Source organism: Saccharopolyspora hirsuta, from assembly GCF_008630535.1.
Taxonomy (GTDB): Bacteria; Actinomycetota; Actinomycetes; order Mycobacteriales; family Pseudonocardiaceae; genus Saccharopolyspora; species Saccharopolyspora hirsuta.
The window spans coordinates 167,746-283,088 of sequence record NZ_VWPH01000011.1 but is presented as its reverse complement, the minus strand read 5'-3'; the positions used below and the strand labels follow the sequence as shown (position 1 = coordinate 283,088).

The following is a 115,343-nucleotide window of genomic DNA, read 5'->3' as shown; positions in this document are numbered from 1 at the left end:
ACCGGCTGCGGCACGGCACCGTGTGGATCAACGACTTCCACCCCTACCTGCCGCAGGCGGAGTGGGGTGGCTTCAAGCAGTCCGGCATCGGCCGCGAACTCGGCCGCGCCGGGCTCGGCGAGTACCAGGAGGCCAAGCACGTCTTCCAGAACCTGCGGCCCGGTCCGCAGAACTGGTTCTCCGGCAAATAAGGAGATTCGGGGCGCTGCGGCGGTGTCCGATCCACCGCCGCGGCGGTCCCGCGCGGCCTGATCCGGCCGCGATCGCATTTCGCGCGACGCAAAGCAACCACCCGGTCCAACCCTCCCGCGCATCCGGCGCGGGCGAAGTGGGCCGGGAAAGGAGTTGGCGCATGAGCAGCCCTTCATCAACTACAGTCCCGCTCAACCGCACCTCAGGGGACCGTGACGCAACCCAGCCACAAGTAACCCCGAAACGCGAGATCACCCCCGAACGCAACCACCACTGTGAATCGCGGGGAGGCGGTACAGCATGAGCGCGCCCAATTACGATGCCGAGCTCAACGAGTTCGGTTACACCAACAAACTGAAGAGAAGTCTCGGAGGGTTCCACACCTTCGCCGCCGGGATCAGCTACATCTCGGTGCTCACCGGCACCTTCCAACTGTCCTACTTCGGCCTCTCCTTCGGGGGTCCCGCCTACTGGTGGTCCTGGCCGATCGTGTTCGTGGGGCAGTTGCTCGTGGCGTTGAGTTTCGCCGAGCTGGCATCGCGGTACCCGATCGCCGGTTCCGTCTACAACTGGGCGAAGAAGCTGGGCGGTCAGCACGTCGGCTGGCTGGCCGGGTGGATGATGCTGCTGGCCTCGATCGTGTCGATCTCGGCCACCGCGCTGGCCTACCAGAACACCCTCCCGCAGATCTGGTCCGGATTCCAGGTGATCGGCGACGGCGCCAACGCCACCGACGCCGCGGTCAACGGCATCATGCTGGCGCTGGTGCTGATCCTGTTCACCACGCTGGTCAACGCCTTCGGCGTCAAGCTGATGGCCCGGATCAACAGCGGCGGCGTGTTCATCGAGCTGGTCGCCGCGGTGCTGCTGATCGTCGCGCTGGCGCTGGTGGCGGTGAACCCGCCGACCGTGGTGCTCGACACCAACGGCACCGAGTCGGCCTACGGCGGCAGCTACCTGACCGCGTTCCTGGTCGCCGGGATCGCCTCCTCGTACGTGATGTACGGCTTCGACACCGCCGCCTCGCTGGGCGAGGAGTCCATCGACCCGCACCGCAACGCGCCGAAGGCGATCCTGCGGGCGCTGATCGCCTCGTTCGTCCTCGGCGGTCTGATCATCCTGCTGGGCCTGATGGCCACCCGCGACTTCTCGGCGCCGGAGCTGGCCTCCAGCGGCCTGCAGTTCGTGCTCAACGACGCGCTGGGCCCGTTCGTCGGCCGGTTGTTCCTGCTGGCCATCTTCGTGGCGATCACGGTCTGCGTGCTGGCGGTGCACACCGCCGCGATCCGGATCATGTTCGCGATGGCCCGGGACAACGCGCTGCCCGCCGGTTCGCTGCTGGCGCGGGTCAGCCCGCGGTTCCAGACCCCGGTCATCCCGGCGGTGGTCATCGGCGTGGTCGCGGTGGCGCTGCTGCTGGTCAACATCGGCCAGCCGCAGATCTTCACCGCCATCACCAGCCTGGCGATCATCCTGATCTACATCTCCTACCTGCTGGTGACCGTGCCGATGCTGATCGCGCGGCTGCGCGGCAAGTGGAAGCCGGTCAAGGAGGAGGGCCGGTTCGGCCTGGGCAAGCTGGGGCTGCCGATCAACGTGCTGGCCGTGCTGTGGGGCGCGGGCATGACGATCAACCTGGCCTGGCCGCGCCGCGAGGTCTACAACGCCGAGCCGCCCTACCACTGGTACCTGCAGTACAGCTCGGTCCTGTTCGTCGGAGTCGCGGCGGTCGCCGGATTCGCGTACTACTGGTTCGTCCAGCGCCACAAGATCGGTGTCCTCGCCGAGCACTCGTCCACATCGGACGTCGGCGAGACCAGCCCGGTCGCCTGAGCTCGCAGACAACTTCCCGCACAGAAACGGAGATTCGGACAATGACAGACCAGTTCGACTACGTGGTGGTCGGCGGCGGTAGCGCGGGTGCGGCGGTCGCGTCGCGGCTCTCGGAGGACCCGAACGTCACCGTGTGCCTGCTGGAGGCCGGGCCGTCGGACGTGGGCGACAAGGCCATCCTGGAGCTCAAGCGCTGGATGGCGCTGCTGGAGTCCGGCTACGACTGGGACTACCTGATCGAGCCGCAGGAGAACGGCAACTCCTTCATGCGGCACGCGCGGGCCCGGGTGCTCGGCGGCTGCTCCTCGCACAACTCCTGCATCGCCTTCTGGGCGCCCGCCGAGGACCTCGACGAGTGGGAGTCGATGGGCGCCACCGGCTGGGGCGCCAAGGACATCTTCCCGCTCTACAAGCGGCTGGAGACCAACGACGGGCCGGGCGACCACCACGGCCGCAGCGGCCCGGTGACGCTGCGCAGCGTCCCGCCGAACGACCCGTGCGGTGTCGCGCTGCTGCAGGCGTGCGAGCAGCAGGGCATCCCGACCACGGAGTTCAACTCGGGCAAGACCGTGGTGCACGGCGCCAACTGGTTCCAGATCAACGCCCGCGAGGACGGCACCCGCTCCTCCTCGTCGGTGTCCTACCTGCACCCGAACCTGGACCGGCCGAACCTGGAGATCCGCACCCAGGCGTGGGCGAAGAAGGTCGTCTTCGACGGCGCCCGGGCCACCGGCGTGCAGTACCTGGACCCGGACCTGATCCACACCCGCACGGTGTCCGCGCGCCGCGAGGTGGTGCTGTCCACCGGCGCCATCGACACCCCGAAGCTGCTGATGCTGTCCGGCATCGGCCCGGCCGAGCACCTGCGCGAGTTCGGCATCGACGTGCTGGTGGACTCCCCCGGCGTCGGCTCCAACCTCCAGGACCACCCGGAGGGCGTGATCAGCTGGGACGCCAAGAAGCCGATGGTCACCGACTCGACGCAGTGGTGGGAGATCGGCATCTTCACCACCACCGAGCCGGGGCTGGACCGGCCGGACCTGATGTTCCACTACGGTTCGGTGCCCTTCGACATGCACACCGTGCGGCAGGGCTACCCGACCTCGGAGAACAGCTTCTGCCTGACCCCGAACGTCACCCGCGCCCGCTCCACCGGCACGGTGCGGCTGCGCAGCCGCGACTTCCGGGACAAGCCGAAGGTCGACCCGCGGTACTTCACCCACCCGCACGACATGCGGGTGATGACCGAGGGCATCAAGCTGGCCCGCAAGATCGTCGGGCAGCCGGCGATGCAGGAGTGGGCCGGTGCCGAGCTGTTCCCGGGCCCGGACGTGCGCACCGACGACGAGATCGCCGACTACATCAAGCGCACCCACAACACCGTCTACCACCCGGCGGCCTCGGTGCCGATGGGTGCCGACGACGACCCGACCAAGCCGCTGGACGCGCGGCTGCGGGTCAAGGGCGTGCAGGGCCTGCGCGTCGCGGACGCCTCGGCGATGCCGTTCCTGGTGGCGGTGAACCCGAACATCACCACCATGGCCATCGGCGAGAAGTGCTCGGACATGCTCAAGGAGGACAACCGCTGACCGGGTGCGGGGCGCCCGCGCCCCGCACCTCCCATCGATCTCACCCGATCGATGCCGACGCCGGTGCTGTTCCCCGAAAGCAGCTTGGTGTTCGGTAGCCCAGAAGGCCCCTCCGGTCCCCCGCCCCGGAGGGGCCTTCGCCCTTCCCGGCGCGATTTCAATGGAAATCAGACGTCCGATTTCCATTGAGATCGCGGGAGTCCCGGGCAGCTCGGCCCCCGTCGGACGACGGGTCACTCCGGGGACATGACCTCGTAGAAGTTGCCCGAGGCGTCGCTGAAGAACAGCCCCCGGGGGCACAGCGGGTGGTCGACGCGCCCGTTGTCCGGTTCCCGCGGGTTGCTGCCGAAGGGCACCCCGCGGTCCCGCAGGCGGGCGAGGACCTCGTCGAACTCCGCTGGCGTCACGTCGAAGGCGAGGTGGTGCGGTTCGGCGTCCGGCACCGTCATGAACTGCAGGGTCAGCGAGTCGTTGACCGCGACGGGGACGAACTTGCCGTCGACGCCGTCCGGCGGCAGGCGGCGCAGGCCCAGGATCCCGGCCAGGAAGTCGGCCGCCTCGGCGTTGTCCCGCGCGGGGACGATCGCGTGGTTCAGCGTGACGGTCATTCGCCCTCCACCACCGCTCCGCGCAGGAAGAGTTCGACCAGCTCGGCGGGTTCGAGGGACTCCGCCCCCATCCTCGGCCGCGCGAACAGCACGCCGAGGAACACCGCGGCCAGCTTCGGCGGCGGCAGTCGCAGGGACTGCCGCTCCGGTTCGAACAGCTCGGCCACCGCTTCCCGGATCTGCCGCATCGACTCCGCGCGATCGTCGTTGCGCGGCCCGTCCTGATCACCGCGCGGTCCGCGCAAGTGCCCGGAGGCGTGCAGCGAGCCCAGCACCGCTCCCATCCGCTCCAGGTGCGCGGACAGCGCCTCGGCGGCATCGGCGAGCCGCTGCTCCAGGGGTTGGTCGATCGGGATCGAGGCGATCTCGCGCACCGCGTGCTCCGGCGCGACCGCTTCGGCCACGCAGGCCCCGAGCAGCTCGTCCTTGTCCGCGAAGACCCGGAAGATCGTCGCCTCGCCGATTCCGGCGGCCCGCGCCACCTGCTTGGTCGTCACCGCCGCGCCGTACTCGGCGACCAGCGGAATCGCCGCCGCGACGATCATCGCCCGCCGCTCTTCAGCACTCATCCCCGGCGCCCTGCGCCGCGTCGTCTCAGCCATGCCCACCACGGTACGGAGTGAGCACTCACTCCGTCAAGGAAGAAGTGAGCGCTCACTCCGATCCGCAGGCCGCGCCCGCCACTGGGGCTTCGACCTCGGGGGGTGTTTCCGCAGGTGATCGACCGTGAGCACTTCGCGGGGCCATAGTGCTCACGGGAGTTCAGGACGGGTCGGCGTAGCGCATCACCAGGGTTGCGGTGACGTCCTCGGCCGGGGCTTGGTAGACGTGGTCCACTCCGCCGTCGAAGCGGATGTAGTCGCCGGGACCGAGGGTTTCCGGGGCCGATTCCGGTCCGGTGACCAGGGTTCCGGTGTGCACCAGCAGCTGCTCGACCACGCGGGGGCGGTGCGCGGCGGAGACGTACCGGGACCCGGCGCGCACGTGCAGGCGGTAGACCTCCAGGCGCTGGCCACCGGCGACCACCCGGTCCATCAGCTGGACGTCCACCACCTGCCCGGACAGGTCCGCGCCGCTGACGCGGTTGACCACCACGGCGGCCTCCGACTCCGGCTCGGCGACCAGCAGCCGCCCCAGCGGCACGTCGAGGACCGTGGCCAGCGCGTAGAGGGTCTCCAGCGTCGGGTTGCGGCGTCCGGCTTCCAGCTCGGACAGCGTGCCCTTGCCGATCTCCGCGCGGCGCGCGGTCTCGGACAGCGACAACCCGCGCTCGGCCCGAGCTGCGCGCAGGTTCGCACCCACCACCTTGACCAGCTCCACCGCTCCTCCTAGCATCGCTCGCGTTCCATTTACAGAACGGATGGGTTCCTGTGCTGCGCCGACGACTCCCCACCGCTCCGGTGTCCACTCTGGTCGCCGGTGGCATCACCACGCTGGTCGGGGTGGTGAGTTCCGCGGCCATCGTCTTCCAGGCCGCCCGCGCGCTCGGCGCCGGGCCCGCGGAGATCGGCTCGTGGATCCTCGCGCTGGGCGCGGGCATCGGCGTCACCTCGATCGCGCTGTCGCTGCGCTACCGGGTGCCCGTCGTGCTGGCCTGGTCGACGCCCGGCGCCGCGCTGCTGGCCACCAGCGGCCAGGGCGTCTCGATGTCCGAGGCCGTCGGCGCGTTCCTGCTGGCCGCGGCGCTGACCGTGGTGGTCGGGCTGACCGGGTGGTTCGAGCGCGCGGTGGACCTGATCCCCGGCTCGATCGCCGCCGCGCTGCTCGGCGGGGTGCTGCTGCAGTTCGGGATCGGCGTGTTCACCACCATGCAGGACGAGTTCTGGCTGGTCGCGGCCATGCTGGCGGGTTACCTGCTGGGCAAGCGACTGCTGCCGCGCTACGCGGTGCTCATCGCGCTGGTGGTCGGCGTGGCGCTCGCCGCCGCGCAGGGTTCGCTGCGGCTCAGCGGGGTCGACATCGCGCTGGCGAGCCCGGTCTGGGTGTGGCCGAGCTGGTCGCCGCACACCGCGATCAGCGTCGCCATCCCGCTGTTCGTCATCACCATGACCTCGCAGAACCTGCCCGGCGTGGTCACGCTGCGGACGCACGGCTACTCGACCCCGGTGTCCCCGGTGCTGTCCTGGACGGGTGCGGCGAACGCGGTGCTCGCGCCGCTGGGCTGCTTCGGCATCAACCTGGCGGCGATCACCGCCGCGCTGTGCATGGGCCGCGACGCCCACGAAGACCCGGCGCAGCGCTACAAGGCGAGCATCGCCTCCGGGGTCTGCTACGTCCTGCTGGGGATCTTCGGCGCGACGCTGGGCAGTCTGCTCGCGGCGTTCCCGCTGGCGCTGGTCACCGCGCTGGCCGGGATCGGGCTGCTCGACACCATCGGCGGCTCGCTGGCCAAGGCGACCGAGGACGCCGACAGCCGCACCGCGGCGCTGATCGCGTTCCTGGTGACGGCCTCGGGGCTGACGCTGTTCGGCATCGCCTCGGTGTTCTGGGGCCTGCTCGCCGGGGTCGCCACCCACCTGGTCACCCGGCGACCGGCGGCGGTGGGCGGACCTCCGGCCGGAGTTCCGCCCACCTGATCGGCCGGGGTCAGCCGATCGTCGTGGTGGTCAGGACCGGGTTGGGGTTGGGGAAGCAGCGCGACGGCACGTCGGTGTCACCGATGATCGACGACACCACGGCGGTGAAGGTCAGGCCGGGGTCGTCGTAGCTGGTGCCGTGCAGCTTCGTCTCGATCGTGCCGGAGTCACCGGCGGTGAGGTGCGCGGTGACGGTGGGCAGCTCGAACTGGGAGCCGCCCGCGATCGGACCGTCCAGGTGCAGGGTGGCGACGTTGCCCTCCACGCTGATCGTCGGCGGGTTCGGGCCGAGGCCGGAACCGCCCGCCAGGTCGGCGGAGACGAAGGTGGAGTTCGCCGGGATCGGGATCTTCAGGTCCATGCCCTCGATCCGCTTGACCGTGTAGCCGTTGACCTCGGAGGGAACCGTGTTCACGGCCGGGTCGATCACGATGTCCAGCGCACCGCCGGGGGCGACGGTGGCCGGTGCCGTGACGTCAGCGCCCTGCTGCAGGCTGAACTGCTGCTCGCCCACCGGCGACGAGCCGGAGCAGTCGAAGTTGACGTCGAAGGCGGCAGCCAGGGCCTGTGGGGTGAACGCGAGCGCCGCGGCTGCGGTCAGGGCGGCAGCAGCGGCAGCACGTCTGCCACGGAGTCGGGACGTCATTGGCCTCACCTCGCATGATCGGCAACGAAAAGGTGCTGGCCGCGCGGCGACCCGAATACTTACTGCCGAGTAAACTCCGCGTCAACGCGACCGCCGTTCCCACAATTCCCACCGGGCACCGAGCGCGACAGCCGGTTCACCGGGATACCGGGCACAACCGCCGATCTGATGGATGTCGTTGCGACGAAAGGGGTTTCGGCGGGTCCGGGACGCCCGGAACCGCGACCCGGGGTGATCGCCGACCTGCCGATGGTGGTAGTTGCACGCTCACCCGGGGCAAGGACCGCAGCCGCCCTGGCGCGCTGGTCCGAACGCCGCCCCCGGTGCACCCGTTCCGACCAAGAGCTGGCAACGGCTGTCCGGGATCGACACGATGATCCCCATGCGCCTCGGACTGACCCTCCCCCAGTTCGGCCCGTTCGCCGACCCGGCCCTGGTCCCGACGATCGCCGCCGAAGCCGAAGCACTCGGCTTCGAAAGCCTCTGGGCGGGCGAGCGCGTGCACGCCGCGACCTCGCCGATCATGCCCTACCCCGGCGGCACCATGCCCGAGCAGTTCCGCCGCGGCCTCGACCCGCTGCTGGTGCTGACCCTGGCGGCCAACGCCACCACCCGCCCGCTGCTGGGCACCAGCACGCTCAGCGCACCGCTGCACCCGCCGATCCACCTGGCCCGCAGCCTCGCCGGGCTCGACCGCCTCAGCCGCGGCAGGCTCATCGCCGGGTTCGGGCTGAGCTGGTCGCGCGACGAGTACGACGCCGTCGCGGTGCCGTGGCGGGAACGCGGCGCCCGGCTGGACGAGACCCTGGACGTGCTGGCGGCGCTCTGGGCCGAGGACCCGGTGCAGCACAGCGGCGAGTTCTGGACCATCAGCCCCGGCCAGTTCCAGCCCAAGCCCGCGCAGCAGCACGTGCCCATCTACCTGGGCGGGCTGTCCCCGGCGGCGTTCCGCCGGATCGGCCGCCGCGCGGACGGCTGGCTGGGCATGGCGCTGCCGGTGGAAGCGCTGCGGAGCGCGCTGGCGGGCATCGACGACCAGGCCCGCGCGGCCGGGCGCGGACCGATCGCCACCGCGTTGCGGATCAACGCCGCGATCCAGGCGAGCCCGTCGGCCGATCCCGGCACGGGCCCGGTCGAGCAGCTGGTGGACTACCTGCACGCGGTGGCCGAGCTCGGGATCTCCGACGCCTTCGTCGAACTGCAGCTGACCACCTCGACCCCGGCCGAGCTGCTGGACCAGGCCGCCCGCATCCGCGACGCCTTCCGCCCCTGAGCGGCGCCCCGGCGATCTCGCGCGAAACCGGCACCCGCCGCGCAGCGGGATTGGCGATCTCGCGCGAAATCGCCCGCACACCCCGCCACCTCAGGGGGCGGCACGGGGTTCCCGCCGTCCATTCGGCGGCGAGCACTAGCGCAACATACCGGCTAGTCGGTACGGTCCTGGGCATGGGTTCCGGTGATGCAACCCGCCCGGTCCGGGCGGTCGTCTTCGACTACGGCGGCGTGCTGACCACCTCCAGCCGCGCGGCCCTGCACGCCTGGATGGACCAGGAGGGCATCCGCCCGGAGACCTTCTCCGCCGCGATCAAGGAGTGGCTGTCGCGCACCGCCCCGCCCGGCACCCCGATCCACCGGCTGGAGACCGGCGAGCTCAGCGCCGAGGAGTTCAACCGCACCCTCGCGCAGCGGCTGCGCACCCTGGACGGCGGCCCGGTCGCGCCGGACGGCCTGCTGCAGCGCATGTTCGCCCGGATGGTCAGCGAACCCGCGATGCTCGACCTGGTGCGCGCCCTGCGCGCCGGCGGCGTGCGCACCGCGCTGCTGTCCAACAGCTGGGGCAACGACTACCCGTGGGACCTGCTCGACGGGCTGTTCGACGTCGCGGTCATCTCCGCGGACGTGCGGCTGCGCAAGCCCGACCCGCGGATCTACCGTCTGGTGCTGGACCGGCTCGACCTGCCCGCCGCAGAAGCGGTCCTCGTCGACGACGGCGCCCCCAACGTCGAGGCCGCCGAGCGGCTCGGCATGCGGGCGGTGCTGCACACCGGCGCCGCCGAAACCCGCGCCCGGCTCGCCCAGCTCGTGCCGGGCGCCGTCCCGCAAGGCAAGGAGTCCTGATGACCGCCGAACCGCTGCCCGGCCTCGACCTGGACCGGCTGCGCACCCACCTCGACGCCGAGCGGCCCGGGCTGCTCGCCGGGCCGCTGACCGGCGAACTCGTCCAAGGTGGACGGTCCAACCTGACCTACCTGGTGGGCGACGGGCAGCAGCGGTGGGTGGTGCGCCGACCGCCGCTGGGCCACGTGCTGGCCACCGCGCACGACATGGGCCGCGAGTTCCGGGTGATGTCGGCGCTGGCCGGGACCGCCGTGCCGGTCCCGCGCACCCACCTGCTCTGCCAGGACGACAGCGTGCTCGGCGCCCCGTTCTACGTCATGGAGTACGTCCCGGGCACCGTCTACCGCACGCCGCAGCTGACCGAGCAGCTCACCCCGCACCAGCGCGTCGAGCTGTCCTGGCAGCTGGTGGACGTGCTCGCCGACCTGCACTCCATCGACCCGGACTCGGTCGGGCTGGGCGATTTCGGCCGCCCGGCGGGCTTCCTGGAGCGGCAGGTGCGGCGCTGGAGCAAGCAGCTGGCCGCCTCCCGCAGCCGCGACCTCGACGGCATCGAGGAGCTCGCCACCCGGCTGGCCGAGAACGTCCCCGCCACCCCGCGCGCGGGCATCGTGCACGGCGACTACCGGCTGGACAACGTGATCGTCGGCGACGACCAGCGGATCCGGGCCGTGCTGGACTGGGAGATGGCCACCCTCGGCGACCCGCTCACCGACCTCGGGCTGCTCGCGGTGTACTGGGAGGGCTTCAACGGCGTCGAGCGCAACCCCATCGCCAAGGGCGTCGGCCCGGAGTACGGCTTCCCGTCCGCCCGGCAGCTGCTGGACCGCTACGCCGAGCGCAGCGGCACCGACCTGTCCGGACTGGACTGGTACGTGGCGTTCGGCTTCTTCAAGATCGCGGTGATCCTGGAGGGCATCCACTACCGCTACATCCACGACCAGACCGTCGGCGAGGGCTTCGACCACGTCGGCGCACTCGTCGCACCACTCGTCGCCCAGGGCCTCGCCACCCTCAAGGAGGAATGATGGATTTCGGCTACGACGCGCGCACCGAGGAACTGCGCGAGCAGCTCCTCGACTTCATGGACTCCCACATCTACCCCGCCGAACCGGTGTTCCTGCAGCAGCTCGCCGAGGCCGAGGACCCGTGGGACGCCAACCCGCCGATCATGGAGGAGCTCAAGGCCGAGGCCCGCAAGCGCGGCCTGTGGAACCTGTTCCTGCCCGGTGAGCACGGCGCCGGGCTGACCAACCTGCAGTACGCGCCGCTGGCCGAGATCATGGGCCGGGCCGGGCGGCTGGCCCCGGAGGCCACCAACTGCGCCGCCCCGGACACCGGCAACATGGAGGTGCTGGCGCTGTTCGGCACCGAGCAGCAGAAGAAGCAGTGGCTGCAACCGCTGCTGGACGGCGAGATCCGCTCCGCGTTCTGCATGACCGAACCCGACGTCGCCTCCTCCGACGCCACCAACATCGGCACCCGCATCGAGCGCGACGGCGACCACTACGTGATCAACGGCCGCAAGTGGTTCTCCTCCGGCGCGATGAACCCGCGCTGCAAGATCCTCATCGTGATGGGCAAGACCGACCCGGACGCCGAGCGGCACCGCCAGCAGAGCCAGGTCCTGGTGCCCGCCGACACCCCCGGCGTGCGGATCGAGCGCAGCATGCACGTCTTCGGCTACACCGACGCCGACCACGGCGGGCACGCCGAGATCGTCTTCGACAACGTCCGGGTGCCGGTCGAGAACGTCATCGCCGGCGAGGGCGAGGGCTTCGCGATCGCCCAGGCCCGGCTCGGCCCCGGCCGCATCCACCACTGCATGCGCGCCATCGGGATGGCCGAGCGGGCGCTGGAGCTGATGTGCCGCCGCACCAACGAGCGCGTCGCCTTCGGCAAGCCGCTGGCCGAGCAGGGCGTCGTCCAGCACTGGATCGCCGAGTCCCGGGTCAAGATCGAGCAGGCCCGGCTGCTGGTGCTCAAGACCGCGTGGCTGATGGACACCGTGGGCAACAAGGGCGCGCACACCGAGATCCAGGCGATCAAGGTGGCGGTGCCGGAGATGGCCACCTGGGTCATCGACCGCGCCATCCAGGCCCACGGCGGCGGTGGTGTCAGCCAGGAGTTCCCGCTGGCCAACCTCTACGCCCACGCCCGCACCCTGCACATCGTCGACGGACCGGACGAGGTGCACCGCCGGTCCCTGGCCCGCCGCGAACTCAAGAAGTACCGCTGACAACAGCAATATCGGGGGTCGCTCTGCGTAGCGGCGCCAGTAGCGGAACCTCAGGCGCCCGCTCGCTCCGGGATCCCCGACTCATGTATGCCAATACACCACGCCGGGGCTGTCCTCCCGAGCGAACGCCTGAGAACCCGCGGCGGTGCAAGCTGCACAGGCGGGCCAAGCGGCTTCGCCGCTTCAAAGACAACAACCAATCCGCTCGAGACTCGTAGTAATTGGTACGACCGTTGCTACCGCCGTCCGAAGCACAACGCGCAAGGAGATTCCATGGCAGACAGTCGAGTCGCGATCGTCACCGGTGCCGCCCGCGGGATCGGCGCGGCCACCGCCAAGCGGCTGGCCGCGGACGGTTTCGCCGTCGCCGTCATCGACCTCGACGAGAAGAGCTGCGCCGACACGGTTTCCGCGATCGAGGCCGACGGCGGCAAGGCGCTGGCCGTCGGCTGCGACGTCAGCGACGCCGAGCAGGTGCAGGCCGCGGTGGACCGCATCGCCACCGAGCTCGGCGGCCCGACGGTGCTGGTCAACAACGCCGGGGTCATCCGGGACAACATGCTGTTCAAGATGACCGAGGACGACTGGGACACCGTGATGGGCGTGCACCTGCGGGGCGCGTTCCTGATGAGCCGCGCCGTGCAGAAGCACATGGTCGAGGCCAAGTGGGGCCGCATCGTCAACCTCTCCAGCACCTCGGCGCTGGGCAACCGCGGCCAGGCCAACTACTCCACGGCCAAGGCCGGGCTGCAGGGCCTGACCAAGACGCTGGCCATCGAGCTGGGCAAGTTCGGCGTCACCGCGAACGCCATCGCACCCGGGTTCATCGCCACCGACATGACCAGGGCCACCGCCGAGCGCGTCGGCATGGAGTTCGAGGAGTTCACCAAGGCCGCGGCGGCGAGCATCCCGGTGGCCCGGGTCGGCCAGCCCGAGGACATCGCCAACACCGTGTCCTTCTTCGTCGACGAGCGCTCCGGGTTCGTCTCCGGCCAGGTCATCTACGTGGCCGGTGGGCCGAAGGCATGACCGTGGACGCCGACGAGATCCGCGGCCGGGTGGACGAGTTCCTCGCCGCGCACGATCCGCAGCGCACCGACCGGCTGGAGTTCCTGCGGGCGCGCTTCGACGCCGGGCTGGCGTGGGTGCACTTCCCCGTCGGGCTCGGCGGCCTCGGCGCCGCGCGGGAGCTGCAGCAGGTGGTCGACACCGCGTTCGCCGAAGCGGGCGCGCCCGACAACCAGCCGCAGCTCAACGTCATCGGCCTGGGCATGGCCGCCCCCACCATCCTGCGCTTCGGCACCGACGAGCAGCGCCGCCGCTACCTGCGTCCGCTGTGGACCGGCGAGGAGACCTGGTGCCAGCTGTTCTCCGAACCGGGCGCCGGATCCGACCTCGCCGCGCTGTCCACCCGGGCCGTGCGGGAGGGCGACGAGTGGGTGGTCGACGGGCAGAAGGTCTGGACGTCGCTGGCGCACCGGGCCCGCTGGGCGATCCTGGTCGCCCGCTCCGACCCCGACCAGCCCAAGCACAAGGGGCTGAGCTACTTCATCTGCGACATGACCGCGCCGGGCGTGGAGGTCCGCCCGCTGCGGCAGATCACCGGTGAGGCCGAGTTCAACGAGGTGTTCCTGACCGGGGTGCGGATCCCGGACTCCCAGCGGCTCGGCGAGGTCGGGCAGGGCTGGCAGGTCGCGATGGGCACCCTGATGAACGAGCGGGTCGCCATCGGCGGGCGCACGCCCCCGCGCGAGGGCGGCATGATCGGCGAGGCCGCCGCGGCCTGGCGCGAGCACCCGGACAAGCGCACCCCCGGCCTGCACGACCGGCTGCTGCAGCTGTGGGTGGAGGCCGAGGCGACCCGGCTGACCAGCATCCGGCTGCGCCAGCAGATGGCCGTCGGCGAACCCGGACCGGAGGGCTCCGCGGTCAAGGTCGCCTTCGCCGAGCAGAACCAGGCGATCACCGGCTTCGAGCTGGAGTTCCTGGGCGAGGCCGGGCTGGGCTACGACGACTGGACGTTCCGCCAGCCCGACTTCGCCTCGCTCACCAAGCGCGGCGCCGGGTTCCGGTACCTGCGGGCGAAGGGCAACTCCATCGAGGGCGGGACCACCGAGATCCTGCGCAACGTCATCGCCGAGCGGGTGCTGGGGCTGCCCCCGGAGATCCGCACGGACAAGGACCGGCCGTGGAAGGAGCTGCCGCGATGAGCACGCCGGACCTGCTCTACAGCGAGCTGGAGGAGGACCTGCGGGCGACCGTGCGGCGGCTGCTGCGCGACCGCTGCGACTGGACCGCGGTGCTGGCCCGCTGCGAGACCGACGAGCCCTACGACCTGGCCCTCTGGCGCACCCTCGCCGGGGAGCTCGGCCTGGCCGCGCTGCTGGTGCCCGAGGAGCTCGGCGGGGCCGGGGCGAGCGCGCGCGAGCTGGCGGTGGTGGCCGAGGAGATCGGTCGCGCGGTCGCCCCGGTGCCGTTCCTGGGCAACGTGCTGGCCACCGCGGCGCTGGTGTCCGGCGCGGAGCGGGAGGTCCTGCCGCAGCTGGCGGACGGCTCCCGCACCGGCACCGTCGCGGTCGGGCTGACCACCCCGCCGCAGGCGCCGTTCCCGCAGTCGGTGAAGGCCGACGGCGCGGCGCTGACCGGCGCGGTGTCGGCGGTGGTCGACCTGGAGGTCGCCGACCACGTGGTGGTCCCGGCCGCCGACGCCGACGGCGCGGCGCTGTACCTGGTGGACACCGCCGCGACCGGGGTCAGCCGGACCCCGACCACGCCGCTGGACCTCACCCGGCGGTTCGGCACCCTCGACCTGGACGGCGCGCACGGGCAGCGGCTGGCATCCGGGGCCGACGCGGAGCGGATCCTGCGGCAGGCGCTGCTGACCGCCGCCGGACTGCTCGCCTCCGAGCAGGTCGGGCTCGCGCAGCACTGCCTGGACTCCACAGTGGACTACGCGAAGACCCGGTACCAGTTCGGCCGCCAGATCGGCTCGTTCCAGGCCGTCAAGCACCGGCTGGCCGACCTGTGGGTGGGCGTCAGCTCGGGCCGTGCCGTGGCCCGCAACGCCGCGGACGCGCTCGCCCAGGACACCGAACCGGAGCTCGCGGTGGCCATCGCCCAGGCCTACTGCTCGGACCTGGTGGTGCTGGCCGCCGAGGAGCACCTCCAGCTGCACGGCGGCATCGGCATGACCTGGGAGCACCCGGCCCACCTCTACCTGGGCCGGGCCAAGAGCTCCCAGCTCACCTTCGGCATCGCCGAAACCCACCGGCAGCGCATCGGCGAGCTCGCCGACCTGCCCAAGCCGTAGCCGGTCGTGAGTGCGTAACAGTGTTCGAACACTGTTACGCACTCACGACCCCCACCCCCACAGGAGGTGCGCGCAGTGCGCGTGTTCACGAGCAAGGAAGAGATCGTCGCCGCCAAGGGCGAGCCGCTCGGCACCAGCGAGTGGCTGACCATCACCCAGGAGCAGGTGAACCAGTTCGCCGACGCCACCCTGGACCACCAGTGGATCCACGTCGACGTGGAACGCGCCCAGCAGGGCCCGTTCGGCGCGCCCATCGCGCACGGGTTCCTCACCCTGAGCCTGCTGTCCCAGCTGAACTCGCAGAACTACCGGTTCGAGGGCGCGAAGATGGGGATCAACTACGGCCTGAACAAGGTCCGCTTCCCCAGCCCGGTCCCGGTCGGCGCCCGCATCCGCTCCGTCGCGGAGCTCGCCGACGTCACCGAGGTCCCCGGCGGCGTCCAGCTGACGATCAGGTCCACCATCGAGATCGAGGGCGGCACCAAGCCCGCCTGCGTCGCCGAAGGCCTCACCCGAGTCGTCTTCTGACGCCCGCCCAGGGGCACCCGCGGGGCGCCCCTGGGCGAACCTCACCGCCACCGGCGTGGCTCACGGCGCGGTGCGGATGCCCATGCCGGGGCCCAGCGGCAGGTCGGCGAAGTAGAAGACCGTCAGGATCAGGGCCCAGACCAGCCAGAACGGGATCACGAACGGGGTCATCCGGGCCACCAGGGTGCCCATGCCCGCCGCCGGTTCGTAGCGGCGCAGGTAGCCCAGGACGATGATCATGTACGGGTTCAGCGGCGTCATGATCTGGGTCGCCGAGTCGCCCACCCGGAACGCCGCCTGCGCGAACCCCGGTTCGAAGCCCAGCAGCACGAACATCGGCACGAACACCGAGGCCATCAGCGTCCACAGGCTCGACCCGGAGATGATGAACAGGTTCAGCACCGAGGCCAGCACCATGAACCCGAGGAACGCCGGGTAGCCGTCCAGGCCGATCGCGCGCAGCAGGTCGGCACCCGAGACCGCCACCCACGCGCCGAGGTTCGTCCAGGTGAACAGCGCGATGAACTGCCCGAGCATGAACGCCAGCACCAGGAACCCGGCCAGCTCCCGGATCGCCTCGGCCATCAGCTTCGGCACGTCGGCGGCCCGCCGCACCACCCCCACCAGCGCGCCGTGGACGATCGCCGGGACCACGAACCCCAGGAAGATCAGCGTGGTCACCGAGTCCAGCAGCGGCGACTTGGGCAGGAACCCACCGGCCTCGTTGCGCAGCGGCGAACCCGGCCACACCACCAGCAGCAGCACCGCGGCGGCGGTGAGCAGGAACGCCACCCCGGCCCAGACCAGGCCGCGGCGCTCCGCGGGCTCCAGCTCGGCCTTGACCTCGGGCCCCTCCCCCGACGCCTCGCGCGAGACCCCGGTGCGCACCAGGCGCGGCTCGATGACCTTGTCGATCAGCAGGCCCGCGAGCAGCCCGAGCACGATCGAGGACACCAGGTTGAAGTAGTAGTTGGACACCGGCGTGACCGCCGTGCCCGGGTCCGGCAGCGTCTCGGCGACCTTGTTGCTGATCCCGGCGAACAGCGCGTCCAGGCTGGTCACCAGCGGCGAGGTCGAGTAGCCCGCGCCGACGGCGGCGAACCCGCCCAGCAGCCCGGCCACCGGGTGCCGCCCGGCGGCCTTGAACACCAGCGCGGCCAGCGGCGGGATGATGATCATCGACGAGTCGGCCATCACGCTGGCCGCGATGCCCACCAGGCCGACCGCGTACGGCAGCACCCAGCGCGGCGCCCCGCCGAAGGCGACCCGGATCAGCGCGGTGAGCAGCCCGGTGCGCTCGGCCAGGCCCACCGCGAGCATGATCGTGACCACCGTTTCCAGCGGCGGGAAGCCGATGAAGTTCTCCGCCATCTTGGTGAACAGGAACTCCAGGCCCTCGCCGCTGAGCGCGCCTCGGATCGGCGTCACCTCGTCGGCCCCGGGGATCCGCACGGTGACGCCGAAGGCGGCGACCGCGGTGGAGACCACCACCACGACCAGGAACAGCAGTCCGAAGAGGACGAAGGGCTCGGGCAGCTTGTTCCCGACCCGCTCCACCAGGTTCAGCACCCGGTCGATCCGCGACGGCCGGGCGGCCCGGGTTTCGCTCATGCTCGCTCCTGCGCTGGGAGGGGAAGGGCAAGCGGTAGCGAACCTCCCCGGCCGCGGGTGGCGCAAGCCCCGGCGGCGAAGTGATCGAGCCGCGCAACCAACCGGAAACACGGGGGTTGATTTCGGTCAGCACTGAAGCGACAGGAGAATGTGAAGTGTTCTCGCGATCGCGGCCTTGAGTTGATGGGCCTGGGCAGCTGTGCGCCTGGGGATCGGTGGTGATATTCGGGTTGGGTTGGGGAGGATTGGTGCGGTGGGGTGGGGGGTTGGGTTTGGGTTCAAAGCGGTGGGTGGTTGCGTTGGGTGATGCGATTTCAATCGAAATTGGCTGCGTTGCGGTTTTTGACGGAGCCTGCGGTGGCGAGGGGCGCCAATTTCAATCGAAATCGCGACCCTCACCGCTGCGCCCGAGGTCGTGATACAGGGCGCGGACGACAGTGAGCTGCAGTGGCGGAGCGAGGATGCTGTTCGCGCGGCCGTCGTTCTGGTGGCGAGTGCGGAGATTTCTCTCGAAATCGGCTGCGGTGCCAACTGGAGGTTTCGCGCGGGGAACCGAGGATCCTAAGGGCAAGTCTCGCTCACCAACCCACCTCATCCTTCGGCGCGCCCGCGAACACAGCGCAAGAGCCCGAAATCGCGCCGGTTCGGCACCCCGGCGCCAGGCCACCTGAGCCGCTACCGGTCGCGCAGCTGGCGGCGGAGGATCTTGCCGGTCGGCGTCTTGGGCAGCTCGGCGACCAGCTCCACCTGGCGCGGGTACTTGTAGGCCGCCAGCTGCTCCTTGCAGTGGGCGACCAGCTCGTCCGCCGTCGCCGACGCGCCCGGTTTCAGGGCGACGAAGGCCTTGACGGTCTCACCGCGGTAGGGGTCCGGCACGCCGACCACCGCCGCTTCCAGGACCGCCGGGTGCTCGTAGAGGACGTCCTCGACCTCGCGCGGCCAGACCTTGTAGCCCGCCGCGTTGATCATGTCCTTCTTGCGGTCCACCACGTAGAACCAGCCCTCGGCGTCCATGAACCCGACGTCCCCGGTGCGGAGCTCACCGCCCGGCAGCGCCGCCGCCGTGGCCTCCGGCTTGCCCCAGTAGCCGGGCACCACCTGCGGTCCGGCGATCGCGATCTCGCCGACCTCCCCGACCGGCACCTCCGCACCGTCGTCGTCCAGGATCCGCACCACCGTGTTGAACACCGGCAACCCGATCGACAGCGCACCGGACGCCGGGTCCACCGGGGCGCTCGCGCCCGGCGGGACGAGGTGGGTGATCGACGTCGACTCGGTCAGGCCGTAGGCGTTGTGGACGTAGTGGCCGGTCGTGCGCTGGAACTGCTGGTTCACCGCCGGTGGCACCGGCGCGCCGCCCGAGTAGATCAGCCGGAACGACCGGAAGTCCTCGGCCGACACCCCCTCCACCGCGGACAGCGCGATGAACGCGGTGATGGCGCCGACGGTGAAGGTCGGGCGGTGCTCCCGGATCGCGTCGAGGACCACCTCCGGCTGGAACCGGTGCGTCAGCACCAGCGGGCACGGCACCAGCAGGGACAGCGCGAAGTGCCCGACCAGCCCGGTGATGTGGAACAGCGGCGCCACGCCCAGCACGCTGTCGGCCGGGGTCAGGCCCATCCAGTCGCGGAAGGCCTGGGCGTTGAACGCGATCACGGCGTGGGTGTTCATCGCTCCCTTGGGCTGGCCGGTCGTGCCCGAGGTGTAGGTGAGGACCGCGACGTCGTCCGGCGAGGGCGGGTCGGCCACCGGCTCGCGCCCGGCATTGCGGTCGACGATGTCGAGCAGGTCCAGCGCCTCCCCGGCGCGCGCCTGCGGCATGACGCGAGGGTCGTCGCGGGTCTGCCAGTCCCGCGCCGAGCACGTGATGACCGTGGACACCCGGGTGGCACCCGAGGCGATCACCTCCCGCGCGACCGAGTCGTGCAGCTCGTCCAGGCACAGCAGCGCGGTGGCTCCGGAATCGGCCAGCAGGTGGGCCAGCTCGCGGGCCTTGTTCATCGGGTTGATGACCACCGCCGCTCCCCCGGCCTTCCACGCGGCCACCACCGCGACCACGAACGCGGGGTTGTTCTGCACGTAGACGCCGAGCCGGTCACCCGGCCGGAAACCGTTGTCCTGCAACGCGACCGCGAGCGCGTCGGACGCCGCGTCCACCTCGGCCAGGGTGAGCCGACCGTCGAAGTAGCGGATCGCGTCGGCGTCCGGGGCGCGGGCCACCGAGGCGCGGAACAGGTCGAGGACGGTGCCGTGCTCGGGGACGATCTGCGGCGGGAGGTTCCCGTAGTGGGCGAGCCAAGGGCGTTGCGCGTAGCTGCTCATCTGACCACCAGTGTCCGGAGCGGAACGGTCGGCGTTCTTCCGCAACTGCCGGGAATCTCGCACCTCGACCGGGAAAGGTCAAGGCGAAAACCGTTGGCCCGCAGCCGGATCAGGGGCGCAGCGAGGCCAGCAGCAGGTCGGCGAACTGCTCCCCGACGTCCTCCCCGGTGAGCTCGCCGTCCTGGCGGAACCAGGTGCCCAGGTGGTGCACCGCGCCGAAGAAGAAGTCCACCACCAGGTCCGGCGACTTGTCCGCCCGGAACACCCCGGCGCGCTGGCCCTCCTCGATCAGCGCGCACACCCGCTCGTGGTAGCGGCGGCGCTCCGCGCGCACCTCCGCCTGCTTGTCCGGGTGCAGCAGGTGCATGGAGCGGAAGAAGATCTTGGTGTCGTCGAGGTTGGCCGCCGTGGTGGCGACCACGTCCGCGGCCACCGCGTGCAGCCGCTCCTGCACCGGGGAATCGCTGTCCGCCGCGCTCTCCATCCGCGCGTGCTGGACCCGCAGCACGCGCGCGTAGATCTCGTAGAGCAGGTCGTCCTTGGAGCCGAAGTAGTGGTACATCGCCCCCTTGGTGACCCCGGCGGCGTCCACGATCTGCTGCACCGAGGTCAGCTCGTAGCCCTGCTCGGCGAACAGCCGCGTCGCGACCGAGAGCAGTCGCTGCGGGACCGGCTCGTCCCCCGCCGCCGTCGTGGCGGTGGTGGTGCGGCCGTTGGCCACCCGCGCCATGTCTACCTCCCCTGTCGATCCCGCTCAGTGCCTGTTGGCGGTTGCGTTGCTTATATGGTCGCTTAGCGGAACCTGAGCGCTTCCCCGGACTGCGGGTGCCCCTCCTGATGTACGCCCAATACACGGCGGAGGGGCCGTCCTCGCCGGGAAACCGCTCAGAACCCGCCGGTGATCGCCCTGCGTGCGTGGATGCAAGCGGCTCCCGCCGCTTCCACAAGCGCGGACGGCATCCGCCGACAGGTTTTCAGCGTATCGACCCGCCGGTCCGCTGCGCGGCGGACCGGCGGGAACCCGCCCGTCATCCCAGCTTGCGCTGGAGCTTGCGCATGCCCGCCTGCCACCGCTGCGGCTGGCCGGCGCGCAGCGCGTAGTAGTCGGCGACCTCCGGGTGCGGCAGGACCAGGAACTCGCCGCCGTCCAGCGAGTCGGCCACCAGGTCGGCGACCTGCTCGGGTTCCAGCGCCCCGTCGGCGAGCAGCGTCTTGCCCGCGTCGCCGCTGCTGCCGAGCATGTTCGTGCGCACCCCCTGCGGGCACAGCGCCTGCACGGTGACGCCCCGGTCGGCGTAGGTGATCGCCAGCCACTCGGCGAAGCCGAGCGCCGCGTGCTTGGTCACCGAGTACGGCGCGGCGCCGAGCATGGTCAGCAGCCCGGCGGCCGACACCGTGGCCAGGAAGTGCCCCTGCCCGCGCTCCAGCCAGTGCGGCAGCACCGCTCGGGCCGCGCGGACGTGCGCCATCACGTTGACTTCCCAGGAATCCGCCCACGCCGCCTCGTCGGCCTCCGGGCCGCCGCCGCGGGAGATCCCGGCGTTGGCGCAGAACAGGTCGATCCGCCCGTGCGCGCCGAGCGCGGCATCGACCAGCGCGCGCACCCCGTCCTCGCTCGCGGCGTCGCCCGGCACCGCCAGACCGCCGACCTCGGCCGCCACCCGCCGGACGCCGTCGGCGTCCACATCGGCCAGCACGACCTCCGCGCCCAGCGCGGCGAACTTGCGGGCCATCGCCGCACCGATGCCGTTGCCCGCACCGGTGATCACCACCGCCGAACCGGCCAGCTGCACCTCACACACCGCCCTTCAGCGTCACGCCGCCGTCGAGCACCAGGACCTGCCCGGTGATCCAGGACGCCTCGTCGGAGAGCAGGAACGCCGCCGCCCCGCTGATGTCGGACGGAACTCCCAAGCGCTGCAACGGGTATTGCGCCGCGACCTCGTCCTCGCGGCCCTCGTAGAGGGCGGTGGCGAACTTCGTCTTGACCACCGCCGGTGCGATGGCGTTGACCCGGACCTTCGGGCCGAGCTCCACCGCGAGGTCCTTGGTGATGTAGGACAGCATCGCCTTGGTGGCCCCGTAGAAGCCGATGCCCGGCGCGGGCCGCAGACCGGCCACGGAGGACACGTTGAGCACCGCACCGCCGTGCTCGCCCATCCACGCCCGGTGCACGTGCTGGGTCCAGGCCAGCGCGGCGAGCACGTTGACCTCGAACGACTTCCGGGCGATGCCGGGGTCGATCTCGAGCAGCGGCCCGTAGGCCGGGTTGATCCCGGTGTTGTTGACCAGCAGGTCCACCCGGCCGAACGCCTCGACCGTCCTCGCCACCGCCTCGGCCTGGTGCTCGGCGTCGTCGGCCTTCCCGGCGATGCCCAGCGCGTGCTCCGCGCCGCCCAGCCCCGCCACCGCCTCGGCCAGCGGCTCGGGCTTGCGCGCCGTCACGGTCACCTTCGCGCCCTCGGCCACCAGCCGCTCGGCGATGGCCAGGCCGATGCCCCGGCTGGCGCCGGTCACGATCGCCACCCGCCCGTCGAAACGCTTGCTCATCTACTTCCTTCCTCTCCGCCGACTACCCGACCCGGCCACATTCCCTGAAATCGCGCGGAACACGCGCTACTCCGCCGCCCGGGCGGTGTCCCGCAGCTGGCGACGCAGGATCTTCCCGGTGGCCGTCTTCGGCAGCTCGTCCAGGATCTCGACGCTGCGCGGGTACTTGTAGGCCGCCAACTGCTGCTTGCAGTGCGCGATCAGCTCCTCGGGCTCCGCCGAGGCACCGCGGCTCAGGCTCACGTAGGCCTTGACCGTCTCACCGCGGTAGGCGTCCGGCACCCCGACCACGGCGACCTCGCGCACCGCCGGGTGCCCGTAGAGGACGTCCTCCACCTCGCGCGGCCACACCTTGAACCCGGACGCGTTGATCATGTCCTTCTTGCGGTCCACCACGTAGAACCAGCCCTGCGCGTCCATGAACCCGACGTCGCCGGTGTGCAGCCGCCCGTCGCGGATCCCGGCCGCGGTCTCCGCCGGTTTCTCCCAGTAGGACGGCACCACCATCGGGCCCTCGATGACGATCTCGCCGACCTCCCCCACCGGCAGGTCCGCGCCCTCGTCGTCGACGATGCGCACCACGGTGTTGTAGGTCGGCAACCCGACGCTGAGGGTGCCGGACGCCTCGTCCACCGGGGCCTCCAGGTGCGCGGGCACCGAGGTCGCGGTGGCGGTGGTCTCGGTGAGCCCGTAGCCGTTGCGGATGTAGTGGCCGAACCGCGCCCGGAAGGTCTCGACGACCGCGGCGGGCAGCGGCGCCCCGCCGGAGTACACCAGCTCCAGCGAGGAGAAGTGGTCGGCGGTGACGTCCGGGTGGTTCATCAGCGCCATGTACGCGGTGGACGGTCCGACCATGTAGCAGGGCCGGTGCTCGACGAGGGCGTCCAGCACCACGCCGGGCTCGAATCGGTACACCAGGTCGAGCTGGCGCCCGGCGGCCAGCGCCCCGCCCAGCTGGCAGACCAGGCCGGTGATGTGGAACAGCGGGGCCAGCCCGAAGATCCCGCCGCCACCGCTCTCGCGGATCCGGACGGCCATCCCCTCGGAGTTGAACACCACGTTGCCGTGGGTGTTGGTGGCGCCCTTGGGCACCCCGCTGGTGCCGGAGGTGTAGACGAGCAGCGCGATGTCCGAACTGGACAGCTCCACCGCGGGCGGCCGCTGCCCGGCGTTGGCCCGCGCGACGGCCAGCAGGTCCGCGCACCCGGCCGCGGGGCGCCGCTCGGTCCGGGCGAACAGCCGGGGGTCGTGGCGGGTCTGCAGGTCGAGCTCGCTGGTGGTGACCGCGACGCGCACCCCGGCCGATCCCGCCAGCTCGCCGAGCACGTCGTGCCACCCCTGCTCGGAGGAGACCACCGCGGTGGGCCGGGCGTCGGCGAGGATCCTGGTCAGCTCGCGGCTGCGGTACATCGGGTTGAGCGGGACCGCGATCGCACCGGCCTTCCACGCGGCGAGCAGCGCGATGGCGAACTGCGGCACGTTCTGCAGGTACAGCGCGACCCGGTCGCCGCGCCCGACGCCCTGTTCGACGAAGTGCTGCGCCAGCCCGTCGCTGAGCTCGTCGAGCTCGCGGAAGGTGACCCGGCCGTCGAAGTAGGTGACGGCGACCCGGTCCGGGTGCTCGCGGCGGGCGGCGGCGAACAGGTCCAGCACGGTGTCGAACCGCGGTTCGATCGTCTCGGGGATCTCGCCGCCGTAGAGCTCCAGCCAGGGTCGTGCGTCGTACGGGCTGACCAACACGCCACCTCCACGTTGAGACCGACCAGTCGGTACGTCCAGTCAACGACCCGCGCCCGGCCGCGTCAACCCTCCCGCGCTTCGCAACCTCGCCAAACCGTTGACCGCCCAGCTGGTCTAGTCCATTTTGCGAAGACGCGTCCGGTCCCGATCCCCCGGAGGTCCGCATGATGAGACGCCTGGCCACCCTCGCCGCGGCGGCCCTGACCGCACTCGCGCTCGCCCCGATCGCCGCGGCCGAAGCACCGCAGGCCCTGCCGAAGCACCAGCTGACCGGCTACTGGCAGAACTTCGTCAACAACGCCCAGCCGCTGAAGGTCAGCGACATCTCGCCGAACTACGACCTGATCGCGCTGGCCTTCGCCAACGCCGACCCGGCCCGACCGGGCGCGGTGACCTTCGGCGTCGACCCGAAGCTCTCCGAAGCACTCGGCGGATACACCGATGAACAGCTCAAATCGGACATCGCCGCCAAGAAGGCCGAGGGCAAGTCGTTCGTGCTGTCCATCGGCGGCGAATTGGGCAACGTCGACCTGGGCTCCGAGGCCAATGTGGCCAACTTCGTCGATTCGGTCGGAAAAATTTTGACCGATTACGGGATTGACGGGTTGGACATTGACCTGGAGCACGGCCTCAACGTCCCCAACACCACCAAGGCCGTTCAGCAGTTGCGCGAACAGGTGGGCGACGGCTTCCTGCTGACCATGGCCCCGCAAACCCTCGACGTGCAGCCCGGCGGCGCCTACCTGGAGCTGATCAACAACCTCAAGGACGTCATCACCGTCGTGCACACCCAGTACTACAACTCGGGTTCGATGAACGGCTGCGACGGCCAGGTCTACAGCCAGGGCTCGGTCGACTTCATCACCGCGCAGGCGTGCAGCCTGCTGCAGGTGCTGCGCCCGGACCAGGTCTCGCTGGGCCTGCCGGCCGCACCGTCGGCCGCCGGCAGCGGCTACGTGGAGCCGTCGGTGATCGGGAACGCGCTGAACTGCCTGACCGCGGCGAAGGACTGCGGGCAGTACACCCCGGACCAACCGCACCCCGAGCTCAGCGGGGTGATGACCTGGTCCATCAACTGGGATGCCAGCAGCGGCAACGCATTCTCCGACCCCGTCCGGGCGCATTTGGACACGCTGCCGTAATCGGCTGCGGCTCCGGTCGGGCATTCGGCCCACGATCACCGTGCGCCACAACCCGACCGGAGCCGCGCGGCAGTCACGGTACGCAATCCACTTGCTACGAAAAGTGAGATTTTCCACCGGGCGCACGTTCGCGCACACATTTCCCGGAACCCGCGCTACCCTGGAGGCATGTCAGCCGCGCTGGAGACCGTGTTGGCCCGTGCCGGTTTAAAGGTCACCGCCAACGAATTCCTGACCCTGGTCGAGGACGCAGCCAAGAAGCTCACCTCGCCCCAGGCAGACCCAGCCGCGCACTTCACCGACGCGGAACGGGTCGCCCTCTGCGAGGCCGGGCTGGACCTGACGCCGCTCAGCGACGCCGAGGTCGACCCCCGCGCGCGCACCGTCGCCGAGCAGGCGGTGCTGCGCGACACCGCGCTCTCGGTCAACCAGGCCGCCGAGCGGATCGGGGTGGACACCAGCCGGATCCGCCACCGGATCAGCGAACGCCGGTTGATCGGCTGGAAGGACCGCGGCGGCTGGCGGCTGCCCGCGTGGCAGTTCACCGACACCGACGTGCTGCCCGGGCTGGACGCCGTGCTCGCGCTGATGCCCGCGGACCAACCCGCGCTGGTGCTGGCCAACTTCATGACCACGCCGCAGGAGGACCTCGAACTCGGGGACCGACCCGCGAGCCCGCGCGAGTGGCTGCTGGCCGGCGGCGACCCGCAGCGGGTGGCCGAGCTCGCCGCCACCATCGGCACCCCGGCCTGAGCGCTCACCCCACCCTTCGAGACCCGGACCCAGGACCTCCATGGCACGGCTACCACAGCCGCCTGCGCCAGCTGTGCTGCAGGCGATGCTCCGGCGCACCGAAGACGTGATCGCGGTGCCGGCCGGTACTCGCCTGGTGCGCGTGTTCACCACCGGGGGCAACCACCCCCAGCAGTGGAACAGCTTCCGCTACGCCGGCCCGCTGCCGCACGCCCGGTTCGACCCGCACCTGCCCAACGCGCAGGGCGGGCCGACCGTCACCCGCGAGCACGGCGTCCTGTACTTCTCGCTGTCGGTGCAGACCTGCATCGCCGAGGTGTTCCAGGCGACCTCCACAGTGGACCGCCGGACCCGCAGCCCGCAGCTGGTGCTGTTCCGTCCACGTCGGACGCTGCGGCTGCTGGACCTGACCGGCCTGTGGCCCACCCGCGCGGGCGCCTCGCAGGCGATCGCCACCGGCCCCAAGCTGCGCACCCAGGCGTGGGCCCGCGGCATCCGCGCGGCCTACCCGGAGCTCGACGGCCTCTGGTACCGCTCCTCGATGGACGCGGGCAACCCGTCGCTGTGCCTGTGGGACCCACCGGCGGCCACCGCGCTCCCCGACTCCCCCGACGTCCTGCTCCCCCTGAGCCACCCGGGACTGGACGTGCCACTGGGCCGGGTGTGCAAAGAGCTGAGCTACACGCTTCTGGACTGAACACGTGGTCGGTTTGCGTGGCGGTGCGGGTAGCGGAACCTCAGCGCCCGCCTGGACTCCGGGTGCCCTGACTGATGTATGACCAGGTCTCGACCACCGCTTCCGCGATGCAGAAGTGCCCGGGGCTCCGCGGAGTCCCGGGCACTTGCGTTCGAGTCCGGTCAGGCCTTCTCGGCCTGCTCCTGCTCCTGCGTCGGCTCGCCGTTCTTCTTCGCCTTGGCCAGGCTGGCCCAGGTCGTGATCAGCAGGACCACCACGATGAAGCCCAGCGACATCCAGTTGTTGATCTCCAGCCACTCCGGCACCAGGTGGTACTCGTGGAAGGCGTGGATGATCAGCTTGATGCCGATGAACCCGAGGATCACCGCCAGGCCGACCGACAGGTAGACCAGCTTGTCCACCAGGCCGCCCAGCAGGAAGTACAGCTGGCGCAGACCCATCAGCGCGAAGGCGTTGGCCGCGAAGACCAGGAACGGGTCCTGGGTGATGCCGAAGATCGCCGGGATCGAGTCGACGGCGAACAGCAGGTCGGCGCTGCCGATCGCGACGATCACCACGAACATCGGGGTCAGGAACTTCTTGCCGTCGATCTTCACGACCGACTTGTGGCCGTGGTAGTCGTCGGTCACCGGGAACACCTTGCGGACCCAGCGGACCACGGCGTTCTCGTTGTACTCCTCGTCCTCGTCCTTCTTGCGCACCATGCTGATCGCGGTCCAGATCAGGAACGCGCCGAAGATGAAGAAGATCCAGACGAACTGGGCGATCAGCGCGGCGCCGACGGCGATGAAGATGCCGCGCATCACCAGCGCCAGCAGGATGCCGATCAGCAGCACGCGGTGCTGGTGGATCGAGGGCACCGCGAAGCTCGACATGATCACCATGAAGATGAACAGGTTGTCGATGCTGAGCGAGTACTCGGTGATGTAACCGGTGAAGTACTGGATGGCGAAGTGCGAATCGCCGAAGATCCAGACACCGATGCCGAACAGCACTGCGCACGCGACGTAGAAGGTGACCCACTTCGCCGCTTCACCCGTGGTGACCTCGTGCGGTTTGCGGTCCACGATCACGAGGTCGAGCAGGAGCAGCAGGGCCAGACCACCGAGCGTGGCGGCCCAGACCCACCACGGAACGTCGAGCCGGTCGACCGCTCGTTGTGCCTGCTGGGCGAGCAACGTCACGTCGGCACCCATGAATCACCTCCGGTACAGGGCGTGCGCCAAGGGACCGGAGGTCTCTTCCACCGACCTGAGGTCAGTCGACGGCACCGGGCTTGTCCGAGCAAGTTCCGTGATGACGGCACCGCCGCGAAGGAATACTCCCCTCCACTTGCCAAGATTGTCACTTATGCACACACCGCGACACCAGCGGGGGTGGCCACAAGCAACGAACATCACGCACGGACCGTACGGCGCGGACCAGCCAGCGGCAATGCGAAGCACCCTCACATCACCCCGACGGCGGCCGAAGGCACTGTCGGCGAAGCCGTCCGCGCTCGTACAAGCGGCGCCAGCCGCTTGGAGTGGCTGTGCAGGGTGACCACCGGCGGGTTCTGAGAGCTTTCCCGGCGAGGACGGCCCCTCCGCCGTGTATTGGACATACATCAGGAGGGGCACCCGCAGTCCGGGGAAGCTCTCAGGTCCGCCAAGCGACCTGAGCAAAGCAACCACCGACAAGCACTGGGGCATTGATCTCCTGGCTATCGACGTTATGATCACCGGCACCCGGTTGCGGCCGGGACCGCACGCGGGGATGCGGCGACGACCCGGCGGCGGGCACGACGAGGTGTCCGGTTGCTGTTTGGTCTCTGGTTCATAGCTTCTTGTCTTCGCACTCGTCTGGATCCGAACCGGTGCTGCCGTCTTCCCCTACTGTCGAAAACGTGTCCGCATCCCGTCGCCGCCGCACGCGCCTCGCGCTGGCCGCGCTGTCCTGCATCGCCGTGGTGGTGCTCACCGCGCTCCTGTGGTCCGGCGAGCAACCCCGCCGAGCCGCCCCGGAACCTCCGCGGGAGGCGATGGTCGACGTGGTCGACGGGCCGGACGACAACCAGCGGGTCCAGCTCGACGTCACCCTCTACGCCCCGGCCGAGACCCCGGCGCCGACGATCCTGCTCGCGCACGGGTTCGGCGGCAGCAAGGCGGACACCGCCGGGCAGGCGCAGGAGCTGGTGCAGCGCGGGTTCACGGTGCTCACCTACTCCTCCCGCGGTTTCGGCCGCAGCACCGGCGAGATCGCGCTCAACGATCCCGACTACGAGGTCAAGGACGCCCAGCAGCTGCTGGACTGGCTCGCCCGCCAGCCCGAGGTGTCCCGCGACGGCGACGGCGATCCGCGGGTCGGCGTCACCGGCGCCTCCTACGGCGGGGCGCTGAGCCTGCTGCTGGCCGGTCAGGACCCGCGGGTGGACGCCATCGCCCCGGTGATGACCTACAACGACCTCGGCCAGGCGCTGCTGCCCAACAACGCGGCCCGCAACGCCGGTCCCAGCCCGACCCCGGCCGGCGGTTCGTTCAACGACCGGGGCGTGTTCAAGCAGGCGTGGGCCGGACTGCTGTTCGCCGCCGGGAGCGCACCGCGGCCCGGCGACCAGCCTGGGTCGGGCGGCGGTGCCGCGAACGCCCCGACCGGCCCGCAGGGGCAGCCGCTGACCTGCGGGAACTTCACCGAGGCCGTGTGCAGGGCCTACAGCGAGGTGGCGCAGACCGGGCGGGCCGGGGCGGAGACGCTGGCGCTGCTCGACCGGGTCTCGCCGAAGTCGGTCACCGGGCGGATCAAGGCGCCGACGCTGCTGGTGCAGGGCGAGCGCGACACCCTGTTCGGCCTCGACCAGGCCGACGCCAACGCCCGGCAGATCGCCGCGGTCGGCACGCCGGTCAAGACGATCTGGTTCGCCGGTGGCCACGACGGCGCCGAGCCGGGCCCGGAGCAGCGCGGGCAGATCGCCGACTGGTTCGCCCACCACCTCGGCGGGGTGGAACCGGGACCGGCGCCCGGCACCGGCTTCCAGTTCGACATCGCCGGACGACCGCAGCGCAACGGCGAGATCCCGGTCCGCACCGTCACCGCCGACGCCTACCCGGGCGTGCAGGACGCCGAGCGCGCGCCGCGCTTCGCGCTCGCGCTGCACGGCTCGCCCACCGAGGTGGTCAACCCGCCCGGCGGCAACCCGGCCACGACCAGCTCGCTGCCCGGCGCCGGGCGGGTGCTCGACGCCGCGGGCAGCCTCGGCCAGTCGCTGGCGCGCGACCTGCCCGGCCAGACCGCGGTGTTCCGCACCGAACCGCTGGACAGCCAGCTGCTGATCTCCGGCACCCCGCGGACCCGGATCTCGGTGGCCTCGGTGCCCGGCCAGCCCAGCACCGGGAGCGCGGTGCTGTTCGCCAAGCTCTACGACGTCGACCCCGAGCAGCAGCGCACGCTGATCGGCAACGCGGTCTCCCCGATGCACGTGACCGACCTGCCGCCGGACGGCACCCCCGTCGAGGTCGACGTGGCGCTGCCCGGCGTGGTGCACCCGCTGGAGACCGGCCACCGCCTGGAGCTGGCGGTGACGACCACCGACCAGGCCTACGCGCTGCCGAAGGAACCGGCCGTGCACCTGGTCGGGCTGGCCGGGGACGGCGCGGTGTCGATCCCGTCCGTGCGCGGCACCACGAGCAGCGCCAACGCCGTGCCGACCGCCCCGCTGGTGGGCATCGGGGTGCTGGCCGGGCTGGTGCTGGTCGCCTGGGTGATCTCGCGGATCCGCCGCAAGAGCAGCGACGACCTCGACCCGCTGCTGGCCGACACACCGCTGGTGATCGCCGGGCTGACCAAGTCCTACCCGGACAAGCCCGCCGCCGTGCAGGACCTGTCGATCCGGGTGGAGCGCGGCCAGATCGTCGGGCTGCTCGGCCCCAACGGCGCCGGGAAGACCACCACGCTGCGGATGATGCTGGGCCTGCTGCAGCCGACCTCCGGGCAGATCCGGATCTTCGGCCACCGGCTGGTGGCCGGGGCGCCGGTGCTGTCCCGGGTGGGCGCGCTGGTGGAGGCCCCGGGCTTCCTGCCGCACCTGTCCGGTGTGGACAACCTGCGGTACTACTGGGCGGCGACCGGGCGGCCCATGCTCCAAGCGCGCTTCGACGAGGTCCTGCAGATCGCCGGGCTGGGCAGCGCCGCGCACCGCCGCGTCCGCGCCTACAGCCAGGGCATGAAGCAGCGGCTGGCGATCGCCCAGGCCATGCTCGGCCTGCCCGAGCTGCTGGTGCTCGACGAGCCGACCAATGGGCTGGACCCGCCGCAGATCCACCAGATGCGCGAGATCCTGCGCCGCTACGCGGCGACCGGGCGGTCCGTGCTGGTGTCCAGCCACCTGCTCGCCGAGGTCGAGCAGACCTGCACCCACGTGGTGGTGATGCACAACGGGCGGCTGGTGACCACCGGCAGCGTGGCCGACATCGTGTCGGTCGACGGCTCGGCCACCTTCCGCGTCGACGAGCCGCAGCAGGCCGCCGACGCGCTGCGCACCATCGAGGGGCTGGGTCAGGTGGAGGTCGACGGCGACCTGGTGCACGCCGACCTGGCCGGGCACAAGGCCGCCATCGCGGTGAACGTGCTGGTGGACTCCGGGATCTCGGTGCACCAGGTCGGGCCGCGGCGGCGGTTGGAGGACGCTTTCTTGCAGCTGGTCGGAGAGGAGAACCGGTGACCGACGAGCCGCAGCTCGGCGAGCCCGCGAAGGTCGGGCGGCTGGACACCGCCGAAACCGCGGTGGTGCTCTCGGGGCGCAGCCACCCGGCGCAGCCGGACGGCGGCGTCGAGGGCTACCGGGCGAAGCGGACGCTGCCGGTGCGGGTGGAGCTGGCCCGCCAGCTGCGCCGCCGCCGGACCCGGCTGACGCTGGGCTTCCTGCTGGTGCTGCCGGTGTTGCTGCTGCTGTCGTTCGAGATCGGCGACGCGGGCGGGCGCGGGCGGACCTTCGCCGACATGGCCACCTCGAGCGGCCTGAACTTCGCGGTGTTCACCCTGTTCGCCTCGACCGGTTTCCTGCTGGTCGTGGTGGTGGCGCTGTTCTTCGGCGACACGGTGGCCAGCGAGGCGTCCTGGTCCAGCTTGAAGTACCTGCTGGCGGCGCCGGTTCCGCGCGTCCGGCTGCTGCGGCAGAAGGCGATCGTCGCCGGGGTGCTCTCGCTGTTCGGGCTGGCGCTGCTGACCGCGGTCTCGCTGGGCGTGGGGGTGCTCTGGTACGGCGCCGGGAACCTGGCGACGATCACCGGGGAGGCGGTGCCGTTCCCGACCGGGCTGGTGAGCCTGGCGGCGGCCACCGCGTACCTGGCCGTGCACCTGACCTGGATCGCGGGTCTCGCGCTGTGGTTGAGCGTGAGCACCGACGCCCCGCTCGGCGCGGTCGGCGGTGCCGTGGTGGTGTCGATCCTGTCCGAGATCCTGGACCAGATCACCGCGCTCGGGAGCCTGCGCGCCTACCTGCCGACGCACTACTCGACGGCGTACGCCGACCTGCTCGGCGCGGAGGCCGACTGGACGGAGGTCGCGCACGGCGCCTTCTCCGCGCTGGCCTACGCGGCGCTGTTCACCGCCCTGGCGATCTGGCGCTTCCACCGCAAGGACATCACCAGCTGACGCGTACCGCCTCGGGCATCGAACCCGTTCGCCCGCCCAAAATCACCCGAATGGATGACCACAAGATCGCGTTCGGGTGCTATTGGAGGGCCGTTCGCACAGGTCAGCTGCGCGCGCTGGAGGCGTCGGGGCGCGTGGCCCCCTACCGCCGGGGCGGTCCGGGCGCAAGTCGGGCGGGTGCTCCTCCGGGCGGGTGCTTCGGCGTCACACGCTGGGATTTCACCCCGTCCGGTGAGCGAACCGCCCCGGTCCCGGCGTCATCGAAGCGTTTCCGAAGGTCAACACCCTCGCTACTGAATCTCCACTAGGGTCGCTAGGATCACTCCGGTGATGAGTTGATCAACAAGTGAAACACCAGTAGTCCCGCGGTGACGCCCCCGACCCCCGGCACCTCGTGCCCGTCGCCGTCTCCCCCGACCAAGGACGCTGATGTCTGAGTTCCCTCAAGCCGCATCGGAGCCCGAGCGGTTACCCGCGTCGTCGCCCGGCGCGGATGAAGACCTGCGGCCCGAGCTGCAACGACTGGTCATGCTCCCGCTGGCCGTGATGGCCGTGCTGGGAATCGCCGCGGCCGTCGTGCTGTTCCTCGACACGCCCGTCGAGGCGAAGTACGCAGTGCTCGGCGTCGGCGGGCTCGGCTGCATAGCCCTCCTCGCCCTGGCCTTCCGCAAGGCCACCACCACGGCCACCGAGCTCAACGAACGGACCGAGGACTCCTCCCGGGACGTGCAGCGGTCCCTCGACGAGACCGCGCGCCGCGAGCGGCAGTGGATCGACGCGCTGCGCCGCGAACTCGCCCAGGGCCGGGAAGAACTGCCCCAGCTGGTGGAACGGGTCCAGGCCGGTGAGCAGCCCGCGCCGAAGTGGCCCACCGGCGAGCCCGGCACCTCCGACGACCCCTTCGAGCTGCTCTCCTACGAGATCCGGCAGACGCAGGCCGCGGCCGAGTTCGCCGTGGTCCGCATGCAGCAGTTCGCCGAGAGCGGTGGCACCGTCGACCCGAGCGTCGCGGTGTTCGCCAACATCGCCCGCCGCGTGCAGTCCCTGGCGCACCGCGCCATCCAGCGGCTCGACGACCTGGAGCAGCGGGTCGAGGACCCGGACCTGCTCAAGGGGTTGTTCGCCGTCGACCACCTGGTCACCGGGGTCCGCCGCCAGGCGGAGAGCCTCGCGGTGCTGGGCGGTTCGATGCCGCGGCGCCAGTGGAGCCAGCCGGTGGCGATGTACACCGTGCTGCGCTCGGCGGTCGCCGAGGTCGAGCACTACGCCCGGGTCAAGGTGATCCCGCCGGTCGACGGCACGCTGCACGGCCACGCGGTCGCCGACGTCATCCACCTGGTCGCCGAGCTCGTCGAGAACGCGACCTCCTTCTCCGAACCCGACACCCAGGTCACGGTGAGCACCCAGCGGGTGACCGCCGGGCTGGCGATCGACATCCGGGACCGCGGGCTGGGCATGAAGGTCGCCGACCGCGCCCTGCTCAACGAGCTGCTCGCCAACCCCGGGGCAGTCGACCGCGACGAGCGGCTCAAGGACGGCAGGATCGGCCTGTACGTGGTGGCCCAGCTCGGCCAGCGGCACCAGGTCGCCGTCGAGCTCGAGAACAACATGTACGGCGGAACGGACGCCCACGTGGTGATTCCCAACAAGCTGCTCGGCGAGGACGACGAAGCGCCCGAACCGGAGAAGTCCCCTGTGGACGCCATCGTCGCGCCGGAACCGGCCCCCCAGCCGGAGGTCGCCGAACCGGAGCCCGTCGCCGCGATCGAGCCCGCACCCCGGCGCGCGGCGGAGCGGACCTTCGAGGCCTGGCCGGCGGCGCCGGAACCCGTTGCGGCGCCGGAGAACGGCACCCGCCGGGGCGTGCACCGCGCCCCCGTCGAGAGCCTCTCCGGCAACGGCAACGGCAACGGCAACGGCAACTCCTCGTCGGGCTACGGCCGCCACTCCGGCGTCGTGCCGCTCACCCAGACGTCCACTTCGGACACAGCGCAGTTCCCCAAGGCGCAGCTCCCGGGCGAGCAGAGCCACACCGGGCAGTTCCCCGGCGAGAAGGTGCTCAGCGACGAGAAGCGCCCGCCGCTGCCCCGGCGCGATCGCACCAAGAGCTACGTCGCGCCGCAGCTCGCCGGTGGCCCGAAGGTCGAAGACACCCCACGAGGTGGCCCCAACCCCGGCTTGTGGGCGGCCTACCGGCAGGGCGTCGAGGGCGGTGTCTCCGACCGCCACCCCGACGAACACCCCGGCTGATCCGCTCGCACCTCCCCGCACTGAACCCAAGGAGTTCTCTACCGATGGCCAATGACGTGCCCGGTTCGACATCCGATCTGAGCTGGTTGCTCGCCGACCTGATGCGGCGGGTCCCGCACACCCGCTGCGCGCTGCTGGCCTCCTCGGACGGGCTTCGCCGGTACCACCACGGACTGGAGGCCGACGAGGCCGACGCGCTGGCCGCCTGGGCCGCCGCCCAGTGCTCGCTGGCCCGCAACGGCGGGCAGCGCTTCGGCGCCGGCGGCGGGGTGCGCCAGGTGGTGGCGGAGTTCGACGACGTGATCTTCTTCGTCTCCGCCGCCGGACCCGGCGCGGTGCTCGTCGTGCTCGCCACCCCGGAGGCCGACGCCGCCGTGCTGGGCTACGAGATCGCCCAGCTGGTCAAGCGGGTGCCCTCGCACCTGACCACGGCGACGCGGCAGCCCGCGGCCGCGCGGAGTTCCGGCGATCTGGGCAGGTGACCATGTCGGGACCTCCGGAGAAGATGTGGCTCGACAACGAAGCCGGCCCCCTGCTGCGGCCGTACTCGCTCACCAACGGCCGGACCAAGCCGTCCGCGACGCTGTCGCTGCAGTCGCTGGTGCGGTCGACCGGTCGTCTCGCCCCGGACCGGGTGGAACCGACGCACGCCAAGATGCTGGAGCTCTGCCGGGTCGCCACCTCGGTCGCCGAGGTGTCCGCCCACCTGCGGCAGCCCGCCGTGGTCACCAAGGTACTGCTGTCCGACCTCATCGACTGGGGTGCGATCACCACGCGCGTGCCCACCGAGATGCCGGACCGAGAACAACTGGAGGCGTTGCTGCATGGTCTCCGACAGCTCTGAGCTGTTCCCGACCGCGTTCAAGTTCCTGATCGCGGGCGGATTCGGCGTCGGGAAGACCACTTTCGTCCGGTCGGTCAGCGAGATCGAACCGCTCACCACCGAGGAGACCCTCACCGTCGCCAGCATCGGCACCGACGACCTGTCGGGTGTCGGCGAGAAGACCACGACCACCGTCGCCATGGACTTCGGGCGCATCACGTTCAACCCGCAGAACATCGTCCTGTTCCTGTTCGGCACGCCCGGCCAGGAGCGGTTCTGGTTCATGTGGGAGGACCTGGTGCGCGGCGCGCTCGGCGCGGTGGTCCTGGCCGACACCCGGCGATTGGAGGACTGCTTCGCCGCCGTCGAGTTCTTCGAACAGCGCGGCATCGACTTCGTCGTCGCGGTCAACCACTTCGACGGCAGCTTCCACTACCGCCCGGAGGAGGTGCGGGAGGCGCTGGACATCAAGCCGCACATCCCGGTCGTGATGTGCGACGCGCGCGATCGCCGCTCGACGGCGTCCGTGCTGGTCCAGCTGACCGAGCACGTCCTCACGTCCCGTCCCCTGTAGACGTACCGAAACGGAGCCCCCTCATGACCACCTTCGACGACGCCGGCTACCGGCACCTGACCCCGGTGGACAAGAACGCGGCGGAACGTGCGGCGCGGCTGCGCCAGCTGGGCCTGGGCGACCAGGCCGAGCCGGAGTTCGACGCGTTCGCCCAGCGGGTGGCGCAGGCCCTGGGCGTGCCCAACGCGATGGTCAACTTCATCGGCGACACGCGCCAGTACCTCGGCGGCCTGTACTCCTCGGTCGGCGCGGACTCCGCCCCCGACACCGACCCGCGCGTGGCGCCGATGGACACCGGCTACTGCCCGCACGTCATCGCCCGCGGCATGGCGCTGGTCCTCGAGGACGTCTGCGACTACCCGCGGTTCGCGGGCAACGACGTCGTGGACCGGATGAACGTCCGCTCCTACCTCGGCGCCCCGCTGATCGACCGCACCGGTGTCGCCCTGGGCACCGTCTGCGTGATCGACAGCGAACCGCGCCCGTGGGGCCGCGACGGCCTCAACCTGATCAAGACGCTCGCCGCCGAAGGGGTGGAGATGATCCACCAGCGCGAGCGCGACCTCAAGGGCTGAGCTGGAGCCCGCGGGCACTTCAGCGCTGAAACCGAGAACCCCCCGTCGGGACGATCCCGACGGGGGGTTCTGGTGTTCGGGCGCTCAGCGGCGCAGCAGGGGGTCCAGCTCGTTCTGCTCGCCCGGGCGGCGCTGGTCGATGTCGCCGATCAGGCTCTGGTAGCCGGTGATGTGGTTCGCGACCTCGTCCACAGTGGGCAGGTCGACGAACGGCATCCCGCTCTCCGCGCTGCGCAGGCGCTCCCGGAGCTGCCGCTCGCACCAGGCCGCGGTGTGCGGGTGCATCTCGGAGCGGTTGGCGATCTCGCTGGTCAGCGCGGCGAGGATGCTCCAGCAGGCCAGCTCGCCCACGACGTTGGCCAGCACGTGGCGCTGCTGCGCGCCCGCGGTGGCCAGGGTGGTGAGCTTGTCCACGCGCTCGGCGAGGTCGTGCACCTGCGGGGCGGCGTCGAACTGGCCCACCAGCTCCATGAACCGGCCCGGGGCGGCGAGGAACGTGGTGCCCAGGTAGACGGTGATCGCCTCCGTGCTGCCCTCGAAGATCCGGAACAACCGGTAGTCGCGGAAGTGCTGGGCCACCACGTTGGTGTCCACGTAGCCGCGCGCGCCGAGCAGCTGCACGCACCGGTCCACCACCTCGAACCCGAGCTCGCAGCCGAGGATCTTCGCGACGAAGTACAGCGGGTCCGCGACCTTCTCACCGGCGTCCAGCCGGGCGCCGATGTGGCGGACGAGCGCCCCGACGGCCTGGGTCGCCGCCACGCTGTCGGCGAGGATCTGGTGGATGCGCCCGTTCTCGGCGAGGTTGCCGGTGGCGACCTCGCGCCGCTGCGTGAAGCGCAGCGCGAGCTCCAGCGACCGCATCATGGCGCCTTGCGCACCCGCGGCGAGGTTGACCCGGCCCTTGGTGAACGCGGTCTTCGCCGCGAGCAGGCCCTGCCCTTCCGCGCCGAGCAGCGATTCGGCGGGCACCCGGAGGTTGTCGAAGGTCAGGCTGTTCTGCGGCACCACCTTCAGGCCGAGGGTGAGCACCTCGGGGCCGCCGATGTAGCCCGGGGTCGAGGTGTCGACCACGAAACCGGTGATCCCGGCGTCCTGCCCGCGCTCGTCGATCAGCCGGGCGAACACGTTGACGTAGGCGGCGTCGGCACCGAGGCTGATCCACTGCTTGCCGCCGTTGATGACGTAGGAACCGTCGGGCTGCTTGACCGCGCGCGTGCTGATGGCCCGCACGTGGGAGCCCATGCCCGGCTCGCTGATCGCGCTGGTGACCAGCCGCCGCCCCTGCGCCAGCTCGGGCAGGACCGCGTCCCGCACCGCGGGCTGGGCGAAGCCCTGGATCGGGGGGACGCCGAGCGTGTTGTGCACGGCGGTGAGGATGAGCAGGTTCGCGTCGATCGCGCCGAGCTGCGTCATCACCCGCAGGGCGTCGGTGTTCGAGAGGCCCATCCCCAGGTGCGACTTGGGGATCTGCAGCCCGAACAGCCCTTCGGCGGCCAGGTCGGGGATGAACGACGTGGGGTAGGCGCGCCGCTCGTCCATCCTCCGCGAGTCGAGGCGCTCCCTGGTGTACCTGCGCAGGAATTCCAGCAGGTGCGACACGGCGTTCGGGGTGGTGGCGCAGTGATCAGTTGGTTCCATACGTCCCTCCTCTGCGGACTGCTGGCGCGGTGCGGCGCGCTGACCGCGATTCGGGCGCGGTGGTGCCGAGGCGGGCGGTCAGGGCGCGAGCTGTCCCCCGCCTGGAGATGTCCGGGCAGGTCGGGGGCGAGTCGTTCTACGGCGGAAAGGCGACTCCGCGCACAGCAGTCGCTGGCTCCTGTCCAACGCGGGGTGTCGGTGGCCTCGTTGCCCGGCCGACCGGCGGAAGCAGGGGTTCCGCGGGCCGCGGCGCCGCGGGGTGCGCCGACGTCACCGCGCGAGCCGGAGTTCGCGCTGCCCCGACGCGGTCGCACCGGTGCCCACCGGGACACCGGACGCGCAGCGACTGGGCGGCGTCCATGCACGAGCTCCGTTTCCGCGACAACCTGCTGGTTCCGTCCAATTGCGAACAGTGCCGTCAAAAGTACCGTGTTTACTTCTTCCGGGGTACCACCTTTACGGTGAGACGATCACCCCATATCGGAAACTTCGTTACACAGCGCAATATTTGCCGGATACGAGCGGTCGCCTGCCCGACAATCGTGATCATCCGTCGTGCTAAAGGGCATCCTTTTGCCACCGGTGATCACGCTGTGTTGATCTTGAGCTGCCGCGAGGTCGAGAACACACCAACTGCCCCGGAATCCGGTCAACTTCCCCCGCGATCGGCGGCCGAGCGCGGAACTCCTGGCAGCAAAGGGAATTCCGCCCGCGTGCTAACCTGAGGGGTGCAGCACTGCCCAGTCCGACAGCGCGGGTGAAGCGATGGAGATGTTCCACCTGCGGTACTTCGTGGCCGTCGCGGAGAACCTGTCCTTCTCCAAGGCCGCGCGACAGCTGCACATGGCGACCTCGCCGCTCAGCCAGCGGGTGCGCGACCTGGAGCGCGACCTCGGTTCGGTGCTGTTCGAGCGCGACTCCCACCACGTCCAGCTGACCGAGGCCGGGGCCGCGCTGCTGCCGATCGCCAAGGACGTGCTGGGCCGCTTCGACGACATCCCCTGGCGGCTGCGCGAGGCGATCAGCCCGCCGCGCCCGGTGGTCTACGTCGGCATCCCGCCCGGCCTGCACTCCGCGCTGCGCGACCGGCTGCGGACCTTCGAGCAGCGGTGCGCGGCCGGGTGCGACATCAAGCGCTGGCCGGGCGGCAGCAGCGACCTGCTCGCCGGGGTGCAGCGCGGCGAGCTGGCGATGGCGCTGGTGCACCTGCCGGTGCACGCCGAGGGCATCGAGGTGTTCGAGGTGATGCGCGAACCGCTGGGCGCGGTGCTGCCCGCCGCCGAGTTCGGCGCCCGGACCTCGGTGTCGCTGCACGAGCTGGTCGACCACACCTACGTCAGCCCGGCCGCGCGGATGCTGCCGAGCTACTACGACGAGGTGGAGGCGCGCCTGCGGGCTGCCGGGATCCACCGGCGGATGACCTTGGACACCGGCGACTACGGCAGCACCAGCGAATTCGTCGCGAATGGTTCGGCGTTCTCCATTTCGATGCTGGACCCGGAAAGCGGAATGTGGAAGCACCGCTCGGAGAACACCGTGGTACTGCCCTTCGAGGATTTCGACCCGGCGCTGGCGACCGGTCTCATCTGGCGGCAGGACCGCACCGAAACCCACTCCGACCTGCGCAGACTGATCGACGAGGCGAAACTCGCGCTGTCCGGTCCGACGGCGTGACCGCTGCGGTCACGCCATTGTTCGCGCAACGGTGCCGCTGATCGATTGAATCGCCCTCCCCTGCCGAACTAGCGTAGTTAGCGAAGCGAAAAACCGTTCGGGAAATGTTCCCGGGAGTGGCGATGACCTCCACCAATTCCGCATCCGGCCCGCTGGCGGGCGTGCGCGTGATCGACATGGCCACCGTGGTGATGGGTCCCTACGCGGCCCAGATCCTCGGCGACCTCGGCGCCGACGTGATCAAGATCGAGTCGCCGAAGGACACCGCGCGCTACGGCACGCTGCACCGGACCCCCGGCATGACGCCGCTGAGCCTCAACGTGAACCGCAACAAGCGCAGCGTTCGGCTCAACCTCAAGGACGACGCCGACCGCGCCGAGGCGCTGAAGCTGATCGGCACCGCCGACATCCTGATCACCAACATGCGCATCGGCGCGCTGCGCCGCCTCGGCATGGACTACGAGAGCCTGGCCGCCGCGAACCCGAAGCTGATCTACGCGCACGCGCAGGGCTTCCGCCCCGACTCCGACCGCGCCGACCTCGCCGCCTACGACGAGACCGTGCAGGCCGCCTCCGGGCTGCTGGACCTGGCCCAGCGCGCCGGCGACATCGGGCAGCCGGTGGTGCTGCCGAGCATCTTCGCCGACAAGGTCGCCGCGCTGACCATCGCCTACTCGGCGCTGGCCGCCCTGGTGCACCAGCGCGCCACCGGGCAGGGCCAGCTGGTCGAGGTGCCGATGGCCGACACGCTGCTGGCGTTCAACCTCGTCGAACACCTGCAGGGCCGCCTGTACGAGCCGCCGATGGGGCCGACCGGGTTCGCGCTCTCGATGAACAAGGGCCACCGGGCCCGGCCCACCAAGGACGGCCTGGCCATGATCATCCCCTACAGCCCGCAGAACTTCCGCGACCTGTTCTGCGCCGCCGGTCGGCCGGACCTGGCCGAGGACCCGCGGCTGGCCGGTGAGTTCGTGGACAGCAGGCGGGACGGCGAGGCGCTGGCCGAGCTGATCGAATCGGTCACCCCGAACCTGACCACCGCCGAGTGGATCGAGGTGTGCAGCAAGCACAGCATCCCGGTCGGGCCGGTGCTCAAGCTCGACGAGGCCGCCGACGACCCCTACGTGCGCGACGGGCACCTGCTCGACGTCGCCGAGCACCCCAGCGAGGGCAGCTACCGCGTGGTGGGCGTGCCGATGCGCTTCTCCGCCACCCCGGCCGCGGTCCGGCGGCACGCGCCGCTGCCCGGCCAGCACACCGAGGAAGTCCTCGCCGAGCTCAGGAGGGGCGAATGAGCGCGCCGAACACCGCGGTGCAGACCGAGACCGTCAGCTCCGCGCTGGTCATCACCATCAACCGCCCGCAGGCGCGCAACGCCGTCGACGCCGCGGTGGCCAACGGCATCGCCGCCGCCGTCGACGAGCTGGAGAGCAACCCGGAGCTCAGCGTCGGCGTGCTCACCGGCGCCGCGGGCACCTTCAGCGCGGGCATGGACCTCAAGGCCGCGGCCCGCGGCGAGTCGCCGGTGGTGCCGGGCCGGGGCTTCGCCGGGCTCGCCGAGGCCGAGACCGGCAAGCCGCTGATCGCCGCCGTCGAGGGCTACGCGATGGGCGGCGGGTTCGAGCTGGCGCTGGCCTGCGACCTGGTCGTGGCCGCCACCGGGGCGCGGTTCGCGCTGCCCGAGGTCAAGCGCGGGCTGATCGCCGGTGGTGGCGGGGTGATCCGGCTGCCCAAGCGCATCCCGCACCACCTGGCGATGGAGTTGCTGCTCACCGGCCGCACCATCGACGCCGAGCGGGCGCGCGAGCTGGGGCTGGTCAACCGCGTGGTGGGCGACGGCGAGGCCGTTCCCGCCGCCCTGGAGCTGGCCGCCGAGGTCGCGGCGAACGCGCCGCTGGCGCTGGCCGCGGTCAAGAAGGTGGTCCGGCTCTCCGATGGCGTGCCCGACGCGGAGGCGTTCTCCTCGCAGCGCGCGGAGTCGAGGGCACTGCGCGAATCCGAGGACTTCGCCGAAGGCGTGCGGGCCTTCGCCGAGAAGCGCGCACCGCAGTGGAGGGGACGATGAACCGCGAACAGATCCTGCAGAGCCTGGCCACACCGCTGACCAGCCCCGCCTACGCCCCGGCCGCGGCGCGGTTCACCGACCGCGAGTACCTCAACGTCGTCTACCGCACCGATGCCGATGCGCTGCGGGCCGTGGTGCCCGAGCCGCTGGAGTTCGACGAGCCGCTGGTGCGCTTCGAGGTCATGAAGATGGGCGACGTCACCTCGTTCGGCCCGTACGTCGAGGCCGGGCAGGCGATCCCGGTGCGGCTCGGCGACGAGCACGGCGAGTACCTGCACGCCATGTACCTCGACAACTTCCCGGCCACCGCGGCCGGGCGCGAGGCCAGCGCCTACCCGAAGGTGATGGGCTCCCCGGCGCTGCGCGTCGACCACGCCGCGCTGGTGGGCACCCTGGACTACGGCGCGGAACGGGTGGCCACCGCGACGATGGGCTACAAGCACCACCCGATGGACCTGGCCGAGGCCGAAGCGCAGATCACCGCGCCCACCTACATGCTCAAGATCGTGCCCGGCCCGGACCACCGGCCCCGGGTGTGCGAGCTGGTGCGCAGCCAGATCACCGACATCACCGTCAAGGCCGCCTACACCGGTCCCGCGCGGTTGCAGCTGTTCGAGCACGTGCTCGCGCCGCTGGCCGACCTGCCGGTGCGCGAGGTGGTCTCGGCCAGCCACGTCCTGACCGACCTCACCCTGGGCGGCATCGAAACCGTGCACGACTACCTGGCCGAGGAGGCATCATGAGTCCGAAGTGGACGACGGTCGCCGTGGTCGGCGCCGGGACGATCGGGCTGTCCTGGGCGGCGCTGTTCGCCGCGAACGGCATCGAGGTCCGCATCACCGACCCGCGCGAGGACCTCGCCGAGGCGGTGCGCGCCGCGCTGCCGCCGCTGGCCGCCAGCATCCCGGGCGCCGACGTGGACGACCTGCGCAGCCGCATCCGGGTGACCGGCGACCTCGCCGAGGCCGTGGCGGACGTGGACCTGGTGCAGGAGAACGGTCCGGAGCGGCTGGAGTTCAAGCAGCAGCTGTTCGCCGAGATCGCCCGCCTCGCACCGGAGAGCGCGGTGCTGGCCTCCTCCAGCTCCGGCATCATCGCCACCGCGATCGCCGCCGAGCTGCCCGACTCCGCGGCGGAGCGGCTGCTCATCGCGCACCCGTTCAACCCGCCGCAGGTCGTGCCGCTGGTGGAGATCGTGCCGGGCGAGCGCACCGCGGAGCCGGTGGCCGAGGCCGCGGTGGAGTTCTACCGCGCGCTGGGCAAGACCCCGGTCCGGCTGCGCAAGGAGATCCCCGGATTCGTCGCCAACCGCCTGCAGAGCGCGATCATGCAGGAGTCGATCTCCCTGGTGCTGCAGGGGGTCGTGGACGTCGACGAGCTGGACACCGTGATGAAGGCGTCGCTGGGCGGTCGGTACGCGACCGTCGGCCCCTTCGAGAGCTTCCACCTCGGCGGCGGCCCCGGCGGCATCCGGCACATGATGGCCCACCTCGGCGTCGGCATGGCCGAGCGCTGGAAGGACCTCGGCCACCCGCAGCTGACCGAGGACGGCATCGCGACCATCTCCGACCAGACCGAAGCGGCCTACGGCGCGGGCCCGGACGCCTACCTGGAGCGCTCCGAACTGCGCGACCGCAAGCAGAACGCGATCAACGCCGTCCTGCACGACCTCACGAGCTGAGCCCTCCGACCCGGAACACCGCGATTTCAATGGAAATCGCACCTCCGATTTCCATTGAGCCTTTTTCATCCTGCCCGTGGACCGCAGCTGCGAAGGGCGAACTGCACCGGTCGGCAGGTGCCGCATGCGCCGCAGGCGCATAACCCACCCTCGCAACTCGCACCGCCGCGGGTTCTCAGCGTTCGCCTGGCGAGGACGGCCCTGACGCCGTGTATCGGCTCATACATAAGTCAGGGCACCCACAGCCAGGCGGGCGCTGAGGTTCCGCCACTTGCACCGCCACGCAGAACGAGGTTGGAAAAACCTCATTGAAATCGCGGGGACCCCAGCTCGACCCATCCCGCACGCACCACTGAGGACAGAGAAATGCCCAAGCCCGTCAACACCAACCCCGACTTCTTCGGCTTCGCCGACCTGCTCAGCGAGGCGGAGCGCGCCGAGCTCGCCGAGATCCGCGAGTACCTGGAGCGGGAGATCAAGCCGCTCGCGAACGACGCGTGGGACAAGGCCGAGTTCCCGTTCGAGGCGATCGAGAAGTTCGCCAAGCTGCGGCTGGCCGGGTACCAGTACCCCGAGTACGGCGACGGCAAGCCGCGCAGCCCGCTGTTCACCGGTTTCCTGAGCCTGGAGCTGAACCGGATCGACCCGTCGCTGGCGGTGTTCTCCGGTGTCCACACCGGACTCGCGATGGGCAGCATCTACAACGGCGGCGACCAGGAGCAGCGGGACCGCTGGATCCCGGACATGGCCGACATGACCAAGATCGGCGCCTTCGCGCTCACCGAACCCGAAGGCGGCTCCGACGTCGCAGGCGGCATGCGCACCACCGCGCGAAGGGACGGCGATGATTGGGTGCTCAACGGCGCCAAGCGCTGGATCGGCAACGGCACCTTCGCCGACCTGATCGTGGTGTGGGCGCGCGACGAGGCCGACGACCAGGTCAAGGGATTCGTGGTGGAGAAGGGCACGCCCGGCTTCCGGGCGAGCAAGATCGAGGGCAAGATCGCGTTGCGCACGGTGCAGAACGCCGACATCGTGCTCGACGACGTCCGCGTCCCGGAGGCCAACCGGCTGCAGAACATCAACAGCTTCCGCGACACCGCCAAGGTGCTGGCCAAGACCCGCGGCGGCGTGGCCTGGCAGGCGCTGGGCGTGGCGGTGCGCGCCTACGAGCTGGCCCGCGAGTACGCGGTGAACCGGGTGCAGTTCGGCAAGCCGATCGGCGCGTTCCAGATGATCCAGGACCTGCTGGTGAAGATGCTGGGCAACATCACCGCGATGTTCGGCATCGTGGTGCGCCTCAACGAGCTGGTCGCCCAGGGCCGCGGCGGCGCGGAGCAGGCGGCGCTGGCCAAGGCGTTCACCACCACCAAGATGCGCGAAGTGGTCGCCTGGGCGCGAGAGCTGTTCGGCGGCAACGGGATCGTCCTGGACTACGAGGTCGCCAAGTTCTTCTCCGACGCGGAGGCGGTGTACTCCTTCGAGGGGTCCCGCGAGATGAACACCCTGATCGTCGGCAAGTCCATCACCGGCCTCAGCGCCTTCGCCTGATCCGACCGCAGGGACGCCTCCGACCACCGCAGCGCGGTCGGAGGCGTCTCACTGCGCGCCTTCGAGACGCGCCGCCACTCCGGCCAGACCGCTGCGCACCACGCCCGGGTCGCCGACGTCCATGCCGTAGGTGACCTCGTGCCACGGCGCCAGCCGGTGCCAGACGAGAGCGCGTTCGCGCTGGCCGCCGGTCACCCCGTACTCCTCGGCCAGCGCATCGGCGAACGCGGCTGGCGTGCAGTGCAGCGCCCACGACAGGTCCACCGCGGGATCGCCGATGTTCACATCGCCGAAGTCGATCACGCCGGTGAGCCCGGAAGCGTCCCCGAGGACGTGCTCCGGCCCGAGGTCGCCGTGCACCAGCACCTCGGCCGGGAGCTCGGGCAAGACGTCCAGCAGGGCCAGCCCCGCCCGCCGCTGGTCGCCCGTCAACATCGGCAGCACGTCGGCGCGGAACCGCGCCGCCGTCGCGACCCGGTCGGCCACCACCTCGGCCGACGACGGAACTCCGCGCGCGACGGCATCGGACACCGGGCACCCGTGCAAGCAGCGCAGGAACCGGCCGAGAGCGCGCCCGTGCCCGGCCTCCAGCCGCTCCGGAGGTTCGCCGGGGACGAGCAGGTGCCGGACGACCAGCGGCTCCTCCGAGACGAGCTCGGGCACCGGCACGGCCAGCGGCAGCCGAACCGCCAACCACGGCATCAACCCCACTTCCCGCCGCAGCTGAGCCGCCACCTCGGGCCGCCGGGGCCACCGCTCGACCCACCGCCCGCCGACCAACCGAGCAGCGCTGTCCCAACCCCCGCTGAAGTCCACGAACCGGACCGTAGGCCCAGCGCCCACCCACCTCCACCGAATTTCCCGGCGGGGTCAGCCCTCGACCAGAACCAGGTCCGTCTTGGGGAAGTCGTCGCCAACGCAGAGCAGCGGCCGACCGGACACCCACGCGACCGCATAGGTCAGACAATCCCCGAAGTTGAGGCCCGCCGGATGGCGTCCCTTGCCGAACCGCTCGTACGCTTCGACAGCGACTTTCCAGTGCTCCTGGGCGCAATCGACGACTTCGACGCCCACCTCCTCAAAGAACCGGGCGAGCAAGGTCCGCCCGACCACACCGAGGCGAGCGGTGAGCACGATCCCGGTCTCGACCGCAGTCGGAGCACCGACGGCTACGTCATCGACTTCCGCGAGGCGTTTGATCAGACGCTCGTACCCCTCCTCCTTGAGCAGGATGGCCACGATCGCCGAGCTGTCGATGATCACACGCCCTCCGGACCGTAGCCGAGAACGGACTCGCGCTCCTCCTTGGTGAGCCGCTGGCCCAGCAGTGCATGCGGCACCTGCGGCCATGCCTCGTGCTCCAGGAACCTGGTCAACCGAGCTTCCCGGTTCGCGGCACGGGTTTCCCGGAGCAATCTCTCGAGCCGCTCTTCCAGGGACTGCCGGATCGCGCCGGTCTTGCTCTCACCAGCGAGCTCGGCGACCTTGGCCGCGAGCTCCTCGGTGCGAGCATCCTTGATGTTCAGAGCCATGAAACCATGGTACCGGAAAAGGTACCTTTACACCATCACTCGATGCCTGCGGCGTCCATGCCTCGGAGTTCCTTCTTGAGGTCCTGGATCTCGTCTCGGAGGCGGGCCGCCAGTTCGAACTGGAGCTCTCGGGCCGCGTTCATCATCTGGTCGTTGAGCTGCTGGACCAGGTCCGCCAGCTCCGCGCGGGGCATCGACTTGATGTCGCGGTCGTCGAGCAGGCCCGCGCTGGCCACCGCCTCGCCGGTCGGCTTCTTGCCGCGCGAGGCGTTGCGGCCGGAACCGCCCACCGCCACCGACTCCTCGGTGTCCTCGGACTCGGTGTAGACCCGGTCCAGGATGTCGGCGATCTTCTTGCGCAGCGGCTGCGGGTCGATGCCGTGCTCTTCGTTGTAGGCGATCTGCTTGGCGCGGCGGCGGTTGGTCTCGTCGATGGCGTGCTGCATCGAGTCGGTGATCCGGTCGGCGTACATGTGCACCTGGCCGGAGACGTTGCGCGCCGCACGGCCGATGGTCTGCACCAGGCTGGTGCCCGAACGCAGGAAGCCCTCCTTGTCGGCGTCCAGGATGGACACCAGGGAGACCTCCGGCAGGTCCAGGCCCTCGCGCAGCAGGTTGATGCCGACCAGCACGTCGTACTCGCCCAGGCGCAGCTGCCGCAGCAGCTCGACCCGCCGCAGCGTGTCCACCTCGGAGTGCAGGTACCGCACCCGGATGCCCAGCTCCAGCAGGTAGTCGGTGAGGTCCTCGGCCATCTTCTTGGTCAGCGTGGTGACCAGCACCCGCTCGTCGCGCTCGGCGCGCTCCCGGATCTCGTGCACCAGGTCGTCGATCTGGCCCTCGGTGGGCTTGACGATCACCTCGGGGTCCACCAGCCCGGTCGGGCGGATCACCTGCTCGACGAACTCGCCACCGGCCTGCGCCATCTCGTAGGGCCCCGGGGTCGCCGACAGGTACACCGTCTGCCCGATCCGGTCGGCGAACTCCTCGAAGGTCAGCGGCCGGTTGTCCAGCGCGCTGGGCAGCCGGAAGCCGTGCTCGACCAGCGTCCGCTTCCGCGAGGCGTCGCCCTCGTACATGCCGCCGATCTGCGGCACCGTCACGTGCGACTCGTCGATGATCAGCAGGAAGTCGTCCGGGAAGTAGTCGATCAGGGTGGCTGGTGCCGACCCGGGTGCGCGGTCGTCGATGTGCCGCGAGTAGTTCTCGATGCCGGAGCAGAACCCGACCTGGCGCATCATCTCGATGTCGTACTGGGTGCGCATCCGCAGCCGCTGGGCCTCCAGCAGCTTGTTCTGCTTCTCCAGCCTGCCCAGCTGCTCCTCCAGCTCGGCCTCGATGCCCCGGATGGCCTTCTCCATCCGGTCCGGGCCCGCCACGTAGTGCGTCGCCGGGAAGATCCGCAGGTCCCGCACCTCGCGCACGATCTCCCCGGTCAGCGGGTGCAGGTAGTGCAGCCGGTCGATCTCGTCGCCGAAGAACTCCACCCGCACCGCCAGCTCCTCGTAGGCGGGGATGATCTCCACCGTGTCGCCCCGCACCCGGAAGGTGCCGCGGGCGAAGGCGATGTCGTTGCGGGTGTACTGCACGTCCACCAGCGCGCGCAGGAACACGTCCCGGTCGATCTCCCCGCCGACCTCCAGCGGGATGGACCGGTCCAGGTACGACTGCGGCGTGCCCAGGCCGTAGATGCACGACACCGAGGAGACCACCACGCAGTCGCGGCGGCTGAGCAGGTTCGAGGTGGCCGAGTGGCGCAGCCGCTCCACGTCCTCGTTGATCGAGGAGTCCTTCTCGATGTAGGTGTCGGTCTGCGGGACGTAGGCCTCGGGCTGGTAGTAGTCGTAGTAGCTGACGAAGTACTCCACGGCGTTGTCCGGGAAGAACCCGCGCAGCTCGTTGGCCATCTGCGCGGCCAGCGTCTTGTTCGGCTCCAGCACCAGCGTGGGGCGCTGCACCCGCTCGATCAGCCAGGCCGTGGTCGCCGACTTGCCGGTGCCGGTGGCACCGAGCAGCACCACGTCCTTCTCCCCGGCGTTGATCCGGCGCTCCAAGTCCTCGATGGCCTGGGGCTGGTCACCGGCGGGCTGGTAGTCGCTGACCACGCGGAACCGGCCGTCGGTCCGCGGGATGTCGCTGACCGGCCGGAACTCGGAGTGCGCCAGTACGGGGTGCTCAGTCGCGAATGCCACGGCACCCAGCGTACGAGCCCACCCCGACATCATGTCGCGTCACGGGATGCCCGAACCGCTCCCAGGGCGAATAATGGTTTACGTCACCCCAGTCGCTGGAGGTGGTGTCATGTCGAGCAGCGCACCCATCGCTGGGCATCCAGACCTCACCGAGATGCGCATGCGCTACGAGCGGGCATCCGAAACTCCGACCGCTCAGGTGGCGGACGGCTTCACCGTGTTGGGTGGCCTGTTCGTCGCGTTGTCGCCGTGGATCACCGGGTTCGCCACCACGACTCCCACGTTGGCGCTGAACAACCTGGTCATCGGCCTGGCCGCCGCGGTGCTCGGAATCTCGTTCGCGGCCGCTTACCACCGCACGCACGGCATCGCCTGGACCTCTCCGGTGCTGGGCGTGTGGACGATCCTGGCCGTGTTCGTGATGAGCGGAACCGTCATGACGACCAGCACCGTGCTGTGCAACGTCATCGGCGGCGCGGTCCTGATCCTCGCGGGTCTCGGCACGATGGCTCCGGCCTTCGCCACCCGCGCCTCGACCTGAAGCCGACCGATGGGAGGTGACAGGACAGAAGTGGTGAAGAGATAGCGGGCGCGACGACCTTCGGACGTCGCGCCCGCCGCATACAGTGGCAGCGTGACCACGCAGCGCGAGATCGCCGAACAGCTCGGACTGCCCGTCCACCCGCCGAAGGTCGAGGTGTTCGACCTGGCCGCCGGGACCAACACCGACCCCAAGGGCCACGTGCGCCCCGTGCAGCTCTTCCACCGCGAGCCCTTCGGCCTCTACCTCGCCCGGGCGATGCCCGGCCACCCGCGGCTGGCCGCCCTCGAGTCCTGGCTGCTGCCCGAGCTGGGCCTGCGCGCGACCCGCTGGCACTGGCGCCCCGGCCACGAGCGGGACCTGGACTTCTACCTGGACGTCGTGGACGTCGAGGTCGGCGAGCAGCGGTGGCGGACCGTCGACCACTACCTGGACGTGGAGGTCCGCAACGGGCGCGCCGCCGACCTCCTGGACGTCGACGAGTTCGTGGTGGCCGTGCGGGCGGAGCTGCTGGACGCCGAGACCGCGCAGCGGGCGATGCAGCACGCGTACGCGGCGGTCGACGGGCTCGCGCGGCACGGCTACGACCTGGCGGCGTGGCTGCGGGCCAGCGGGATCGAGCTGTCGTGGCGCGGGCAACCAATCGAGGATCCCGTTCCCGGGCAGCGGACGCTACCGCCAACCCGGTGATCACCGGTGGCCAGCGCGAATCGATATCCGACGAGCGCTGAAAAGTTACGTTAAAAGCAGGCGACGATGATCTTCACCAGCGCTTTTGCCGTTACTCTCTGGTGCCGTGGCGGCTGCGATTTCTCCCCAATTGGTTGAAGTCATCGACGTGTTCAGCTCGCAACGCAGGCATCCTTCGGGGTTCGTTCACCAGTTGGAGGTATGCCACGTCGAGCGGTGGGGTCTGGCGGTGGAGTGTCCCACCCCGGACGCCCCGGACCACGCCGCAGAGATCACCTGGCTGCTGCCCGACCTCGGTCTCCGGCTGACCCGGTACCGCCCGCGCAGCAGGCACTCGCGGCCCGGTCCGAGCACCCTCACCGCGGTCCGCATCGAGCGGGAAACCCGGTCCTGGACGACCACCGACCTGCTGCTCGGCCTGGAGGTGCAGGACCGCGGTCGCGCGCGGATCACGCACGCCGCCGAGTTCGCCACCGCGGTCGCCACCGGCGCGCTGCGCCTCAGCGAGGCCGACTACGCCCTGCACACGGTGCACCGGACGCTGGACGAGATCACCCGCCACCGCGACCTGAACCAGTGGCTGGCCCACCGGGGCATCTTCGACATCTGGTGACCTCGGTCAGGCGTCGAAGCGGATCAACCGCTGCCGGACGGCTTCGCGCACCGCCGCCATCCGGCTGTCCACGCCCAGCTTCGAGTAGATGTGCACCAGGTGCGTCTTCACCGTCGCCTCGCTGATGAACAGCTCGCGCGCCATGTCCCGGTTGCCCAGGCCCTGCGCCAGCAGCTCCAGGATCTCGACCTCGCGCTCGCTCAACGCCTCCTCCGGGGTGCGGCTGCGCTGCAGCAGGCGGGTGGCGATCTCCGGGGACAGCGCGGTCCGGCCCTGCGCGGCGGCGCGGATGGCCTGGAACAGCTCCTCCGGCGGCCCGGCCTTGAGCAGGTAGCCGGTGGCGCCCGCGTCGATGGCGCGGTTGATGTCGGTGTCCGCGTCGTAGGTGGTCAGCACCAGCACGTGCGGCGGTTCGGGCAGCTCCAGCAGCTGCCGGGTCGCGCTCACCCCGCCGACGCCGTCGCCGAGCTGGAGGTCCATGAGCACCACGTCCGGCCGGAAGGCGCCGGACCGCTGCACGGCTTCCTCCGCCGTCGACGCCTCGCCGACGACCTCGATGTCCGCCGCCCCGTCCAGCAGCGCCCGGATCCCCGCGCGCACCACGGGGTGGTCGTCGACCACGAGCACCCGCACCGTCATGAGTCCCCTCCCACCGGCAAGGTCGCCGCGATCGCCGTGCCCTCCCCGGGGCTGCTCTCCACCACCAGCTCACCACCGAGCTGCGCGACCCGCGCCCGCATCCCGCCCAGCCCGTAGCCGCGGTCGACGCCCGAGCGCGGAGCGGCGGGGTCGAAGCCCGCCCCGTCGTCGCGCACGTCCAACGCCACCGCGTCGGCCACGTAGGACAGGGTGACGCCCGCCTTGCTCGCCGAGCTGTGCTCGCGCACGTTGGCCAGCGCGCCCTGCGCCACCCGCAGCAGCGTCGCACCGACGTCCTCCGAGGTCGTCAGCGGCTCCCCCACCACCTCGAAGCGGACCTCGATGCCCGATTCCGCCGCCGTCCGCGCCGCCAGCTCGCGCAGCGCATCGGCCAGCGACTGCCGGGTCAGCGCCGCGGGCGCGAGGCCCCGCACGAACCGCCGCGCCTCGGCGAGGCTGTCCTCGGCGACCTCACCGGCCCGCCGCACGTGCTCGCTGCGGTCGCCCTCGCGCTCGGCCGCCTGCAGCAGCATCCGGATGCTCGACAGGCCCTGGGCGATGGTGTCGTGGATCTCCCGCGCCAACCGCTCGCGCTCCCAGCTGATCCCGGCCTCCCGCTGCGCCTCGGCCAGCTCGCCGCGGGTGCGGACGAGCTGGTCGATCAGCTGCTGGCGCCGCTCCCCCTCGTGCCGCAGCTGCAGGAACACCGCGGTGGCCATCGCCGCCACCGCCAGCGGGACCAGCACGTCGACGACCTCGAAGCGGGGCGCCAGCCGCAGCTGCGCGAAGATCACCGTGCCGGTGAGCAGCACGACCGCGGCCAGCAGCGGTTTCGGCCGCAGCATCCGCAGGCACACGAAGAACAGCGGCACCGCGCACCAGCTGAAGCTCGGCGCCACCAGCACCAGCGCGCACCAGACCCCGACGACCGCGGCCAGCCACAGCTGCCCGGCGCGCTCCCACCACACCACGCCCACGACGTAGATCAGCACCAGCGCCGCCGACAGCCCCAGCAGCAGCGGCGTCACGCCCTGCAACCCGTGCCCGGCGACGTAGCGCGACGCCGAGGACGCGAGCAGCACGAAGAAGCCCACGTGCATCGCGCGGTACAGCCAGCCGCCAGGTCGTTCGGTCAACGCGGTCCTCCCTCGGACAGGTCCGGGCGCACTGTAAGCCGATCCCCGGCCGGTCACATCAACGGATCGGTTGATCCGGGCTCCACCGACCGGCGCCGCAGGAGATCCGTTCCGACGACGCCCGGCGCCGCCGAGCCGCCGAAGCTGGAAGCACCAACCGGAAGCGAAGGAGTCATCACCGATGCGATCCACCACCCGCAACCGCGCAGTCGTCGGCACCCTGGTCGGCCTCGGCATCCTCGGCGGCGCCACCGGCCTGACCGTCGCGCAGGCCGACCCGGCCCAGCAGCAGGCGCCGAAGCCCCCGGCCGCGGTCATCCAGCAGCCGGTGCTCAGCATCGACGCCGCGACCAAGGCCGCGCAGGCAGCGCTGGACGCCGCCGAGGCCAAGGGCCAGCGCGTCACCGTGTCCATCGTGGACCGCGCGGGCAACGAGCGGGTGCGGCTGACCGGCGACGGCGCGGGCCCGCAGAGCGGCGAGTCCGCCAAGCGCAAGGCCTTCACCGCGGTCGCGTGGGGCCGGGCCACCTCCGAGCTGGGCAAGCAGGCCGGTGGCGACGGCCCCAGCCTCCGCGACATCCCGGGCACGCTGTTCCTCGGCGGCGGCGTCCCGGTGACCGCGGGCTCGCCGATCGCGGGCATCGGCGTGGCCGGGGCGCCCAGCGGCGACCTGGACGAGGAGTTCGCCCGCGCCGGGCTGAACGCCATCCAGGCCGAACTGCGCTGACCCCCGATCCGGTCCCCGGCCCGCCCGGGGACCGGCCCGCCGAACCAGGAGAATCCGATGAGGACAGCCGCGCTCACCCAGCGCGTGGCGCTCGGGGCGTTCGCCGCGCTCGCGCTCGCCGCCTGCACCCCGACCCAGCCCCCGGCTCCCCCGCCCCCGGTGGAGCAGCAGGCCGCCCCCGCGCAGCAGCCGAACCCGGAGGCCGACCGGCAGCTGCTGGCGGCGGCGGACTCCGGCGACCTCGCGCAGGTCCGCGCGGCCCTGGCCGCCGGGGCGGACGTGGAGTCCCGCGACGAGCACCAGCGCACCCCGCTGCTGCTGGCCGCGCTCGCCGACCACGTGGACGTGGCCCGCGAGCTGGTCGCCGCCGGAGCCGACCCGGACGCCCAGGACGACCGACGGGACAGCGCGTTCCTGGTCACCGGGGTGACCGGCAGCGTCGGCATGCTGGAAGCCCTGCTGCCCGCGAACCCGGACTTCGCGCTGACCAACCGCTACGGCGGCACCGCGCTGATCCCGGCGGGCGAGCACGGCCACGTCGACTACATCCGCGCGGCCGTGCGCACCGGCATCGACGTCAACCACGTGAACGACCTCGGCTGGACCGCGCTGCTGGAAGCGGTGGTCCTGGGCGACGGCAGCGACCGCTACCAGCAGTCCGCGCAGATCCTGGTGGACGCGGGCGCCGACGTGGACATCCGCGACCGCAACGGCGTGACGGCCCTCCAGCACGCGGAAGCCGACGGCTACACCGAGATCGCGCGAATCCTCCGCGCGGCCGCCTGAGCCGGGTGGGGACGAGCAGCCCCCGACCTCGTCCCCACCCGCACCAACCGGCGAAGATCAGTCGTTCGGCGACCAGTCGGTTCGTTCCGCCCACTTCCAGGCCTCGGGGATGGCCTCGGCGAGCCAGGCCTCCTTGGCGTCGGCGTAGGCGCCGTGGTCCGGGTCGGCGGCGTGCTCCGCCGCGACCTTCCGCTTCAGGTCGAGGTACGCGTCGCGGGCCGCCCGGTCGGCGCGCAGCCAGGCGGGGAAGATCAGCGCGGTGCGCTGTCCCGGGGACCCGTCGACGCGGAGGTGCAGGTTCACGCGGCGCCCCGGGTCGGCCGACTTGTGGTACCGCTTCTGCCAGCGCGCCGGGTCCGGCGCGAAGGCGTGCGGGTTGTCGTTCCGGATGTGCGGGTGCACCGGGAACCCCGCCTCCCCCAGCGGTTCGGCGAGCGCGTCGGCGGCGTCCAGGGACCGGACGGTCAGCTGCAGGTCGATGACGTCCTTCGCGGGCAGCCCGGGCACCGAGGTGGAGCCGATGTGGTCGACCCGCACCGCCTCGTCACCCGCCGCCCGCTCGATCCGGGCGATCAGCCGCCGCGCCTGCCGCGGCCACTCCGGGTTGGGATCCACCAGTTCGGGAGCCGGATCCGGCGCGGGGCGCCGCAGCCGCACGTTCTCCTCGAACGGCACCAACCGGTCCCGCCAGAGCGCGTCGACCTGGGCGTTGATCTCGTCCACCGAGCCGCTGTTGTCCAGCCACACGTCGGCGACCTCGCGGCGCTGCTCGGTGGTGGCCTGCGCGGCGATGCGGGCTCGCGCGTCCGCCTCGGTCAGGCCGCGGTCGACCAACCGCCGCACCCGGTCCTCCTCCGGTGCGTCGACGATGACCACGAGGTGGTAGTTCGGCGCGTACCCCACCTCGACCAGCAGCGGGACGTCGTGCACGACGACCGCGTCCGCGGGCGCCTGCGCCATCCGCTCGGCGGTCAGGTCGCGGATCTTGGGGTGGGTGATGGCGTTGAGGTCGGCGCGGGCCTGCTCGTCGTCGAAGACCTTGGCCGCCAGCGCCGGGCGGTTCAGCGCTCCGTCGGCGTCGAGCACCTCGTCCCCGAACCGGTCGACGATCTCCGCCAACCCCGGGGTGCCGGGCTGCACGACCTCGCGCGCCAGCGCGTCGGCGTCGATGAGCACCGCGCCCAGCTCCACCAGCCGCCGGGCCACCGTCGACTTGCCCGATCCGATCCCACCGCTCAGTCCCACCCGCAACACGCGGCCCATCTTGCCAGGCCCCGGCTGCCCCGGGAACGACAGCGGCCCCGCACCTCGGAAGGTGCGGGGCCGCCGCGCTTCAGCCGTCAGGCGTCAGGGCTCACGCGCCGCCGGAGAGCTTCTCCCGCAGCGCGGCCAGCTGCGCGTCGCTGGCCAGCGAACCGCTGTCCTGGTCGTCGCTGGAGGCCGACGAGTAGTTGCCACCGGTCGACTCCTCGCCACCACCGGCCGCGGCGGCCGCAGCGGCCTCCGCGTCGGCCTGGCGGGCCTTGGTGATCTGCGCGATGTGCTTCTCGTAGCGGGTGTGCGCCTCGGCGTACTGGCGCTCCCACTCCTCGCGCTGCTTCTCGTAGCCCTCCTGCCACTCCTGGGTCTCCGGGTCGAAGCCCTCGGGGTAGATGTAGTTGCCCTCGTTGTCGTACTCGGCGGCCATCCCGTACTGGGTGGGGTCGAACTCCGAGTCGGGGCTGAAGCCCTCGTTGGCCTGCTTCAGCGACAGCGAGATGCGACGGCGCTCCAGGTCGATGTCGATGACCTTGATCATGACCTCGTCGCCGACCTGGACGACCTGCTCCGGGATCTCCACGTGGCGCTCGGCCAGCTCGGAGATGTGGACCAGGCCCTCGATGCCCTCGTCGACGCGGACGAACGCACCGAACGGAACCAGCTTGGTGACCTTGCCCGGCACGATCTGGCCGATCGCGTGGGTGCGGGCGAACTGGCGCCACGGGTCTTCCTGGGTGGCCTTCAGCGACAGCGAGACGCGCTCGCGGTCCATGTCCACGTCGAGGACCTCGACGGTGACCTCCTGGCCGACCTCGACGACCTCGGACGGGTGGTCGATGTGCTTCCAGGACAGCTCCGAGACGTGCACCAGACCGTCCACGCCACCGAGGTCCACGAACGCACCGAAGTTGACGATGGAGGACACGACGCCCTTGCGGACCTGGCCCTTCTGCAGCTGGTTGAGGAACTCGCTGCGGACCTCGGACTGGGTCTGCTCCAGCCAGGCGCGACGGGACAGGACCACGTTGTTGCGGTTCTTGTCCAGCTCGATGATCTTGGCCTCGAGCTCGCGGCCCACGTAGGGCTGCAGGTCGCGGACGCGGCGCATCTCGACCAGGGACGCCGGCAGGAAGCCGCGCAGCCCGATGTCGAGGATGAGGCCGCCCTTGACGACCTCGATGACGGTGCCGCGCACGGGCTCGTCCTTCTCCTTGAGCTCCTCGATGGTGCCCCAGGCGCGCTCGTACTGCGCACGCTTCTTGGAGAGGATCAGCCGGCCTTCCTTGTCCTCCTTCTGGAGGACGAGGGCCTCGACGAAGTCGCCAACGGTGACGACCTCGGCGGGATCGACGTCGTGCTTGATCGACAGCTCGCGGGACGGGATGACGCCCTCGGTCTTGTAGCCGATGTCAAGCAGCACCTCGTCACGGTCGACCTTGACGATGGTGCCCTCAACAATGTCCCCATCGTTGAAGTACTTGATGGTCTGGTCGACGGCGGCGAGGAAGTCCTCCTCCGTCCCGACGTCGTTCACTGCGACCTGCGGCTTGGTGGCGGCTGCAGTCGGGACGGTGGTGGTGTCGGTGGACATCAGGTGGGTTGCTCCGGTACGGATAGTTTGGTCGCTGGTTCTACGTTCTTACCGCGCTGCGGGCGTCCGAACCAGGCCCAACCGGACGGTTGGACCAGGAGATCCGGTTCCTCGACGGCCCCGTTCCACCGGGTGCGACCCGGCGCGGCGGAGATGACGACGGAAGACCCACGGCGCGGGCGGTATCGTACGCGCTCTCTCGATCGCCGGGCAAACCGCGGTAGGGCCCGACGAGGAGTCGGCACCGCACGGCCACAATGCTTCACGTCCGAGCAGTACCCACTATCGGCGGGGGGAATCCTTGACACGAGCCGACGACCCGGAAGACGCCGAGCTCCAGGGTAGCTCCGCCGAGCACGTCCTGGGCACGGTGGGTGTGAGCAAGCGCACGGTCGGAGCGGTCGAATCGCGGTCCGCGAACCGGCTGTGGCGGGACGCCGACGCGGACGACTACCAGGCCGAGCACGGCGAGTTCCTCGGCGTCAGCGATTTCGTCTGGTGCCCCGAGCGGCTGCGCGAGGAGCAGGCCGGGCTGCTCGGCGACGTGCGCGGCAAGCGGGTGCTGGAAGTCGGCTGCGGTGCGGCGTCGTGCGCGCGCTGGCTGGCCGACCGGGGCGCGCTGCCGGTCGGCCTGGACATCTCGGCCGGGATGCTGCGGCACGCCGCGGAGGGCGGGCGCCGCAGCGGGACGGCGGTGCCGCTGGTGCAGGCCAGCGCGGACTGCCTGCCGTTCGCCGCCGACTCCTTCGACCTGGCCTGCTCGGCGTTCGGCGGGATCCCGTTCGTGGCCGACGTCGGCGCGGCGTTCCGGGAGGTCGCGCGGGTGGTGCGACCGGGCGGCCGGTGGGTGTTCGCGGTGACGCACCCGATGCGCTGGATCTTCCCGGACGACCCGGGCCCGACCGGGCTGACCGTCACCCAGTCCTACTTCGACCGCGCGCCGTACGTGGAGATCGACGGCACCGGCCGCGCGACCTACGTGGAGCACCACCGCACGCTCGGCGACTACGTCCGCGCGCTGTCCGAGGCCGGGCTGCGCCTGGTCGACCTGGTCGAGCCGGAGTGGCCCGCCGGGCACACCGAGGTCTGGGGCCAGTGGAGCCCGCTGCGCGGCCGCTACTTCCCCGGCACGGCGATCTTCGTCTGCACCCTCGACGGCTGAACCCCGGAAAAACGGAAATTCCCCGACTATTCCGACGTTCGACGACAAAACAGCGCCACGGCGGATTGCGGTTTCAGTTGAAACCGCAAGCAGAGGGATGTGATCTCGGCTGCCCGGGGCGCGCTTCGCGCTGAAGGTTTCGGCCGGTGCTGGTTCGATGTGCCGGAACATCCCTTCGCCGAGGAGCGGCCGTGGCAACTGCGCAGGAGCTCTTGCGGGCCCAGTGCGCGCGGTTCGCCGCGCTGGACCCGCAGCTGCCCGACGGCTACCCGGTGCCGCCCGGCGAGCCGCTGGTGGCGCGGACGACCAGCGGGGATGCGGTCGCCGGGATCGTGACCAGGACGTCGAACCCGCCCGGTTCGATGCAGAGCCTCTGGCAGCCCAGCACCGTCTTCGAGCTGTTCCCGCTGATCGGCGAGCACTCGCGCGAGGGCATGGCCGCGCTGCTCGGGGCGTGGCGCGACTGGCTGCGCTCCCAGGGCGCTCCGGAGCGGGATTCGGCGTGCTCGGTGATCTGGCCGAGCCGGGACGTCCAGGCCGCAAAAGCGTTGCTGGACGGCGGTTTCACCCCTTTGTCCTGTCTGGCTGTGCGCCCACCCACTCCGCCGTGCACATTTACGGAACTATCTGGTACCGTAACTGTACGTCGCGCCGGACCGGCCGACCTGGACGCCGTCGTCGAACTCACCCTCCTCGAGCTCGAGTACGCCGCCCTCGTCGGTTCTTCGACGTACCGCCCCGACGCCCCGCAGCTGAAGCGGACCGCTGCCCACGTGCGACTGCACTCCAGCGATCCGGTCTGGCTCGCGGAACGGGGTGGCACTCCGGTCGCGGTGGCCGAGTGCGGCTGGGTCGACGCTGACCGTCCGTCCGCCGGCCACCGGCTCCGCCCCGGCACCTGGGCCTACGTCAACTGCGTGTCGGTGCGCGAGCACGACCGCGGGACCGGCGTCGGCCAGCGGCTGATGACCTCGGCGCACGAGGAGTTCGCGCGCGCCGGAGCCGTCGGCAGCTTCCTGTACTACAACCCGCCCAACCCGCTGTCCTCGGTGTTCTGGCCCCGACAGGGCTACCGACCGCTGTGGACCACGTGGGAGGTGCGCCCGGCCACCGCGCTGCGCTGACCGGTGCACCGGACCGTGAGAGTCGAGGAGTCGGCTTGGAAATCGTCGCCACCGGCGTCGAGGTGAACGGAGCGCACGGCCCCCTGCTGGCACCCACCTCGCTGCGCGTGCGCAGCGGGCAGGCGCTGCTGGTGACCGGCGACCCGAACTCCGGGCACACCGCGCTCGCGCTGGTGCTGTCCGGTCGGCTGCGCCCCGGCAAGGGCACCGTCCGCCTGGACGGCGCGCTCGACGCCGGAGCCCTGCGGCAGCAGGTCTCGGTGGTCGACGCGCCGGAGATAACCGAACCCGACGGGTCGATCTCGGTGCGCGACGTCGTCGCCGAGGGCCTCACCCTGGCCGGTCGCTGGTCCACCCGGCGCAAGGTCCGGGCCTGGCTGTCGACGCGCGAGTACAACGCCGACGAGCGCTTCGAGAACCTCGCCGCGTTCGAGCGCACCAAGCTGCTGATCGAGCTCGCCCGCGAGTCCAGCACCACGAAAGCACTGGTCCTGGACCGCCCGGACCGCCACAGCGGCGACCCGACCGGCTGGTACTCGCTGGCCGTGCAACAGGCCGAGCGCGGCCTGGCGGTGATCGCCCTCTGCTCCCCGCACTCGGCCGACCAGCTGGGCGTCACGCCCGCCCGGATCGGCGCCGACAACCCCGAACTGTCCACATCGGATTTCACGAAGGCCTGCGATGACTAGTCTCCGGCTCGCCGCCACCGAGCTGCGCCGGCTCACCTCCGGCAAGCTGCCCAAGCTGGCGCTGCTCGCGGTCACCCTGGTGCCGCTGCTGTACGGCGCCATGTACATCTACGCGAACTGGGACCCCTACGGGAAGCTCGACTCGGTGCCCGCCGCCGTGGTGATCGACGACACCGGCGCGGACCGCGAGGACGGCACCCGGCTGGACGCCGGGCAGGACGTCTACCAGGAGCTCCTCGACTCCGGCTCGTTCAACTGGTCGCGCACCGACGAGCGCACCGCCCAGCAGGGCGTGGCCAGCGGCGAGTACACCTTCGCGCTGGTGGTGCCGCGGGACTTCTCCGCGGCGCTGCTCTCCCCCGGCGACTTCGAGCCGCGCCAGGCGAAGCTGCAGCTGATCACCAACGACGCGAACAACTACCTGGTCGGCACCATCGCCGACAAGGTGGCCTCCGAGGTGCGCAAGGGCGTCGCCGCCAGCGCGGGCACCGAAGCGGCCAAGCAGTTCCTGCTCGGGTTCGCCACGGTGCACGACAAGACGCAGGAAGCGGCCGACGGAGCCGGGCAGCTCGCCGACGGCGCCGGACAGCTCTACGACGGCCTCGGCCAGGCCGAGCAGGGCTCGGCGCAGCTGGCCACCGGTGCCCACCAGCTGCTCGACGGCCAGCGCAAGCTCGCCGACGGCGCGAGCCAGGTCGCCGACGGAACCGGGCAGCTGCGCAACGGGCTGTCGCAGATCCAGCCGAAGACCGCGCAGCTGCCGGAGAAGAGCGCGCAGCTGGCCGACGGCGCCGAGAAGGTCGCCGCCGGCAACGAGCAGCTCGCCACCAAGGCGGAGACGCTGAGCAGCGCCGCCCAGGAGGTCGTGGACCACCTCGACGGCCACAAGACCCGCATCGCCGACCAGCTCCGCAAGGCCGGGGTGGACGAGTCGACCATCGAGAAGGTCACCGCCGGTCTCGACGACCTGCACAGCCCCATCACCGAGGCCAACGACAAGGTGCAGAGCCAGGTCGGGCAGCTGCGCCAGCTGGCCAACGGTTCCCGCGACGTCGCCAGCGGCGCCCGCCAGCTGGCCAACGGGATGCCCACCCTGGCCGGGGCCATCGACCAGCTCACCACCGGCTCGGTCAAGGTCGACGACGGCGCCAAGCAGGTGCGCGACGGCGAGCAGCAGGCGGTCACCGGCACCAAGAAGCTCACCGAGGGCGCCGACCAGCTGGCCGGTGGCGCCCACCAGCTGCGCGACGGGTCCGGGCAGCTCAAGGACGGCTCCAGCACCCTGGCCACCGAGCTGGGCCGGGGCGTCAACGACATCCCCAACCCCGACGAGCCGACCCGCGACGCCACCGCGGACACCATCGGCGACCCGGTGGCCGTCGACACCCTGGCCCAGGTCAAGGCCGACACCTACGGCGCCGGGCTGGCCCCGTACTTCATGGGCCTGGCGCTGTGGGTCGGCGGGTTCGTGCTGTTCCTGCTGATGCGGCCGCTGTCCAGCCGCGCGCTGGCGGCCGGGGTCGCGCCGTGGCGCGTCGCGCTCGGCGGCTGGCTGCCCGCCGCGCTCGTCGGCCTGGTGCAGGCGGTGCTGCTGTACCTGGTCGTGGTGTACGCAGTGGGCGTGCACCCGGCGCACACCTGGCGGACGCTGGGCTTCCTGGTGCTGACCTCGTTCGCGTTCACCGCGGTCGTGCACTCGCTCAACGCCGCGTTCGGCCCGAAGGGCAAGTTCATCGCCCTGGTCGTGCTGGTGCTGCAGCTGGTCACCGCGGGTGGCACGTTCCCGTGGCAGACCATCCCGGAACCGCTGCACCCGCTGCACCAGGTGCTGCCGCTGGGCTACGTGGTCAGCGGCCTGCGCCACCTGCTCTACGGCGGTGACATGGGCGCGGTGGGCACCTCGGTGGCGGTGCTGGCGAGCTACCTCGTCGCGGCGCTCCTGCTGAGCACGATCGCCGCCTGGCGCCAGCGGGTCTGGACCCCGGCCCGCCTGAAGCCCGAGCTCTCGCTCTGATCCCGGAGGGGACGGACCGGTCAGCCGGTCCGTCCCCCCGCAGAGGGCGCTGCCGGAGGTTCGCCCCAGCGCCGGGCGTCCGCGAGGTAGACCTGGCGGGAGCAGAGCCGGTCCCGCAGCGACACCAGCACGCAGAACTCGTAGGCGATGCGCTCGACGCGCCCCTCCCGGTCCACCACGGCGGCCCGCCACTCGGGCGGCACGACGTCCTCCAGCGGGGCACCGTGGCCGGGTTCGTAGAACCGCCCCGTCCCCCAGCAGGCGGTGTAGTCGCCGATCAGCTCCCCCAGCGCGGCCAGGAGCGGCCAGCAGTCGACGTCCCGGCTGCGGAACTCCAGGCTCGCCAGCACCAACCGGAACAACTGCTGGTGGCAGGCCGAATAGGCACCCCGCAGAGCCGTCCGCTTGCGCCGGGTGCGCTCGGCGACGCGGGCGGCGCTGTCCAGCATCAGCTGCCTCAGCAGCTGCTCCCCGGCGACCGGGAACAGCGCCGCGCGCACGGTGTCGTCGGGATGCTCGACGGCGGCTTCGACGAGCTTGAGCAGCAGCACGTCGCGCATCGGGCTGGGCAGCGACACGTCGTCGGCCGCAGCGCCGAGCCGGAGCTCCGCGCGGGCCCGGATCTGGTGCAGCAGGCCGACCAGCGCGTGCCCGAGCAGGTCGGTGATCTCCGCCCGGCGCACCTCGCACAGCGCGCTCAGCAGCGTGACCCGCACTGCGCGCGGCAGGGCCTGCAGCTCGCCGGTCTGCGCACCGGCCGCCCGCGCGCCCCACGCGGCCACCAGCTCCGCCGGGAAATCCGCGAAGACGTCGGCGGGCAGGCGCAACCGGCGCACGGCGGTCAGCTTCTCCGCCTCCGTCAGCAGGGCCCGCAGCCAGCAGTGATCCGAACCGGCCGCGAGATCGGTCGGCAGCCCCAGCGCCTGCAACGACATGATGTCGTCCAGCTCGCGGACCAACGAGCGCAGATCGATCGGGCCGACCTCGGACCGCAGCTCGGCCAGCAGCCAGCCGCGACCGGCCGCGGCCTCCGCCAGCAGCTCCTCCAGCTGCTCGGCCGCGTCGCCGAGCCGGTCCGCGACGCGGTGGCAGAGCAGCACTTCGAAGTCCTGCAGCGCGTTCGCCGCCACGCAGCGGGCCTGGTCTGGCCCGGGGACCTGGATGCCCTCGTCGTGGCAGTGCGCGACCAGCGCGGTGGCGAGCTGCTCCCGGCCGCACCCGCTCCTGGCCGACTCCGCGGCCAGCCACGCCAGCCACTGCCGTTCGTCCCCCACGTCCACCGGCCCGTCGAAGGCCTCGACGAGCTGCCCTTCCAGGAAGAGGAAGCCTGCCGTGTCACGGGTGAACTCCGAGGCGGCGAAACCCACGTTCATTGCCCCCGACAAGCTGGATGCACGTGCTCCGACCTGCCGAACGCTATCGGTGCGCCCCAGGACACGATCAGGCGATCAGCACCCGATCGGCCGCATTCCGGCGAGCGAGGTCACAACCTCCGTGGTATATGCCGAATCCTGCGTCGACCGGTCAGACCAGCGGGAGGGCGACCTCCATGCCGACCGCGTCCCCGGTCTCGTCCAGCTGCCCGATCTGGCGCACCGCCGCCAGGTCGACCTCCGCCCCGCGCCGCTCCGCCTCGGCCAGCAGCGCCACGACCGCCGGGTGCACCGCCGAGTCCACCACCGGGACGTCCTGGTCGTAGCGCCACCCCACCACGAGCTCCCGCCCGGCGCGGACCTCACCGCGCACCACCGAGACGCCCGGGACGGACCAGTCCGGCGCCACCGCCCGCGCGACGGGCCAGCAGCACAGCAGCTCGACCTCGTCCTCGCCGGACCCGGCCCGCATCGACGACCAGAACGGCCCGGTCGGCGGGTTGTCCTCCGCCGCCAGCGCTCGGAACAAGGCGCCGAAGGCCAGATCGGCCTGCTCGTCGGCGAGGTCGTCGTCCACCGGGAGCGCCGCGCCGACCCAGTGCTGCGCCTCGACCTGCCGCTCCCGGACGTCCCAGCAGATGGGGCGCTCCAGGAGCGCCGTCGCGGCTGCCAGCGCCTCGTCCTGCCGAGCGCGCTCCGCGGCCACCCGCTCGCGGTGCTCCGCGAGCACCGCCGTCGCTTCCTCGCTGCCGCGCAGAGCGCGCTGCGCTTCGGCCAGACCGACGTCGGCGGCGCGCAGCGCCTTCAACCGGATCGCGGTTTCCAGCTGGCCCGCCGAGTAGCGGCGGTAGTTCGACCACGGGTCCACATCGGCCGGTTCCAGCAGCCCCTGCTTGTCGTAGATCCGGAGCGCCTTCGCGCTCAAACCGGTCAACTGGGCGAATTCCCCGATGCTGAGCATGGGGCCAGTCTGGACCTTGCCCCGGGGACAAGGTCCACTCCGCTACTCCTCGGGCTCGTCGTAGCGGGCGATCTCGATCAGGTTGCCGTCCGGGTCGCGCAGGTACAGCGACGTGATCGGGCCCTGCGAGCCGATGCGGCTGACCGGGCCCTCCTCGATCCACACCTCGTTGGCGCGCAGGTGCTCCTGCACCTCGCTGAGCGCGTTGGTGGTCACGAAGCACAGGTTCGCCGAGCCGGGCACCGGGTGCGTCGCGGTCGGCTCCACCAGCTCGCTGGCCGCGTGCAGCTTGAGGGTCTGACCGCCGAAGCTCACCGCCCGGCGCTCGCCGGGAAACGTCACCGGCGTCATGCCGAGGATCTGCTCGTAGAACTGCACTGCCCGATCGACATCGGCGACGGTGAGGACCAGGTGGTCCACTCTGTCGATGTTGATCATGCTCCTCCTCGAGGTCGGCGTGGTGGCGGCTCGAGATGCCCCCGCCGCGCCCGGTCACGCGTACGGCAGGCTATCCGCACCGATCGACCGCGGGGGAGGGCGGGGGCACCGACGGTGATGTCCGCCATTCAAGGGGGTCCGGCCGCCCCGGCACCGGCACAACACCGACTTCGTGACTGACCCGCAACCTGCTCGCCCCGTGTGGTCCGCGATTTCACTGAGGTTTTTCCAGCCTCGTTCTGCGTGGCGGTGCCGGTAGCGGAACCTCAGCGCCCGCCTGGACTCCGGGTGCCCTGACTGATGTATGACCCGATACACGGCGTCAGGGCCGTCCTCGCCGGAAGGAACCCCAGAGGGGTGGGCACCGTGAACCCGCGGCGGTGCAAGCTGCGAGGGTGGGCTATGCGCCTGCGGCGCATGCGACACCTGCCGACCGGTGCCGGACGCCCTTCGCAGCTGCGGTCCACAGACAGGGATGAACAATTTCAATGGAAATCAGACCTCCGATTTCCATTGAAATCGCGCAAGTCGGGCTCCCCCGGGGAAACCGGTCCTCAGTGGGCGGCGGCGTCCCAGGAGCGACCCGAGCCGACCGAGACCTCCAGCGGCACCGACAGCTCGTAGGCCGAACCCATCTGCTCGCGCAGCAGCTTCTCCACCTCGTCGTGCTCGCCCTCGGCGACCTCGACGATGAGCTCGTCGTGCACCTGCAGCAGCATCCGCGACCGCAGGTCGTTGTCCCGCAACGCTCGGTGCACGCCCAGCATCGCGACCTTGATGATGTCCGCCGCGCTGCCCTGGATCGGCGCGTTCAGCGCCATCCGCTCGGCCATCTCCCGGCGCTGCCGGTTGTCGCTGGTCAGGTCCGGCAGGTAGCGGCGGCGGCCGAGGATCGTCGAGGTGTAGCCGTCCTTGCGGGCCTGGTCGACGACCTCCCGCAGGTAGTCGCGCACCCGGCCGAAGCGGGCGAAGTAGGCGTCCATCTGCGCCTTCGCCTCCTCGGCCGAGATGCGCAGCTGCTGCGCCAGCCCGTAGGCCGACAGCCCGTAGGCCAGGCCGTAGGACATCGCCTTGACCCGGCGGCGCAGCTCCTGGTCGACCTCCTCGATCGGCACCCCGAAGGCCCGCGAGGCCACGTAGTTGTGCAGGTCCTCGCCGCTGCGGAACGCCTCGATGAGCCCCTCGTCGCCGGACAGGTGCGCCATGATGCGCATCTCGATCTGGCTGTAGTCGGCGGTCATCAGCTCCGCGTAGCCGCCGCCGACCACGAACACCTCGCGGATCCGCCGCCCCTCCTCGGTGCGGATCGGGATGTTCTGCAGGTTCGGCTCGGTGGAGGACAGCCGACCGGTGGCCGCGATGGTCTGGTTCAGCGTGGTGTGGATCCGGCCGTCGTCCGAGATGGACTTCACCAGACCGTCCACAGTGGTCTTCAGCCGGGTGGCGTCGCGGTGCTCCAGCAGGTGCTGCAGGAACGGGTGCTCGGTCTTCTCGAACAGCGTCTGCAGCGCCTCGGCGTCGGTGGTGTAGCCGGTCTTGGTGCGCTTGGTCTTCGGCATGTTCAGCTCGTCGAACAGCACCACCTGCAGCTGCTTCGGCGAACCGAGGTTGATCTCCTTGCCGATCACCCCGTAGGCCTCCTGCGCGGCCTGCTTGACGCGCGCGGCGAAGTGCGCCCCGAGCTCGGCGAGCTGGTCGGCGTCGACCGCGATGCCCGCGCCCTCCAGCTCGCTGAGCACCACCAGCAGCGGCAGCTCCAGGTCGGTGAGCAGGCCGCGGCTGTCGATGCGGTCCAGCTCGGTGTCCAGCGCGTCGGCCAGCTCGGCCACCGCCCGCGCCTTGACCAGCTCCGCCGCGGCGGCCTTCTCCCGGGCCCCCGACTCGTCCTCCAGCAGCGACAGCTGGCCGTCCTCCTCGCCGGTCTCGGCGCGCAGCTCGCGCTGCAGGTAGCGGACCACCAGGTCGGGCAGCTCGAAGGAGCGCTGGCCCGGGCGCACCAGGTAGGCGGCCAGCGCGGTGTCGCTGGTCAGCCCGGCCAGGGTCCAGCCGCGGTCGCGGATGGCGTGCAGCGGGCCCTTGACGTCGTGCGCCGCCTTGGTGGTCGCCGGGTCGGCCAGCCAGCCCGCCAGCGCCTGCTCGTCCTCGGCGGTCAGCGCGCTGACGTCGACGAACGCGGCGGAGCCGTCGGCGGTGGCCAGCGCCAGGCCGGTCAGGTCACCGCGGCCGCGCGCCCACTGCCCGGTGAACGCCAAGCCGACGCGGTTGCCGTTGCGGGCGTGCTTGTCCAGCCAGGCGGGCAGCTGCCCGGGCTGCACCACGCCGCCGGAGATCTCGAAGCCCTCCTCGACCTCCGGTTCGGCGCTGGACAGCGTCGCGAACAGCCGGTCCCGCAGCACGCGGAACTCCAGGTCGTCGAACAGTCGGTGCACGGCGTCGCGGTCCCAGGCGCGCACCGCGAGCTCGTCCGGCCCGGCCTCCAGCTCCACGTCGCGCACCAGCTCGGTCAGCTGCCGGTTGAGCAGCACCGAGGACAGGTGGTCGCGCAGCGCCTGACCGGCCTTGCCCTTGACCTCGTCCGCGCGGTCCACCAGCTCGGCCAGCGAGCCGTACTGCTGGATCCACTTGGTGACCGTCTTCTCCCCCACGCCGGGGATCTTCGGCAGGTTGTCCGACGGGTCGCCGCGCAGCGCGGCGAAGTCCGGGTACTGCTGCGGGGTCAGGCCGTACTTGTCCTCCACCGCCTGCGGGGTGAAGCGGGTCAGCTCGGAGACGCCCTTCGTCGGGTACAGCACGGTGACGTCGTCGGTGACCAGCTGCAGCGCGTCGCGGTCGCCGGTGCAGATGGAGACCTTGAAGCCCGCGCCGGTGGCCTGGGTGGTCAGCGTCGCGATGACGTCGTCGGCCTCGTAGTTCTCCTTGCTCAGCACCGGGATGTTCAGCGCGCCGAGCACGTCCTGGATCAGGCTGACCTGGCCGCGGAACTCGTCGGGCGTGCTGCTTCGGTTGGCCTTGTACTCGGTGAACGCCTCGCTGCGGAAGGTCTTGCGCGAGACGTCGAAGGCCACCGCCAGGTGGGTGGGCTGCTCGTCGCGGAGCAGGTTGATCAGCATCGAGGTGAAGCCGTAGACCGCGTTGGTGTGCTGGCCGGTGCCGGTCTGGAAGTTCTCCTTCGGCAGGGCGTAGAAGGCGCGGTAGGCCATCGAGTGGCCGTCGATGAGCAGCAGGCGTCGGTCCTCGGAATGCGTCACGGCGGCGAGTCTAGGCTGAGGCCCCGACAGCTCGTGACCGGAGGCGACGGGAGGAAACAGGGGTGGCAGAGGTGACCAGCGGTGAGCCGCTGACCAGCGAGAACGGCCTGTCGATCGAGATGCTGTCGGCCGCCGAGGAGCAGCTGGCCGACAAGCTCGGGATCGAGTACGTGACGTTGCAACCCGATCGGGTGGTGGCGACCATGCCGGTCGCGGGCAACCGGCAGCCCTACGGGCTGCTGCACGGCGGGGCGAACGCGGCGCTGGCCGAGACGCTGGGGTCCATCGCCGCCGCGCTCAACGCCGGGGAGGGGCGCATCGCGGTCGGCCTGGAGCTGGCCTGCACCCACCACCGCGCCGCCACCGAGGGCAAGGTCACCGGGGTCGCGACGCCGGTGCACCGGGGCCGCTCCACCTCGACCTACGAGATCGTCGTCACCGATGAGAAGGACCGCCGGACCTGCACCGCGCGCCTGACCTGCGTGCTGCGCGACCAGCCCCCGGGCCGGTGACCGGGCGACCGCGAGCACTTCAGCCGTCCGAAGTGCTCGCGGGGGACACAGCGTGAGCCCGGCGCAGTCGCTGTCTTTGAAGCGGCGAAGCCGCTTAGCCCACCCTCGCAGCTCGCACCGCCGCGGGTTCTCAGCGTTCGCCTGGCGAGGACGGCCCGGCTGCCGTGTATTGGCATACATAAAGCCGGGCACCCGCAGTCCAGGCGGGCGCTGAGGTTCCGCTACCCGCACCGCCCCGCAAAAGGAGGCCGGGACTCTCCTAAGAGAGGTTCTCCAGCACGGCCTCGGCGACCGCCTTCATCGTGGTGCGGCGGTCCATCGCGGTGCGCTGCAGCCAGCGGAAGGACTCCGGCTCGGAGAGGTTGTGCTTGCTCATCAGCAGGCCCTTGGCCCGCTCGATGGTCTTGCGCGCCTCGAGGCGCTCGTTGAGGTCGGCGACCTCCGCCTCCAGCGCCTGCACCTCGGTGAACCGGGACACCGCCAGCTCGATGGCAGGCACCAGGTCGCGCTTGGCGAACGGCTTGACCAGGTAGGCCATCGCCCCCGCGTCGCGCGCCCGCTCCACCAGGTCGCGCTGGCTGAAGGCGGTCAGGATGACCACCGGCGCGATCCGCTCACCGGCGATGTTCGAGGCGGCCTCGATGCCGTCCATCTTCGGCATCTTCACGTCCAGGATCACCAGATCGGGGCGCAGCTCCTCGGCGAGGCGAACGGCTTCCTGCCCGTCCCCGGCCTCACCGACGACCTGGTAGCCCTCCTCCCGGAGCATCTCCACCAGGTCGAGCCTGATCAACGCCTCGTCCTCGGCCACGAGTACGCGACGTTCGACGGGCTTGGCCTCGCGTGTGTCCTCGGTAGCCGGCGTCGTCACCGGGGTCCTCCATAGAGCTCGGGTTTCCGCTGCGATCTGCACCGGAAACCGCAGAATACCGGTCGCGACTTCACGCCGAGGTAAACACGCGACGTGACCATTGCGACATCAGGCCGACCGCCGCCGCTGGCGCACGAACAGCAGGTAGACCAGCAGGATGGCGGCCAGGCTGACCAGGCTCAAGGTGAGCTGCGAGCGGACCTCCCCGATGGCCCCCATGGTGACGATCACAGCCGCGATCACCACCAGGGTGGCCCACGTCAAGTAGGGGAAGAACCACATCTTCAGCTTCAGCCGCTCCGGCGCCTCCTGCTCCAACCGCCGCCGCATCCGCAGCTGCGAGGCGGCGATGATCGCGTAGATGAACAGCGCGACCGCGCCGGCGGAGTTGATGATGAAGTAGAAGATCGTGTCCGGCGAGACGTAACTGGCGGCAACCGCGACGTAACCGACCAGGGTGGACAGCAGGATCGCCTTCCACGGCACCCCGCGCCGGTTGACGTCGCGCACCCAGCCCGGCGCGAATCCCCGGCGCTGCAGGGCGAAGAGCATCCGGGAGGCGGTGTAGAGCCCGGAGTTGAGCACCGAGATCACCGCGGTGAACACCACCACGTTCACCACGACCTCCGCGCCGGGCAGGCCGAAGCGGGCGAATGCCGCGGCGTAGGGGCTGCCCTCGGTCGGGATGTCCTGCCACGGGGTGATCATCACCAGCAGCGCCACCGACCCCACGTAGAACAGCAGCACCCGCCACACCACAGCCTTGGTCGCCTTGGCCACCGAGCGCTCCGGTTCGTCGGACTCGGCGGAGACGATGGTGACGATCTCGGTGCCGAAGTAGGAGAAGATCACGATCACCACGCCGTGCAGCACCGCGAACCAGCCGTTGGCGACGAACCCGTCGCGCGCGATGTTGCCCACCGAGAACTCCGCGCCCGGCCACAGCCCGAGCACGAAGATCGTGCCGCACAGCAGGAAGATCACGATGGTGATGACCTTGATGGAGGCCAGCCAGAACTCGGTCTCGCCGAAGGAGCGGACGGACACCAGGTTCGTCGCGGTCAGCGCCAGCATCAGCACCAGCGACAGGACCCACTGCGGCAGCACCGGCACCAGCGGGTTGAGCAGCTCGGCGCCGACGACGGCCTCGAAGGCCACCACGCCGACCCAGTAGTACCAGTACAGCCAGCCGATGGTGAATCCCGCCCAGTCGCCGAGCGAGGTCCGGGCGTACTCCATGAAGGACCCGAGCGTCGGCGCGGCGGTGGCCATCTCGCCGAGCATCCGCATCACCAGGACGACGATCAGCCCGCCGAGCGCGTAGGACAGCACGGCCGCGGGTCCGACGGTGGAGATCACCGCGCCGCTGCCGATGAACAGGCTGGCGCCGATGATGCCGCCGAGCGCGATCATCTGCAGGTGCCGGTTCTTCAAGCTCCGCCGCAGCCCGGCGTCGTCGCGCTCGATCCCGACTTCTTCGACCATCACAGCCCCCGTCCGACCGGCGACCCTCGGTTGAGCTGTGAACCTAACCCGCGATGATCACCGCCACCAGGGTCCCGAACCCGGAGGAAGCGGACCGGTCGGGCGCAACGGGCGGACCGGAGCGTGGTCGGACCATCACGCAGCGCATTACTCTGCGTGACCTATTCCATATATAACAGTTCGATCTCACCCGTATGGGTAGCTTGAACGAGCATGAAGACCCCGACTCTTCGACGCTCCGTAATCACTGCAACTGCTCTGCTGATCGGCATCGGCTCCGCCGCCTGGGCCCCCGCGGCGATGGCGTCCTCCTCGGTCGAGGACGAGGTCGTGGCCCTGGTGAACAAGGCGCGGGCCGACGCGGGTTGCAGCGCCGTCAAGGTGGACGCCCGGCTCACCAAGGCGGCCAGCGGCCACAGCGCGGACATGGCCGCCCGCTCCTACCTCGACCACACCAGCCCCGACGGCACGACCTTCAGCCAGCGCATCAAGCAGGCCGGGCACCCCTCCCCCGGCGCGGAGAACATCGCGCAGGGCTACCGGACCGCCGCCGAGGTGATGGACGGCTGGCTGAAGTCCGAGGGCCACAAGGCCAACATCGTGAACTGCTCCATGAAGACCATCGGCGTGGCGGTCAGCGGCGACTACTGGACCCAGGACTTCGGCCGCTGACCACCGGGAGCGCTCCCCCGAGCCCGTGGTGAGCACCGCCGCTCAAGCGGTGGCGCTCACCAGCGCTCGCGCGGACTCCTCGGCCAGCAGTCGCGCCAGGTACTCCAGCTGCGCGGTGGTGCGGTCGGTGCGCCAGATCAACCCGAGCTGCGAGGACGCGTCCAAACCGGACACCGGGACGTAGCGCACGTCGCCGCGGCGGCTGCGCTCGACGAACGGGCGGCACAGCAACATCGCGTGCTCGCTCCCGGCGACGAGCGTCAAACCCTCCTGCAGCGTGGAAACGCTTGTGGTGGAACGGATCTCCACCCCGGACGGGGTCGCGGGCGGCACCTGGGCGTCCGACCAGTAACCGGGCGCGTCACCGGTGGACGAGATGAGGTCGACCGCGGCCAGCTCCTCGACGTCGACGTGCTCCCGCCGCGCGAACGGGTGCCCCGCACCCACCGCCAAGAGCCGGTCCTGCGGCGGGAAGCTGAACCCGACGGTCAGCCGCTCGTCCCGGACCGGCAGCTGCACCACGGCGCAGTCGACGACGCCGTCCAGGACCGCGGAGAACGGCGAGCCGAACGGGATCTCGGTGACCACGACGGAGGTCCGGCAGTGCTGCTTGAACCGGCGCAGCGCCTCGGTGACCTCCTCGTACGCGGTGCCCTGGAACCCGATGCGCAGCTCGGACAGCCCGCCGCGCTTGGCCCGGTCGCGCGCCTGCGCGACGACCCCGACCAGCTGCTGGTACGCGGGCCCGACCTCGCCGACGAACTCCGCCCCGAACCGGGTCAGCTCCACCCGTCGGCTGGTCCGCTCCACGAGCTTGGCGCCGATGCGCCGCTCCAGGGCGGCGACGAGCTGGCTGACGCGGCTCTGCGAGTACCCGAGCCGACCGGCGGTCCGCCCGAAGTGCAGCTCCTCGGCCAGCACGAGCAGGCATTCGATCTCCCGCACCGGAAGCTGATCCATCGCACCCCCACGGTTCATCGATGAGCCTAGCTCATCGATCGTGCAGCTGATCGCTGTTGTTCCGCCCTCCGGGCGTTGTTCGAATCGGGCTGTGAACGCCTTCCCCGCTCAACTGGAATCCGACCGCGCCGTGCCGCCCGCCCGGCAGTGGCTGGCCGTCGCGGTCCTGTCGCTGTGCACGTTCATCGTGGTCACCTCGGAGATGCTGCCGGTCGGGGTGCTGACCCCGATGGCCGAGGGCCTCGGCACCACCCCGGGCACGGCGGGCTACAGCCTCACGATCACCGGCCTGGTGGCCGCGATCACCGCCCCGGTCGTCCCCCGCCTGCTCGGCGACTTCGACCGCCGCGCGGTCGTGGCGGTGGCGATGGTGCTGCTCGCCGCGGGCAACGCGCTCACCGCGCTCGCGCAGGACTTCACGCTGCTCGTGGTGTCCCGAACGGTGCTCGGCATCGGCATGGGCGTGGTCTGGTCGCTGGCAGCGGTGATCGCGCCCCGCCTGGTCACCCCGCGCCACGCGGCACTCGCGGTGTCGCTCGCGGTGAGCGGCGTGGCCGCAGCTTCGGTCATCGGTGTCCCGCTCGGGACGCTCATCGGCGAGGCGTTCGGGTGGCGCAGCGCCTTCGGCACGCTGACCGCCAGCGCGCTGCTGCTCGCGGCAGCTCTCCTGATCGCCCTGCCGAAGCTCCCGAAGCCCGCCCCCACCCCGGACGCCGCACGGACCGGCGGCCGACCGCTGCTGCGCACCCCGGCTGTCGTCGTCGGCCTGACCGTCGTCGTCTTCCTGGTCACCGCGCACTTCGCGGCCTACACCTTCATCCGCCCGGTGCTGGAGACCAGCACCGGGATCAGCGCGGCGGCGATCGCGGCGGTCCTGCTCACCTACGGCGTGTTCGGCCTAATCGGCAACTTCACTTCCGGAGCCCTCGCCGCCAAACGCTCCCGCGCAACGGTCCTGCTGCTCGCGCTCGGCATCCTCGTCGCCGTCGCAGTCCTCGCACTGTTCAGCGCGCTGGCCGCCGTCGCCATCGCGGCGATCGTCGTCTGGGGCCTCGCCTACGGCGGGGTCTCGGTGGCCGGACAGATCTGGATGACCCGCTCGGCAACGGGCAACGAGGAGAACGCCACCGGCCTCTACGTCGGGGTCTTCAACGCGTCCATCGCCCTCGGAGCCTTCCTCGGCGGCACGGTCTTCGAGCTCGCAGGCATGACCCCGCTGCTGTGGACGGCCGCAGCCCTGGCCTTCATCGCCCTCACGACGGGCCTGCTCGGACCGGGCCCGTCAACCTCCACCCGCGAGGAGGCCCCGGAGAAGATCCCCTGCCCGAGCCCCTGACGAACCAGCGGTGACCAGGCTTCTCCCGGGGCCGTCGCGGAGGCCCCGGAAGAAGCCCACCCCGCCACCCCTACCGAACAAGGTTGATCACAGGTCGCGTACCATGACCTCAACAGGCCCCCGTAGCCCAACGGCAGAGGCAGCGGACTCAAAATCCGTCCAGTGTGCGTTCGAATCGCACCGGGGGCACCGCAGGATGCACGTAGGAGGATCCGCCTGCTACGCGCGCTAAGGGGTCGGCCTCTGCTTGCCGGTCGTGGGACGAGCAGCTCAAGCCGTTGATCGGGACCACGTACGCGGCTTCGGCGGGTGCCCGTGGGGACCGCTGGATCTGGTGGGGCGGAACTTCATCGGCACCCGGTCGGCCAAGCACGCAGTGCTCACCGACGGCGTGGCAGGGGCGCTGCGGCAACGCGGTGCCCGCACCGCCCTGGGCTTCGGGGAGGCGGGCAGCCACGTCGGTCGCCGTGGCTGCCCGAAGCCGGTACTCCTCACCTGTCTCCGAAGGCCCGGACGGTGTCCACCCGCTTGCGGACGCAGAACCAGCCGACCACCAGGGCCGCGGCCAGCAGCGGGACGCACAGCAGCGTCACCCGACCCGCCGGGACGTCGAACCACATCAAGACCACCACCGCCAGCAGGAACGCGATGGTGACGAGCTGGGTCACCGGCGAGCCGGGCAGGCGGTAGAGCGGCCGCGCGACCTCACCGGCCTTCGCCTTGCGCACGAACACCAGGTGGCTGAGCATGATCATGCTCCAGGTGGTGATGATCGCCACCGCCGCGAAGTTCAGCACGATCTCGAACGCGGCGGCGGGCACCACGTAGTTCAGCCCCACACCGAGAACGCAGACCGCCGCGGTGAGCAGGATCCCGCCATAGGGCACCTGGTTCCGGTTCATCAGGCCGGTGAACTTCGGGGCCGAACCGGCCGCCGCCATCGACCGCAGGATGCGACCGGTGGAGTACAGCCCCGAGTTGAGGCTGGACATCGCGGCGGTGAGCACCACCAGGTTCATCACGTCACCCGCCGCCGGAACGCCCAGCTGGGACAGGACCGTGACGAACGGGCTCTGCCCCTCCTGGTACTGGTTCCACGGCAGCAGCATCGACAGCAGGACCACCGAACCGACGTAGAAGATGCCGATCCGCCACATGATCGAGTTGATCGCCTTCGGCATCACCTTCGCGGGATCCTCCGTCTCGCCCGCCGCGACGCCGACGAGTTCGACCGCGGCGTAGGCGAAGACGACGCCCTGGATCACCAGCACCAGCGGTACCAGTCCGTTGGGGAGCACGCCGCCGTGGTCCAGCAGCAGCGACGGACCGGGCGTCGTCCCCCCGATCGGTGTCCCCATGACCAGCAACCCGATGCCCACGAACATGAAGGCGACCAGCGCACCGACCTTGATGATGGCGAACCAGAACTCCATCTCGCCGAACAGCTTCACCGACACCAGGTTCAGCACCAGCACCACCAGCAGCGCCACCAGGGCCAGCACCCATTGCGGGACGTGGGTGAACAGGCTCCAGTAGTGCGCGTACAGCGCGATGGCGGTGATGTCGGCGATTCCCGTGGTCGCCCAGTTCAAGAAGTACATCCACCCGGCGACGAAAGCGCCCTTCTCGCCCAGGAATTCGCGGGCGTAGGACACGAACGCGCCGGAAGAGGGCCGGTGCAGGATGAGTTCGCCCAAGGCCCGCACCACGAAGAACGCGAACACGCCGCAGACACCGTAGGCGATCGCCAACGCCGGGCCAGCCTGCGCCAACCGCCCACCGGCGCCCAGGAACAAGCCGGTGCCGATCGCGCCGCCGATCGCGATCATGTTGATGTGCCGTGCCTTCAGGGCCTTGCTGTACCCGGCGTCGCCGGCGTCGACGTGCTGCGGCGGTGCCGCTGCACGCTCACCCTGGATGGTTCCGTCAGTCACAAGTATCTTCTCTCGTTCCCGTGCCAATTTCGCGCGAGATCGCGCGCGGGACTTCCCCCGGGGGGTTTCCGCCCGACGGCGGACGACGAGTCATGCTTCGACCCGGCCGCGCACCGGTCAAGGCATCGCGAACGATGTTGGGATCTACGGGCAGTTCCCGCAGCGCGGTGAGGCACCAAGAACCACGCCACCGCTCGAATGAGCGCTTCTCCCCGCGAAGAACCGCAGAACGTGTCGGCACGACAGGACAACGGCGCACTGATGAGCGCGCTGGCGAGGTAGGACGGCGACGGCGTGAACCCGTGCTACTGCCCGGCCGGGCGCGCCGTCCAGCGCGGAAAGCGACGTCGTGGCAATGGGGTTGCCGGTGGAGACCCGCTTGTCATGCGCACCCCCGTGCCTTTCATTGCGCCAGCTGCCGAAGAACGTCCACCGCTCGTCTCACCGTCCAGCAGCTCCTGCCGCGCGGAGCGGGAAGCGGGCCTCGAAGCAGCACCCTCCCGGGATGTTGCGCACCGACACCTGTCCTCCGTGGGCCTGCACGAGCCCCTGCACGATGGACAGGCCGAGACCGCCGCCGCGCGTTGACCTGGTGCTCGGCTGGTCGCCGCGCCAGCCCAAGTCGAACACCGAGCCGAGGTCGGCGACCGGGATGCCGCCGCACTCGTCGCTGACCGACACGACGGCCCAACCCCCGGTGGCGCGGACGTCGACCGTCACCGTCGAGTTCTCCGGGGCGTAGCGGATCGCGTTGGCAAGCAGGTTGTTGAACACCCGGGTGGCAGCCCGGTCGTCCACTGCGGCCACGACCGGTTGGATGGTGCGGGCCCGCAACTCGATGCCGCGGCTGGCCGCCAGCACGTCGAGCGCGGCGACCTCGTCGCTCACCAGGTCGTCCAGGACCACCTCGCGCGGGGACAAGTGCAGTGTTCCGGACTGGATCCGGGACAGCTCGAACAGGTCGTCCACCATCTCCGAGAGGACCTGGGTGTCGGAGCGGATCTTCCGGCAGTAGTCGGCCAGGTCGTCCACCACGCCGTCCTCGATGGACTCCACCACGGCGCGCAGCCGGGCCAACGGGCTGCGCAGGTCGTGCGAGATCCACGCGACGAGCCGACGCCGGGACGCGTCGAGGGCCTGCTCCCGCCGCCGCGACTCGGCCAGCTTGTCGCTGGTGCGCTGCAGCTCCCAGGCGAGGTCGGCGAACTCGGCGCTCGGCAGGTCCTCCGGCTGCTGGAAGCGCCGCTGCAGCCCGAACGACCGGGTCGCCTCGGCCAGCTGCCGACTACCGCGCATCACCGCGCGCCCGAGCAGCAGACCGACCACGATGGCCACCGCCCCGGCGACGAGGTTGACCACGAGGTCCACCCCGGCAGGCAGTTGCGCCGACCGCGCCACCAGCATCACGGTGACCGTGCTGGTGTTGATCGCGCACACGGTGATCACGATCACCGCCACCAGCGAGTACCCCACCGGGTAGTGGCGGAGCAACCGCAGCACCACGAGGCCGATGAGGCCCACGCCGACCGATTCGCACACCGCGATCAGCACCACCAGCAGCGGACTCATCAGCCCTCACCACCCGCCCCGGTGGACCGGTGGCCGTCCGCGACGACCGGGGGCCGCGGCCCGGTCACGCACGCGTGGCGATCCGTACCCCGATCAGCCTGTGCCATGCTTCGAACCCGCTCCTCGCCGATGATCTGCCCGTACATTAGTGGGAATCATCGAGCTGGGTGCGGGCGGCTGCGCGCAACTATCCCGCCCCGCACCGGCGAGATCGGCCCTGACCTCGCACGACGTCCGGTGGCTCGGAACAGGTCCGGACGAGTACCGCGTCCCAGTGCGTGGAACTCCGCCCTCGTGCGGACTTCCGCGCTGGCGGCGATTCACATCGGGTCACCGGCGGTGACGCGGCGGAGAACCCCGCCCAGGACGGTCCTCACCGGTAGCGGATCACGTGCAGCGCCATCGGGTCCTGGTCGAAGGTGGGGTAGCCGTCCTCGGCGAGCGAGTCGATGAGCCGCACCCCGCCGTCCTCGTTGACCGCGACCAGCAGGTTGCCCACCGTTTCCCGGTCGCGGGAGTCACGGCGGCGCACCCACACCAGGGCCCGGGAGTCCGACGGCCCGTCGGAGATCTCCGTGAAGACCTCGCCCCAGTTGCGGTGCTCGGTCGAGCTCAGCGGCTCGCCCAGCTCCCGCAACGTCGGTTCGTACCACGCGGCAGCCGCGGGTGACGGCGGCGCGGCCAACCCGTCGCGGCGCGCGTTCCAGTCGGCCAGGTAGGACCACGGGTCGTTGTTCGGCAATCCGAACGGCGCCTCGCCCTCGTCCTTGGGCACCACCAGCGCCGCGTCGAGCATCTGGTCGTGCCAGTCGCCGGTCTCCTGGAAGCGCTGGGTGGTGCAGGCGAACAGCCAGCCGCGCTCGGTCTCGTCCGCCTCGCCGGGGTCCACCACCACGACCGGTTCCCGGTAGGTGTGCGCCAACCAGCTGTTCGCCTTCTCCAGCGCTGCTGGCAGGTCCGGGGCCGCCAGTTCCCAGGGCAGCAGGAGGTTCGACGGCTCGGCGACGATCGGGCGGTGGAACCGGGCGACCACGAGCTGGTCGATCTCGTCGTCGTCCAGCCGGGCCAGCGCTCCCCGCTGCCCGTCGAGGAAGACCGCGCGCCCCTCGTCGTGGAACCCGTACAGCAGGTGGCCGGTGAGCTCGGCCCCGCCGATCTGCCGCCGCAGCCACACCGCGGTGCGCGTGCCCGGCCCGCCCTCCACCAGCGTCGACGCCACGTCGTCCCACGTCGAGCAGGTGTAGACGTCGGCACCCGGGAAGTGCGCGGCGACCATCCGGTCCCACCAGCCCGGCGCCTCGTCCACCGGCGCCCACGGCAGAGCTGTGGCCGCCTGGTGATCCACTGCGGCGTCCGTCGCTATCAGGCACCCACGCGCGTTGACGCGCCAGCGCCAGGGCTGGACGTCGTCCGCGCCGGGGGTTCGCGCCGCGTTGAGCTCCTCGTCCAGCGGATCGGCGTTGGCGACCGGGAACGGCTCCCCGCCGTGCTTGGGCACCGCGATGGTGGCCGCCAGCAGCGGCCCGGCGGACCCGTCCGCGTACTCGCACCCGAACAACTGGGTCAACGCACCGTCGACCAGCGGCTGGTCGTCGGTGAGGGTGACCAGACCCCCGTACGTGCGGTCCAGCCACTCCGCGCCCCGGCGGGCGAGGTCGTTGCTCATCGTCACCTCGGTCACTCTCGTCCATGTGGCTCGCTGGCCTCCGCGCACCGCGGTCGGCACGTCCATCGTTGGCCCACCACCGGCAGGCCGGTACCCGCGCGGCCCGCCTCGCGGGGAAACCCCCACCACCCGCTACGGCAGCTCGTGCTCCTCCGGGTCCAGGTCGGAGTCCGCCAGCAGGTTGTCGACGTCCTCGAGGTGGTGCTCGGCTTCCGCGCGGCTGATGCCGTACCACTCGACGAGGTCCGCGGCGGTGCACGGATCACCGTCGTCCTCGGCCGCCCGCGCGTGGGCGCGAACCGCGTCGTGGATCACGGTGGTGGCTGCCTGCGGCGTGATGCCGAACCGGTTGACGAGGTCAGCGGCGGTGCACCGGTGGCCGCTCTGGACCGCTTCGCGGACGTGTGCCCGCACTGCGGCGGAGACCACCCCGTCCGCCCACACCTCGGCCTCGGTGGCCACCCACCAGTCGGCGAACCGGGCCGCCCGCGTCACGGGCGGTCCGGAACCCACCGCGCCAGCGATCGCGGTGCGCACGGCGTCCGCGAACGTCTCAGGCCCCGCGACGGTCGACGCGACCTGCGCGGCGGCTTCGTCGGTCAACAGCTGCTGGACGTCCAACCCGTCCAGGACGTCCTGCAACTCGACGGAGAACTCAGCTTCGGCGCGCATCAGCATGCGGTTCCGGTCCCTTTGCAGCCACCTCGCCATCCCGTACTTCTCGACCAGTGCCTTCGGGGCGATCCGCTCACCGCGAGCCGCCGCGTCGAGCACGTCCTGCTGCGCGACCGCGCTGACGTGGTCCTGCCACTCCTCCGGAGGTGCTTGGTGCATGGCTTCGACCTCCTCCCGCGAGTACGGCTCACCGGCTTCCGCGGTCACCTGGATCGCAGCGCGCAGCGCGATCCCGCGCATGTCCGCGGCCCACCCGAAGCTCTTGCCGAACCGGGCAACCAGTTCCTGCGGCGTGGTGGGAATCCCCAGCTCCATCGCATGAGCCAGGTGTTCGAGCGCGGCGGCATCGATCTGCTTCGAAGCCTCCGCACGGGTCAGCCCGTGCTCGGCGGCCAATTCCTCGATGCGGTGGGGCTTCCTGCGGTCCGCTGCCGCGCGGACATCGGCGCGGACTGCGGGGTCGACGCGCTCGCGCGCCTCCTCCCCGCTGAGGCCGTGCGCACGGGCGAGAGCCACTTCCGCGACCGACTCAGCCCGCGAGCGGCCTCGGCGGGCGGCATCGACCAAGGTCTCGGCGTACTCCTCGTCATCACCCATTCCGTACTTGCGGCTCAGCATCTCGACGATGTCGGTCTCGCTGCCACCCAGAGCCGCGTACGCATCCTCGATGACGGCCCCCTCGAGCGCTCTTGCAGCGAGATCTGGCGAGATCTGGAACCGACTCGCCAAACCATCCACTGTGTACGGATCACCGAGGGCCGCCGCATCGCGCGCTTCTGCTTTCGCCGCCTCGGTGACGAAACGCGTGAACTCCGCTTCGCCGAGGTTGTACCGGTTCATGGCGTCCTCGACCCCGTACGCCTCCCCGCGGGCCGCGGCGAGCCGGAACCCGGCCACGGCGGCCCGACCGCGCAATCCCAAGGCCCACGAGCGGTCCTGCCCGAACCGCTCGACCATCTGGTCCCACGTCAGAGGGGACGATGTCGCTGCCTGATCAGACCAGTACTCGAGCGCCGCGGCCTGGATCTGGTTCACGGCTCCGGCCAGGTCCAGGTCGTACCGCTCCGCCCACGTCTCGGCATCGGCGGGATCGCTGCGGTCCGCTGCCGCGCGCACCGCAGTGCGGGCGACGTCGGCGGCGTGCGCCCGCACCACTTCGAGGTCGATGCCGTGCTTCGCCGCCGCCAGGTCCAACGAGTGCCCGCGCGCCCCGTGCACATCGGCGTACACAGCCGCCACGATCGCCTGAGCGGCCTGCTCCGGGCTGATCCCGAACATCTCGGCCAGCTCCTCGGCGGGGTGGGGTTCGCCGTGGGCCGCAGCCGCGCTCGCCTCCTCGCGCGCGGCGTCGAGGACCACATCGGTCCCCCACCGGGTGACCAGGGAGAACCGCTCCGCCAGCGCCACGTCGGTGAGCGGTTCACCTCGTCGCGCGGCCTCGCGCACCTCGGCGCGGCCCGCGGAGTTGATCACCTCCCGCACCCGGGCCCGGTCCAGGGCGAACCGCCTCGCGACGTCCCGGTGCAGGCGGTTGGCCGTGGACGTCCTCGCACCGCGGAGCCGGGTGTACTGGACGACGGCCTCGTCGATCCGTTCGTCCGCCCACCGCGCAGCGGCGTCGACCTGCTCGGGCGTCGATCGCTCAGCGCCGAAGTACCGCGTGATGAGCGCGTTCGCGGCGACTCCTGCACGCCGCTCCCCACGCTTCCGCGCTTCGTGCACCGCAACAGCATCGATCAGCGCTTCGGCCTGCTCCGGGCTGATGCCGTACTTGCCGCCCAATGCCTCGAAGCTGTAGGGCGTCTCGTTCTCCGCCATCTCCTGCACGTCGCGGACCGCGACGTCGCTGAGCGCCCTGATCCCGTGCTGCCCGAACCGGCTCACCAGGTCGCCGATGTCCGGCACCCGGCCAGCGGCCAAGTCCTCCTCCACAGCTGAGCGCGCCGCATCCTCCTGGGCACCTGGCACGTGGTCCGGGCTCAGGCGCGCGTGCACGGCCGCGCGCAGCTCGTCAGCGAACCCGGCCGGGTTGGCGCTCCCGGTCTCCGCTGGTGCTCCGACCAGGAGGTCGGGGTCGAGCGCCACACCCTCCATCGGCTCCGCGCCGCGCACCGGCGACGGCTGGAAACCGACCACGTTGTGCCGCCCCACCTCGGGGATGGTCCCCCGCTGCGGGTCCAGGAAGCGGATCTTGCCGTCCGCTGACTTCTCGACCAGCACGGCGTGCAACACCCGGGGCGCGTCCGGGCGGCGCAGGAACACCCGGGCGAGAACACCCCGGCGCTGGCCCGCCATGTGCGCGACGACCCGGTCGTAGCCCGCCCGCACCTTGGGCCCACCGGTGATCGACCGGACCGCTGCCAGGTCGCCCGCGCCCGCCGCCACGGCCCTGCCCGTCGCAAGGGCCCGCTCCGCCGCGATCACCGACGGCACGCAGTTCACCACGTGCCCTGGCTCCCGATGCGCGTACCGGTGCGCGTTCACCGCCGCCAACTGCGGGAAGCGGGAGCGGAAGTACGCCGCGGAGACGACCTCGTCGCCGCCGAAGCTCGCAGCGGTGATCGAGAAGTCGGCAGGCTCCGCGACGTTCTCGCTGTACTCGGGGCCGGGTGCCACCAGCGCGTTGTACGTCGGGGGCTCCTCGTCCTCCGGTTCCGCCGCCACCGGGGTGTTCTGGCGGTGCAAGCCGAGCCGCTCGTCGCTGAACATGCCGAGGTGCGACCCGAACTTCCGCAGGAGGTCCTGGCGCGTCACCGAAATTCCCGCCCCGGAGGCCTCCACCACGTGGTCGGCCGCCGCGCTGCGGATCACGTTCAGGGCCTCGTGGTGCGGAAGTCCGTACTTCACCTCCAGGACAGCGGGGCTGTGCGGCGCCAGCCGATCCGCGGCCTCGCGCACATCGGCCACGGCGACGGCGTGCAGCCGATCTCGCAACAGGTGCTCGCCCACTCCGCGCTTCTCGGTGCGCTTCACCAGGTCCGCCAGCACGATCCGCCCGGTCCTCGCCCGCAGCTTCGCGCTCTCCTCCGCCACGACCGCCCGAGCGACCAGCGAAGGGTCGAGGTGGTGCTTGCTGGCCAGGGCGTGGATCGTGCCACCGCTGTCGAGCAGGTCTTCCCGCACGACATCGACGACCCTGTCGAAGCCCCAGCGGTCGGGCAGGAAGAACGTCTTCGCCAGCGACTGCCCATCCAGCGCGTGGCCGCGTTCCAGCGCCGCGCGCACTTCGGCGCGGGCCGCCACGTTGACCGCCGCCAAAGCGCGCTCCCGGTTCACCCCGAACTGCTCGGCCTCCAGCGCCAGCTGATCCGCCGTGAACCGTCGCAGTCCGCTGGGCGGCTCAACGCCGTACGAGCGCAGCCTGGTGACGAACGCGGCTTCGGCGCTGCTGGTTCGGCCGACCAAGCGCCCCAGGCTGGTCGCCCCGCTCCGCAGCGGTGCCCCGACGCGGGTGCCGCGGGCGAGGGGCTCTCCCCGCATCGGCGTCGAACCGAGTCTCGGAAGGGGCACGTACCCGAGCACGTCCTCCGGTCCGACAGCGGGGAGGGTTCCGCGCTGCGGGTCGCCGAAGACGACGTTCCCGCCCGGTTCCGGGCGGACGAGAACAGCGTGCAGCAGACCGCCCTCACCCGGCAGGAGCGCAGCCGCAACCGCGCGCTGGCCGCGCATGTGCGCCACCACGTCGGCTCGCGACGCGCGCACGGCCTGTCCTGGGCGTGCGCCGACGCGGTGCTCCAGCTCCTCGATCGGCATCGGGTCACCGGGCTCCGCCGCCACCAGCTGCCCGGTGGCCAGCGTCCGCTCCGCCGCGACGATCGACCGACCGCAGTTCTGCGTGTGCCCCCCTCGGTGCGCGTTCACCCCGCGCAGCTCCGGGAACCGGGCGAGGAAGTCCGCGCTGGGGTTCACGGGGGCGATCAGCGGGCCTCCGAACTCCGAGTCCGTTTCACTGCCCACCGTGGACGCGCTGGGGTTCGGCAGCGCGTAGAACGCCGCCCCAGCGGGCTGTGCCGCAGGCGGGTGGACGGGAACCCAGTCCCCGAAGCCGGATTCGTCGTCGGAATCCGCTGGAGCGTTGCGCGCATCCCGCACGTGGCGGCGAGCTTCGTCACCGCTCATGCCGAACAGCGCTTGGAGATCAGCGGCGACTTCCCGGTCTTCCGCACCGCTCTGGCGGAGCTGGCGCGCGATGGCAGGCACCGCAGCGCGAACCTCGGCCGTGGCCGCCTCGAGGCTGATCCGGTACCGCGCGGCGAGCACCGCCGGTGGCAGCGGTCGGTGATCCCGCACCGCCTCCTGCACCGCGCGGCCTGCCGCGACCGCGAGCCGACCGACCGCCCAGCCACCTGGGATGCCGTACCGCCTGGCCAGACGTGCAGCGCTGAGCGGCCTGCCCACGGCCGCAGCGCTCGTCACGTCGGCGAGCGCGGAGTCGTCGACGAGCCTGCGGAAGTCCGCCTCGTCGAGGTCGTACTTGCGGGCCAGGGTGGCGAACGTCCACGCTCGGCGGTTCCTCGCGGTCTCCAGCACGTCGGCGAGCGCGACCTGGTCGATCAGGCGGCGGCTCCCGGCCTCCGACAGTCGATTTCTCGCGAACAGGACGTGGCCGGGGCGGAGCGGCCGACCGAGTTCGGCCGCCCTGCGCACCGCGCTGCCCAGCACTCCGAGGCTGCGTCCGCGGTCGAGGTCGTACAGCTCCTGCAGGTCCTCGACCGCGCCGACGTCCGCGACTCCGAGCACGTGATCACCCGCAGCGGCCTCGATGCGCCCGGCCGCCCACCCGATGCTCCGCCCGTACCGAGCAGCCAGCTCACCAGCGGTCACGCGCTGGAGGACGTCCGCACCCGCCCGGACGTCCTCGACGGCGAGGGCATCGACGTGCCTGCCGATCGAGGCGGGGTCGATCCCGCTTCTCGTCAGCAACTCGCCCACCTCGGAGCCAACACGCCCCCGGGACGCGGACACCGCGGCGAAGGCAGCGCCCACCACCTGCCGCTGCGCCAGTTCGACGCTGATGCCGAACTTGGTCGCGAGCTCCCCGGCAGTGCGGCTGTTCCACCGGCCCACCGACTCCCGCGCTTCAGCGCGCACCGCTGCGGCGATGCGGGCGGCTGCCCACCGCCGGTTCGGAACGAACTTCTCGGCGAGGCTCTCAGCGGTGTGCGGGCGGCCGTTGTTCGCGGCAGCGCGGACGTCGTCCTCCACGAACGCCGCGATCCGCTCGGCCGCCGCCCGGTGCGGCACGCCGAACCAGTCCGCCAACTCCTCGGGAACGACGTGCGAGGTCTGGTCCAGGTCCGGGTAGTGCTGGTCGAAGCTGGCGGCCGTTCGGGCCATTGCTTCGGTGACCAGGCGCGGCGCGTCCGCCGCAGCGACGCCGAAGCGTTCGACCAGCTCACCGGCCGTCATCGGCGAGCCTGCGCCCGCCCGCGCCTGCGCCTCCACCACGGCGGCGGCGTCGATCAGCATCCTGGCCTGCGACTCGTCGACGCCGAGCGCTCTGCCGAGGGCGGCGGGAGCGAACCGCCCCCGCTCCCGGACCCGTTGGATCGCCACCGAGGCGATGGCTCGCAGGGCAACCCGCTCACCGAAGCGGCGGCCCAGAGCAGCGAGATCCGGCACCCGGCCGCTGTCCAGGTGGCGCGCCACCGCCGAGTGCGCCTCGAAGTGCGCGCCCGAGGCCCTGTCCGCCAGGTGGTCGTCGAGCGCGTCCCGCACGGCCTCAACCCGGACCCGGTCGCTCCGGCCGAACACGCGGCGGCCGAGCCGCTTCCGCAGCGCCCCCTCCGCCGGTGCGCCGACCTGGAGCGCTGGATCCAGCCGCTCGCCCGGCATCGACCGGGAGCCGAGGTTGGGAAGCGGCAGGTACCCGAGCACGTTGTGCGGTCCGGCCGCGGGGATGGTCCCCCGGTGCTGATCGGCGAAGACGATCCTGCCGCTGGAGTCCCGCTGCGCGAGGACGGCATGCGCCATGCCGTCCTCCCCGCGCACCAGCACACCGGCCCAAGCGCCGACTCCGTGCCCGCGCAGGTGCGTGACGACCTGGTCGAACTGCGCCTGCACGGCCTCCCCCCGCACATCGAGGCGCTCCTCCAGCTCTCCGAGCGGCATGGGGCCACCGGCGAGGGCCTCCACCACCAGATCACCCGACGCGGGGTTCAGCGTCTGCTCGGCCGCGATCAGCGATTCCGCGCAGTTCCTGGTGCGTCCTTCGGTGCGGTGCGCGTAGTGCTGCGCGTTCACCCCGTGCAGCTCGGGGAACCGCTCCCGGAAGAACCTCGCCGCCAGGCCGTCGTCCCCGCCGAAGCTCTCCGCGGTGATCACCGAATCCAACGGGGCGGTCTCGTCGTAGGCGGGCGGGACCGCCGCCGACCGGGCACCGGGGACGACGTCCTCGTACTGCGGCAGCACCCGTGGCTCGTACAGCGGGAGCGCGCCGATCTCGTCGCGGTACCGCTGTTCGATGTCGTCGACTTCCTCGTCGGTGTACTGCGTCTCGCGACGGGCCTGGACGTTGCCGTCCGCGTCGACGCTCAGCCAACCGCCGTTGTGCTCGACGGTGGGCCAGCGCAAGCGCTGCGCGTCCGGTTCCGCGAGCCGCACCGGTCGGGCTCCGAAGTGGACGGTCGTCGGACCGCCATCGGCACGAGCCGCGCGGGCCAACGCGAACTCCGGACGCGACCGGGGCGGGCCGTCGCCATCGGTGAGCAGCACCAGGTCTGAGTTCTGGTTGTGGGCGCGGATCTTGCGGAACTGGCTGAGGTCGCGGAGCAGCCGGTGGAAGGTCTCCGGGGTGACCAGGGCCGCGCGTTCCCCGTCGCCGCTGCGCAGCTGGATGCGGAAGTTGCGGCCCGAGACGTCGACCTTCACCCAGACCGGGTCGGCGCCCCACGGCGCCTGGACCAGCCGGGTTTCGGTGGCGCTGGACACCTCGGGGTCGGGACGCTGCTCGGTGGGCATCGTTCGGGCCACCAGGTCGACCGACTCGAAGGCGGCGTTCCACTCGGTCAGCTCGTCGACGGTCCCGCGCGGGGCGAAGTTCAGCAGGTTCGCCCGCCGCCGCGCGTTGAGCGACACCCTGGCGCGAACGTCCCGTGCGGAGAACTCGATCCGCTCACCGGTTTCCTGGTCGACCGCGGCCAGGGGTTCCGCGCTGGCGCTCGGAGCGCGCCCGGCGAGCGCGGCCTCCGCCTCCTGGATCCGGCGCACCTCGTCGTCGGAGTACCGGGTTCCGGTGAGAACGCGGTCGATCCGCCCGGACCTGAGGCGCTGCCAGCCCTGGTTGTCGACGACGGCTATCGCGGAACGTCCGCCGGTGCTCGGCCGACCGGGGATGAGCTGGGTCATCGCGCGGGGGACGAACACCTCGACGTCGTCGCCGCGGGTGAAGTCGAGCGCGGCATCGAGCTGATCGCTGCCCTGCTGGAGCAGCACGACTTCGCGGTGGCGGTTGTCGTCGAAGCAGCCCTTCTCCCCCGCGATGCGCTGGAACTCGGCTCCCGCGACCCGCACCTCGACGTCTCGGCCGTCCCGCTGGACCTGCAGCAGGTAGTGGCTGCCGTCTGTCTCGGCGAAGATCCAGGCCGGGTCGCGCCACGGTGCGTCGGCGTGGCCACCGGCGCGGAACCGGACCTCGTCCGGGTTCGCGGACCGCTCACCGGGCAGCGTCCGCATCACGTAGGGCATCCGGTCGAGCTTGGCCGCCCATCGCCGCACGGGATCGGAGTCACCCCGGGTGAAGTTGAACACCTTCTCCGCGCCAGCCGCGTTGAGCTCGCGCGAGCAGGTGACGTCGGAGGCGGTGAAGGAGATCTGCCTGCCCCGCGAGTCCAGCCCGGCGTACCGCACCTGCTCGGTGGCCAGCGCGGCGAGGTCGTGCTGGGCGTCGCTGCGGCTCAGCGTGGGCACCCGGCTGCTGGCCGCCGTCCGGCGCAGCTGCGGCCGCCCGCCCGCGCCGCTGCGGGCAGGCATCCCGACCAGCAGATCCGAGGCCAGGTCCCGGCCACCGAGCGGAGTGGTCCCGGTCCTGGTCAGCGGCATGAACCCGATGACGTCGAGCGGGTTCGGGTCGACCATCGTCCCCTGCTGCTGGTCGAGGAACCGGACCTGGCCGTCCTGCCCCTTCTCGGCCATGACCGCGTGCGCGAGGCCGGTCCCGCGGTGGAGGAAGACCGCGCCCCAAGCCCCGGTGTCCTGGGCGCCCATGTGCGCGAGGACTTCGGCGTGGTTCGCCTGCACGGCGGGGGAGCCGAAGCGGTCGTTCAGCGAAGCGACGGTCAGCGGGCCGCCCGCGGCCGCGGGGACCGTCGTGCCGCCGATCAGGGTCTGCTCCGCCGCGATCAGCGCGTGCCCGCAGTTCTGCGTGTGGTGCTCGGTGCCCTGCGCGTACTTCTCCGCGTTCACCCCCCACAGCTGCGGGTACCGCGCCCGGAACTCCGCGGCGGGTGACAGCCGCTCGTCGTCGGGCTCCACCTCCTCCACGATGGTGCTCAAGCGCCTCGGACGCTCGGTGTCCCTGGTGAGGTCCTCGGTCACCAGCACCTCGTCGGCGTCGAACCCGAGGTCGGTGAGGCCCTTGCGGTCCACCCACATCTCGATCGGCGCGTCGGGCCCGGTGCTCAGCCGCCGTCGCCACCGCTTCGGGACGATGCTCTCGCCGTACTTGGGGTAGACGTGCCAGTGCGGCACCGCCGAGACCTTGTACATCACCTCCGCGGTCGAGCTGGTCTTGGTCGTGGCGGACAAGCCGAGCTCGTGCGAGGTGTCGTGGCCGAAGTGCGCGGGTGCGGTTTCGACGACCTGCTGCAGGGGGCGGAAGTTCGCGCCGTCGATCGACGCTTCGCGGACCTGAGTGCTGAGGAGCGAGCCCGCCGCGAACCCACGTTGCGTGGTGGACGTGACGCTGCGCTCGGTCTCCCGCTCGCGGCCGAACGAGCGGACCTTGACCGCCCGCAGCACCTTCCGGCTCCTGAGGTCGGCGGTGATGACCACCTTGGACATCGGCGCACCCGGCAGCTCGACCTCGTACCCGGCCGTGGTCATGGCGTTCGGCAGGTGCGCGCGCATCTTGCCCACCGTCGTCTCCGACACCAAGCCCACCGCTTTCGGGCCGAGCGCGGGCCGGTCCCCGTCGCCGTCGGCGAGCTGCCGCAGCAGCGCGCGGAGCTTCGGCGCCTCGAACGGCCGCACGTGCACGATCGCGTCCGGGGTGAAGCCCGGCGCCCGGCGCTGGGAGGTGTGCCAGATCCGCAGCGAACCTCGCCGCTCGGCGAGCGGGGCCCGCTCCGGTTCTCCGGGGCGGAGCGTCTCCGCCTCCGGCACGGTCGTGCGCACGGCGTCGGCGACGGTGATCGGCCGGGCCCGCCACGGTTCGCCGAACGTCGCTGGCACGGCGGCCCACTTCGCGAGCACCTTCCGGTACGTCCCGGTGCTCGCGCGCGGGTAGACGTCGAGCTGGTCGATGATCAGGTCGTGCGCGAACTGGTGGTGCTTGCCGGTCTCCTCCGCGGTGACCGCGTCGGTGGTCTTCCGCTCGGTCTGGTATCCCTTCGTGCTGCTGTACGACCCGTAGGCGCCGCCCAGGATCAAGTTCGCGTGTTCGCGGGTCAGCGGGTAGAACACGCCGGAGACGCTGAACTCGCCCGAGGTGGCGAGCTCCTGCCCTTCCGCGTGCCGATGGGTGTCGCCGCGCCGGTTGGTGCGCTGCGCATCGATGGTGGTGTGGTACCGCCCACCTCCGAGCCTGCCCCGCACGACGACGAGCTGCTCGACCTTGCCGTACGGGGTGTCGGCCGTGGTCACCAGCGGCAGACCGCCGTTGATGATCTCCTCCACCGCCAAGGCGGAGTCCGGTGAGCTGAGCACCGGTGCCATCTCGCCGCGCAGCAGCGACTCGTTCATGACGTCGAAGTGGCGGATGTTCGGCGGACCGAGCAGCGTGTCCGCGTACCTGCGGAAAGCCGCCCGCACCCGGTCGACCAGCTCCTGCGACGCGGGCTGGAACCGCTGCGCGCGGAGATCCCGCTGCTCGCGGGACCACTCGCCCAACCCGGCGGCGATCGCCTCCGCCAGCTCGTGCCCCGCCTCCGGCCGGTGCAGGGCCACGTCACCGCTGCCCCGGCCGACGTTCGCCGGTGGTCGCACGTCGGGCGCCTCGCCCTGCCCGGTTCGCCGGCCGGCGGTCGGGTGGGTGGCGCGGTACCGCTCCGCGTCCTCCGGGGCCAGTGCGTCGAGGTCCTCCGGGGTCAGCTCGCCGACCTGGTCGATCTCGCTGGCCGGGACCCACATCTCCACCGATCCGCGAGCCCACTTCGAGTCGTCCTTGGCGTGGCCGTCGTGAACCGCGTGGAGGAGGTCCTGCCAGCGCCGCCGCACGGAGGTCCCCAACGTGTGGGTCGCCTCGTAGCGAACCAGGTAGCCCCGTTCGCGGTGGGTGGTCTCGGTGCTGCTCGCGGTCTCGTCCACGTCGCTCGTGGACTTCCCGCGCACGCGGTTGAACTCGCCGCTGAAGTCCGCGCCCACCATCAACCACTTCCGGCTCGGGAAGAAGAGCGTGATCCCGCCCGCCAGCCGTCCCCCGGTGGACCGCTTCTCGCCCACCGGGATCTCCGTGGAGCGCTCGGTGCTCCGGGTGAACGCGTGGTCGTCGTCGCGGCGCAGGACGACCGGATTGCCCAACCGGACCTCCCGGTCGACCCGCCCGAACAGCTCCCGGTTACCGGCCATGCCGCCGTGGTTGTGGGTCTTGAGCGTCGCCGACTCCCGGTGCACGGCGGCGCGGGCGAACCGTGCCACCTGGTGGGCCAGGCTCGTGAAGTTCTCCAGCGCGCCGAGCCCCGCGTTGCGCTCGCTCGCCACCCCCGGGTCGGGGCGGAGCAGCGCATCGCGGTGCTCGTCGAACTCCGCGGGCCGACGTCCGATGAACGGCAGCTTCAACCATTCCCGCCAACGACGGGTCCGGGGCGCCCGCAACATGCCCGCCGCGGTCGGCAGCAGTTCGGGAGCTGGTTGGTAGTAGTCCAGCTCGGCCCCGGCCGCCAGGTGCCCCTCCCGCTGCGGGGCCGGTGGCCGCCCGCTCTGCCAGCCGGTGGCCCTGCTCGGCTCCGCACCGGTCCTCGGGAGTGCCTGCCCGGGCAGTTCGGGCACCGACACGTGGACGGTGCCGACCAGGTCGTTCACTCCGCCTTCGGCCAGGCCCACCTGCTCGCCCGGCGACGACCAGGTGCCGCCGATGCGGACCTCGAAGTCCGTCGGGTACTCGTACTCGCGCAGCGGCCGGTCGGGGGCCAGCAGCGGTTTGTGGGCGGCCTTCTGCTTGACCGCCCGGCTGGACTGGATGCTCTTGCTCCTGGTCAGGCCCTTGATGGTCGGCCACACGATGCCGTCGAGCCCCATCCCGGCGATGCCCGTGGCGGTGCTCTTCTCCACGACCGCCCCGGACTCGCGCTCGTGCCCGGCGGAGAGTTCGGCGCTCCCGCTCCGCCGGCCGCCGCGGTCGACCTCCGTCCCCTCGGAGTCGCGCATGGTGCCCTTGAGGAACACGTCGGGCGCTCCGCTCACGTACGAGCTGAGCGGGAACCTCGCGCCGCTGCCGCGGGTGATCTCCCAACCGTGGTCGCGCACGAACGCCCGGAACTTCGCGGCGACCTCCGGCAGGTCGCGCACCGGGACCTGCCCGTTCGAGGCCAGCTTGGACAGGGCCGGGCCGACCAGCACGTCGACGGTGGCTTCCGGCAGGTGGTAGCGCGCGCCGACCCGGTCCGGGGCCTGCTGCCGGTGCTCGGCCGCTGGCGTCCGCCCGGTGCTCCCCCGCTGCGGAGCGGCGCTGGAGACCCAACGGGCATCGCGCGGTGTGGACCACAACGTCACCGCACCCGGCACCTTGACCGCCTCGCGCGGACCGTCCGGCGATTCCTTCGCCCCGCTGGTCCGCTCGCCGTCGTGGCGCTCCACGAGCACCAGGTAGTCCAGGCGTCCGCGCTGCTTGTCGAGGGGGCCGGTGTACTTCGTGGTGTGCTTGCTGCCGTAGCTCTCCTTGATGGCTGCGCTGACCTTGCTGCTGCGCGCCTCCTCGCGGGTCGGCCCCAGGACGATGCCGCTCACCCCGGTGATGTCGCCACCCGCCACGAGCAGCGCGCCACCGGACTTGCGGGTGACCGACTCGTCCACAGTGGTCTCCCCGAGCACCTCCTCGGCGTGCTCGACCGTTCCGTCGACCTTGGGCAGCGGGCGCACCTCGCGCAGCTGACCCGCACCGACGGCGACCTCGACCGGGGAGTCGATTCCCTTGAAGGCGAAGGAGTTCCGGACCAGCTGGCCGCGCAGCAGCGGGCCGTGCTCGCCGTCCAGCCCGGCGAGCCACTCGCGGAACCGGCGGGCCTCGGGGTCGTTCACCGCGAAGGGCTTGCCGAGCTGGTCCTGCACCGCCTGGTGGATCCCGCCCGTGCCGGAGAACTTGGCCAGCTCGACGGTGTCGGGGTGCACAGGCGTCGCCGCGTGCGGCTCGGCCTGCACGGACTTCAGCGGGACGTCGATCGGCAGCTCACCGCGCGCCGTGGTCACCTCGCTGCCCACCCGGTGCGCTGGCTTGCGGACGGTGATCTCGATGGTCGCCCGGTGCCGACCGCTGCGCTCCGGCGAGTCCACCTCGGTGATCTTCGTCGTGCCCCGGTGCTCAGTGGCCGAGCTGAGCCCGGAGCCCCGGGCGTTGGCGGACAGGCCATCGATCCGGCCCTGGACCACGGCGTAGGGCGTCGGCACCCGGAACTGGAAGGGGGTGGCGGTCGTGCTGGCCCGGCTGCTGGCCGTCGCCCTCCGGACCGGGGACTTCGCCGCGTCGACAGACGCATCAGCCGAAGCACCGCGCAGGTCGGCCGCCCCGGACAGCTCGGTCACCGCGAGGGTCACCTCGTGCCCGCGGCCAGCGCGCTCGCCGAAGTTCCTGGTGAACAGGCCCTCCAGCAGCTGCGGCCAGCCGTTGGAGAGGTTCTCGTCGGCGAAGGCGAGGTCGATGGATTCCGCCAGCGCCTCATCGGCCTCGGCGAGGTCCTTGATCCGCGCCCGCAGCGCCGCACCGTCGATCGGGCCGTCGAGCTGCCACTGCTCTTCCCGGGCGAGCTCGGCGATCTCGCCGGAGGGGGTGTGCACCGGGTTGAGCACGTGCGCGTCGGCGTTGAGCGCCTGGACGGAGGCGGCGAGGCAGTTGGTCCGGTGCCCGGGAAGCGCCGCGTCGTGCGCGGCCTTGTTCACGCCCAGCAGGTTCGCGAAGCGGCGCTGCACGAACGACTCTCGCGCCCGATCGTCCTCGAAGGACTCCGCGGTGACGACATCTGACCGCTGCGGTGCGGTGCCGGTGGCGACCGCCGAAGCGGCCCCGCCGAACCCAGCAGGTCTGGTCGCGTCGTAGGCCCATCGCTTCCGCGGCTCGGACAGGGTCTCGTGGGCCTCGTTGATCTCCTGGAATCGCTCGGTCGCCGCCGCCCTGTCCGCCGGTTCCACCCGGTCCGGGTGGAACCTCAGCGCCAGCCTCCGGTACGCCGCAGTGATCTCGCCCGGGCTCGCGTGCCGATCCAGCCCCAGCACCGCGTAGTGATCAGGCTGGCCCGCGGTGCGCGTTCGGCGCTCCCGCTCCTGGTCCCACTCACGCTGTCGCTCCCGAGCCCGCTCCCGCTCACCCGCGTTCTGGCCCTCCCACTCGCGCCGGGCCCGCTCCTGAGCCTGGTCCCACTCCTCCTGCGTGCGGCGCGCGTCCTGTTCGGCTTCTCGGTCCAGGCGCTCGCGTTCGGCCTGCTGCCAGCGCCTTTCCGCTTCCTGCTGCTGTCGACGCGCTTCGTTGCGCTGCTGGCGCTGCTGGTCCCGCTGCCTGCGAGCTGCCTCGGCGCGCTCCCACTCGAGCTGGTCCGCCGCTTCCTGCCGTTGGCTCGCCAGAAGCCGTTCCCGCAGCTCCTCCTGCTCACGCCGGATCTGCTCGAACAGCTCTCGGGTGCGCGCCACGTCGTCGCGCGCCCGGGCCGAGCCAGGTGGTCCGCCGGAGACCACCGGGCCGGGAGGCGGGGAGGAGAGCGCCGGTGTCAGCACGACGTCGGCCGGCATCGGAGCGAACCAGACCTGCTCCGGTGTGCCCAGGGTCGCCAGCGACTCGATCTGCCCGTCGAGCGCGACCGTCAGACCATCGAGATCGTGCAAGCTGAAGAAGTGCCCCTCGCCACCACCGAGGTAGATGTACACCGCGACGTGCGGGCTCTCCCTGTCCTCGCGATCCAGGTAGGAGAGGACATCGTCGTAACCGTTCCGCGCCCGCCGCAGGGGTGGCAGACCGGACTCCCACACGCGCCCCGGATCCACCGGCCCATCCGCGGCGGCGACGAACTCATCCGCCCGCTCCCGGTGCGCGGCCCGGTTCAGGGTCTGGATCGTGGTCTGGTAGCAGTTGTTCCTGGCCCCGCTCGAGTTCACCCCCAACACGAACGACGCGTGCTTGCGCACGAACTCGGCGTGCCCCGCCGGATCACCGGCGAAGGTCTCCGCGGACACCACATCCGGCCTCAGACCAGCGCTGGAGGACGCCGACGGAGCAGCCCCACCGAAACCGCGCGGACGACGAGATTCCCGGTAGCCCCAACGGGAACCAGGGTGCGGGCGATACTGGCTCGAACGAGGCTCCCCCGTCCGAGGACGCTCCGGCCTCGGTGGCGCAGTGCGCTGCCTGTCGTACGCCGCGCGCTTCTTGGCGTCGGAGAGGACCTCGTTCGCCTCGTTGATCTCCTGGAACTTCCGGTTCGCGGTCTTGCTCGACAACCCGTTCAGCTTGGCCTTGTCCGGGTGGAACTTCATCGCCAGCTTGCGGAATGCCTTGGTGATCTCCTCGACGGAGGCGTCCTTCGCCACGCCCAGCACCTGGTAGTGGTCCGGCTTGTCGGACGAGTCCTCAGCCGCGCTCGAATCGGACTCGGACTCCGATTCCTCAGCCGCACCCTCCTCCGGCTCCTCGGCCGTGCTCTCCTCCGGTTCCTCGGCCGAGGTCGCCTTCGGCTCAGCAGATGGCTTGCCGGTCAACTCCGCGTAAGCGCGTTCGACATCCGCACGTTCCTGCTCCGCCAAGCCCGACATCAGCCGCGCCATGCGCGCCCGCTCGATCTGCGACGGCGTGGCATCCTGCGGAACACCCAACACCGCATGCGGATCCCACCACGCGTCCGCCCCAGTGGCGCTGCCCTCCTGCGCACCGGAGAAGTTCCGCATCAACTCCGCGTAAGCGCGCTCTACCCGCTCCCGCAACTCGGGCGACGGGCCAGACAGCAACACACGCATACGAGCACGATCGATCAACGTCTGCGACGCATCACGCGGAACTCCCAACACAGCGTGGGGATCCCACTGCTCATCCGACCCGGGTGCCCTGCCCTCCTGCGCACCGGAGAAGTTCCGCATCAACTCCGCGTAAGCGCGCTCCACCCGCTCCCGCAACTCGGGCGACGGATAAGACAGCAACACACGCATACGAGCACGTTCGATCAACGTCCGCGACGCATCACGCGGAACGTCCAGCACCGCGTGCGGATCCCACCGCTCAGCCGGCTCAGGGCGCGGACCTGGGCGGGCGCCACCAGTTCCGACCGCTTCCCGCGCCCTGATCCTGGTCACCTCGGCATCGGTGAAACGGGTTCCGCGGGATTCCGTCAGCACCGGGACGAAGCGCGGCGGACCAGACCTGCGCACCCGCTCGGCCTCGACCTCCAGCAACCCCTCGTTCCCCGGGATCACCAACCTCCCCGGCGCGATCTCCGCACGGCCGCTGGTGGTGGTCACGGACACCCGGGGGCGGTAGCAGACGATCTCTTCGGCCACCTGCACCGACATCTCCGGGTCCGGGTTCCCGAAGGGCAGCAGGAAGAACCGGCCCTTCGCCCCCCAGACCGCGTTCTTCTCCGCGATCAGCCGGGCCGCGGTTCCCCAGGTGACCAGCAGCTCGGTGGCGGATCGGTCCGGGAGGTCCACGGGTACCACGAACCTGTCGCCCGCGCCCTCCAACGCGAAGATGCGCGTGTTCCTGAGCCGGAGGCGGCTCTGCCCCCTGGACGCGGCCTTCTCCAGGGACTCGGCCACCGACTCGCCGGGGAGGGAGCGAACCAGGTGGAAGTCATCGAGAGGATCCCGCAACCACTGGAACACGTGATCGTCGAGACGCCGGTTCGCGATCAGGCTGACGACATCGCTGTTCTCGAAGGCGGCGCCGTTCAGCGCGAACCGGCTCGTGTCCACCTCCTCACCGAAGAAGTCGACCGGATCCCCGTGGCGATCCCGCCCCCGGTACAGGAAACGTTGCGGCATGCCGGCCAGGCCAGGTGGTGCGTCGTGATCCGGCGCCAGCCCCGGCGCCACCCCCGGTGTCCGAGCGAAGAGGCGGCCCGGGGGCACCGGGGAGAACCAGACCTGCTTCGGATCGCCCAGCGTTGCGAGCGACTCCTCCTGCCCATCGGGGTAGATGATTTCCCCACCCTGCACGTGCGCGGTGAAGAAATGCCCGCTGCCACCACCGAAGTAGGCATACACCAGAGCCCGCGGACCGTCCTCCTCACGACCGAGCAGGAACGACTCCACCTCGACATAGCCACCCCTCGCCCTCCGCAACGGGGGCAGCCCGTACTCCACGACCACGCGCGGATCGACCCGATCGCCGCGCCCTGCCACGAAGTACCTCGCCTGCTGCTCGGCCGGGCGCATCGCCCAATCCGGGTCGGTCGTCCTGTTCAGCACCTTGACCGAAGTATCCAGGCAGTTCTCCCGCCAACCCCCCGGGTTCACGCCCAGCACGAACGACACGCGCTCGCGCACGAACTCGGCGCGCCCCACCGGATCACCGGCGAAAGTCTCCGCCGACACCACACCCGGCCTCGTACCGGCGCTGGACGACACCGAAGGAACAGCCCCACCAAAACCACGCGGACGACGGGCCCACGCCGCACGCGTGCGACGGAGCTGCCGGTCGTACTCCCTGCGCCGGTCGTGATCCGACAGGGTCTCGTACGCCTCCTGGAACTTCTGGAACTCCTCCTTCGCCTTCTCTACCTCCGACTCCGTCCCGCCCCGCTGCGCGACCTTGTCGGGGTGCGACCGTGCCGCCGCCTTGAAGTAGGCCTTGCGGATCTCCTGCGGATCAGCGTCCTCAGCGACGCCCAACGTCACGTAGTGGTTCGGGAAGGAAGGATCTTGCGGAGGCGGCGGAGGCGGGTCCTGCTTCTCGCGCTCCCTCCGGTCCTCCTGCTCCGGCGTCTTCTTCGACCCCTGCTGCGACGAGTCCTGCCGAGCACGCCCCGACCGCTCACCGCGTTCATCCCCACGCCCGCGGTCAGACCGCCTTTCGGACTTTCGCCGTTCTCGCTGCGTCCCCTCCTCGCGGGAGTCGGTCCGGCTCTCCTGCGGTCGCCGACGCCCCTCGTCCTCGAACCGGCCCCGCGCACGCTCCTGCCGACGCCCGGCCTCCTCGAAGCGCTCCCGAGCCTCCTGCCGACGGCGTCCCGCCGCCTCGGCCTCCTCCTCGAACCGGCTCCGCGCACCCTCCTGCCGACGCCTCGCCTCCTCAGCCGCAGCCTCGAACCGGGCCCGCGCACCGTCCTGTCGGCGCCTCGCCTCCTCAGCCGCTGCCGCGAACCGGGCCCTGGCTTCCCGCTGCTCCTCGGTCGGCTCCGAGCCCGCACTCGATTCCCGGTACTCGGCCCGCGGCTCCCTGAACTCCGTCCGCGGCGCCCGGTACTCGGCCCGCGGCTCCCGGTACTCCGTCCGCGGCTCCCGGTACTCGGTCCGGGGCGCCCGGAACTCCGTGCGGATCGGTTCCTCGTCCTGGCGACCGGACTCGGCATCTCCGACGGCGATCCCGTCCCAGGGGGACACCACCACGGTGGTCCGATCCCGGCGCACCGCCACCGGACCGAGGAGGCTGTTGACCTGGAGCTCCTTGGTCTCGGTCCGTGAACTCACCTGCACCATGGCGCGGTTGTCGCGCACGAGGACGCGCCCGGGCGATTCCAGGTCCACCGGACCCGTGTGGACGGTGAGGCGCGGCGACTTCTCGACCAGCCGCTCACCGAGCTTCACCAAGGCGTCGGCATCGGTGGCACGGGACGCGACCAGCAGCAGTGTTCCCCGCTTGGGCATCCCCGCGGTGCTGGAGAGGATCTGCGCCGCAGTGCTGCGGCTCACCAGCACGGTCCTGGTCCGGCCGCCGTCCTTCTTCACCGGGATGGCCACCCGGTTGCCCTCGAAGTGCACGCCCACAACAGCATCGGGCGCGAACGGCACCTCGCCACCGCGCCTGGCCCCGCCTTCGGGCACCACCCGCAGCCGACCGCCGGCCTGCTCGACCCAGGAGGTGAAGTCCTCGCTGAAGCTCCGCGGTATCGCCGAGATGCCGGTGAAACCCCGCCCCTCTGCTGGCGAGCGCCCGATCCGCACGTCGCCCTGCGAGAAGCCGACGGCCTTCCCATCGACCGTTCCCTCGTAATCCGGCCTGCTGAACCAGGGCATGCCCCCCATGCCCGGCGGTTCACCGGAGTTCTCACGACGCTGGCTGGTGCTGTCGGAGCGGGCCGCCGGTCCGTTGACCCGCACAGCGGGCGCCGAGCCGCCGTCAGTGCCGCCGCTGCGCGGGAACGGCTCCAGGCGCTGGACACTGCCGTCGGGCCGGTGCACCTCCAAGGGCCGCCCCAGCTTGGTGGCGAGCAGCCTGCCGACGAGTTCGTCGCTCGACCCCTGCTCCCGCTGCCCCGAGTAAGGTCCGTTCTGCAAGGTGTCCGCCAGCGGACCCAGCTGGCTGTCGATCCGGTTGCGGACCGTGAACTCCGTGGCCGGTTGTTCGGAGAGGCGAGCACCGCTGGGCCCGGACTCCACCCGGCCCTCCTCGCCGAACAGCTCCACGCCGGTGGCGACCGTGTCCGCCCGCACCTGCTCCGGCGTTCCCGCATCCGGCACCGCCTCGCTGACCTGCGCGTAGAGGGAGCTGGTGGGCACCGGCCGCAGCCGACCCGGGTGGTCCAGGAAGGTGGTCTGGAACTGCTGGAAGTGCCGACGCATCGCCGGTGCCTGGGCGGACAGCGCGGCGTTCTGCGCCACGATGGTCTTCGCGTCCACCGACACCCCGACCCGGAGCTTCTTCAGGTCCGGGTCCTTGGCGTAGCGCGTCAACAGCGTCGAGATGTTGGCGTTGAGCACGTTCTTGTCCGGCGCGCCCAGGCTCGTGGCAACCGCGCCCGACGGCACCGCCGGTCGCTCATCACCGCGCCGGGCGACCAGCGGATCCGACTGGTCTCCGGTCCTGTCCTGCCACTGCTCCCGGTATCCGGTGAAGTCGGTGCCATCGATGGCCTTCGACTTCTTGTCCACGCCCGTGCCGGAGTCCGTCCCGTACAAGAACGTCCGACCCCGCAACCTGTCCGGGTCGATGTGGTTCTGCGGCAACTTGTAGGTCGACTGCGCATCCACGGCCCACGACAGGGCGACCCGGGTCAGGTCCGTTTCGACGGTGGCCCCGGTGAAGTCGGTCAGGAACGGAACCCCGCGAACGGGATGGCGCTCCGGGGTCTGCGCCTTCGCGTCCTCGCGCAGCTCGTCCTTCGTCCGGGGGCGCCGCCCCCGCTCATCGCGAAGCCCGGTGCTCGACTTCGGGGCCTGCCGGATGAGCTTGTCGTAGTGCTCGCCGAACTCCTTGGCGTTCTCCCGCTGCAGCGCCGTGCCGAGGTTGAGGAACTCCGCGCCGTCCTTGCCGAACCCGAACTCCCGATCACCGGGCCCGACCACCAGCCCGCGCTTGAGCAGCACGGTGCCGTCGATGTAGAGGTTCGGCTCCGGCGAGTAGGCGTGCAGCGGGTGGTTGCCGGACAACCGACCGCGCGTTGCCATGTCCGCTGCGACCTGCTCCTCGAACTCCCGCTGCAGCGCTGTGAAGTCGATGTCCTCCGACCGCAAGCGGTCGAGCCCCTCCTCGGTCCACTTGAGATCGCGTTCGAGCGTCTTCCGGACCTTCGGGGTCTGCTCGGTGCTCAGCCGGTCTTCCAGGCGTCGCTTCTGGTTCTCCAGGCGGTTGAGGACGTCGTCGAACAGGTGGTCCCCGGAAGCGTGCCGGTAGCCGCCGGAGAACATCAGCGGCCGGGTCGGTCCGGCATCGATCTCCGCGGTGCCGTCCAGCCGGTCTTCCAGGTGGTTGAAGATGTGCTGGCCGGACGACGACCCGACCCGCCTGGATCCGGTGTCGAAGTCCTGGAACGAGAGGTACGGGTGGGTCCCCAGGTCCGCCATGGCAGCCACGACCGCCCGGTTCGCCGTGCTGCCCAAGGTGTCGTTGCGCAGCGTTCCGTACGGCGGTGAATCAACGCTCTTGAAACCGCTCGGCACGACCGGCACCAGTGCGATCGGCGCCGTCAAGTCCTCGATCTCGGCGGCAACGGACTCGATGGCTCGCTGGACGTCCTCGTCGGACCCCTTCGGGCCGTTGACACCGAAGACGAAGGCCACGCGTCCTTCCAGGCCTTGCGCGCCTTCGCGAATGCTCTCCACGACTTCGCGGATGCGCCCGACGTCGCCGTGCGGCAGCACCGAGTTGACCACGAAGCTGAGCTTGCGCCGGTCGGCGATGCTCTGGTCCAGGGCGTGGAGGTAGTCCGAACCGAATTCCCGGGAGAACCGCCCGCCAGCCGACTTCCGGAGCAGGTCGTGGAAGGCGCGGTTCGCCGTGGCGTCGCCGATGTCGACGGGTTCCTGGGCTGCTTGATCAGGCGCCGCGCTCGAGGCCTGCGAGTGGGGTCCGCCGCCCCTGGCCCGGGTGGTGGGGGTGGGAGGCGCCGTCACCTGGCGCAGCACCGCCCCCGCGGGCATCGGGGAGAACCAGACCTGCTCCGGGTCGCCCAGGGTGGCCAGCTTCCCGGTCTGGCCGTCGAAGTAGACCACCCGGTCCCCGAGCTTGTGCGCGGTGAAGAAGTGACCGTGACCGCCGCCGAAGTACGCGTACACCAGGCCGTAGGGGCCGTCCTTGGCACGTTTCGGCGCGTGCGCCAGCAGGTCGTCGTAGCCGTGCTCCAACTTGGTCAAGGGCGGCAGCCCGGTTATGCCGACCTTGTGCGCGGGCTGCGCCTCGCTCGGATCGGCGACGAAATCCCCTGCCCGATCCCGGTGCTCGTCCGCGTTCAACGTCTGGACCGACGTGTTCAAGCAGTTCGTGCGGCGTCCCGGCACACCGGACTCGAAGCCGGGGTTCACACCCACGAGGTGCGACAAGTGCTCCCGCACGAACTCGTCCTGATCGCCCTCGAACGCATCCGCCGAGACCACGTTCGGCCGTACCCATTTGGTGCTCGGAGCCGCCGCGAAAGCACCGCCGTAGCCGGGAGGAGCACCCTTCTCCTCCGACCCGGTGCCTTCCTCGATCGCCTCCTTGAGCGCTTGGTAGCCGCTGCGCCGAATGTCCTCCGCGGAACCGCGGTCGCTGCGGCGCGGCGTGTTCTGGTCCCGCCAGGGGGCTTCCAAGATCTTGTACGAACCGTACTCGGACAGCCCGTCCAGCGCCTGTCCCCGCAACGCTTCCAGGAGCGTGTCGGCCTTGTCCCCCAGCGGGCCCTCCGGTCCGAGCGAGACGCGCTCGAGACGTTCCCACCACTGCCTTCGCTCCTGCTCGCTGAAGGAGCGGTTCGAGGTGATCGACTGGACGATGCGGCCCAGATCCGAGCTGAGCTGCGGATCGTACGCCGCGAGCGCGCGGACCACCTGACCGGATTCGCCGCCCCGGTCGTCCAGGTGCTGCTGGAGGTAGTACTGGGCCGAGATCAGCGACAACCCGCTCTGGGTGTAGTCGATCACGAGCAGGTCCCGATCGGTCGGCAGCCCTGCCAAGAACTCGCGGAAGTGGTCGTTGAGCCGATCCACCTGCCAGAAAGCTGGTTCGGTATGGCCGCGCTCGCGGAAGGCGTCGTACAGCAACGTGCCTTCCGGCGGCGACGGGCGGAAGCTCGACAACGGGATGTTGACCGCTGTGTGGCCGCGGGACTGGAGCGCGGCGATGAACGGCCCAGGGCTGCGACCGATCCCGATGTAGTTGTACAGGTCGGGCGGATAAGCGTTGACGATCCAGCTCGTCATCTCGTCGACCGCCTCGGTGAAGCGGCGCTGCTCGTTCTGGTGGTGTTCGGCCGCCATGCTCCGGACGGCGTCGTAGAACTGCTGCGCGTCCTCGAACTGGACCTCCCGGGGTTGGACCGCGACGCCCGGCCCCGGCCTGCTCAGGTGGATCCGGATGGCGAGTTCGACACCACCGTCCTCGGGATAGTTGAACCCGTGCTCGGCGAGCCATGCGCGCGCCAACACCGGGTTCAACAACAGCACGTCGCGCCCGTCGCGGAGGTAGGTGGGGCTCGGCTTGGCGGGGTGCCGCGCGAGCTCGTCGCCGCTGATCCAGAGGCGGGCCGGCCGGATCGCCGCGCTCGCATCGGCGATCCGCTGGAGCCGAGGAGTTACCTCGAACCGAGTCCCCTGCAGCGTTCGCTCGTAGACGACGCCGCTGCCGTCCGGCTCCGAGCGGATCTCCACCATTCCCCTGTTGTCGAGGACGATCAACCGCTGCGGGTCGGACAGGGCCGCCTGGCCGCCGCTGGTCAGCACGTGGAGCCCGGGTTCCCGCGCGGTCAGCTCCTGGCCGAGGTGCCGCGCCGAGTCGGCCGCCGGGGTGTCGAAGGCCAGGAGGAACAACGAATCGCTCCTGGCCACCTCCTTGGTCCGGCGGAGGAGGTCGACCGCTGCGGGCGGAGACATCAGCACGTCGATCGTGCCGTCGCCGTTCCGCACCGGAACCACGACGTCGCCGCCCATGAACCGCACCGCGACGACGAGGTCGACGTCGGGTCTGACGCTCACCTCGGCGTCGGGTCGGTGCGCCCGAGCCGCCAGTGCATCGGTCGCCGACTGCCCGGGCAGCGTGCGCACCAGGACCAACCCGTGCGGGAGGCCCGTCATCCAGCGGTGCACCGGCTCGGTGCTGCTCCAACCCGACACCAAGCTGAGCATCCGGGGCGCCCCCGGCGGGGCGTCCGGGCTCGGCCGGAACTTGATCGTGCGCACCGCGTCGAGGGGGAACACGACCTGGTTGCCCCAGAGGTCGCGACCGGCGAACCGCCGCTCGGACGGCATCCCGCCCCAGCCCGGCCGGGGCTCGCTGTCCGAGCTGGTGTCCAGCTGGCGATCGCGCAAGGCGTCGCCGAGTGCCTCGTACCCCGTCCGGACGCCATCGGGTTCGGGCTGGTGCTCGCGCCGGGGCCGGTTCTGCTCGACCACCGCCGGGTCCTGCTCCAGCAGCTTGAAGGACCCGTACTCGGCGAGGCCGTCGAATGCCTGGTCGCGGAGCGCCGCACCGAGGACCGGCCCGTTCTCGCCGAGCGGCCCGTCCTCGGCCAGGGACAACGTGGTGAACCGGGAACCCCAGGTCGCCCGCGCTTCGGCGCGGTCGGTGCTCCACACGCTCTCCACCACCTCCGCCATTCGCGAAGGGGGGAGGACGACCTTGTTCCGCAACTCCCTGAGGTTGCTGACGTCGATCTCCTGGTGGACCCCCAGCGCGTGAACGCGCATCGCGCCGCCGCGCTGGTTGTCGACGTGCTCCTGGAGGTAGTGCTGCGCGGAGACGAGCGAAAGGCCCCGCTGGGTGTAGTCGATGAGCAGGATGTCCCGGTCCTCGGGCAGGTGCCCGAGGAACTCCGCGAAGTGCTCGTCCAGCACCCGCTGCTGCTCGGGCGTCAGCGGCTTGGAGTCCGGGGAGGACTCGAACGCCGGTTGCAGGACGGAGTTCACGTCGACCGGGGAGGGCCGGAAGCTCGACAGCGGCACCGATGCCACCTCGTGCCCCTTGGCCTGCAGCGCCGCGATGATCGGCGCTGGGCTGCGGCCGAGCCCGACGTAGCTGAACACGCCGGGCGGGTAGTGCTCGACGACCCACTCCGCAGCGCGGTCGACCGCCTCGACGAGCTGGCGCTGCTCCTCGAAGTGCTCGCGGCTCGACATCGTCCGGAGGTCTTCGACGAAGCGGGCGACGTCGTCGACGTCGTAGTGGACCGGGCGGCGGGTGTCGTCGCCGTCGTAGAGGTAGCGGTTCACGATCCGCCGATCGGACCAGCCCTTCGGGAGGCTGATCCCGTTGTCCGCCAACCACTTCCGGACCATCATGGGGGTCATGCCCACGGTCCGCCGGTCGTCGATCCGGAACCGGACCAGCTCCGAGGGCTGGAACTCCCGGAGCTCGAAGCCCCGGTCCTCGCCCAGGAAGTGGTGGTAGACGTCGCGTTCCCGGCGAGCCGGGTCCGGTCGGTAGGAGTCGATCCGCTCGGCCGTGCTGCGGGCGTCGACCGAGGTCGTCACCTGGCGCAGCACCGCGTCCGAGATCACCGGGGAGAACCACACCTGCTCCGGGTCGCCCAACGTCGCCAGCTTCCCGCTCTGCGCGTCGAAGTGGACGACCAGGTCGCCCCGCTTGTGCACGGTGAAGAAGTGCCCCTTGCCAGCGCCGAAATCCGCGTACACCAGACCGTAGGGGCCGTCCTCGTCCATCTCCGACACGTAGTCGGTCACGTCGTCGTAGCCACCCCGCACCAGGCTCAGCGGCGGGAGCCCGGACTCCGGGACGCGGGAGGCGTGCACCTCCCGGCTCGGAACGGCCTTGAACGTCTCGGCGCGATCCCGGTGCGCGTCGGCGTTCAACGCCTGGATCGACGAGGCGAGGCAGTTCGTGGTGTGCCCCGGGGTGCCGCGATCGAACTCGGCCTTGTTCACCCCGAGCAGGTGCGAGAAGTGCTCCTGCACGAACTCGTCCTGATCGCCCTCGAACGCATCCGCCGAGACCACGTTGGGCCGTGCCGGCTTGGTGCTCGGCCTCACCGACGGTGCACCACCGAAGCCGGTCGGCACCTCCTGCTGGAGGTGGTTCGCGAACTCGCGGATCGGTGCCTTCTCCGGCGTGCCGAGGTAGGCGTTCTCCGGCCCCGACCGGGACAGCCCGGCCTTCTCGGAGAGTTCCGGGAATCCCTTCGCGCCCTGCTCGGTGTCCCGGATCGGCTCCCCGGCCTGGCGATCTTCCGGGCGCTTAGCCGCGAAGCGGCCCTTCTCGTCGCGCGGGTGAGCCGGGCGCGCGGCACCAGGTGGCGCGGACTCGTCCTGGTCGTCCGGCGACTTCGACGCCTGCTTCCGGTCGCCGTCGGCCGAGTTCGGGGCCTGCGCGGGGGTGCCCTTCGACTCGCTCGGCTGGACGACCTGTTCGGCCTCGCCCCGACTCCTCGCCAGCTCCGGGCTCGGTGGCTCGGCTTCGAGCTTGCCGTCCAGGGGCGAGGACGACTGCGGTCCGGGCAGCGTCATCCCGGTGGGGCCGTCCTTGGCGGGCAGGGGGCTGCCGGGACCGACCTGCGGTGTGGGCGCAGTGCTCGGCTTGGTGCTGCCAGCCCCCTGTTGCTGCCCCGCAGGACCGGAGCTCGCGGGCTGCTGACCCGCGGGCGTCGTCGCGGGCTGCTGGCCCGCCGGTGGGGCGGCCGTTTGCTGGGCTGGTGGTACGGCGTCCTGCGGGGTGCGCCCGCCCGGTTGCTCCTGCGTGCCATCGCCGGGGGTTCTGATGTCGCCGACCGACGTCGTCTCGAACCCGGGCAGCCCGCCCGCAGTCCGGTCGAGGCCCTGCTCGGTGGACGTCCGGGTCGTGCCGTGGGGCGAAGTCGCGGTCTGGGCCGTGTCGGCGGCGGTGGTCGGTGCGCCGAGCGGCTTCTCCGGAAGCCCGCCCTGCCGGTCTTCGGTCGGTGATCCCTGGTACGGCGGTGGGGTCGCCGCACCCACCTCGGCGTAGGACGGTGGTGCGTCGGCGGTGACGCCGTCCTGTTCGGGCGCAACGCTGTTCGCCACCGGCCCGCTCGGGGACGAATCTCCCCTGCTTCCCGGCGGTGTGCTCTCCGGCGACGACACCTGCTGGTGCGTCGGGCTGGAGGTCCCGGACTCGCTGTAGGGCGGCGGTGCGCCGGTGCTCGCACCATCCTGACCAGGCGCTCCAACTGGCGGAGCAGTGACCGATCCTTCCACCGCCGGCGGTGGCCCGACCTCGCCCGCGGTGTCCGGCACCGGCCCCTGTTCTGCGGCGGGCACGGAGCCCTCGCTGAACGACGGCGGCGCGGTGCGCGCACCGTCCGAGCCCGGTGCAACGCCACTGCCCGAACCCGGCTGCGAGATCGGCGCGGACACCCCACCAGACACCGACGGCGCCGAGGCAGCACCGTCCACGCCCGGCACAACACCACTGCCCGAACCCGGCTGCGAGATCGGCGCGGACACCCCACCAGACACCGACGGCGGCGCGGTCACGCCGTCCAAGTCGAGTGCAACGCCATTGCCCGGCCCCGCTGCCACCGGAGAACCGCCGGGCTCCTGTCCCGCCGCCGGAGGACCGAACGGCGTGGAACCGCCCTGGCCGCCGGAGGTTCCGGGCTGCGGCGACTTGGACGGGGTGCTGGACGCGGGCGGCGCGCTCCCGGCGGAGGCAACGGGCGCGGCCAAGGGCGGCGGGTCCTGCACCACGCCGGGCGGCTGCGGCGCCCCGCCCGGCGCGTCGGACGACGGGACCTCGGAGCCCGTGCCACCGGGCCGCCCCGCACCGGGTGGCGCGACGTCCGCGCCCTGGCCGGTGCTGCCGTCGCGCCCGCCGCCCGGGGAGGTCTCCGGCACCACCGGGATGTCCAGGCCCTGGCTCACCGTCCCCGAGCTGGAGTCCGCACCGGACGACGAGGGGAGATCGGGCCGCTGCCACGGCGAACCCGAACCCGAGCTCCCCGGTCCGTTGTGCTGGCGCATCTGGTCCTGGGCGTACTGGTTCGCCGCGTGCTCGGTGCTCGACATGAAGTAGTTGGAGGCGATGATGCCGCCCGCGGCGATCGCCCCGAAGTCGCCACCGAGGATCCCGGCGGCCGCCGCCTCGACAGGCGTCTCCGAGGCGGCGCCGAGCGTGCCCTTGCCGTACCAGGTCTTCGCCTGCTGCGCCAACCACTGGTTGAGGTTCGTGATCCAGTGCAGCGCCACGTGCAGGCCGCCCACGGCCGTCCCGGCGACGCCCGAGACGAGGATGTCCTGGAAGTTCAGCTTGTTGGTCTTGCCGTCGGCCATCACCATCAGCTGCGCGGCCGTCGTCTGCGCGACCTCTTCCAGCCCCTCCTCGACGACCTGCCACAGGGCGCGGAGGTAGTTCGCGAGCTCGCCCGCGATCTGCCGCCCCCGCTGGACGAGCTGCGAGATGATGCTGCGCGCCCCGGCGATGTAGCTCGGCAGGTACGGCCAGAGGGCCGGGGTGGCCAGGATGACGAGGATCGGGCCCACGAAGCTGGCCACCGTCACGGCGACCTCGTAGTTGGTCGTCTGGTCGGTCACGCCCAGGCCGTGCACCGCCTCCGAGGTCTGCTGCAGCCCTCGCAGCTGCGGGCTGATGTCGTAGGCGGACAGGTCCCGCTGGTGCTCGGCGAACGCGTCGGCGGCCTGGCCCTCGAACTTCGACAGCGCAGCACCGGAGAGGCCGTGGATGCTCTCCACCGCGGGCCGCAAGGACTGGCCCTGGTCCACGATCTCCTTGGCCAGGGAGTACAGGGCGTCCGGGTTGGAGTCGGGCATCTCGATACCGGTCGTCAGCAGGACGAGGACCTGTTCCGCGTTCACCACGACCTCCAATCCGGTGCGGCCCGGCACCATCCGGGCGAGTCAGTTCCCCGAGCGACGGGGTGCGGCGATCACGCGCCGCGAGCGGTCATTCCGGCCCGTGCTGGTAGAAGGACGACGTGCGGTCGGCCGTCGACTCGAAGTACATGTCCTCATCGGACGGTGTCGCGCCCCCGGGCTTCTCCGTCACCAGGAACAACCGCTCGCCGTCGCGAACCGGGTGCTCGCGGGCGCTCGCCGGGGCGTCCTGGTCGACGAACTGCACGTCGACGCCGTCCAGCGGGACGATGTCGGAGTACTCGCCCGCGTTGAACCGCACTGATCCGTCGGGCAGCTCGCGGACGGCCAGCACGCGCTGGCTCTCCTTGATCGGAGCGCCGTCGACCACGAGCTGCTCGTTGGCCTTCATGGGCTGCATGCTGAGCATCGAGGTCATGTCCGGCGACCTCGTCTCCACGTGCTCGCCCGGCGCGGCGTCCGGGACCTCGATCGCCTCGCCCTTCCCGAGGAGCCGCTTCGACGCCAATTCCGTCCGGGGTGACGTGTGCATCGGCGACTTCGATTCCCCTCGCTCCTGCCCCGGCGGGGCGGAGTCCGGGAGCACCGACGACCTCGAATCCCCCCGCTCCTGCCCCGGCGGGGCGGAGTCCGGGAGCACCGACGACCTCGAATCCCCCCGCTCCTGCCCCGGCGGGGCGGAGTCCGGGAGCACCGACTTCTGGAAGCTGGCCGAGATGTCGTCGGCGTTGTCCCTGGCCTGGGCGTAGAGCTGACTGTTGCTCTTCAGGTTCAGCTCGACGTACTCCAGCGAGTCGGCGATCCCGCGCAGGCCCTGGGTGTACCCGTCCATGCCCTTCTGGAAGGATTCCAAGGCCTTCTTGCCGTGGTCGGTGGTGCCGAAGGCTTTCGAGTACTGGCTGACCAGCTGGTCGACGTTCGTGATCAGGTCCTGGATGTGGGCCTGGAGCTTCGCGTAGCGCTCGCTGCTGCGGCCGAGCCCCTCCGGGTCGACGTACATCTGGTTCACGGCCGGTCACCACCCGACGGGTTCGAGGCCCCGCGGAGCTCCTCGATCAGCGGCGGCAGCTCGGGCATCGGCAGCGCCTCCTCCGGGAGCTTCCCGCTGAGCAGGGACTTCGCGTCGATGCCGGGCAGCGCGGGGGACATCGCGTCCACGACCTGGTTCATGACCTTCTCCCGCGCTTCCCGGTAGGTGCGGGTGATCAGCTCCGCCAGCTCCTTGGCGGGCAGTCGGCGGTGCGCGCTGCTGGGGAACTTGACCTCGGTGAGCTCGCCCTGGTTGCCGACCGAGACCGAGACCTCGCGCCGGGGCGAGACCGCGGTGGCCGAGATCCCGCCGAGGCGCCGCTGCATCTCGCCGAGGTTGGCGCGCTGGCGTTCGTACTCCTCCTGCAACAGCTCGACGTTGCGCTGGTCCACATCGGACACGATGACCTCCGTGACGTGATCTCGTCTGCTCATCAAAGCGCTGCCCAGCTCCGGTGATCCGGGTTTCGGGGGCGTTCGGGGCCTTGCGGGTAACAGGTGTGCGCGTGCGGGCAAGCCGGGTCAGCCGACCCAGGCCAGCCCGCCCACCGCGGGCGCGGTCGGCTCCCCCGTGCCTGCCAGGTCGGCCACCGCGAGGGTGCGCGAGGCCGCTGTCCGGGCGAGGTGGCGGGAGAACTGGTGGGCTTGGCGCACGGTCCGCTCGCCCGACCTCTCGATGTGCTCGGCCATCGCGGCGGCGACCTCGTCGGGCACCTCGTGGCCCCGGTCGCGCAGGTACCGGACCGCGATGGCGGCCAGCTCGGCGGCGGTGTAGGGGCCGATCTCCCAGTGGTGCGGGAAACTCCCGCGCAAGCGGGCGGCGCAGCCGAACAGCGACTCCAGACCCGCTCGTTCGCCGGTGAGGACCACGACCGGGTCACCGACCTGCTCGCGCAGCGCGGCCGACAGGGCTTCCGCCACCTCCAGCTGGGTCTCCACGTCGGCGTCGACGTCCAGCTGCAGGACGCCGCCCCGGGCGTCGTGGAAAGCCGTGGCGACGAGGCTTTCGGCCTGTCCCGGCCACTGCGGGCGCAGGTCCTCGCCCAGCGACCGCCGCACCAGGTGGCCGACGGGGACCAGCCCGAGCTCGGACAGGCCCTGCGCGTAGTGCCGCGCGATCTCCGAGCGACCGCTGCCCGGCGCACCGGCCAGCACCGCGTGCCCGTGCTTGCCCACCGCCATCCGGCGGGCCTTGCGCTCGTACAGCGACACCAGCGCCGACCCCACCGCGCGGCGGGTTTCCTCCACGCCGACCAGCTCGGACATCCGCCGCCAGGTGCGCGTGGCCTGCACCACCGAGCGCGGGTCCGACGGGGTGTCGGCGGCATCGGACGATTCGGCGGGCAGCTCCTCCAGCAGCGCGATCTGCGGGTTGACGTCCTCGGCCGTCAGGCGGGTCAGGTCCGAGTCCCGGGACGGTGGTCGCAGCGCCAGGCGGGACGCCTGGTTGCTGATCATGGCCTCAAACAGCTTCCGCGCCACGCGGCCGTTGCCGAACGTCTCGCCCTTGGGCACCCGGGTGAAGTAGGTGGTCAGCGCCTCCACCGCGTCGTCGGTGAGCTCGTAGTAGTGCTTGCGGCACAGGTTGGCGGCGATGGTGACCAGTTCTTCGACGCTGTAGTTGGGGAACTCGATGGTCCGGGTGAACCGGGAGGCCAGGCCGGGGTTGGATTCGAGGAACCGCTGCATGAGCTCGGAGTAGCCCGCGACGATCACCACCAGCTCGTCGCGGTGGTCCTCCATCATCTTCATCAGCGCATCGACGGCCTCCTGCCCGAAGTCCGGGCCGACCCCACCGGTCTGCGCGGTGAGCGTGTAGGCCTCGTCGATGAACAGCACGCCGCCGATCGCCTTGGTGACCAGCTCGGTCGTCTTGATCGCGGTGGAGCCGATGTACTGGCCGACCAGGTCGGCGCGGGCCGCCTCGATCATGTGGCCCTTGGACAGGATGCCGAGTTCGCCGAGCACCGCGCCGTAGAGCCGGGCCACGGTGGTCTTGCCGGTGCCCGGGGGCCCGGCGAAGACCAGGTGCCGGCTCATCGGCGGCATCGGCAGGCCCATCTTCTCCCGTGCCTGGGACATCCGGATCAGGTTGATCAGGCCGCGGACCTCCTGCTTGACGCCGCCCAGGCCGATCAGCGAGTCGAGCTCGGCCAGCGGCCCGTCCAGGGCGCTGCCGGTGCCGCTCAGCCCGGTGTCCTCCTGCGGCGGCGCGACATCGGCGGCCTCGACGCGCGCCAGTGCCCCGCCAGCGGCGGCCCCCTCGGTCGACAACCCCTCCAGGGTCGTCTGCGGCCCGCCCTCCGGGCTCCAGACCGGAGCGCCGCCGCTGCCCTTGACCACGCACTGCCGGAGGAAGACCGAGTCCACCGCCTCCAGGTGGAGCCCGTTCTCCGCGCTGTCGAGCACCTCGCACTCCGAGAGGTCCGCGCGGGCCCCGCCACCGACCTGGAAGCCGTGCCGCCCGGCGGCGCGGACGCGGCAGCGGCTGGCCGTGAGCACACCGCCGTCGGCGACCAGCACGCCGTCGCCGCTGGTCTCGACGACCTCGCTGTCGGCGATGGAGACCTCCGCGGTGGAGGTGAGCAGGCCGCCACCGCGCAGCACCGTCGACTTCGCCTCAGCCCGCCCGCCGCGCACCGCCAGCGCCGCGTCCGCTGCCGTGCTCAGCCGCGCATCGGTGAGCAACACCCGCGCAGATCCGGAGACCTCCACGGCCGGTGCCGACTCCGCCTCGATCGTCGCGTCGTCCAAGCTGACCTCGCCGGTGCTCTCGACGAGCACCCCGGAGCCGGTGGTGGCCGATGCCCGCAGCCCTTCGAAGCGCGCGGTGCCCGAAGCCGACAACCGCGCGATGGCCTCCGTCGTCCCGCGCACCGAGGTGCGGCGGAACTGCGGTGAGGCCTCCGCGTCGACCACGAGCCCGGTCGGGCTGTCCTCGACGGTGCACTCGACGAATTCCGGCGCGGCCTGCTGGGTGACCTGCACGGCGCAGCGGGCCGCTGCGAAGGTGCACCCCCGCAGCACCGGCCGGGAGGTGCCGCTGACGTGCACGGCCTGCGCGCTGGAACCGGCGAACGTCGAGTCCGAGACGGTGACGGACCGGCCGCCGACCACGTAGAGGTCGACGTTCGCGCCGTCGCGGACGTCGAGGCCGGTGGCCCGCAGCTGGCCCTGCTGCTCCACCACCACCGAGGGCTTGGCCGCACCGGTGATGGACCCCTGCTCGACCACGCAGTTCCCGCTGCCGTTCACGCAGATCCCGTTGCCGCCCGGGCGCTCCACGACGATCCGCCGCAGCGTCAGCGAACCGCGGTCGCCGACCACCGCCGCCGACGAGGACACGTCGACGACCCGGGTGTCCTCCAGCGTGCTGGGGCTGGCGGAGGTGATCACGACCCCGGCACCGCCGGAGTTGGTCACCTCGCAGCCGCGGGCGGCCACCGATCCGCTGGCCCGGGTCAGCAGCGCAGCCCACGCCGAACCGGCGATCCGGCAGCCGTCGAGGGCGACCTCGCCGCGGCGCACGTCCACCACCGCCGCCTTGCCGTCGTCGCTGCTGAGGGTCAGCCCGCGCAGCTGGACGCCGTCGGCGTCGACGACCAGCGCGCTGCCCTGCCGGGCGTGCACCTCCACGGTGCCGTCGCCCTCGTCCGCGACGATGTTGACCACCCGGTTGACGACGAGGCCCTCCTCGTACCGGCCGGGGCGCACGCTGATCGTCGCACCGGCGCCCGCCGAGGCGATCGCGGCCGCGATCGAGGAGAACGCGCCCGGCCGATCTGCTCCCACCACCACAAGTTCGCGGTTCATCGACCGTTCCTCTCTCCAGGACTTCCCGTTCGCCGCGCCGCGGGGCCGACCGCCGCGAGAACCGTTGCCGACACTGCTAGACCAGCCCGGGCAGGGCGCCGAACCGGGCCCGCGCCGCCTCGGGCACGGTGCCCGTCGGCGGTGCCTCGGTCCACCGCTGGATGCATCGCTGCAGGGACTTGAGCCCCAGCTGGTCCAGCGACTCGTTCTCGGTGACCCGACCTTCGGAGTCCACTTCGGACTCGGCCAGTTCGCGCAGCAGGATGCGGCCGCGCTCGCCCTGCTCGCCGGGCTCGACGAGGTCCAGGACCTTGAAGTTGGTGCCGGGCGCGAACACCACGCGGTTGTCGACGTGGTCGGGACCGTCGGGCTCCAGCAGCTTCGTCCGCCGACCGGTCATCGACCACACCAGCACGTCGACGTCGCCGTCGGACTGCGCGCACGGTTCGGTCAGGGCGTGCAGGAAGCCCCACTCGGTCACCAGCCGGTGCTCGCGGTAGAGCTGCCAGTGCTCGGGCGCTGGCGAGGCGGTGAACACCGTCGCGCCGCGGTGCGACGGGAGCTTGCGCAGGCCGGACACCACGCACCGGGCCATCGGCACGTGCGGGCCGCGCTCCCCGGTGCGCAGCGCGCGGTCGACGTCCGCGCCGTGCGCCGGCAGGTAGAGGCGCACCGCGACGGCATCGGCGAGCACGTCGCCGGACGAGCGGTCGCGGCTCTGGAACCCGGGGTGCTCGGAGAGGATCCGCGAGATCGACACCGACATCGCGTCGAACTTCTGGTGCAGCGACCGGCGCAGCCAAGCGCGCTCCTCGGCGATCCCCTGGGCCGGCAGCACCGCGGCGGCTTCCGGCACCGGGGTCGGCTGCACCGCGGGCGCGGGGCCCGGCGCTGCGGAGCCAGGGGGCGGGGCAGGCTCCGCAGCGTCCGGGGTCGGGGGTTCTTCGGGGGCTTCCGCTGGCTCCGGCACGTCGGCGGTGACCGGTGCCGGGGCGCTCTCCAGGCTGATCGACATCTCCGCCGCCGGGGCCGCCGCTGCTTCTCGCGGCGGCTCCACCGCGGCCTCCGGCGGCGCTGCGGCGTCGATCGGCGACCCGATCTGCACGGTCTGCTCGACGGCGCCGGGCGGCGCCGGGGTGCCGTCGACGACCGGGGCGTCCACCCCGATCGCCGGGACCTCCGGCTCCGTTTGCACCGCCGGGGCCTCGGGTGCGTCGACCGCCTTGGCGTAGGTCGGCTCCGGCCCGGTGGTCAGCTCACCCAGCGCCGGTCCGGCGATGCGCACGACCTCACGTCCGAAGTCGGCGGCCGGGACCAGCTGGCAGCGCACCCGCGTGGCGGGGTCCAGCCGGGCCAGGACGTCCTCGGCCAGCAGGCGCATCCGGGAGGCGCGCTTCTCGTCGGCGGCGTCGAAGACCAGGTAACCGGCGTCGGGGTCCAGCGGGCGCGCACGCACCGCCGCCTCGTTCTGGGCGCCCTCCGGCGGGCGCATCCACAATCCCGACTGGACGACCTCGATGACCGCGTCCGGGGTGTACCAGTAGGTCGCGGGGCCGATCTGGTCAACCCCCTCCACCGGCGCGCGGTGGCTGACCAGCTTCGGCGTCTCGCGGTGCGACGGGTGCGCCTGCGGCAGGTAGGCGAGCTCGCGGGCGAACGGCTGCCAACCGATCTCGCCCTCGGCGGACATCGTGTAGACCCCGGGTGCCGCGGGTGCGCCCACGGGCATCCCGGTGTAGGTGACGACCTGCTCCCCCAGCACATCGGCGAGGGCCTGCCCCAGCACGTCACCCTCCGGCAGCCGCACCGGCCCGTACTGCACGAAGCGCGCCTTCGCGCGGTCGTGCGCGTCGAGCCGCTGCCAGAAGCGCGCCACGTCGTCCAGCGACAGCGGGGCCTCGCCGGGGCAGCCGAGCACGATGGTGAGCACGTCCGGCTGGCACGGCATGCCGCTGACGATCCGGCCCCAGTGCTTGCGCAGGTCGGCGTGCTGCGTCGCGGAGTGGATCCACACCCCGCCCGGGACCGGTTCGGCGATGCCCACCGAGCTGGTGGGCATCGAGTCGACGACCCCAGCGTCCCACGAGGGCCTCGGGAACCGCTTCGCCTCCCACTCCGGGGAGCGGCCCGGCCGGAACCGGACCCACCCGCTGCCCTGTCCGGAGTGGACGAACAGGGTTCCGCCGGTGCCGCGGAAGATGACGCCGTCCGGCGCGATCACGGTCCGCCCGATCCGCTCGGACAGCCACTGCCCGGCGAGCGCGGTGGCTTCCCGGGACCGGCCGCCGAGCACCAGCCGGATGCCGCGGCGGTTGCGCGGCAGCAGCGCGGCGACCGAGTCCCAGGCCGAGATCGGCGCCCCGGTGGGCAGGTCGACCACCACGAGCTCGTGCAGCTCGTCCGCCGCGACCGACATGGCCATCACCTTGGCCTCGTCGCTCATCCGCTGCGGCGGGTGGACCACCAGCGCGTTGCCGATGGTGTGCTTGGCCAGCGCGACCGCCTCGGAAGCGCCGCGCTGACGCCGACGCTGGGACAGTGCGGACATCAGCTGTCATCCCTTCTCGGTCACGCCGATGGAGGCCCGGCTGAGGACCGGTCCGCTCGGCAGGGCATCGAGCAGTTCGGCCGCCACCGGGCGGACCGGCGCGGAGCCGTAGCCCAGCGCCTGGATCGACCGGTCGTCCGGCATCAGGTACTTGGTGCCGCCGGTGATGAGGTAGCGGTCCGGGACGCGCTGACCGGCGGGCACGGGCACCGCACCGACCACCACGCCGGCGCCGGGCGCCATCCGGACCGCCCCGTCGCCCGCTCGGGGCGCCGCCACCACGACCTCGCTGCGGACCTGCGCGCCCGCCGGTGTCTGGCGCAGGCACAGCGCACCCGACCCCAGGTCCTGCTGCCGCGCACCACCGAGGTCGGGCAGCCGGTTGGTGAGCGAACGGTCCGCCGAGCGCGGCGCGGCGGCGACCGCAGCGGCGTCGAGCCGCGTCGGCTCCGGGGTTCCGGCAACGGCGCCCAGCAGCGCGAACTCGGTCCGGTTCACCGGTGCGAGCCCGTCGGAGCGCAGCACGAACAGCTCGACGGCCCCGTTGGCCGCGCGGTACTCGAACAGCTCCCCCGCCCGGCGCGGCTGGCCGCCGACGGTCGGCCCGGGGCCACCGCCGATGTCGGCCGGGGCGAGTTCCGGGCCGTCCGGCAGCGCGTTGAGCCACACCCGTGGCGCGGTGGCGGGCTCCACGCCCGCCATGCCCAGCGCCGTGGTGACGACGGGGCTGCCCACCCGGTGCTTGGCCCCGCCCCACAGCACGTACTGCGTCCCGTCATCGGATCGCACCAGCGCGTAGCGGTCGGTGCGCAGCACCTCGGCCGGCGTGGCCGGGTCGAAGTCCAGCACCGTGCCCGCACCGCCCGCGCCGGGCAGGCACAACAGCCAGTGGGAGCCGACGAGGTCAGCCGCGGGCGGTAGCGA

Annotated in this window: 76 protein-coding genes and 1 tRNA gene (2 of these 77 only partly in view); 41 read left to right on the top strand and 36 right to left on the bottom strand. The window is 71.3% G+C overall.

Features of this window, described 5'->3' with window-relative positions; genetic code table 11:
• From F1721_RS24145 to F1721_RS24135, 3 genes are all read left to right on the top strand, one after another.
• Positions 1-191, top strand: partial view of an aldehyde dehydrogenase family protein gene (locus F1721_RS24145; RefSeq protein WP_150069041.1) — the 3' portion only. It extends 1,303 nt beyond the left edge of the window; only the last 191 of its 1,494 coding nucleotides appear in the window; its start codon lies beyond the left edge, outside the window; it ends in the stop codon at positions 189-191.
• Positions 192-492: 301 nt separating this feature from the next.
• Positions 493-2,025, top strand: coding sequence for an APC family permease (locus tag F1721_RS24140; RefSeq protein WP_150069040.1), 1,533 nt, complete (start codon positions 493-495; stop codon positions 2,023-2,025).
• Between the two features lie 41 nt (positions 2,026-2,066).
• Positions 2,067-3,614, top strand: coding sequence for a GMC family oxidoreductase (locus F1721_RS24135; RefSeq protein WP_150069039.1), 1,548 nt, complete (start codon positions 2,067-2,069; stop codon positions 3,612-3,614).
• A 233-nt stretch (positions 3,615-3,847) separates the two neighbouring features.
• On the opposite strand, the gene F1721_RS24130 is transcribed toward F1721_RS24135, so the two are convergent.
• From F1721_RS24130 to F1721_RS24120, 3 genes are all read right to left on the bottom strand, one after another.
• Positions 3,848-4,222 carry a VOC family protein gene (locus tag F1721_RS24130; protein ID WP_150069038.1) on the bottom strand — a complete coding sequence of 125 codons (375 nt, stop codon included), beginning with the start codon at positions 4,220-4,222 and terminating at the stop codon, positions 3,848-3,850.
• Complete coding sequence (locus F1721_RS24125) at positions 4,219-4,824, bottom strand: TetR/AcrR family transcriptional regulator (protein ID WP_150069037.1); 606 nt, start codon at positions 4,822-4,824, stop codon at positions 4,219-4,221. Before F1721_RS24125 ends, F1721_RS24130 begins: the two co-directional genes overlap by 4 nt.
• Positions 4,825-4,984: 160 nt before the next feature.
• A complete protein-coding gene (locus F1721_RS24120) occupies positions 4,985-5,542 on the bottom strand; it encodes a helix-turn-helix domain-containing protein (RefSeq protein ID WP_150069036.1) in 558 nt (185 codons plus the stop codon).
• Positions 5,543-5,592: 50 nt separating this feature from the next.
• Here F1721_RS24120 and F1721_RS24115 point away from each other — a divergent pair, with 50 nt between their 5' ends.
• Positions 5,593-6,798, top strand: a complete 1,206-nt coding sequence (locus tag F1721_RS24115) for a benzoate/H(+) symporter BenE family transporter (protein ID WP_150069035.1) — start codon at positions 5,593-5,595, stop codon at positions 6,796-6,798.
• Positions 6,799-6,808: 10 nt separating this feature from the next.
• Here F1721_RS24115 and F1721_RS24110 read toward each other — a convergent pair whose 3' ends face one another.
• Complete coding sequence (locus F1721_RS24110; RefSeq protein ID WP_150069034.1) at positions 6,809-7,444, bottom strand: cyclase; 636 nt, start codon at positions 7,442-7,444, stop codon at positions 6,809-6,811.
• Between the two features lie 382 nt (positions 7,445-7,826).
• Here F1721_RS24110 and F1721_RS24105 point away from each other — a divergent pair, with 382 nt between their 5' ends.
• The 8 genes from F1721_RS24105 to F1721_RS24070 all read left to right on the top strand — a co-directional run bounded on the left by F1721_RS24105 (position 7,827) and on the right by F1721_RS24070 (position 15,639).
• Positions 7,827-8,717: a TIGR03619 family F420-dependent LLM class oxidoreductase gene (locus F1721_RS24105; protein ID WP_150069032.1), complete on the top strand. Its 891-nt coding sequence runs from the start codon at positions 7,827-7,829 to the stop codon at positions 8,715-8,717.
• 173 nt (positions 8,718-8,890) lie between these two features.
• Positions 8,891-9,562, top strand: coding sequence for an HAD family hydrolase (locus F1721_RS24100; RefSeq protein ID WP_150069031.1), 672 nt, complete (start codon positions 8,891-8,893; stop codon positions 9,560-9,562).
• Entirely contained in the window at positions 9,562-10,590 is a 1,029-nt protein-coding gene (locus F1721_RS24095) for a phosphotransferase family protein (RefSeq protein WP_150069030.1), read from the top strand. The genes F1721_RS24100 and F1721_RS24095 overlap by 1 nt, the downstream gene beginning before the upstream one ends.
• Positions 10,590-11,801 carry an acyl-CoA dehydrogenase family protein gene (locus F1721_RS24090; RefSeq protein WP_150069100.1) on the top strand — a complete coding sequence of 404 codons (1,212 nt, stop codon included), beginning with the start codon at positions 10,590-10,592 and terminating at the stop codon, positions 11,799-11,801. Before F1721_RS24095 ends, F1721_RS24090 begins: the two co-directional genes overlap by 1 nt.
• A gap of 273 nt (positions 11,802-12,074) precedes the next feature.
• Complete coding sequence (fabG, locus tag F1721_RS24085; protein WP_150069029.1) at positions 12,075-12,830, top strand: 3-oxoacyl-ACP reductase FabG; 756 nt, start codon at positions 12,075-12,077, stop codon at positions 12,828-12,830.
• Positions 12,827-14,011, top strand: a complete 1,185-nt coding sequence (locus F1721_RS24080; protein ID WP_150069028.1) for an acyl-CoA dehydrogenase family protein — start codon at positions 12,827-12,829, stop codon at positions 14,009-14,011. Before fabG ends, F1721_RS24080 begins: the two co-directional genes overlap by 4 nt.
• Positions 14,008-15,111, top strand: a complete 1,104-nt coding sequence (locus F1721_RS24075) for an acyl-CoA dehydrogenase family protein (protein WP_150069027.1) — start codon at positions 14,008-14,010, stop codon at positions 15,109-15,111. Before F1721_RS24080 ends, F1721_RS24075 begins: the two co-directional genes overlap by 4 nt.
• Before the next feature lie 75 nt (positions 15,112-15,186).
• A complete protein-coding gene (locus tag F1721_RS24070) occupies positions 15,187-15,639 on the top strand; it encodes a MaoC family dehydratase (RefSeq protein ID WP_150069026.1) in 453 nt (150 codons plus the stop codon).
• 60 nt (positions 15,640-15,699) lie between these two features.
• Here F1721_RS24070 and F1721_RS24065 read toward each other — a convergent pair whose 3' ends face one another.
• From F1721_RS24065 to F1721_RS24040, 6 genes are all read right to left on the bottom strand, one after another.
• Entirely contained in the window at positions 15,700-17,250 is a 1,551-nt protein-coding gene (locus tag F1721_RS24065; RefSeq protein ID WP_150069025.1) for an AbgT family transporter, read from the bottom strand.
• Positions 17,251-17,925: 675 nt separating this feature from the next.
• Positions 17,926-19,572: an AMP-binding protein gene (locus tag F1721_RS24060; protein ID WP_150069024.1), complete on the bottom strand. Its 1,647-nt coding sequence runs from the start codon at positions 19,570-19,572 to the stop codon at positions 17,926-17,928.
• Between the two features lie 109 nt (positions 19,573-19,681).
• Positions 19,682-20,302: a TetR/AcrR family transcriptional regulator gene (locus tag F1721_RS24055; protein ID WP_150069023.1), complete on the bottom strand. Its 621-nt coding sequence runs from the start codon at positions 20,300-20,302 to the stop codon at positions 19,682-19,684.
• 298 nt (positions 20,303-20,600) lie between these two features.
• Positions 20,601-21,374 carry an SDR family oxidoreductase gene (locus tag F1721_RS24050; protein WP_150069022.1) on the bottom strand — a complete coding sequence of 258 codons (774 nt, stop codon included), beginning with the start codon at positions 21,372-21,374 and terminating at the stop codon, positions 20,601-20,603.
• Positions 21,367-22,122 (bottom strand): SDR family oxidoreductase, encoded by a 756-nt coding sequence (locus tag F1721_RS24045; protein WP_150069021.1) that lies wholly within the window; start codon positions 22,120-22,122, stop codon positions 21,367-21,369. The genes F1721_RS24050 and F1721_RS24045 overlap by 8 nt, the downstream gene beginning before the upstream one ends.
• A 66-nt stretch (positions 22,123-22,188) precedes the next feature.
• The gene (locus F1721_RS24040) at positions 22,189-23,859 is read right to left on the bottom strand and encodes a class I adenylate-forming enzyme family protein (protein WP_150069099.1); all 1,671 of its coding nucleotides are present in this window, start codon (positions 23,857-23,859) and stop codon (positions 22,189-22,191) included.
• Positions 23,860-24,026: 167 nt separating this feature from the next.
• Here F1721_RS24040 and F1721_RS24035 point away from each other — a divergent pair, with 167 nt between their 5' ends.
• From F1721_RS24035 to F1721_RS24025, 3 genes are all read left to right on the top strand, one after another.
• Positions 24,027-25,004, top strand: coding sequence for a chitinase (locus F1721_RS24035; protein WP_150069020.1), 978 nt, complete (start codon positions 24,027-24,029; stop codon positions 25,002-25,004).
• Between the two features lie 168 nt (positions 25,005-25,172).
• On the top strand, positions 25,173-25,757 hold the full coding sequence (locus tag F1721_RS24030; protein ID WP_150069019.1) for a DNA-binding protein: 585 nt from the start codon (positions 25,173-25,175) through the stop codon (positions 25,755-25,757).
• 40 nt (positions 25,758-25,797) lie between these two features.
• Complete coding sequence (locus tag F1721_RS24025; RefSeq protein ID WP_195141481.1) at positions 25,798-26,454, top strand: RES family NAD+ phosphorylase; 657 nt, start codon at positions 25,798-25,800, stop codon at positions 26,452-26,454.
• A gap of 161 nt (positions 26,455-26,615) precedes the next feature.
• Here F1721_RS24025 and F1721_RS24020 read toward each other — a convergent pair whose 3' ends face one another.
• Positions 26,616-27,650 (bottom strand): TerC family protein, encoded by a 1,035-nt coding sequence (locus tag F1721_RS24020; RefSeq protein WP_150069016.1) that lies wholly within the window; start codon positions 27,648-27,650, stop codon positions 26,616-26,618.
• An 824-nt stretch (positions 27,651-28,474) separates the two neighbouring features.
• On the opposite strand from F1721_RS24020, the gene F1721_RS24015 reads away from it, so the two are divergent.
• The 7 genes from F1721_RS24015 (at position 28,475) to F1721_RS23985 (ending at position 36,304) form a co-directional block, all read left to right on the top strand.
• Positions 28,475-31,150, top strand: coding sequence for an alpha/beta fold hydrolase (locus tag F1721_RS24015; RefSeq protein WP_150069098.1), 2,676 nt, complete (start codon positions 28,475-28,477; stop codon positions 31,148-31,150).
• 41 nt (positions 31,151-31,191) lie between these two features.
• Positions 31,192-32,082 (top strand): ABC transporter permease, encoded by an 891-nt coding sequence (locus tag F1721_RS24010; RefSeq protein WP_150069097.1) that lies wholly within the window; start codon positions 31,192-31,194, stop codon positions 32,080-32,082.
• 429 nt (positions 32,083-32,511) lie between these two features.
• Entirely contained in the window at positions 32,512-34,332 is a 1,821-nt protein-coding gene (locus tag F1721_RS24005; protein ID WP_150069015.1) for a sensor histidine kinase, read from the top strand.
• A gap of 44 nt (positions 34,333-34,376) precedes the next feature.
• Positions 34,377-34,814: a roadblock/LC7 domain-containing protein gene (locus tag F1721_RS24000; protein ID WP_150069014.1), complete on the top strand. Its 438-nt coding sequence runs from the start codon at positions 34,377-34,379 to the stop codon at positions 34,812-34,814.
• Between the two features lie 2 nt (positions 34,815-34,816).
• Positions 34,817-35,176 carry a DUF742 domain-containing protein gene (locus F1721_RS23995; protein WP_150069012.1) on the top strand — a complete coding sequence of 120 codons (360 nt, stop codon included), beginning with the start codon at positions 34,817-34,819 and terminating at the stop codon, positions 35,174-35,176.
• Positions 35,157-35,729, top strand: coding sequence for a GTP-binding protein (locus F1721_RS23990; protein ID WP_150069011.1), 573 nt, complete (start codon positions 35,157-35,159; stop codon positions 35,727-35,729). The genes F1721_RS23995 and F1721_RS23990 overlap by 20 nt, the downstream gene beginning before the upstream one ends.
• A gap of 23 nt (positions 35,730-35,752) precedes the next feature.
• Positions 35,753-36,304: a GAF domain-containing protein gene (locus tag F1721_RS23985; protein ID WP_150069010.1), complete on the top strand. Its 552-nt coding sequence runs from the start codon at positions 35,753-35,755 to the stop codon at positions 36,302-36,304.
• Positions 36,305-36,388: 84 nt separating this feature from the next.
• On the opposite strand, the gene F1721_RS23980 is transcribed toward F1721_RS23985, so the two are convergent.
• Positions 36,389-37,945, bottom strand: a complete 1,557-nt coding sequence (locus tag F1721_RS23980) for an acyl-CoA dehydrogenase family protein (RefSeq protein ID WP_150069009.1) — start codon at positions 37,943-37,945, stop codon at positions 36,389-36,391.
• 765 nt (positions 37,946-38,710) lie between these two features.
• Here F1721_RS23980 and F1721_RS23975 point away from each other — a divergent pair.
• From F1721_RS23975 to F1721_RS23950, 6 genes are all read left to right on the top strand, one after another.
• Positions 38,711-39,619, top strand: coding sequence for a LysR family transcriptional regulator (locus F1721_RS23975; RefSeq protein WP_150069008.1), 909 nt, complete (start codon positions 38,711-38,713; stop codon positions 39,617-39,619).
• Positions 39,620-39,741: 122 nt separating this feature from the next.
• The gene (locus F1721_RS23970; protein ID WP_150069007.1) at positions 39,742-40,914 is read left to right on the top strand and encodes a CaiB/BaiF CoA transferase family protein; all 1,173 of its coding nucleotides are present in this window, start codon (positions 39,742-39,744) and stop codon (positions 40,912-40,914) included.
• Positions 40,911-41,684, top strand: a complete 774-nt coding sequence (locus tag F1721_RS23965; RefSeq protein WP_150069006.1) for a crotonase/enoyl-CoA hydratase family protein — start codon at positions 40,911-40,913, stop codon at positions 41,682-41,684. Before F1721_RS23970 ends, F1721_RS23965 begins: the two co-directional genes overlap by 4 nt.
• On the top strand, positions 41,681-42,427 hold the full coding sequence (locus F1721_RS23960; RefSeq protein ID WP_170301584.1) for an acetoacetate decarboxylase: 747 nt from the start codon (positions 41,681-41,683) through the stop codon (positions 42,425-42,427). The genes F1721_RS23965 and F1721_RS23960 overlap by 4 nt, the downstream gene beginning before the upstream one ends.
• The gene (locus F1721_RS23955; protein WP_195141484.1) at positions 42,424-43,365 is read left to right on the top strand and encodes a 3-hydroxyacyl-CoA dehydrogenase NAD-binding domain-containing protein; all 942 of its coding nucleotides are present in this window, start codon (positions 42,424-42,426) and stop codon (positions 43,363-43,365) included. The genes F1721_RS23960 and F1721_RS23955 overlap by 4 nt, the downstream gene beginning before the upstream one ends.
• Positions 43,366-43,731: 366 nt before the next feature.
• On the top strand, positions 43,732-44,916 hold the full coding sequence (locus F1721_RS23950; RefSeq protein ID WP_150069004.1) for an acyl-CoA dehydrogenase family protein: 1,185 nt from the start codon (positions 43,732-43,734) through the stop codon (positions 44,914-44,916).
• A gap of 48 nt (positions 44,917-44,964) precedes the next feature.
• Here F1721_RS23950 and F1721_RS23945 read toward each other — a convergent pair whose 3' ends face one another.
• From F1721_RS23945 to uvrB, 4 genes are read right to left on the bottom strand one after another with little or no spacing between them, the layout of a single operon-like run.
• On the bottom strand, positions 44,965-45,732 hold the full coding sequence (locus F1721_RS23945) for a phosphotransferase (protein ID WP_150069003.1): 768 nt from the start codon (positions 45,730-45,732) through the stop codon (positions 44,965-44,967).
• Positions 45,733-45,786: 54 nt separating this feature from the next.
• Positions 45,787-46,179 carry a type II toxin-antitoxin system VapC family toxin gene (locus tag F1721_RS23940; protein ID WP_150069002.1) on the bottom strand — a complete coding sequence of 131 codons (393 nt, stop codon included), beginning with the start codon at positions 46,177-46,179 and terminating at the stop codon, positions 45,787-45,789.
• The gene (locus tag F1721_RS23935) at positions 46,176-46,448 is read right to left on the bottom strand and encodes a type II toxin-antitoxin system VapB family antitoxin (protein WP_150069001.1); all 273 of its coding nucleotides are present in this window, start codon (positions 46,446-46,448) and stop codon (positions 46,176-46,178) included. The genes F1721_RS23940 and F1721_RS23935 overlap by 4 nt, the downstream gene beginning before the upstream one ends.
• A 35-nt stretch (positions 46,449-46,483) precedes the next feature.
• The gene (gene uvrB, locus F1721_RS23930; RefSeq protein WP_150069000.1) at positions 46,484-48,640 is read right to left on the bottom strand and encodes an excinuclease ABC subunit UvrB; all 2,157 of its coding nucleotides are present in this window, start codon (positions 48,638-48,640) and stop codon (positions 46,484-46,486) included.
• 109 nt (positions 48,641-48,749) lie between these two features.
• On the opposite strand from uvrB, the gene F1721_RS23925 reads away from it, so the two are divergent.
• From F1721_RS23925 to F1721_RS23915, 3 genes are all read left to right on the top strand, one after another.
• Positions 48,750-49,181, top strand: coding sequence for an SPW repeat protein (locus F1721_RS23925; RefSeq protein ID WP_150068999.1), 432 nt, complete (start codon positions 48,750-48,752; stop codon positions 49,179-49,181).
• 93 nt (positions 49,182-49,274) lie between these two features.
• Complete coding sequence (locus tag F1721_RS23920) at positions 49,275-49,871, top strand: ribonuclease FAU-1 family protein (RefSeq protein ID WP_150068998.1); 597 nt, start codon at positions 49,275-49,277, stop codon at positions 49,869-49,871.
• Between the two features lie 229 nt (positions 49,872-50,100).
• Complete coding sequence (locus F1721_RS23915; protein ID WP_246155268.1) at positions 50,101-50,484, top strand: DUF402 domain-containing protein; 384 nt, start codon at positions 50,101-50,103, stop codon at positions 50,482-50,484.
• Between the two features lie 6 nt (positions 50,485-50,490).
• Here F1721_RS23915 and F1721_RS23910 read toward each other — a convergent pair whose 3' ends face one another.
• On the bottom strand, positions 50,491-51,123 hold the full coding sequence (locus tag F1721_RS23910) for a response regulator (protein WP_150068996.1): 633 nt from the start codon (positions 51,121-51,123) through the stop codon (positions 50,491-50,493).
• Complete coding sequence (locus F1721_RS23905; RefSeq protein ID WP_246155267.1) at positions 51,120-52,259, bottom strand: sensor histidine kinase; 1,140 nt, start codon at positions 52,257-52,259, stop codon at positions 51,120-51,122. Before F1721_RS23905 ends, F1721_RS23910 begins: the two co-directional genes overlap by 4 nt.
• A gap of 181 nt (positions 52,260-52,440) precedes the next feature.
• Here F1721_RS23905 and F1721_RS23900 point away from each other — a divergent pair, with 181 nt between their 5' ends.
• Together F1721_RS23900 and F1721_RS23895 are read left to right on the top strand one after the other, a co-directional pair.
• Positions 52,441-52,986 carry a GlcG/HbpS family heme-binding protein gene (locus F1721_RS23900; RefSeq protein ID WP_150068995.1) on the top strand — a complete coding sequence of 182 codons (546 nt, stop codon included), beginning with the start codon at positions 52,441-52,443 and terminating at the stop codon, positions 52,984-52,986.
• A 57-nt stretch (positions 52,987-53,043) separates the two neighbouring features.
• The gene (locus F1721_RS23895) at positions 53,044-53,772 is read left to right on the top strand and encodes an ankyrin repeat domain-containing protein (protein ID WP_150068994.1); all 729 of its coding nucleotides are present in this window, start codon (positions 53,044-53,046) and stop codon (positions 53,770-53,772) included.
• A gap of 57 nt (positions 53,773-53,829) precedes the next feature.
• Here F1721_RS23895 and coaE read toward each other — a convergent pair whose 3' ends face one another.
• Both coaE and rpsA read right to left on the bottom strand, forming a co-directional pair.
• Complete coding sequence (coaE, locus tag F1721_RS23890; RefSeq protein ID WP_150068993.1) at positions 53,830-55,026, bottom strand: dephospho-CoA kinase; 1,197 nt, start codon at positions 55,024-55,026, stop codon at positions 53,830-53,832.
• A gap of 100 nt (positions 55,027-55,126) precedes the next feature.
• Positions 55,127-56,623 (bottom strand): 30S ribosomal protein S1, encoded by a 1,497-nt coding sequence (gene rpsA, locus F1721_RS23885; RefSeq protein WP_150068992.1) that lies wholly within the window; start codon positions 56,621-56,623, stop codon positions 55,127-55,129.
• Positions 56,624-56,924: 301 nt separating this feature from the next.
• On the opposite strand from rpsA, the gene F1721_RS23880 reads away from it, so the two are divergent.
• The 4 genes from F1721_RS23880 to F1721_RS23865 all read left to right on the top strand — a co-directional run bounded on the left by F1721_RS23880 (position 56,925) and on the right by F1721_RS23865 (position 61,612).
• Entirely contained in the window at positions 56,925-57,785 is an 861-nt protein-coding gene (locus tag F1721_RS23880) for a class I SAM-dependent methyltransferase (protein ID WP_150068991.1), read from the top strand.
• A gap of 191 nt (positions 57,786-57,976) precedes the next feature.
• Positions 57,977-58,909: a GNAT family N-acetyltransferase gene (locus F1721_RS23875; protein ID WP_150068990.1), complete on the top strand. Its 933-nt coding sequence runs from the start codon at positions 57,977-57,979 to the stop codon at positions 58,907-58,909.
• Between the two features lie 35 nt (positions 58,910-58,944).
• Positions 58,945-59,598, top strand: a complete 654-nt coding sequence (locus F1721_RS23870) for a hypothetical protein (RefSeq protein ID WP_150068989.1) — start codon at positions 58,945-58,947, stop codon at positions 59,596-59,598.
• Positions 59,591-61,612: a YhgE/Pip domain-containing protein gene (locus F1721_RS23865; protein ID WP_150068988.1), complete on the top strand. Its 2,022-nt coding sequence runs from the start codon at positions 59,591-59,593 to the stop codon at positions 61,610-61,612. Before F1721_RS23870 ends, F1721_RS23865 begins: the two co-directional genes overlap by 8 nt.
• Positions 61,613-61,632: 20 nt before the next feature.
• Here the strand turns inward: F1721_RS23865 and F1721_RS23860 are convergent, their stop codons facing one another.
• The 4 genes from F1721_RS23860 to polA all read right to left on the bottom strand — a co-directional run bounded on the left by F1721_RS23860 (position 61,633) and on the right by polA (position 67,632).
• Positions 61,633-62,985, bottom strand: a complete 1,353-nt coding sequence (locus F1721_RS23860; protein WP_150068987.1) for a hypothetical protein — start codon at positions 62,983-62,985, stop codon at positions 61,633-61,635.
• A gap of 151 nt (positions 62,986-63,136) precedes the next feature.
• Positions 63,137-63,946, bottom strand: a complete 810-nt coding sequence (locus F1721_RS23855; protein WP_150068986.1) for a MerR family transcriptional regulator — start codon at positions 63,944-63,946, stop codon at positions 63,137-63,139.
• A gap of 42 nt (positions 63,947-63,988) precedes the next feature.
• The gene (locus F1721_RS23850) at positions 63,989-64,384 is read right to left on the bottom strand and encodes a VOC family protein (RefSeq protein WP_150068985.1); all 396 of its coding nucleotides are present in this window, start codon (positions 64,382-64,384) and stop codon (positions 63,989-63,991) included.
• Between the two features lie 554 nt (positions 64,385-64,938).
• Positions 64,939-67,632, bottom strand: a complete 2,694-nt coding sequence (gene polA / locus F1721_RS23845; protein WP_150068984.1) for a DNA polymerase I — start codon at positions 67,630-67,632, stop codon at positions 64,939-64,941.
• A 119-nt stretch (positions 67,633-67,751) separates the two neighbouring features.
• Here polA and F1721_RS23840 point away from each other — a divergent pair, with 119 nt between their 5' ends.
• Complete coding sequence (locus F1721_RS23840; RefSeq protein WP_150069094.1) at positions 67,752-68,144, top strand: hotdog fold thioesterase; 393 nt, start codon at positions 67,752-67,754, stop codon at positions 68,142-68,144.
• A gap of 259 nt (positions 68,145-68,403) precedes the next feature.
• Here the strand turns inward: F1721_RS23840 and F1721_RS23835 are convergent, their stop codons facing one another.
• Complete coding sequence (locus tag F1721_RS23835) at positions 68,404-69,015, bottom strand: ANTAR domain-containing response regulator (protein ID WP_150068983.1); 612 nt, start codon at positions 69,013-69,015, stop codon at positions 68,404-68,406.
• Between the two features lie 108 nt (positions 69,016-69,123).
• Positions 69,124-70,500, bottom strand: coding sequence for an amino acid permease (locus F1721_RS23830; RefSeq protein WP_150068982.1), 1,377 nt, complete (start codon positions 70,498-70,500; stop codon positions 69,124-69,126).
• Between the two features lie 213 nt (positions 70,501-70,713).
• Between F1721_RS23830 and F1721_RS23825 the strand changes: the two genes are divergently transcribed.
• Positions 70,714-71,172, top strand: a complete 459-nt coding sequence (locus F1721_RS23825; RefSeq protein ID WP_150068981.1) for a CAP domain-containing protein — start codon at positions 70,714-70,716, stop codon at positions 71,170-71,172.
• A 42-nt stretch (positions 71,173-71,214) separates the two neighbouring features.
• Here the strand turns inward: F1721_RS23825 and F1721_RS23820 are convergent, their stop codons facing one another.
• Positions 71,215-72,132, bottom strand: coding sequence for a LysR family transcriptional regulator (locus tag F1721_RS23820; protein WP_150068980.1), 918 nt, complete (start codon positions 72,130-72,132; stop codon positions 71,215-71,217).
• Positions 72,133-72,223: 91 nt separating this feature from the next.
• Between F1721_RS23820 and F1721_RS23815 the strand changes: the two genes are divergently transcribed.
• Complete coding sequence (locus F1721_RS23815; protein WP_246155266.1) at positions 72,224-73,468, top strand: MFS transporter; 1,245 nt, start codon at positions 72,224-72,226, stop codon at positions 73,466-73,468.
• A gap of 116 nt (positions 73,469-73,584) precedes the next feature.
• Positions 73,585-73,657 (top strand) — tRNA-Leu (locus F1721_RS23810).
• Positions 73,658-73,959: 302 nt separating this feature from the next.
• Here the strand turns inward: F1721_RS23810 and F1721_RS23805 are convergent.
• The 9 genes from F1721_RS23805 to eccB all read right to left on the bottom strand — a co-directional run.
• A complete protein-coding gene (locus F1721_RS23805) occupies positions 73,960-75,297 on the bottom strand; it encodes an amino acid permease (RefSeq protein ID WP_150069092.1) in 1,338 nt (445 codons plus the stop codon).
• 546 nt (positions 75,298-75,843) lie between these two features.
• Positions 75,844-76,971 (bottom strand): sensor histidine kinase, encoded by a 1,128-nt coding sequence (locus F1721_RS23800; RefSeq protein WP_150068979.1) that lies wholly within the window; start codon positions 76,969-76,971, stop codon positions 75,844-75,846.
• A gap of 373 nt (positions 76,972-77,344) precedes the next feature.
• Positions 77,345-78,637, bottom strand: coding sequence for a YrhB domain-containing protein (locus F1721_RS23795; protein WP_150068978.1), 1,293 nt, complete (start codon positions 78,635-78,637; stop codon positions 77,345-77,347).
• A 132-nt stretch (positions 78,638-78,769) separates the two neighbouring features.
• Complete coding sequence (locus F1721_RS23790) at positions 78,770-107,011, bottom strand: DnaJ domain-containing protein (RefSeq protein WP_150068977.1); 28,242 nt, start codon at positions 107,009-107,011, stop codon at positions 78,770-78,772.
• A gap of 88 nt (positions 107,012-107,099) precedes the next feature.
• Complete coding sequence (locus F1721_RS23785; RefSeq protein ID WP_150068976.1) at positions 107,100-108,038, bottom strand: WXG100 family type VII secretion target; 939 nt, start codon at positions 108,036-108,038, stop codon at positions 107,100-107,102.
• Entirely contained in the window at positions 108,035-108,493 is a 459-nt protein-coding gene (locus F1721_RS23780) for a YbaB/EbfC family nucleoid-associated protein (RefSeq protein WP_150068975.1), read from the bottom strand. The genes F1721_RS23785 and F1721_RS23780 overlap by 4 nt, the downstream gene beginning before the upstream one ends.
• Positions 108,494-108,580: 87 nt before the next feature.
• Positions 108,581-111,871 (bottom strand): right-handed parallel beta-helix repeat-containing protein, encoded by a 3,291-nt coding sequence (locus F1721_RS23775; protein ID WP_211840592.1) that lies wholly within the window; start codon positions 111,869-111,871, stop codon positions 108,581-108,583.
• 76 nt (positions 111,872-111,947) lie between these two features.
• Positions 111,948-114,419: a hypothetical protein gene (locus F1721_RS23770; RefSeq protein ID WP_150068974.1), complete on the bottom strand. Its 2,472-nt coding sequence runs from the start codon at positions 114,417-114,419 to the stop codon at positions 111,948-111,950.
• A gap of 6 nt (positions 114,420-114,425) precedes the next feature.
• Positions 114,426-115,343, bottom strand: partial view of a type VII secretion protein EccB gene (gene eccB, locus F1721_RS23765; RefSeq protein WP_150068973.1) — the 3' portion only. 405 nt of this gene lie beyond the right edge of the window; only the last 918 of its 1,323 coding nucleotides appear in the window; its start codon lies off the right edge, out of view; the stop codon is at positions 114,426-114,428.

Coding starts and splice junctions, on each gene's coding strand:
- F1721_RS24140 (WP_150069040.1), top strand. CDS start 493: ATGAGCGCGCCCAATTACGATGCCGAGCTCAACGAGTTCGGTTACACC.
- F1721_RS24135 (WP_150069039.1), top strand. CDS start 2,067: ATGACAGACCAGTTCGACTACGTGGTGGTCGGCGGCGGTAGCGCGGGT.
- F1721_RS24130 (WP_150069038.1), bottom strand. CDS start 4,222: ATGACCGTCACGCTGAACCACGCGATCGTCCCCGCGCGGGACAACGCC.
- F1721_RS24125 (WP_150069037.1), bottom strand. CDS start 4,824: ATGGCTGAGACGACGCGGCGCAGGGCGCCGGGGATGAGTGCTGAAGAG.
- F1721_RS24110 (WP_150069034.1), bottom strand. CDS start 7,444: ATGACGTCCCGACTCCGTGGCAGACGTGCTGCCGCTGCTGCCGCCCTG.
- F1721_RS24105 (WP_150069032.1), top strand. CDS start 7,827: ATGCGCCTCGGACTGACCCTCCCCCAGTTCGGCCCGTTCGCCGACCCG.
- F1721_RS24100 (WP_150069031.1), top strand. CDS start 8,891: ATGGGTTCCGGTGATGCAACCCGCCCGGTCCGGGCGGTCGTCTTCGAC.
- F1721_RS24095 (WP_150069030.1), top strand. CDS start 9,562: ATGACCGCCGAACCGCTGCCCGGCCTCGACCTGGACCGGCTGCGCACC.
- F1721_RS24090 (WP_150069100.1), top strand. CDS start 10,590: ATGGATTTCGGCTACGACGCGCGCACCGAGGAACTGCGCGAGCAGCTC.
- fabG (WP_150069029.1), top strand. CDS start 12,075: ATGGCAGACAGTCGAGTCGCGATCGTCACCGGTGCCGCCCGCGGGATC.
- F1721_RS24080 (WP_150069028.1), top strand. CDS start 12,827: ATGACCGTGGACGCCGACGAGATCCGCGGCCGGGTGGACGAGTTCCTC.
- F1721_RS24075 (WP_150069027.1), top strand. CDS start 14,008: ATGAGCACGCCGGACCTGCTCTACAGCGAGCTGGAGGAGGACCTGCGG.
- F1721_RS24065 (WP_150069025.1), bottom strand. CDS start 17,250: ATGAGCGAAACCCGGGCCGCCCGGCCGTCGCGGATCGACCGGGTGCTG.
- F1721_RS24060 (WP_150069024.1), bottom strand. CDS start 19,572: ATGAGCAGCTACGCGCAACGCCCTTGGCTCGCCCACTACGGGAACCTC.
- F1721_RS24055 (WP_150069023.1), bottom strand. CDS start 20,302: ATGGCGCGGGTGGCCAACGGCCGCACCACCACCGCCACGACGGCGGCG.
- F1721_RS24045 (WP_150069021.1), bottom strand. CDS start 22,122: ATGAGCAAGCGTTTCGACGGGCGGGTGGCGATCGTGACCGGCGCCAGC.
- F1721_RS24035 (WP_150069020.1), top strand. CDS start 24,027: ATGATGAGACGCCTGGCCACCCTCGCCGCGGCGGCCCTGACCGCACTC.
- F1721_RS24030 (WP_150069019.1), top strand. CDS start 25,173: ATGTCAGCCGCGCTGGAGACCGTGTTGGCCCGTGCCGGTTTAAAGGTC.
- F1721_RS24025 (WP_195141481.1), top strand. CDS start 25,798: ATGGCACGGCTACCACAGCCGCCTGCGCCAGCTGTGCTGCAGGCGATG.
- F1721_RS24020 (WP_150069016.1), bottom strand. CDS start 27,650: ATGGGTGCCGACGTGACGTTGCTCGCCCAGCAGGCACAACGAGCGGTC.
- F1721_RS24015 (WP_150069098.1), top strand. CDS start 28,475: ATGGTCGACGTGGTCGACGGGCCGGACGACAACCAGCGGGTCCAGCTC.
- F1721_RS24005 (WP_150069015.1), top strand. CDS start 32,512: ATGTCTGAGTTCCCTCAAGCCGCATCGGAGCCCGAGCGGTTACCCGCG.
- F1721_RS24000 (WP_150069014.1), top strand. CDS start 34,377: ATGGCCAATGACGTGCCCGGTTCGACATCCGATCTGAGCTGGTTGCTC.
- F1721_RS23995 (WP_150069012.1), top strand. CDS start 34,817: ATGTCGGGACCTCCGGAGAAGATGTGGCTCGACAACGAAGCCGGCCCC.
- F1721_RS23990 (WP_150069011.1), top strand. CDS start 35,157: ATGGTCTCCGACAGCTCTGAGCTGTTCCCGACCGCGTTCAAGTTCCTG.
- F1721_RS23985 (WP_150069010.1), top strand. CDS start 35,753: ATGACCACCTTCGACGACGCCGGCTACCGGCACCTGACCCCGGTGGAC.
- F1721_RS23980 (WP_150069009.1), bottom strand. CDS start 37,945: ATGGAACCAACTGATCACTGCGCCACCACCCCGAACGCCGTGTCGCAC.
- F1721_RS23975 (WP_150069008.1), top strand. CDS start 38,711: ATGGAGATGTTCCACCTGCGGTACTTCGTGGCCGTCGCGGAGAACCTG.
- F1721_RS23970 (WP_150069007.1), top strand. CDS start 39,742: ATGACCTCCACCAATTCCGCATCCGGCCCGCTGGCGGGCGTGCGCGTG.
- F1721_RS23965 (WP_150069006.1), top strand. CDS start 40,911: ATGAGCGCGCCGAACACCGCGGTGCAGACCGAGACCGTCAGCTCCGCG.
- F1721_RS23960 (WP_170301584.1), top strand. CDS start 41,681: ATGAACCGCGAACAGATCCTGCAGAGCCTGGCCACACCGCTGACCAGC.
- F1721_RS23955 (WP_195141484.1), top strand. CDS start 42,424: ATGAGTCCGAAGTGGACGACGGTCGCCGTGGTCGGCGCCGGGACGATC.
- F1721_RS23950 (WP_150069004.1), top strand. CDS start 43,732: ATGCCCAAGCCCGTCAACACCAACCCCGACTTCTTCGGCTTCGCCGAC.
- F1721_RS23935 (WP_150069001.1), bottom strand. CDS start 46,448: ATGGCTCTGAACATCAAGGATGCTCGCACCGAGGAGCTCGCGGCCAAG.
- F1721_RS23925 (WP_150068999.1), top strand. CDS start 48,750: ATGTCGAGCAGCGCACCCATCGCTGGGCATCCAGACCTCACCGAGATG.
- F1721_RS23910 (WP_150068996.1), bottom strand. CDS start 51,123: ATGACGGTGCGGGTGCTCGTGGTCGACGACCACCCCGTGGTGCGCGCG.
- F1721_RS23900 (WP_150068995.1), top strand. CDS start 52,441: ATGCGATCCACCACCCGCAACCGCGCAGTCGTCGGCACCCTGGTCGGC.
- F1721_RS23895 (WP_150068994.1), top strand. CDS start 53,044: ATGAGGACAGCCGCGCTCACCCAGCGCGTGGCGCTCGGGGCGTTCGCC.
- rpsA (WP_150068992.1), bottom strand. CDS start 56,623: ATGTCCACCGACACCACCACCGTCCCGACTGCAGCCGCCACCAAGCCG.
- F1721_RS23865 (WP_150068988.1), top strand. CDS start 59,591: ATGACTAGTCTCCGGCTCGCCGCCACCGAGCTGCGCCGGCTCACCTCC.
- F1721_RS23860 (WP_150068987.1), bottom strand. CDS start 62,985: ATGAACGTGGGTTTCGCCGCCTCGGAGTTCACCCGTGACACGGCAGGC.
- F1721_RS23855 (WP_150068986.1), bottom strand. CDS start 63,946: ATGCTCAGCATCGGGGAATTCGCCCAGTTGACCGGTTTGAGCGCGAAG.
- F1721_RS23850 (WP_150068985.1), bottom strand. CDS start 64,384: ATGATCAACATCGACAGAGTGGACCACCTGGTCCTCACCGTCGCCGAT.
- F1721_RS23840 (WP_150069094.1), top strand. CDS start 67,752: ATGCTGTCGGCCGCCGAGGAGCAGCTGGCCGACAAGCTCGGGATCGAG.
- F1721_RS23830 (WP_150068982.1), bottom strand. CDS start 70,500: ATGGTCGAAGAAGTCGGGATCGAGCGCGACGACGCCGGGCTGCGGCGG.
- F1721_RS23825 (WP_150068981.1), top strand. CDS start 70,714: ATGAAGACCCCGACTCTTCGACGCTCCGTAATCACTGCAACTGCTCTG.
- F1721_RS23820 (WP_150068980.1), bottom strand. CDS start 72,132: ATGGATCAGCTTCCGGTGCGGGAGATCGAATGCCTGCTCGTGCTGGCC.
- F1721_RS23805 (WP_150069092.1), bottom strand. CDS start 75,297: ATGATCGCGATCGGCGGCGCGATCGGCACCGGCTTGTTCCTGGGCGCC.
- F1721_RS23800 (WP_150068979.1), bottom strand. CDS start 76,971: ATGAGTCCGCTGCTGGTGGTGCTGATCGCGGTGTGCGAATCGGTCGGC.
- F1721_RS23795 (WP_150068978.1), bottom strand. CDS start 78,637: ATGAGCAACGACCTCGCCCGCCGGGGCGCGGAGTGGCTGGACCGCACG.
- F1721_RS23780 (WP_150068975.1), bottom strand. CDS start 108,493: ATGAGCAGACGAGATCACGTCACGGAGGTCATCGTGTCCGATGTGGAC.
- F1721_RS23775 (WP_211840592.1), bottom strand. CDS start 111,871: ATGAACCGCGAACTTGTGGTGGTGGGAGCAGATCGGCCGGGCGCGTTC.
- F1721_RS23770 (WP_150068974.1), bottom strand. CDS start 114,419: ATGTCCGCACTGTCCCAGCGTCGGCGTCAGCGCGGCGCTTCCGAGGCG.